This is a genomic window from Gilliamella sp. B2717 (assembly GCF_026536675.1).
Taxonomy (GTDB): Bacteria; Pseudomonadota; Gammaproteobacteria; order Enterobacterales; family Orbaceae; genus Gilliamella; species Gilliamella apicola_I.
The window spans coordinates 102,328-192,109 of sequence record NZ_JAFNNQ010000003.1 but is presented as its reverse complement, the minus strand read 5'-3'; the positions used below and the strand labels follow the sequence as shown (position 1 = coordinate 192,109).

Below are 89,782 nucleotides of genomic sequence, written 5' to 3'. Positions count from 1 at the left end.
CATAGCAACTGAATTTTTTGCCTTCTAAGGTAATGCTGCCCACTGACAGCGTGGTCAATAAGGCGGCCGCCACGCCAAACGCCCCGGTAATCAGCGCCCCTATCATGGCGATTAAGCCGACATTATTATCCGAACCTAGCTCTTTTGGGTCATCAATGATTTGTAGCTGGCTGACTGTGCCTTTTAAAATACTATACCGTTTAACCATACTGTTACTGTTCCGTATGATTTAATTTAGGTGGTTGATTATTAATATCAGGCGTAAAACCCCGTTCATCAATCACCTCGACCCAATCCGGTACGATTGGCGTTCGGCAGTAATAAGTGGCATTACGATCATGTATTTTGATGCGTTCAAATTCGGGGGTTTGGGGATCATCATACAGCTCAGGATCGCCCGAACGGTTTAATTTTTTAAAACGTAAATGTTCATCTAACGTATTATGTAACCAAGGTTTGGGATAGCCCAAGGCGGCAAAAATGCGATTACCGATAAAAGAGTAACAACCACCTGTTATTAAAAAAAGCATAATTAAAATAATGAAAAAACCAATTAAAGTAGACAAAGCAAAAACAAACAAATTGTAAAAAAAATATTCATCTAAACCAGTAGATGTGATGAGCAAAATTATAAAAAATATATAAATTAGCAAAGAAATTACACCAACCCCTATAGTTAAATACTTCAACCGAAGTAAAGTTGGCATATTTACTGAACGAGGAAAATATAAAGCATGGGTTTTAGGGATTCGAACCGCATACGATTGATACTGGTTATCATCACTTTTATCTACGACCATTTCCACATAATCGCCATTTTTAAAACTAATATGGGTTAATTTGCCTTCAACAAATTTACGCCCGACATAGCAACTAAATTTTTTGCCTTCTAAGGTGATGCTACCCACTGACAGCGTGGTCAATAAGGCAGCCGCCACGCCAAACGCCCCAGTAATCAGCGATCCTATCATGGCGATTAAGCCAACATTATTCGAGCCTATCTCTTTTGGGTCATCGATAATTTGTAGCTGGCTGACTGTGCCTTTTAACAGGCTATACCGTTTAGACATGTAAAAACCCCCTTTTCTGTAAATCTTCTTCTATTAGTGCTAATGCTTCGTCAACGCCAATACTGTTGGTATTGTCTTTATTGGATTGATTGTTATGCGTATTGTCTTCACTTGATTGATTGTTATCAGTTGGTGGCTTATCGTCAATATTAAACATATCCTTTAATACATCATTTTGATAAGCTGAGCTTTGTTGTTCGGGCGTTTGATAAATTTTGAATTTATTATGTGGCATTAAATATTTATCGGTGCGCAGGGCACAGCGTTTTAACCAGGTTTCAAAGTTATCATCGCTAAAATAATCAATGGCAAAATCAAATGCCATAAGCGCCAGTCCTAACCAACCCGCTGATCGCATCAAGACTAACCGCACAGCCGCAATCGAAGCCACTTTTTTAACACCGATACGGTTTCCAACGATTTCAAAAATAGTTAACATTGTTTTTGAAGTTAAAAAACTTCGACACCAGATAAAATGATAAGATAATCCTACAAGTGAAGTAGCTCCCCCTATCACAAATAACAAGAATACTTTTAATCCCAATAAAATACTTAAAGATATACTGTCACTTTCTCTTAATTTATAATAATCTATAGGAATCATACAAAAAGATGCAATCCCCCCTAATACCCCTGATAATGCTTTACCTAAACTAAAAAATACATTGCGCATGCCTTTAGACACGGCGGTGATCATTGCCATAAGTTCAAACGATGCTGCCGCTAAGGCAAAACCGGCTGAAGTTTTTAAGTTACTATAAAATTCATCCTGTTCCAGATTAGGATTGGTTTTACTGATCGAATTAAAGTTATACAGTTCGAACATGGCAACTACGGCTGACATGCGCATCGATTTAAGTGACCTTGAAAGGGTTTTTGATATCCCCGGGTCGGCATCGCTGGCTCTAAAAATAAAATCAAACACTTTATTGGCTTTATTTTGTGACAACGTGCGATTAAACAAAATATTAAGACGTCTGTCCAAGCTAACGATAGCGTCATTTAATAGTGTTCGGGCTTTGTTCACCGCCATTCGGGTGGCAAGCTTCCAACGAGGATGATACAGGGGTACTTTTGCTGTGCCTAAATTAGGCCCCGGGTCTAAATTAATCAATCCGGCAATGAGTTGAAATTCTAAATGTAAATAAGTTATCGCCGTTGTTTTTAATACCCCAGCTGTGGTTAATGATAAGGCTTTATATATTACCGTACTGGCATGGTATAACGAGTTAGCAACGCGGTCAAAAATGGGTTGCAGTAATTTTGTTTGTTTCAGCGTTCTTAATTCACCGCTTGTCAACCCTTTGATTTTAATGGTGATTGGAATGCCCATCAGTTTAACCGAAAACAAGTTTTCTTTTATTCGACCCAATGGATCATTACGTTTAAGCTCGCCCAAGGTCAACAGCACATCATGTACTTTTTTATATTTTAAGGCTATTTTATTAAAAGGTAGGTGATGAAGCTTTTCCATCAATAGATCAACTGACATTTCAACAACAGATTTGTTTTCTGGCTTTGCGGCTTCGTTCAAGACTTGGTTGATCATGCTTTGCATATCATCATTATGATAAGCAAACATTCGCCATAACATGCCGTTGACGTTGTCATCTGTCGTTTTGGCATAATCTAAATTTGTAAAGGCGTCTAAAAAAGCTTTACCCTGTTCACATAATTCTAGCCCTTGAGTCACATTAGTAATGGTAAATAAAAATATTATGCCTTCGATATTTACTTTTCTAAGTTCTTCTAAGTCGTCTGGCGTGATTTCATTATGCTTAAGGGAGTCTTGAAGCACGTTTTCAAATGTTTGCTTATATTCTTTGATTTTAGGATGAAAATCTTCGTCCAACTCATAAAGTTTGTTACCGTCAAGATCATGGTAGGCGGTGGAATAAAAATTGCTATCTTTAATCCAAGTAATCAGCTGTTTTGAACGGCTTTGGTATTTTTTGTCGACTAATTCGAGTAACTCTTTTTGTCTGTCTTCAAAAGGCTTAGTATTGACCAAGTCATCATATTTTTTTAAAAATTTTTGAGTATCGATTTCGCGTTTTGCTTTCAACGCCGATTCTTGGCTATAAAAGTCTTTAAGGGTGTCTTTATATTTTTGTACTAAATTTAATTGAAGTTCTTCGATTTTTTCAGCTTCACCCGGTCTATGAAGGACTTGCTGTCCTCTTGAAGCTTTAAGTGCTTCGCTATTAACATACATGTCATAAATAGTCAGTTGAGGCAAAGGACTTTTTATATCTGCAGTACAAAAACTTTCAAACTCGTGAAAATAATTATAGCTGCCTGCTTTACCATATAGTTCATTACGGATTAATGCTAGCAATCCATTACGGGTATTGGTCATGGGTTTATCAGGGTTGTCATCTATTTTGCCTGATTTCATGATATGTTGTATATGATAATATTCTTCAGGTGGAAAAGAATAATCATCGGAAAATTTTTTTAACCCTGCTAAATGTTTTCCATGTTCAATACAGGCTAAGGCTTCATATTCTTGTCGGCGTTCTTGTTGAAATTGTAAAACCCTGACATAAGCGTCGTTATAATAACCATTGAGTTCGGTTGTGACGCCAATCGGATCTTCAATAGCAATAATCATGGGTTTTTTGCTTGGGCTATATTTGGCTAGCGTTTTGGCTAGGTGTTCGCTTGAATCCGATGTTAATCGCCCCCACGGTTCACACGTGCTATTTTTATCTAATAGTGTTTTGTCAAATTGGTATTGTTTGTCACGACTTTGGCTAAACTTGTCAGGAAATGTTACCCAATTTTGACCATGTTTATTATCTTTACTGAAAATAAGCTGTCGATTTTCATCATAAGGCAGTTGTTCTCTGTCCACGTTAGGATCAAAGTCTAATATACTTTGTATATTGCTTAGGTTAGCCGTGGTTGCACTTTCGGCGTTACCTTCCCATTGTGAAAGGTCAATCATTTGCATGCGTTGTTCGGGATTGTTTTCGTATTTTTGGATGGTGTTATCCGACCATTTGTATTCACTAAAAGCAAAATAGACTTTGGTTAAGTGTTCAGGATAAGCTAAAGTGATAAACGCATCATGACATGGATTGGATTTTACTTCAGGACAATGATAATCCGAATTTTGTTCTGAGTCAGCAATCGGTTGAGCGGCACTAGGTGAAGATTGTTTAATTATATGTCCTTTACTATCAATCGAATAGATTTGCCATTTGCTACCCAGTTTGTCGGGTATATAAAGGTATAAAAAACCTTCACGTAATGTTCTTACATGATACTGATAACCTTCAGATAAGGGTAAATTGATTACATTTGATGAGTTTGCCCAATGGGGTTGGGCACTTTTTAGGTATTTAGGCACAACGGTGTATCTAACCGGTAATATTGCAATCCCCTGTGTTTGGCATCCACAATTTGATGTTTTATTCGAATCTGTCATACATTTTCTTCCTTGTTTTTTAACGCTAATGTTTGCCAATCTTGAAGGCTTATAGCTTGTAATTTTTTTAATATTGGAATATATTCACTTACCGTTGATAAATCTTTAATTATTTCATCAATGTGTGAAGCGATATCAAAATCTTTACCAAATCTTAGCGCTAATTTTGCCCACTCCAAATGAAAGTCATTATCCTCAATTTTTTTTGCCTTCAAACGGAGCAGACAAGGCATAATAGTTTGTAGATTTTCAATTTCATCTGTATTTTTTTGAGGATTGGTTAATTTGTCTGCTTGGATAAGCATGTTATTAATTCCAATACATTGCAGTTGTTGATACTGTTCATGGGTAATAAGCAGTTCGCCGTTATAGTTAGAATGAATTTCGCCTTCATTTTGGTGAATGTTTAATTCACCCTGCCGATTTAATACTGCCCACATCTCTATAATGCCGAATAACCGGCTTTTTTGAGCAGGATTGAGTAGATGTAACAACTGAAAAAACACAGCTGGATCGTAATAACGTAACAGTATTTTGTTATTTAGTTGTAAGGTCATGTTACTTAGTTGATGTATTATGGATTTGGTTTTTTCTGAACTAAATAACCAAGCACAATATTGTTGACCTCGACCCGATGCAATAGATTGTGGGGTTAATTGTTTTAATGCTTTATCTACCATATAGGTTAATACGGCATGTTCATATTTATCCGTCAGATCAAGTTCAATTAACCATGGATACCTTTTTGATAAAACGGATTGATGATAGATTGGAATCTTATATAAACGAACTCGAAATTGATAATACTGCATAAACGCTTCGTTAATCGGGTTTAAAAAGGGATCCAGTATCACTAAGCAACGGTTTTTATAATCCCGTGAAACATCGATCAGTTGCTTTGCAATATTCATTGCTTGTTCTGATATTGATGTTAAATCAATCGGCGTTTGCCCACACTTTAGCATTTTTACAACATTCCTTTATTTTGATTAATCCAGACTAAAACAACCCGTTTGATCTTTCACTTGTTGCCCTTGTGTTCCCTGACAATCGACAGAATCACTTAACTGACCGGAGTGATTCATGCTATTTGGTGACATTTTTTGCATTGCATTACATTTAAGATAAACGTTATCTGGCGAGCCGAGTTCAATCCCTGCCTTGCTGATTTTAATGTACGAGCCGCCACAAACAAATGTCATGTCTTGCGCTGCGGCAAACTCAACGTTGCTCTCAACACTGTTTATTTGTATATCTTGTTTTGCCGCCAAGGCTATTTGGTCGTTTTGGGCTTGTACATCGATATCACCTTGATTGGCAAACACTTTCATCCCCGATTTTTGTGCCAGTAAGCTAATCGCTTCTGATGTGGATATGGTAATATTTTTTAATGCCGTGATATCCGTCTGGTTTGACGTTGTGACCGTTACACTGTTGGCACTGGTAAGCTGGATATTTTCAGGACTGGTTAACGCTATGCCTTGTTGGGCATAAGCAAGTATCCCCGATTGATTCATGTCTTTTAACGAACTTTGTAATTGTTGTTGTGAATCAACATCTGGCGCATGACTTTGTGCTTGTTCCGCCGCATTTTGGAGTGCCTTAGCTATCGATAACGCATTTTCCAGTTCGGCAATTGCCCCTTGCATATCCAGTTGTTTGCCTTGCGCTTTCGGCTCGGTCTGACTGGTCAAATACAATCCTCGATTCGCCGCAATCGCCCCCCATTCATCGGTACGCAGTTCAAACCCTTCCCCCCGTTGCTCTTTGTTATTGTTAACAAGATGCCCGATATTGAGTTGTGTTTTACCGTATTCGGTCGCCAGCTTGATATGCTCTTGCCCCCGTTTGTCATCCATACGTAACTTGTTATTGGTTGGGGTACGAATCACATTACGGTGTTTGTTTATTGTCGTCACATGGTCGGGGTGCGCACTGTCATGCAAAGCATGCGCAATATACGGGCGGTCAGGGTTGCCATTGGTAAAGGCTATGGCAACTTCTGTGCCGTCAATTAGCGGAAAATGGAAGCCATATTGATTGCCGGCATAACTTCGCGCCAGTCTGACCCATAAACTTTCTTCACCACTGCGCCACTGTGCTAAGTCGAAGTTAAACTTGACCCGATAACGACCGTGTATATCAATATAACCATACGTATCATTGTCAGGACTGGTCACTCTGGCCGGTAGTGTCCCTTTTATTTCCGGAAAAGGTAACACTTGTGGGCGGTAAGGAATTAATACATTAAACGGTATTGCCGTAAATTCGATTCGATAAGGTTGACTGCGGTCTCCCCTGCCCCGTGTGGTTAAGATGATTACGCCGTCTTTAATGTTATCTAAAGGACTGTTTTCGATAAACACCTGTTGACCCGGTGCCAGCGTAAAATCATTACAATATCCATAAATAATCTGTTGGTGGCTGATTGCCTGCTGATGCCGAATTTTGGCATACCATTCCCCACTTTCTACGACATTTTCTTCTTTGTCTTGTCGTCGGTTTTTGTAATGTTCATCGTATCGGTAATCGTTACCATATGTCGTGGTTGAATTGACAGCCGTGTTGGCAGTCGATAGCATGTTATCTTTTGCCTGACGATAATTGTAATCGTTTACTGTGACAGTTTGTAATGTAGTGTGCGTGGTTTGCGATAATGCCCATATGCTGTCACAACTGCGGTCTCCCATTCCGCTTGGGGTCTGGTATAGTATGCTGCCATGTTTGGTAAAGGCTTGTTGTTCATCCCCCAGTACAATCACCCCACAATGATGTTCAGCATGCGTTTCAAAACGTAGCCATATCCCGACATCTGCCAGTAAGCGCAAGATAAAGTTTAAATCACTTTCTTTCCACTGCGTTATCAGCTCTCTTATCGGGTAGGTTTGCATTAATTCTAAGCGGTAGTCTATGCCAGTAAAACCATGTTGGCGTAAGATTGATTCCACCACACTAACAACACTTTGATTTTGATATATGGCACAACCTATATTGTTGTTTAATAAGGCTAATTTAGGTTGTAACACGATTTGATAGCGGGCTTCATCTTTACTGGTCGACAGTAAACTAAACTCGGTTACCACGCCATGAACGGTGCGTGTTGACGGTCGTTTATCCAGTGAACTTATTCCACCAACCAGTGCATTCATTGACGCCGGTAAAAACGAAAACGATGCCGGTTGTTTTAAGATTGCATCGGTTGACAGTGAGCGGTTAGCGGTCGTAAATATAATGGTATATTGCCACAGGTTATCGAGCTGTTCTTGAAGGTCGACCGAATAAATGGAAATATCATCTAATTCGCTGGATTTATCAAGCTTAAGAATGTAACGATTTTGAGAAGTGTCACTACCGTTAAAGGCATTAAGACCGGCAGAAACTAGATTAAGCAAAGACTGATTTGAAATTGACATCCGAGTATTCCTTACAAAGCATATCCCACACAAAATAATGTTTGTAAATATTTATTAAAGTTATTAAATGCAAAAAAAGATTAATGAGTAATCAATAAGTTTATAAATTACCTTTTTTTTAGTGATAAATCAACCAATAAATTAATAATATAGATTAGTGGTTTCATTGGTTGATTACTTAATTTATCAATCAATTTGTACATTGTTATTGTAAATTTACATTAGACGTTAATGTGGTTACTTAGTTAATTTTACTTAATAGTCGTCATTTAATATTTAATTAGGTGAGATATTGGTATTTAATTAAACCTAATTTTTGGGGAAAACTGTGTTTTTAACATTGTGTAGTATCGATGTAATTTGTGGTTTTATTGTCAATGGAAACATATTTAAATACTTTCATACATCGGTTTAGAGATTATGATTGATTATTTTTTGTTAATTCCTTATTGTATTAAATGCGTAAAACTCTAATGTTCAGTAATCTTTTTCAGACGCTATTTACCCACCATTAATTTTGCAATTATGTATAATTCATTTTTAAAGGGGATATGATATGCCATACAAAACACGCAATGATTTACCTGAATCCGTACGTCATGTACTGCCAGAACATGCTCAAGATATATTTAAAGAGGCATTTAATAGTGCGATTAAGGAATACCAAGATCCGAAAAAACGCCGAGACAATAGTCCGCCTGAGCAAGTCGCCTTTCGTGTTGCTTGGTCGGCAGTTGAAAAACTTTATCATAAAGATGAAAACGGCAAATGGGTAGCTAAATAATATTATCAATATGATTTGAGTATTAGAACAATACAAAAGCCAACTATGATAGTTGGCTTATTCATATGTTCAATCTAGTGTGATATTTTGTCAAATCTGAAGCTCTTACTCAGTCAAATAGACTCCTTTATGGTTAATACCGATTTCTATTGTGATGATCAATATATAGTGTGAATTTCTTTTAGCGTTGTGGTTGATATCTGGCAACTATAATTAATTTATTTTCCTCATGTTTTATTTTTTCCTTTCTTGTATTTGCTGTTTTGCTAAACCTGCCATATTGCACTGATATTTTCCTTATCAATACGGAAAATGTTGGTTAGTAATTCTTTATTTTTCCTTTTATACTAAATTTGAATCGTCAACAAACATAGGTGCTTGATTATGAATAATAAAGGTTTACCAAAAGATTTTTTATGGGGAGGAGCGGTTGCTGCTCATCAGTTAGAAGGGGCTTGGCAAGCGGGTGGAAAAGGAATAAGTGTTGCCGATGTCATGACCGTTGGTTCGCCAAAAAGTTATCGTAAAATTACCGAAGGAATTATTGAAGGTGAGTATTATCCTAATCATGAAGCCATCGACTTTTATCATCATTATAAAGACGACATTAAACTTTTTGCCGAAATGGGCTTTAAATGTTTTAGAACGTCGATTGCTTGGACACGGATCTTTCCTAAAGGTGATGAGCTTGCGCCAAATGAAGAAGGCTTGAAGTTTTATGATGATCTTTTCGATGAATGTTTAAAATATAATATTGAGCCAGTTGTCACCCTTTCACATTTTGAATTGCCTTATTATTTAGTCACCGAATACGGTGGATTTCGTAATCGAAAATTAATCGATTTTTTCGTTCGTTTTGCCGAAGTGTGTTTTGATCGTTATAAAGATAAAGTCAAATATTGGATGACGTTTAATGAAATTAATAATCAAGCCAACTTTGATGAGGATTTTGCGCCATTTACCAATTCAGGGATTTATTATCAAGCAGGCGATAATCGTGAAGAAATTATGTATCAAGCGGCTCATTATGAGTTAGTTGCCAGTGCTAAAGCCGTGCAAATTGGTCATGCGATCAATCCCGATTTTCAAATCGGTTGTATGATTGCTTTTGTACCTATCTACCCCGAAACCTGTAAGCCGAGTGATATATTAATGGCGCAAAAAGTCATGGAACGTAAATACTTTTTTGCCGATGTGCATGTTCATGGTCAATATCCAAATCATATTATCAAATATTGGCAACATAAAGGCTTTAAGTTAGATGTAACCAGCCAAGACTTAGAGGTACTGGCAAACGGCACCGTCGATTATATTGGCTTTAGTTATTATATGTCCAATGCGATCAGGCATAAAGCAGGCAACGATCGTTATGAATTTAATGAAAAAACCGATTTGATCGGTAATCAATACGTCAAAAAATCGGATTGGGGTTGGCAAATCGATCCTGAAGGATTGCGATACGCATTAAATTGGTTTACAGATATGTATCATTTGCCGTTATTTATCGTGGAAAATGGTTTTGGGGCTTATGACAAAGTCGAGGCTAATGGGGCAGTACATGATCATTATCGTATTGAATATTTGCGTGAACACATCAAGCAAATGAAGTTAGCTGTTTTGCAAGACGGTGTTGACTTAATGGGCTATACCCCTTGGGGCTGTATCGATTTAGTTTCAGCAGGTACGGGCGAAATGGAAAAACGTTATGGTTTTATTTATGTCGATAAGGACAACAAAGGGAATGGCACGTTAAAACGTAGTCGCAAAGATTCATTTGCATGGTACAAAAAAGTGATTGAGTCAAATGGTGAAGTTTTATAAAAATTTTGATTTATAACCCATTTTATGGATAACAACTTTTTAGGAGAAGCTATGAAAAAAGCGTTAATTATTTGTGCTGCGGGTATGTCTTCATCGTTAATGGCAAAAAAAGCAACCGAATATTTTACCAATAAAAATAAGGCGATTTCAGTTGATGCTGTTTCAGCAACCGAAGGCAGTAATATGATTAAAAATAGTGATTTTTCCCTGTTTTTAATTAGTCCACAAACGACGATGATGTTAGATAAATTCAAAAAATTGGGCGATGAAGTCGGTAAGCCTGTTGTCAGTATTCCTTTTCAAGCTTATATCCCTACCCCTTCGGGTATTGAACAATTAGCGAAATTGATTGAGGAAAATATCCAATAATTTTAAATCATTGCTGTTTTCAGTATTGGGCGCCGTTTTTGACCGTTTTAGGGTCGGCGCCCAGCGATGTTGCTTAGAGTGTGTCTGATTAGCAAACTAAAGCAACCACACTATTCTTTATCTTTTTAGCTATTATAGGTGTGGATGATAATGATTAAAAATAAACAACGCGATCTTATTAGCCTATTAGTCGGCTCAAAAAATCAGTTTAAAAGCAGTGCGTTGCTGGCAACTAAGTTATCATTATCCGATAGAACTGTTCGTACTTATCTTAACGATTTAAAAGCATTGATTGAATGTAATGGCGCCAAAATTGTAAGTAAACAAGGCTATGGTTATCAATTGCAAATCTTGGATAGAACGGCGTTTAATTCGTTTTTGATTGAACATCATTTATTAGATCGACATGAAGAACAAGCCAATATACGAGAAGTCTGTCACCGCAAACACTATATTCTTAATCTGCTATTACTGGAATGTCAAAAAATCGATATTGAAGCATTATCCGAACAGTTATTTATTAGTTCATCACAACTCAATAAAGATATGTTGGAAATAAAAAATCAGCTTCAACCCTTCGAACTGACTTTAAAGAAAAATAAACGGCTGTTTTATGTGGACGGTGCAGAAAAAGCCAAACGTCATTTTATTATGAGCTATTTTTTTCATGAAGAATCCATCAACTTTTTGCAGCGTTTAACTTATTTAAATAAGTTTAGTGATGCAATCAGTTTTGACACGTTAACCATTATTATTTTAGATGAGTGTCGTGAAGCAAACATAAAATTGTCCGATGTGATGATGCAAAATATTGTGTTGCATCTTTCTTTAAGCATTAAACGTTTACAATCTGGTCTGACCATTCAAAATTTGGATATGCCAGAAACAACTAAAAGTTCATTGGAATTTCACGTTGCGAAAAAAATAATTCATCGCATTGAGACAGTAATTGGTTTTGCTTTTCCGAAAGAAGAACAGATGTATTTAACCTTGCATTTGATGAGTAAATCTAACTTTATCCAACAAGATTTAGATGCGCAACTCAGCTTAATGTTAACCGATTTATTACTTAAGATTCAGCTTGAAACAGGCTATCAATTTTTGAAAGATGAGCAATTAAAAAATGGCTTGGTTCAACATTTAAAACCGATGTTAGTAAGGTTAGCGCAAAATATCAAACTTGAAAATCCATTACTGAATGAGATCAAAACCTGCTCGCCCGAATTATTTGACTTAGTTAAGCACTATTTTAAACAACTCCCTAATCTAACTAAGTTAACTGTTTCTGATGATGAATGGGGTTATTTAGCCCTGCACTTTTTGGCTTCGGTTGAAAAACTGAAAAATGCGCAAAAAATGAGAGTATTAATTATTTGTGCAACCGGATTGGGTAGCGCTCAGCTTTTAAAAAATCGGGTCGAGTGTGAATTTGATGAGCGTATTAAAATTATTGATACCCGAGGCTATTATGAAATTGAACCCGACCTGTTAAACGAAGTGGATTTTATTATCTCTTCAGTCGATCTTTCTGCCAAAGTCTTTAAAATTCCGGTTTTTCATGTTTCTGTCTTTTTTACTGAAGAAGATGTGCAAAAAATTCGGCGTTATCTTTCTTCACGTCATGTCATAACTTCATCCAATCTGAACACGATGTCATCGATTCATATCGTCAATGAAAAAAATCATTTGTCCTATCTTGAGCAAGTCGTTGAAGAGGTGACAGCTGATTACTTTTATTTTTGCCAATGTCCATTAATGAAAGACGATATTTTAGATCTTTTATTGGAGCGTTTAGCGGTCAATGAAGCCTGTTGTTATAAATCAAAGATGATTAAACAAATGGCTAAACGAATGGCGTTAGGAGATATCTTTTTTAGTCCTAACATTGTGGTACCGCATCCTGCTGTTCCTGTCGGAAGATTATCTAAAATGGGGATTGCGCTGATTCCTCATGGTGTCTATTGGGATAAATATCACCCTGATATTCGCTTTATTTTTCTTATTTCACCGTCTGTTTATCAAAATCCTTCTTTAGCAATGATGACAAAAGCAATCGTCAATTTGATTGATGACTCAGCGATGCAACACCAGTTATTACAATGCCAAACTTTTTCCGAATTTAAATCACTGTTTATTAAACTTATAGAAAAGGGAGCGTAACAATGATTTCAAAAATGAGCTCAGAAGATATTCAACTAGTCGCTTTTAATATTATTTTGCATAGTGGCAATGCCAAAACCAAAATCCATGAAGCCTTTCAGGCAATGCGAACAGCCAAGTTTGACCAGGCTAATCAACTTCTTGAAGAGGCTAATCATGAAATTTTAGCAGCCCATCAATCTCAAACCGAATTACTGCAATCTTATGCCAATGGTATGCAAATCGAAATGGAAATTATTATGGTGCATGCTCAAGACCATTTAATGACAACCATGACAATGCGTGAAATTGCAATTGAGATGTCATTTTTATATCAAAAATGTGATCAGCTATCGGCTCACTAAAGAGGTTAAGCAATGATGATAAACGCCCAATTAGATAAGTCTAAAAAATTGAGTTTAACTAATCTTTATTTTAATCGTTTTTTAACGATTCGTTACTCGACTGCTTTTTTGCTATTTTTGAATCTTTACTGGGCTGTTTTTTTGCTTGGCTCGAAGTCTTACACCGCTATTTTGCCTATTACGCTTTTTATTTTGGGTGCATTAACCGCTTTTGAACAAGTAAAGCTTTATCGCAATCATGATAACTCTCTGCCATTTGCTAAGTTATTTTTTCAAATGATGCTTTTAATGTGTGGCGTGTTAGTTATCACCCTTTATACATCTTTATTTCATCTCTTTTTTCCATTTTTAAAAGATTCGCAATCTGTTTTAAATACGATCATGGAGCTACTAATTGGGAGTGGTGTAATGGCTTTTTTAATGCTTAAAAGATTGGCAAAAATTCAACGTAACGAGGATAAACATTTTAAACGAATCCAAGCTTATGAAGAAATTATTAATTAGATGAGGAAAACAAAATGAATACCGGATTTGTGTTTTTACAAAAGTATTTAATGACACCAATGGCAAAAATATCACAATTTAAAATTGTGCGTGCGGTAATGGCTGCCGGTATGGCATCAGTACCTTTTTCAATTGTTGGCTCTATGTTTTTAGTTTTTAATACCTTGCCAATGACATTCACGGGTTTAGAAGGTTTTTTTGAAAATACGTTTTTTCGGGTCAGTGATCTGTATATGATTGCCAATACCGCTACAATCGGTATTTTAGCGCTCTATTTTAATTTTGTTGTGGGCTATGAATTAACAAAAATTGAAGCGGAAGAGACAGGTTTAAAAGTGAATGCCCTTAACGGTGCAATGTTATCGGCTTTTGCATTTTTTATGACTTTACCGGAATTAGTCATGCAAAATGGAGTGATTACATTACTCAGTGATCAAAGTAACCTTGTGTTTAATGGTCTACGTTTAACACCTTTCGTGTTTCGCTTAGGCACATCGGGGATCTTTATTGCTATTGTCATGGCAATAGTCGCCACGCATCTTTATTTTTTATGTGTCAGACGAAATTGGGTTGTTAAAATGCCCGAAACCGTACCATTAGGTGTTTCACGCTCCTTTACCGCGTTGATTCCAACGTTTGTTATTGCTTTTTGTATCATTATTTTAAATGGCTTTTTAGTGTTTATGGGGACAGATATCTTTGATATTGTCAGTATTCCGTTTACGTTTGTGACTAACTTAACCAAAAGTTGGTTAGGGATTATGGTTATTCTTTTTTTAATCCATGCATTATGGGTTGTAGGTATTCACGGGGCAAGCATTATTGGGGCGTTTATTACGCCAATTATGTTAGCCAATATGACCGAAAATACCGCAGGTGCACATATTCCATTCGCGGGGGAATTTAATAATTCATTAGTCATTTTAGGTGGCTCAGGTTCGACACTGTTAATGACGTTTTTTATTGCTTTTTTTGCTAAATCAAGCCAGTTAAAAATTTTAGGCCGTGCGTCCGCTGTTCCTGCCATATTTAATATTAATGAGCCGATTATTTTTGGTATGCCCATTGTTTATAATCCCTATTTAGCTTTACCTTTCTTTTTAGCGCCAATGGCATGTGGAACGTTAGGATACTTTGCTATTAGTTCGGGTATTATGAATCCAATCATTGCTTTAGTTCCTTGGCCGTCACCAATGGGGTTAGGCGCCTTTATCGGGACAGGTGGAGATTATAAGGCGGCCATTGTTGCGATACTGTCTGCTATGTTAGCGCTATTTATCTATCTTCCGTTTGTTAAACTTTATGACAATAAATTATTTAAAGAAGAGCAAGGCAAACCTGTTGATGATGTTCAAAAAGTTGGCGAAGCCCATTAAAAATAAACGAGTATAACCGTTTTATCAATTTATAAGTGTTAATTTAAGTCACGATTAATCATTCATTAATCGTGATTTTTTTTGATGAGTTTTTGCAAACTAAAAATTGTGTTGAATTATCAATACGTCCATTAACAATCACTGAACATAATTTACTCAATGCATGAATCTTCTATGCTATATTCATCTATTCCTCCACTTCAATTTTTGACTCGCTTTTCACATTAATAATAACGATGCCTAGCGACAAAAGTGGGGGAAGTTATCATGTATTTAGCAGGAGGTGTTGTATGTCCTATTTGAAAAATCTGTTCATTAAGTATTGCTGTTTTGCTTTGTTTTTATTGGTATCTCAGCAAGTGCTTGCTGTTGAAACTCATCAACTAAAATTAGAAGCAGGTGCAGTTGCTTCACCGGATAATTATGGTGCTATGGCAGCGAAGGAAATACTTGAAAAAGGTGGAAATGCAGCCGATGCCGCCGTGGCTACTGCATTTACCCTTGCCGTGACCTATCCTGAGGCTGGCAATATTGGCGGTGGTGGATTTATGACACTTTGGATGGATGGAAAACCTTATTTTATCGATTATCGTGAAGTTGCCCCCCATAATGCCTATAAAACCATGTTTTTAAATAGTAATAATGAAGTGATCCCTGATTTAAGTCTTTATTCTCATCAAGCTTCTGGTGTACCGGGTACAGTTGCCGGTATGTGGGCTGTTCATCAACGCTTTGGTCAATTAACCTGGCAAGAAGTGATGGCGCCAGCAATTCGCCTTGCTAATGAGGGTTTTATTGTCCCACCGCAACTTATAGAACGTTATCAAGAAGCGGTTGTGACTGCGCCAAACAACGGTTATTTTAAGCAATATTTTGGCAATATGAAAACCAATAAACTATTTAAACAACCTGAATTAGGTAACGTCTTAAATAAAATAGCGCAGTTTGGTCGTGACGGATTTTATAAAGGGGAAACAGCCAAACTGATCGCCCAACAAATGAAAAACAATAATGGTTTTATTACTGAATGTGATTTAGCAAATTATCAGATTATATGGCGTGATCCTTTGATTGCCAATTGGCATGATATGGAAATCGTAACAGCTCCCCCACCAAGTTCCGGTGGCATTGGGCTGGTTCAACTATTATTAATGAAGCAAGTATTAGCTGATATGTTTAAAGATATTAAGCCCAATTCTGCGCAATATATCCATTTATTAGCAGAAATTGAAAAACGTGTTTTTGCTGATCGCGCCGAATACATGGGCGATCCTGATTTTATCAGTGTCCCCGTTGCAAAACTTATCGATCAACAATATTTAGTTGAACGTGCCAAACAAGTTAATCCTATTGCGATTTCGAAAACTGAGCAAGTGAAACCGGGTTTAGACTGGCAACATGAAAAGTTACAAACAACGCATTTTTCAATTGTTGATAAGTGGGGAAATGCAGTATCAAATACTTATACGTTAAATGGTTGGTTTGGTTCGGCTATTGTTGTCAAGGGTACAGGTATTTTACTTAATAATGAAATGGATGATTTTAGTAGCAAGCCCGGTATTGCCAATCAATTCGGTGTGGTCGGTAATGATGCAAATGCCATCGAACCCAATAAACGTCCATTGTCATCCATGTCTCCAACCCTATTTATCAAAAATAATAATGTAGAAATGGTGATAGGCACCCCTGGTGGTTCGCGTATCTTTACCTCTATTTTTCAAGTCGTGGCTAATGTTTATGATAATAAGATGTCATTAAAAGATGCAGTGGATGCGGTACGTTATCACCACCAATTATTGCCGAACAATGTGATTTTTGTTGAGCGGTTTCAAACAACTGTACCGAATTTGTTTAAAAAAGAGTTAGAAAACATGGGGTATCGCTTCGTGCAACAAGATTTTAGCGGAGATATTCAGGTGATTAAAATTCATAATAATAAACCAGAAGCCGTGTCAGATATTCGTGGTAGAGGTCAAGCGATTATCGTCAATTAGAGGATAAATTTAAGATTACATGAATAATCAATGTGTTGGGTAAATTGCGCTATCAATGATTAGGATTAAACTTAGATTTTTTCTAGATAAGTATGGTAAAAAGTAAATAAAAAGCCCGTCTCATTGACGGGCTTTTTATCGCGATTTGAAGATAATTATTCTGCAATAATTTCAACAATAACTTTAGCAAAAGCTTCGCTGTGTACTTGGAATAACACTTCAAACTCACCTGTGTTACGTAATACACCATTTGGTAAGCGAACTTCGCTTTTTGATACTTCAATACCACGAGCTTTAACCGCATCAGCGATATCACGTGTACCGATAGAACCAAATAAACGACCTTCATCACCAGCTTTAGAAGTAATAGTCACTTTACCAAGTGCATTAATTTCAGCAACGCGCTCTTCAGCGGCTTTTAATGTCTCAGCAAGTTTTGCTTCTAATTCAGCACGACGCGCTTCAAAGAATTCGATATTCTTTTTAGTCGCAGGTACTGCTTTACCTTGTGGAATCAAAAAGTTACGCGCATAACCCGCTTTAACATTAACTTGATCACCTAAGCTGCCTAAATTAGCAACTTTATCGAGTAGAATAATTTGCATTATATGTTCCCTCTGTTGCTAATTACTGATGGTTGTCAGTATATGGTAATAATGCCAAGTAACGAGCGCGTTTGATAGCGCGAGCTAATTGACGTTGATATTTTGCGCTAGTACCAGTAATACGACTTGGTACGATTTTACCACTTTCAGTGATATAGCTTTTTAATAAAGAAACATCTTTATAATCAATTTCTTTAACGCCTTCTGCAGTAAAACGGCAGAATTTGCGACGACGGAAATAACGTGCCATTTGGCTATTCTCCTAATAGTTTAATTTGGTCAGCATGTAACACAAGTTGACTTGTTTGATTACGTTTAGTGTGTGTACTAATAAAGCCACTCACTAATACTTTGCTGCCTTTTTTTATGTAACTTAACTCTTGTTGTCCGCTGGCAATAACGGGCATTATACACCATGCTTGCCTTGTGAGTTCTGCTTCAATTTGTTCAGAAACATGTTCTAAATAAAATTGGCAGTGTGACACTCCACTTGGACTGATTTTTCTTATCGGGGTCTTGGTAACAATACCCGATAACACCAAACGATTATTCTTCGGAATCATCGTCCATGTTTACTTCGCTAAAATCTTCTTCAGCGTTACGACGCTCATCTTTAGCTTTTAACATTGGTGAAGTTTCAGTTACAGCATGTTTAGTACGCATAATTAAACTGCGAATGACTGCATCATTGAAACGGAAGTTATCTTCAAGCTCGTTAACAGCTTCTTGAGTCGCTTCAACATTCATTAACACATAATGTGCTTTGTGCAGTTTTTCGATAGGATAGGCTAATTGACGACGACCCCAATCTTCTAAACGATGAATTTTTCCACCGTCAGTCGTTAATGTACCAGTATAACGTTCGATCATACCCGGTACTTGTTCACTTTGATCTGGGTGAACCATAAAAACAATTTCGTAATGACGCATTATCGCTCCCTACGGATTAATCAGCTTTCTGTCGGGGCAACCGCAACCCATTGAAAGCAAGGAACATGAAAATTTGGCGGTTGAAATCGACGGGGCATTATATATCAACTGACCATAATTGACAAATGAATATGTTAAGTTTAATAAATTTTTGTGCCAGACTAATACTGATGATAATTGTTTGATAACAATAAATTTATGGAATACTTCAAGCAAATTCTTAAATAATTCTTGATAAGTCTAATCATATTTTCATTCTTGGCTTTCTTTACCAATTAAAAAGGTCACCCTTTGGTGACCTGAACATAGAAAACATTTTATGTTGTAATCTTATTTTGCCGCTTTTACGGCTAAGCCTAACTGCCATACTGCCATTGCATAATAGCTACTGTGATTATAACGGGTAATGACATAAAAATTAGGTAATCCATACCAGTATTGATAACGATTCCCCATATCAAGCCTTAACAAGCTAACCTGTTTATTGCCATCTAATGTGCTTTGTGGTTTCAATCCTGCTTTGGCCAATCTTTCAATCGAATATTTGGTACTAAACCCTGTTTCAAGCGATAATGCCTGTCCATCGGCTTTTACAGCCACTTTTTTTCCTTTTTGCCAACCATAGGCTTTAAAATAGTTGGCAACGCTGCCAATCGCATCTACCGGATCCCACAAATCAACATGACCGTCATGATTAAAATCAACCGCATGATTTCTAAATGCTGATGGCATAAATTGACCGTACCCCATTGCCCCAGCAAATGATCCATTTAAATCAAAAGGATCAACACCTTCATCTCGACACATAATTAAGTAATCTTCTAACTCTTTAGCAAAATAGGCCGAGCGTCTTGGGTAATAAAAAGCAAGTGTCGAGAGTGCGTCAATAATTTTTGTTTTTCCCATGACTCTACCCCACCCTGTTTCAACACCAATAATACCGACAATAATTTCTGGTGGAACACCATACTCTTTATAAGCTTGCGCTAACTCTTTTTCATATTTATGCCAGAACTCTACTCCTCTTGGCAGATTGCTAGGCGTGATAAATTTATTTTTATAGCGGATCCAAGCACCATTAGGGCCAGTCGAAGGCCCCGACTGTGGTGCTTGTTTGTCCATTAAATTTATAACCCAATCAAGTTTTGTGGTTTGTGCTAGTACTTCTCGAAGTTGTTCCCGATCAAAGCCATGTTTATTGACCATTTTATCGATAAACTTTTCTTGTTCAATAGCCAATGGCGCATCGTTGACAATGACAAGATCATGCTCTTTTTCAAGATAAACACCACCCGCTACATTTGATTGACCTCGATGTTGTTGCATCGGCGATGTTGTCGAGTTGTTACTTTGGCAAGCAACAAGTAACCATACCATACTGAATAAAATGACAATACGTTGCATAACCCATCCACATTTAAAGAGTTAAATAATAAACAGCATAATAATGTATTTCATGCTATTCAACAATGTTTTGACAAGGTTGCCCTTGAGAAATCTGCTTGATATTGGTTAATGTGGTTTCGGAGATATTCAATAAGGCTTCTTGCGTTAGAAAAGCTTGATGCCCTGTAAAAATCACATTATGACACGATGATAATCGACGGAACACGTCATCTAAAATAACATCATTCGATTTATCTTCAAAAAAGAGGTCTCGTTCATTTTCATAAACATCCATTCCTAATGCGCCAATTTTGGTTTGCTTTAAGGCATCGATTGCGGCTGTCGCATCAAGTAATCCACCACGACTGGTGTTAATAATCATGACGCCATTTTTCATTTTTTTAAATGAATCTTTATTAAGTAGATGATAGTTTTCAGGGCTCATTGGACAGTGAAGCGTAATCACATCGGATTTTGCATAGAGTTCATCAAGTTGGACATATTGCGCACCTAATTCGACTGCAATATCATTTGGAAAAGGATCATAAGCTAAAATATTCATACCAAAACCTTTTAGGATTCGGATCACTGCTTGTCCAATTTTACCAGTACCAATCACACCTGCGGTACGATTATGCATATTGAATCCAGTTAAGCCATCAAGGGCAAAATTCGCATCGCGAGTACGTTGGTAGGCTTTATGCGTACGTCGATTAAGCGTCATCATGAGTGCAACGGCATGTTCGGCTACTGCTTCAGGTGAATAAGCCGGTACACGGACAACCGTAATGCCTAATTTTTTGGCTTCAGCGATATCAACATTATCAAATCCTGCACAACGTAACGCTAAGATTTTTACCCCACAATGCGCAAGTTTTTGTAAAACGGTTTTATCAACTTCATCATTAACAAATACACAAACGGCATCATAACCTTGTGCTGTGACTGCTGTTTTATGACTGAGTTTATGATCATAATATTCGATATTAAAACCAAATTTTTTATTGGCAATCTCTAAATGTTCTTTGTCATAGTGTTTACTACTGAAAACCGCAATTTTGATTGAATGTTTCATTTTTTTGCACCTCTGTTCATGGTGATTAACGCATGTTTAGTTGTCTCTGTTTTTTATAGTTTTATTGAAACTATACAGACATTGTAAACCTAAATAAAATAATTTCAGCCAAATACCAAAATGAATGAATTGTTTGCTTTGACCTTAGTGATTATTTTGACAATGATATGTTATGATAGCACTTTGCTAAAAAACTAACCAATAATGTTAAATAATGAATAAGAAATTAACTGGTACATTTTTAAATAGAAAAATGTTGCTTTGTGTTTATACAGGCTTTTGTTCTGGATTACCATTTTTCTTTATAATTCAATTAATTCCGGCTTGGTTAAAAGTTGGTGGTGTCGATATTAAAACAATTGGCGCTTTTACACTAACACAAATACCGTATTTATTAAAATTTCTTTGGGCACCATTATTAGATCGTATTTCACCTTTTTCGCTTGGATATCGCAAAGGATGGTTGCTTTTAACACAATTAAGCTTATTGTTCATCATACCTATATATGGTTTTCTGACACCGAAAAACAATATTGATATCATTGTGTTCCTTAGTTTACTGACTGCATTTATTTCAGCAACACAAGATGTTGCTATCGATGCATATCGAAGAGAAATTTTAAGTGATAATGAACTTGGTAACGGAAATAGCATACATATTAACGTTTATCGAATTGCTGGATTTATTCCTGGTGGTTTATCTCTCATTCTTGCTGATTATTTATCTTGGATTGAAGTTTTTGCTTTCACTGCAGCTTTCATTGTTCCAATGCTAGTTATTACAATGATGTTAAAGGAACCAATGCATAATAATTACATTCCATCGGATAAATCCGTTTTCGTGCAATCCATAATTGAATTTATTAAGCGTATATCGTTCCCAAAAGTTTTATTTGTATTATCTTTTGTGGCTCTGTACAAACTCGGGGACAGTCTTGCAACATCTTTAGCGACACCTTTCTATTTGGATATGAAGTTTGAAATGAGGCATATTGGTACTATAGCTAAAAATGCTGTCGTATGGCCTAGCCTTTTGGGGGCATTAATTGGTGGTGTATTTATATCAAAATTTGGATTGAATCGTTCGTTATGGATATCTGGTTTTGTTCAGATGTTTTCAATTTTAGGTTTTGTTTATTTATCTTGTGAAGGACCCTTTCAATCAATAACCTATAAACAATTAATTATGTTGGGGATTGTAATCAGTTGCGAATCAATAGGAGTGGGTATGGGTGCAACAGCATTGGTTACCTATATTTCTAAAAATACAAGCCCACTATTCACAGCAACCCAATTTGCTTTATTAACAGGTTTTTCAGCTATACCGAGAACATTAATCAATTCTATGTCTGGCTTTTTAACCTCTTATTTAGGCTGGACTAATTTTTTTTGGTTGTGCTTTTTTCTTGCTATACCAGGAATGTTATTACTTTTTGTAGTTGCGCCATGGAATAAAAAAACTTAGGAGAGAATATGGATCAATTAACTCAAGCATTAAATTTTCGGCATGCATGTAAAAAGTTTGATGACACGAAAAAAATCGCTCAGGCTGATATGGAATACATTTTAGAAGCGGGTCGATTATCACCGTCTTCTTTTGGTATTGAGCCTTGGCATTTTGTCGTTGTGGATAATGATAAAATCAAAACGGAATTACGTGCTGCTTGTTACAATCAAGAACAGGTAACTAGTTGTTCACATTTTGTCATTGTGCTTTATCGTAAAGCCAATAATTTTACATTACAAAGTGAGTATTTGCGTCGTACCGTCGCCCGTGGATTACCGAATGCTAATGATCAAACTGCAATCGATACGGCAAGTCAATATTTCATCAATTTTTATGAGCATGGTTTAGCAAATGGATTAACCGTTAATCATTGGTCAGAAATGCAAGATTATCTTGCTTGTGCCAATATGCTAACAGCGGCAGCGTATCGAAGTATTGATTCGTGTGCTATTGGGGGATTTGAATACGACAAAATTGTGCAAATACTTGAAAAATATATGCCGCAATTTAGTGCTGAATCTTATGGTATTGGACTTGGTTTAGCGTTTGGTTATCGATTAAAAGAGCCAACAGCAAAAATTCGCTGGCCACTAAAAGATCTTACAACGTATTTATAAAATTAAAAAAAACTTCCGTGCCTAATGGCGACGGAAGGAACAAAATGAAAAAAACAACACCGAATTTATTTAACCGATTGGTATAAGGTTTCGGCATCTGTTGATGCCGAATCCATAATAAACACCACGCCAGATAAAATATTGCCAATTTGTGGATCGGTAATATTTTGTTGTAATGACGTTAATATTTCTTGCGCCCAATTGATTTTTCGTAGTACGGCTTCTACGTTTTCTTTTGAAGGATTATTCACTTTCATTTCCCTCCATCTTGCTAGGATTTCATCTTTAAAAATAATGAATAATAGTTATCAAAATAAGTAACAAGTTTTGAATAAGAAAAAAACACATTTTAAAGGCAAAAAAGATAAAAATAAAACAAATGTTGTTTTAAAAAACTTAAATTCAATTAAAAAAACCGAAAAGAAAAAGATAATCGCATTTTAACCAATTAAATAAATATATTGTGTCTACCTATCGCTACAATAATCAATTTTTTTGCCAGAATGAGATTGATAATGATAGACTTGTGAGCCAGAAATATCGTTAATATCAATTGGTAGACTGTTTGTTGGCTGTCAGTAATTAAAAAATTTTCTGCACGAAAATTGACAATAAGATGCCAGAACAAAAATGAGTAAGGATTTTAAAGATGAAGACTAAACATGTACGTTTGTTAATACTGGGTTCTGGTCCAGCTGGATATACCGCAGCGGTGTATGCCGCACGTGCTAACCTTTCCCCTACCTTAATTACCGGATTACAGCAAGGCGGACAGCTTACCACTACAACAGAACTCGAAAATTGGCCAGCAGGTGCACCTGATTTAACAGGCCCTGAATTAATGGTCAAAATGCGAGAACATGCCGAACGATTTAATACAGAGATTATTTTCGATCAAATTGATCGTGTCGATTTTAGCAGTAAGCCTTATAAGCTTTATGGCAGTGAAACAGAATATCATTGTGATGCATTGATTATTGCAACGGGTGCGTCTGCCCAATATCTAGGCTTGCCTTCTGAAGAAGCTTTTAAAAGTAAAGGGGTATCAGCTTGTGCGACTTGTGATGGATTTTTCTATCGTAATCAGAAAGTGGCTGTCGTCGGTGGCGGTAATACAGCTGTCGAAGAAGCACTTTACTTAGCTAACATTGCAAGTGAAGTTCACTTAATTCATCGTCGTGATACCTTTAGAGCAGAAAAAATATTAATGAATAGATTGCACGAAAAGGTACAACAGGGAAAAGTGATTTTACATACTCATCGCATTGTTGATGAAATTTTGGGCGACAATATGGGCGTAACGAGTGTCAGGTTACTAAGTACTCAAGATCCCAATATCAGTGAAGAAGTCGCTGTTATGGGCGTTTTTATCGCCATAGGTCATAAACCAAATACCGAGATTTTCGAAGGACAGCTTGAGTTAAAAGATGGATATATTAAAGTCAAATCCGGTACTGAAGGGCGAGCAACACAAACTAGTGTCGAAGGAATTTTTGCAGCAGGCGATGTGATGGATCATATTTATCGGCAAGCCATTACTTCGGCAGGTACGGGTTGTATGGCGGCATTGGATGCAGAGCACTATTTAGATAATTTAAAATAGAAAAATATTGATATTCATGTCATTAGATAAACAACGTCAAACTTATTTATTAAATTGGCTAAAGCAGCATGCAAAAGGATATAAATCTGACTTGCGTGCCTCGACTTTAACCGGCTTTTTGTTAACCATTTTTGTGATCTTTCAAGCGGCTTTGTTAGCGACGATCTTACAAAAGTTAATTATTGAGCAACACAGATTTTTTGACATTTTGCCTTATTTTGGTTGTTTGGTTATTGTGTTTTTAGTCCGCGCTGGTTTACTTTATTTACGAGAGAAAATTAATTTTATTTTAGGCAAAAAAGTTAGAAAACAGATTCGTCATCAATTAATCAATCAGCTTGAAAAATTGGGCCCTGCCTATCTAAATCGAAGCACCACCGGTGCATGGAGTACATTAATTATTGAACAAGTTGATAATCTCCAAGATTTTTTTGCCCGCTATTTACCGCAAATGCGTTTAGTGAGTATGGTACCTATTTTAATTTGTATCGCAATTTTCCCTTTTAATTGGGCTGCTGCACTGATTTTACTCGCTACAGCCCCATTAATTCCGATTTTTATGATTTTAGTGGGTATGGGTGCTGCGGATATTAATCGTCGCCACTTTAAAGCATTGAGTTATCTAAGCGGTCATTTTTTAGATCGATTAAAAGGTCTAAATACCATTCGGCTGTTTAATCAAGGCGAAAAACAAGCTCAAGAGATTAAGCGTGCATCCGAAGATTTTCGCGTTAAAACGATGCAAGTTTTAAAAGTCGCTTTTTTGTCTTCTGCCGTTTTAGAGTTTTTCACCTCGATTTCAATCGCCATTGTGGCGGTATATTTTGGATTTTCTTATTTAGGCGAGTTTGATTTTGGTTCTTATAATGGCACAGTCACGCTTTTCGCTGGTTTTTTTGCGTTAATTTTGGCGCCAGAATTTTTTCAGCCTTTACGTGATTTAGGCACTTACTATCATGCGAAAGCCGAAGCTATTGCTGCCGCTGATAATATTGAATCTTTTTTAAATGATGAAAATTCATCAATAAATGCTGAACATCAAGTAAAATCGATTCCCTTTAATGAGCCATTAAAATCTATTGAAGCAGATAACTTAATCGTATTATCCAACGAGCGACACCCTATTGTTGGCCCTTTATCATTTTCGCTAAAGGCGCCTTTTAAATTAGCATTAATAGGAACCAGTGGCGAGGGGAAAAGTTCGTTAATGCAAGTTTTACTTGGTTTTTTGCCTTATCAAGGTTCATTAAAAATCAATGGGATTGAGTTTAATCAGTTAAATATCACTGATTGGCAAAAACAAGTCAGTTGGATTGGTCAACATCCCTATCTTTTAAATAGTTCTGTACGAGATAATATTTTACTTGGTAATCCGCTTGCCAGTAATGAAGAACTTCAAGCCGTCATTTGTAAAGCACAGCTTATTGACGTTGTAGCTAAACTGCCCGAAGGATTAGATACCCTTATTGGCGAAGATGCTATCCGTTTATCGATTGGACAAGCACAGCGCGTGGCTTTAGCCAGAGCGATGCTAAAGTCTTGCCAATTATTGATTTTAGATGAACCTACAGCAAGCTTAGATCAAGAAACAATTAATCATTTAGAACGACATAATATTGCCCCTAATACGATTACAATTACCCATCAGTCGGACGATATGCAGTACGCAGATCAAGTTTGGCAACTGGCTCATGGTCAATTAAATTGTAACGTTAAGGAGATCACATGCTAGCAATTTTGCGTCCATACATTGCTCTGTATAAACACTATTTTTGGCAAATCTTAATTGGATTATCTTTATCGATTCTCACCCTGTTTGCAAGTGTGTTTTTGCTCTCTTTATCTGGCTGGTTTTTAGCGTCAACCGCTTTTGTGGGGGTAGCTGGTTTGTATTCTTTCAATTATATGCTTCCTGCTGCTGGGGTTCGGGCAGCAGCGATTACCCGAACGGCAGCACGCTATATGGAGCGTTTAGTTGATCATAATACAACCTTCAAAATTCTTGCTTACTTAAGGACATTAGCTTTTCGCAAACTATTACCATTAAGTGCCAATCAATTAGCACAATATCAAAAAGCGGATCTGCTTAATCGATTTATTGTCGATATTGATGCGCTTGATCACCTTTATTTAAAACTTTTTTCACCCATTGTAACTGCATTGATAATGATCGCAATTTTATTTATCGGATTAAGTTACATTAATCTACCTATTGCGCTCATCATTACCATTATTCTCACGCTGACTTTGCTTACTGTACCTGTAATTTTTTATTATGCCGGTAAACAATTAGGCGAGACATTGGCAAAACAGCAAAGCGATTATCGTTCACAACTGATTAGCTATTTACAAGGACAAGCTGAACTCACTTTATTTAATGCCCAAGCAAAGTATCGTGATAAACTTGATGAACTTGAATCACAGTGGCTTAGTAATCAACAACGTCAATCAACGTTAATGGCGCTATCGAGTGCATTAATTTTATTAATCTCAGGTTTTTTAACACTGCTGGTATTATGGCTGATCACTCAATATACACTTTCGCCATTAGTTGCCTTATTTGTCTTTGTTTGTCTTGCCAGTGCAGAAATTTTAATGCCCATTCCTAATGCCTTTATATTTTTAGGGCAAGTCATCGCATCGGCATCCCGTATAACGGCTATTTTTAGTCAAACACCTGAAATTACCTTTGTGAAAGAAGGTAAAACACTTGATTTGACAATGGCTAAATTACAATTTGATAAAGTTAATTTTAGTTATCCAAATCAACCTTTTATCATATTAAAGGATTTTTCGTTAACGGTTGAATCTGGTGAGCATATTGGGTTGATTGGTAAAACCGGCTCTGGTAAATCAACACTGCTCAATCTGATTAATCGCATTTGGGAACCCAATTCGGGGTCAATCTATTTGAATGATACCCCTATTAACCAGTTGGATGAAAAAACACTTCGCCAAGCTATTGCTGTCGTTCCGCAAGTTATTACCATTTTTAGCGATACGTTACGGCAAAATTTGCTGATTGGTAATGAGCAGGCTACCGATCAGCAATTGATAGATGTTTTACATCAGGTTGAGCTGGATAAATTACTTATTACGGAAAAAGGTCTCGATTTACTTATTGGGCAAGGTGGGCGTGCGTTATCGGGTGGTGAAATTCGCCGTATTGGGATTGCTCGAGCATTACTGCATCATTCACCCTTGATTTTAATGGATGAACCGACCGAAAGCTTGGATCAACAAACGGAACAGCAGATCATTAAACTTATCCAACAATCCTGTAAAGGTAAAACTTTACTTATGGTAACACATCGTTTAATTGATAATCCGTTATTTGATCGAGTAATTTCGCTCTAACTTAGCGTGTAACATAGTGTTATTATTTAAATGTTTTTTTAGGATAAATTTTTAGGGAACGTACATTTTGTGACTGTTTAACATTTTAAACAGTCAAACTTGAATACGTGACAAACCAGTTAAGATGTTTAAATTTTTTGTAAGATAACTTTTGCCTAATGGTTATCTACACTGCAATTTTTAAAATATGTTATACTAGTGCTTTATTTAGATTGATAGAGAGTTTATTTTGCAACAGTCATTACAAGATTTCATTACAGATAAAATTGATGATTTAAAAGGCAAGGATATTGTCATTCTTGATGTGAAAGGTAAATCAAGTATTACTGATTATATGGTCATTTGCACCGGTACATCAAATCGTCACGTGTCTTCAATTGCAGGGCATTTAATTGATGAAGCTAAAAAGCATGGGTATCTTGTTTTAGGTAGTGAAGGACAAAGTGATGCTGACTGGGTTGTTGTGGATATGGATTCTGTGATTGTGCACATCATGCAAGAAGAAAGTCGTCAACTTTACGAACTTGAAAAACTTTGGGGTTAATTAGGTGAAAATACAGCTCATTGCTGTAGGCACTAAAATGCCTAATTGGGTCACAACAGCTTTTGATGATTATCGCTTTCGTTTTCCGAAAGATATGCCTTTAGAATTAATCGAAATACCGGCAGGAAAACGTACTAAAAATGCCGATATCGTTCGTATTTTAGATAAAGAAGGCGAATCGATGCTTAGTGCTTGTGGCAAAGGTAACCGTATTGTCACGCTAGACATTCCCGGTAGACCTTATACTACTCATAATTTAGCCGAGCAATTGGAACGTTGGAAGACAGATGGACGTGATGTCAGTTTATTAATTGGTGGGCCTGAAGGACTTTCACCAGCTTGCAAAGCAGCAGCAGAACAAAGCTGGTCATTATCCCCCCTTACCTTACCTCATCCTCTTGTTCGAGTTATTGTGGCTGAAAGCCTGTATCGAGCTTGGAGTTTAACCACTAATCATCCTTATCATCGTGAATAATGACAGAGTTTATCATGAGTGAAATTATCTTAGATCTGCAAGTAGCAACAACACAAACTGATCGCCTTCCCACTGAACAACAAATCATGCAGTGGTTAAACGTTATTCTGCCTCAATTTATGGATCAAGCAGAAATAACGATTCGTATTGTTGATGAAGCTGAAAGCCAACAATTAAATCATACCTATCGACAAAAAAATAAACCGACCAATGTGTTATCTTTTCCTTTTGAGTCGCCAATTGATATTGAAGTGCCACTTTTAGGTGATCTCATTATTTGTAAACAAGTCGTCGAAAAAGAAGCACAAGAACAACATAAATTATTAATTTCGCATTGGGCTCACATGATAGTGCATGGCTGTTTGCATTTACTCGGTTATGATCATATTGTTGACGAAGAAGCGGAAGAAATGGAAAGTATCGAAATTGATATTATGAAACAGTTAGGATTTGATGATCCTTATCAACCCATTGACTAATTAAAACAAATCATTACACTATTCTCATTCAATTTATAATTCACATTAACTAAGCTGAGTATAAAAATAATTTACATCATGCAAAATAACTAAGGAATCAAGCAAATGAGTGATGATAATCACCGGAGTCCTAAAAAAGGGTTTACTTTATGGTTAAGTCAGTTATTCAATTCAGAGCCCAAAGATAAAGAAGAACTGATTGAAGTAATTCGTGAAGCCGAAGAAAACGAACTGATTGATCCTGATACTCTCGACATGATCGAAGGAGTAATGGATATTGCAGAACAGCGTGTTCGCGATATTATGATTCCTCGTTCTCAAATTGTAACAATTAAAGATAATTACACGCTTGATGAGTGTTTGAATATTATTTCTGAACATGGACACTCTCGTTATCCTGTCATAAGTGAAGATAGAGATCACATTGAAGGTATTTTGTTAGCTAAAGATCTTCTTATGTTTATTCGTCAAGGTGTGGATAATTTTGATCTGAAAAAAATTTTACGCCCTACTGTTGTTGTGCCAGAAAGCAAACGTGTTGATCATATGTTGAAAGAGTTTCGAATGGAACGCTATCATATGGCTATAGCTATCGATGAATTTGGTGGTGTTTCGGGCTTAGTCACCATTGAAGATATTTTAGAGTTGATTGTTGGTGATATCGAAGATGAATTTGATGAGATTGAAGATCGTGATATTCGTCGCTTATCCCCTCAAGTCTATACTGTTCGAGCACTGACACCTGTTGAAGACTTCAACGATGTTTTTAAAACCGATTTTAGTGATGAAGAAATGGATACCATTGGGGGGTTAGTCATGCAACATTTTGGACGTTTACCCTTACGAGGCGAAAGTATCACTATTGATGGTTATCAATTTAAAGTGACCATTGCCGATCGTCGACGGATCATTCAGCTTCATGTCACTATTCCTGAAGGGGCAACCGTTCCTAATCTAGAGTTATCTGAAAATGCTTAAACATCTGGCATTAGCTATAATTTTCGGGAGTATCGCTGTTTTTAGCTATGCTCCTTTTCATATTTGGCCTTTAGCATTTATATCCTTTGCAGGACTGTTATGGCTTCTAGCTGATAAGTCTAAAAAGCAAGCGATGCTGATAGGGCTTTGCTGGGGAATCGGCTATTTTACAGCCGGTGTGCATTGGATTTATATTAGTATTAAACAGTATGGCGAATTGCCATCATCTGTGGCATTAATCATTTTAGGATTTTTGATCCTTTACCTGTCACTATATCCAATGCTTTTTGCGCTATTACTTAGCTGCTTAAAACGATTTGCACCGCCGTTTTCATTGAAACAGCTAGTCTTTGCTGCTCCTATTTTTTGGCAATTAACTGAATTTTTACGTGGTTATATTTTAACTGGTTTTTCATGGCTTGAGTTAGGTTACAGTCAACTTGACAGCCCATTACGAGCTTATTTTCCCCTTATTGGTATAAATGGTGTGACATTATTAACCACCATTTTATGTGGTTTAATAACGTATTGTTTGTTTATACTTAAACAAAAAGCTTTCACAAAGCACTTTTTTGGTGCATTAATTGCACTTTTTACGATCTCGATTGCACCATTTTTATTCAATCAGATCAATTGGACTAAGGTAGATAATCACCGAGTAGCTAATTTTGCGTTGATACAAGGTAATATAGCACAATCATTAAGGTGGACTCATCAACAACTAAATCAAACTATTGATACCTATACCAAATTAACCAAAGCAAATTTTGGAAAAGATAAAATCATTATCTGGTCAGAAGCCAGTATTACAGATTTTGAAATAAATCAACAATCATTATTGCAGTATCTTGATAATCAAGCCAGAGCAAATGAGACAGAAATCGCCGTTGGTATCATCGATTATCGTTTCAATGGAGGAAGATATGATGATGACGGTAATGTTTATAATACGCTACTGGTATTAGGTGATAAAACACCTTATGAATATCCAACCAATAATCGGTATCAAAAACACCACTTAGTGCCATTTGGTGAATTCACTCCATTGGAAGCCGTACTTAAACCGATTACGAATCTATTGGGTATTCCCATGTCATCGATGCAATCAGGTGACATAAAGCAAGCACCATTAATAATGAAAGGGTTTAAATTTACTACTGTGATTTGTTATGAAGTGATTTTGTCTGATTTAATGTGGCAAAATTTTTTAGCTGATACTGACTTTTTACTGACCGTTTCTAATGATGCTTGGTTTGGTAACAGTATTGGGCCTAAGCAACATCTTCAAATGGCACAAGCCAGAGCATTAGAGTTTGGTCGTCCTTTGATAAGGAGTACCAATAATGGCATCACAGCCATTATCGATCATCATGGTAAAATCATCCAACAATTACCCCAATTTGAAACATCAGTGTTATCTCAAACCTTATCCCCTACAATCGGTTTAACACCTTATGCAAGATGGGGAAACAGACCTTATTTAATTATCATGCTTCTTATGACACTTCCTTTTTTTATAAAAAAAAGGAAGTCATGTTGAGACTGGCATAATTATTGCTTAAATCTAACTAATTCTGATTAAAATTACTTCGTTCAGTTGTGACAAAATTTTGGTCACAATTGTTCGCATCTAGCTCCAATGATATATAAATAAACAGTAAAAAGTACTTTTATAGTAAAAAATAAGTTATAATATACGCCCTTTGTAAAAATATTAAATATATTTAATATGATACAAATTAAACAGTAGGAGATGAGTATGAACATAAAAACAAAATTAACCAAATTAGTGTTATCATTTGCAATGTTAGGTCTAATAAGTGGTTCAGCAGTTGCTGAAGAACTGACTGGCACATTAGCCAAAATTAAAGATAGTGGTGTGATTGTTGTTGGTCATCGTGAATCTTCTATTCCATTTTCCTACTATGGTAAAAACCAAGAAGTGATTGGCTATTCACAAGATTACTCTAACTTGATTGTTGACGCCGTCAAAAAAGAGTTAAATATGCCTGATCTTAAAGTAAAATATTTACCGGTTACCTCTAAGACACGTATACAATTACTGAATAACTACACATATGATTTTGAATGTGGTTCAACAACCAATAATCTTGAGCGTCAAAAAACGGTTGGTTTTTCAAATAGCATCTTTATTGTTGGTACACGTTTTTTAGTTAAAGCGGATAGCAATATCAATAGTATTGAAGACCTTAAAGGTAAGAACGTTGTAACTACAGCTGGAACAACGTCAGAAATTCGTTTAAATCAAATCAACAATAAGGAAAAATTAAATATTCGTATTATTACACCAAAAGATCATGGTGATGCTTTTAATGCGCTTGAAACCGGTCGAGCAGCAGCATTTTTAATGGATGATGCATTATTAGCAGGAGAGCGTTCTCGTGCCATTAATCCAAGTGAATGGAAAATTATTGGCGAACCACTTTCATATGAATCTTATGGTTGTATGTTAAGAAAAGGTGATGTCCAATTTAAGCAATTAATGGATAAAGCAATTGCTGATGCTCAAACATCCGGAAAAGCATTAGAATCATATAACAAATGGTTCACTCAACCAGTGCCACCAAAAGGGGCCAATATGGAACTTGAAATTTCACCAAAAATGGTTGAGTTATTTGCAAATCCTAATGATAAAGCATTAGATTAACACTTTTCTTCTCTTTCTAATCCCATGTACTAAATGTGAAAACATTTAGTACATAATCTAATTTATGTGAATTAAATATATTATGAGTTTTAATCGAATACTAGCTTTGGAACCTTTTACAGCCTTTTGGAAACATCTTTGTGATTCCATAATGAGCTTTAATTGGATGCTATTTTTTGAACCGACACCTTATGGAGACGGTATTTACTTAAACTGGCTACTCGATGGCGTTTTTGTGACAGTTTCGTTAGCAATCACCGCATGGATCATTGCATTTATACTAGGATCATTGGTTGGTATTTGCCGAACATTAGACAACAAGCTGTTAAACAAGTTTGCTGCTTGCTATGTCCAGCTATTCCGTAATATTCCTTTATTGGTACAAATGTTTTTATGGTATATGTTATTTCCTGAATTATTAAGCGGAAGTTTCAAAACATGGTTTATGTCTGAACTGTCCCCTAATATCAGTGCGTTTATTACCGCTGCAATTGCGTTGGGATTATTTACCTCTGCACGTATCGCTGAGCAGGTAAGAACAGGTATTCAAACATTGCCAAAAGGTCAACGATATGCGGCAATTGCTCTTGGTTTAACAAACAGACAAGCGTATTGTTATATTTTATTACCGAATGCTTATCGGCGCATCATTCCGCCATTAACTTCCGAGATGACCAATATTATTAAAAATTCATCCGTTGCTTCTACAATTGGGTTGATCGACTTAATTGGACAAATCGAACGTATCAATGATGCAACAAACTGTATTATTGAAGTGTTATGTGGCGTAACGCTTGCTTTCGTGTTGATAAACTATGCGGTTCTTTTCATTATGCGAAATGTTGAAAAACACATGCGTTTACCAAATATGAGTCAAGGAGGATAATATGCAGTTAATTAATTGGATTGCCGATATCCCTTCATTGGTCATTGAAAATTATCCATTATTATTAAGTGGATTATGGTTAACAACCAAAATTACTTTTATTGCCGTTGTTTTTGGTATAGTTTGGGGAACGGTACTGGCGTTAATGCGTCTATCAAATATTAAAATATTGAATGTTTTTGCCAAGTGCTATGTCAATTTATTCCGTTCCATTCCACTTTTATTAGTGCTGTTATGGTTCTATTTGGCACTACCACAGGTTATTAAACATTTGTTTAATCTTCCTCCTTATGCAGATGTGCGTATTGCTTCGGCTATGATTGCTTTTGCGCTTTTTGAAGCCGCTTATTATTCTGAAATTATTCGAGCAGGAATTAGCGCTGTTGCTAAAGGTCAATATCATGCTGCTTATGCTTTAGGAATGACAAAAAGCCAATCCATGCGTTTGATTATTTTACCTCAAGCATTCAGATCAATGATTCCATTACTGTTAACTCAAGGAATTATTTTATTCCAGGATACGTCTTTGGTTTATGTAATGAGCTTAATTGACCTGTTTGGTGCAAGTGTCACTCAAATTGGTAGTGTGCAAGGCGGCACAGTCAAATATTCTATGATTATTTTTGCAGCAGCAATTTATTTTATAATTTGTTTTACTGCTTCATGTTTAGTTAATTATTTCAAAAAAGGGATAAGTCGATGATCTCCTTAGAAAATGTATCAAAATGGTATGGACAATTTCAGGTATTAAAAAACTGTACTACACGAGTTGGTAAAGGTGAAGTTGTCGTGGTTTGTGGTCCTTCTGGATCAGGTAAGTCAACGCTGATTAAAACGGTTAATGGTTTAGAGCCCGTACAAAAGGGTAAAATTATTATTGATGGCACTGAAGTGACCAGCAAATCAACTAATCTAGCAAAATTACGCTCTAAAGTCGGGATGGTGTTTCAGCATTTTGAACTGTTCCCACATTTAACGATTTTAAAGAATTTGACGTTAGCTCAAATCAAAGTGTTAAAACGATCTGAAAAAGAAGCGCGTGAAAAAGCATTATCATTGTTAGATCGTGTTGGTTTACTTGCACATGCCAACAAATATCCTGCGCAACTTTCTGGCGGTCAACAACAGCGTGTTGCCATTGCACGTGCACTCTGTATGGATCCAATTGTCATGTTGTTTGACGAACCGACTTCAGCACTTGATCCTGAAATGGTTAATGAAGTGTTAGATGTCATGGTCGAACTAGCTTATGAAGGCATGACCATGATGGTGGTGACCCATGAAATGGGCTTTGCTCGAAAAGTGGCACATCGTGTTATCTTTATGGATGCTGGCGAGATTATTGAAGATACATCTAAAGAGCAATTCTTTAGTAACCCAGAATCAGATCGTGCTAAAGACTTTTTAGCGAAGATTATTCATTAATATATAAAAAAGCACCAGCTATTATTAGTTGGTGCTTGCTTAATCTACTTTTTAATTCTTTTACTTTTGCGAATAATTTGTTATTTGTTTAACTAATCCACTTTCCCGATGTATTTGACTTTTAACTACCCGCTCTAAAATTTTTGTATCAGCGTAAATGGATACTGACTCTTTAGCCCTAGTGATTGCAGTATAAAGTAAAGAGCGATTTAATAACGGTGAGAATTCAGTAGGTAGTATTATATTTACATGATCAAATTCAGAACCTTGTGATTTGTGTATTGTCATTGCATAGGCTGTTTCATGTTCAGGTAGTCGATAAGGTGAAAAGCCTTTAATTATGCCATCCGAAAAAGGAAAATAGACTCGCAATTTAGAACTATCATGTTTTGCATTTAGTGTAATTCCTATATCACCATTGTATAAACCTAACGATGTGCTGTTACGTAAAATCATAACTGGTCGACCGATATACCATTGTTCACGTTGCTTTAAATTAATCAATTTATGTTTAGCTAGTAGCATTTCAATTTGTTTATTTAATCCTTCTACGCCAAATTTTCCTTCACGTACAGCACATAATAAACGGCATTGAGCAAATTTAGCCAAAACAGCAGCTATATCATTATTTGAGTGATGCCTAATGGCATTTAAGTAATCTTTATAATGTTCAACACAGTCTTCTAAAAGCGCTTGGTAGGTTTGACGTGATGAAAGTTCATAATAACTAACATCTTGCAAAGTATTATCAGCAAGTAGCTTTTTAACATTATGATACTGCCCTTCTTTTACTGCATTTGCTAACAATCCAATACCGGATGACTCGTTAAATCGATAACTTTTTTTCAGTAAACAGATGCTATCAGCGATTGTTGTTACTGGTTGGTTGGTAATTGGGATGGTATAGCCGGTTAACTTGCTTAGCTCATCGGCTCTTGATTGGCTGTACCCATTTGAAATAAAGTGACATAAGTCTCCAAAGACCGCTCCGGCCTCAACTGATGAAAGTTGGTCTTTGTCACCTAATAAAATTAGTCGAGCAGAAGCAGGTAGGGCTTCAATAATTCTCGCCATCATATTGAGATCAACCATTGAGGCTTCATCAATTACAAGAACGTCGATATGTAATTGGTTATTCTTGTTATAACTAAACGAGCGATTATCAGTTTTTGCGCCCAATAGTCGATGAAGTGTTACTGCTTCGGTTTTAATATTTAATGATTCAAAAGATAGCTGTTCAATTGCTCGCCCTAATGATTCTGTTAATCGAGATGCTGCTTTGCCGGTTGGCGCAGCTGCTACTATTCGCATTGCCGGGTTGTTTAATACTATTCCTGCTAGGATTTTAGCTACGGTAGTTGTTTTACCTGTACCCGGCCCACCAGAGATGATGGCAACTTTTCGTGTTAATGCAACAGCAACAGCAATCTTTTGCCAGTCAATACTTGCGCTATTGTGAGAAAATAGTTGGTCGAGTATTTTTTTTAAATTGATGTTTGGCGTAATATCCAATTGAGTTTGATTGAAATAGCGCGCAACAAAACGTTCATCTAACCACATGCGTTGAAAATAGAGTTTGTTTTCAATAAAAACTAAAGGTGCTAGTTGATCTCCAAAACTGACAACATGTTTATTAGACGCTAACTTAAGTACATTAACCCAATCGTTATTCGTCGGTGAATTAAGTTCTGACCAGATTTGTGGCTCAATATTTTCTATTCGAGTAAGATCAAGGCACACGTGCCCTGCTCTTACTTCCATACTTAAGGATAAAACTAAAAAAGCAAAACGTTTAGCAATGACTTCATCTTCACAATCAATTTTATTAACCAAAAATTGAGCCAAATGAAGATCTAATAAACTGATCTGACTATTTTGCTTAAATTGTTCTAACCATGTAATTAACATACTTTATACTTTGTTTTATTCGGTTTATAAACCATATATATCTCGTTCTTTACCATCTGGATAAGTGATTTTAAAACTTAGATTAAGGTTTTTACTTTCACTTGGGTTTAAGGTGAATTGCCACGTTAATAATCCGGTTTGTTTGTCATATTTTGCGCCATCATATTTGGTATCATTAAGTGTTACCGCTTTATTTAAAATAACAGGTAGTTGATCCTTCACAATAATATTTATTGGCAACGCTTTGGTATTTTTGACCTCAATAGTATAAGCATATTTTTCTGAAACATCATCACCAAATAGTGTAGGCGTCGAGGTCTCTTTTATATTACGATTTCTGGAAACTAAGATATTTTTATCACGCCCTAATGAAAAATCCAATGAGCCTTTAGTATTTTTGGTTGAAATCATCGTTTCCCCCATAAAATTACCACTGAAAAAGATATTGGCTTTTCCTGATAATAAATTCAGCTTATCCCAATCACTTATTTGCGCTAGTAAGTATACGCTATTATTAAATTTAGGCATTGAAACATATTGGTAATTTGCTTTAACATCTTTAGTGTGTAATGTGATTATGTTATTTTTACTATCGTTTTTGATTGTATAAGGTAATTTAATATCAAATTGGGTATTGATACCTAATGTATTAACATTGCCAATTTGACTAGGATTAACCAATTTCGATTTGGCGTCACGTTCATAGTACTCTTGTTTTTCAGAGCTGGAAAAAAATAAACCGCTTTTTTCATTATAAACGTCAATATACCATGGATTAAAAACTGGTGGAGTAATATCTTTGCTCGGATTAGATGTCGATAAACTAAAATCAACATTTTGCCAATCTAAACCAGTGTTTTGGTGGATTTCTGCTTTATATGTTAATTGGAGTGGCGAATTGATATCCGCTACTCGCACATCATAAGCTGGTTCCCAACCTGCTTTAGTTGTGATATATGAAAGCGTGATAGGTAGCGTTATATCTTTGTCAGAAGCGACTTTGACTATAACAGCATTGTGTAGTTTTCCATTGTTAGTTTGCTTTTCATCTAGTTGTTTTTGATATTCGCTTATCTGCTCGTCTAACTGAACGACTTCTTTTTGTAATCGATTTTGTTCATTTAACGATGTGGTCATATTAGTTTTCACAAAATCTAATACATTTTTCATTGCTGTTAAGTCATCAGGTCCTTTTTTAGCTAAAGTATCTAAACGGTTACCTTGTAAAAGCAAAATTTGTTCCTTAACAGCTTTGAGTTGGATGTCTACTGTATCGCGCTTTTCTTGTAATTGTTTCTGTTTTTCAATAATTGATTGAATATCTTCGGCGTTACGAATATTAGCCAGATATTTATCATTAAATGATGTAGATAATACTCGGACATCACTATTATTACCAAAACCTACATTGATTGTATTTGGTTTAACCTCATTAGCAATACCTGTTAATACTATTTCACTTTCACCTTTGGTTAATGAAACAGTTGACTGACCTTGTAATTCTGCGCCCTGAATAAATAATGTCACTTTATTTAATTTAACGTTATTATCAGCCAAAGCACTTCCCGAAATTAATGCAATTGCTAATGCAATTTTTTTCATTGAATTATTTCCTCATATCATTCTGATTTTATGTATTAATTTACAAATTTTACTTAAAATGAAGATTGCCTATTTTTTAGGATTATAAAAGTATCCCCTATTTTATATTTAATTACTATTAGATTTAAATTAAAAAGATAAAATTATTTTAATTGTTTAATATATTGAACATTTAATAAAATTAGTATAAATTATGTTACAGATATAAAACACAAAAAAGAGAGGTGTTGCTATGAGTAATTTTAGCTATCTAAAACAGGCAATTAAGCGAAAAAATTTATCCCTACAAACCGTTGCCGATGCTTGTAAAATGACCAAAGGTTATTTAAGTCAACTTATCAATGATAAGGTTAAAAATCCTAGCGCACAAAAACTAAAATCCCTTCATCACTATTTACAAATTGAAGAATCGACGATAAATAAAAAAGTTGGTGTTATATTTGGTAAGTTTTACCCATTACATACTGGACATATTCATTTAATTCAACGAGCCATTAGTCAAGTCGATGAACTTTATGTTGTGCTCTGTTCAGATACTTTCCGTGATATGGCACTGTTTGAACAAAGTGCAATGTCTCGCCAACCAACAATTAATGATCGTATTCGTTGGTTACTGCAAACGTTTAAATATCAAAAAAATATCCATATTGAATTATTAAAAGAAGATGGAATTCCTGCGTATCCAAACGGTTGGCTTGAGTGGAGTGATCGTGTCAAAAAACTATTTAGAGAAAAAGGCATAAAACCTAATTGCGTCTATTCGAGTGAACCTCAAGATGTCGCTATGTATAAAGATTTATTCGATTTAGAAACAGTACTTATCGATCCAGAACGGAAATTTATGCAAGTCAGTGGGACTCAAATCCGTCAAGCACCGCTGCAAAATTGGCAATATATTCCGACTGAAGTAAGACCATTTTTTGTTAGAACCGTTGCTATTTTAGGCGGAGAATCCAGTGGAAAATCAACACTGGTTAATAAACTCGCCAATGTATTCAATACGACTAGTGCATGGGAATATGGTCGTGATTATGTATTTTCACAGCTTGGGGGGGATGAACGTGCTTTACAATATGCTGATTACGATAAAATCGCATTAGGTCACGCACAATATATTGATTTCGCAATAAAGCATGCCAATAAGGTCTCTTTTATTGACACTGATTTTGTCACCACTCAAGCTTTTTGTAAAAAATATGAAGGTAAAGAACACCCTTTTTTACAGGCGATGATCAACAACTATCGTTTTGATTTGGTGATACTGTTAGGTAATAACACGCCATGGGTTGCTGACGGACTACGTTCGCTAGGCAGTCCAAAACAACGTAAAGATTTTCAACAATTACTTATCTCAATTCTTGAAAAAAATAATATCAAATATATTCCAATTGATTCGCCTGATTACGAAGAACGCTATTTACGTTGTATTGAATTGGTTAATCAACTTATTAATGATAAAGAGTATTAATTATGAATAAATTAAGTCATCTTGCTATATTTATTGGACGTAATAAATTTTACCCTCTATTTTGTGTACTTTGTGTTACGTTAGCCTTTTTATATACTGATCCTTTTACCCATTTGAATTTACGTTATTTTGTCTCTTATGTTGGTGCTTTTTGTGGGCTACTATGTGTTATTTTATTGGCTAAACGCAAAAATATGGGAAATGTTATCGGTATGCTGGCAGTGGTTGCTGAATGTTATGCCAACTACTTGGGTAACAATATTGGTGCAGGCTTGCCAACTTTCTACTATTTTGGATCGCATATTGTTGGGTTAATCACTTGGGAAAAAAATCAAGACTCACATAAAAATGTTAAAGTGCGTTCGTTGAGTGAAAATGCTTTTCTATATACCCTGATTTTTTTAATCGCAGCAGTATTTTTCAACGTCTACTTAACCAACGCAATTGGTGTTGAAAATACCGTTTATCAATTAATTACAAACTGTTTTATCTTCGGATTAGGCGTTGTAGCTCAACTACTATTAATGATGCGTTATTCATTCAATTGGTATTTATGGGTGATATTAAATGTGTTAGTGATTGGGTTAAATATATATACAAATAATATCGTAATCGCAACGCAATACTTAATCTACCTGTTCAATGCCATTTACGGTATTTGTGAATGGAAACAATCTGAATCTAAACAAACGACCTAACATATTGTTTATCATTAGCAGATTGCTATTAAATGGATAATTTAATAATCAAAAAATAGAAAATAATAAACTTATTTTCTATTTTTTTGACTAGCAATGAGATAAACCTAAATTGATATTTTAATTTTTGAAGTTAACCTATCGAAATATTGGCATTAACATAAATAAACAGCCATTATTCAATTTCACCTTTTACCAAAGGTACAAATTTTACTTCGCCCATATTTTTCGTTATATAACTATCGCCACTACGCTCAATTAATTGTAAAACTTGATGGTTTACTCCTACGGGTATCACTAATCGACCTTTATCTGCTAATTGTTTAACAAGATTAATTGGTACTTCAGAAGCGGCTGCGGTAACAATAATCCCATCAAAGGGACCACGCTCTGGCCACCCTAACCAACCATTACTATGTCGAGTAGCAATATTGTGAATGTCGAGTTGTTTTAAACGACGTTTAGTATTCCATTGTAAACTTTTGATTCTCTCGATCGAACAAACGTGATCAACTAACTTTGCCAAAATCGCCGTTTGATAACCTGAACCCGTCCCTATTTCAAGAACTTTTGAATCGGGTTCAAGCTTTAACAATTCAGTCATTCGGGCAACGATATAAGGTTGTGATATAGTCTGTCCACTACCAATGGGCAAAGAACGATCATCATAAGCTTGATGAGAAAGGGCTTCATCAATAAAATGCTCTCGAGGTGTTGAGGCTATCGCGGCTAATACACGTTCATCTTTGATTCCTTGCTGACGCAATAATTGAATTAGAGACTGCATTTTTAAACTTTGCATGTTAGTTACTCATTTCCTGTAATCAATTCTCGTATTACACTTGTTGCATAACAACCTGATGTTAAATAGAAGTTAATCTCAATACTATTATCATTTATCCATTGCCAATTAAGTTGCTGAGGACGCAATAATATCGAACGTCTTGAGGTTTCAAGACGCTCTTTTTTAAATAATTCAGTAAATAGTGACCAGTTGACTAAACATTTTTGCTCAAATTCAAGTGAGCAAGATTGAGTACCAAGTTGAGAATCCCCTATCATTGGAGCAGTAATATTAACTTCCCCGTTTAACATCCGAGATTGTAACAATGAAAGGTCATTTGATTGCGCAACAAACCAACTTCCTCGTTGAGCTAATTGCAAAATATCACCTTCTAAAACGGTTTGATGCAGACCTTGTTCGATACGTTTACTGACAACATCATTAAAAATGGCACTTCGTGCTGCTGAAAGATAAAAACTTCGTTTTTTACGATCTTTAACGGTAATTTCACCATTAGCCCATTTTAATGCTTGAATTATATTATTATCATCTCGACCAAAGCGCTGTTCGCCAAAATAATTGGGTACGCCATGTTGTTTAATGGAAGCTAATTTTGATTCAAGTTCAATAGTATCACTTAAGTGAGTTAGCTTTATTTTAAAATAATTACCTTTTAACGCACCTATTTTTAATTTTTTATTATGCCTTGTAACCTTTAAAATCTGACAGCCTGCCAAATCAAAACCAGTAAAATCAGGTGATTCCTTTCCTGGCATATGTAAACTGAACCATTGCCGTGTCACCGCATGGCGATCTTTAAGACCGGCATAACTCACCAATTTAGACGAAATACCGACATATTTTGCTAACTGTTCAGCAACAAAAATAGTATTATAATCTTTTTTTTCAAGATAAACTAAGACATGTTCACCTTCGCCAGTTAATTCAAAACCAAGATCTTCTGTCACTACAAAGTCTTCATATTGTTGCTTGTATTGTCCCGTTGTCTTCGGCTTTCCATATAAAAAATTAAGTTCTGCTAACACGAATAATGCCTATTATGTAAATGAATCAATTTAACGTTTTTGAGAAAGTAATACTACCGCTTCACATGCGATACCTTCTTTGCGACCAGTAAAACCTAGTTGTTCAGTCGTTGTGGCTTTAACACTGATTTGATCAAAATGAACATTGAGATCTTCAGCAATATTAACTCGCATCTGATCAACATGAGGACGCATTTTGGGTTCTTGTGCAATAATAGTGGTATCTAAATTGACCAACTGGTAACCTTTTGCTTGAACAATGCCATAGACCTCTTTGAGTAATATTCGACTATCAATACCTTTATATTTAGAATCAGTATCAGGAAAAAGTTTTCCAATATCGCCTAGTGCTAATGCGCCAATTAGCGCATCAGTAATCGCATGTAACACAACATCACCATCAGAGTGTGCAACCAAACCATATTGATAGGGTATTTTTACGCCAGCTAAGGTGATGGGCCCTTCCCCTCCAAATTTATGAACATCAAATCCGTGCCCTATTCGCATAAATCACCTTTTTGCATTTGGTTAGTTAAAAAAAATGAGGCCAGAGCTAAATCTTCTGGATGTGTAATTTTTATATTATCCCGACGGCACTCAACTAATAGAGGATGTCCACCAGCATATTCAATCGCTGAGGCTTCATCAGTAATTGGCACATGATTATTTAAAGCAAGTTGTAAACAAGACTTCAACTCACCAACCTTAAATAGTTGAGGCGTTGCAGCCCCCCACAAATACGTACGATCTTCTGAAGATTCGATAACGTTGTCATTGGTCCGGTAAGCTCGTTTGACAGTATCACTGATACGCGTTGCTAAAATAGCACCTTGTTGTGTTTCAAACACGGTGTTTATCAAACGATTTATATCATTATGATCAACACAAGGTCTGGCTGCATCATGCACTAAAGCCCATTGTTTATCATTTAAAACCTGTAGCCCAGCTAAGACTGAATCAGCACGCGTTGAACCACCTTTGACAACATGAATTCGAGGATGAGTTGCAATAGGTAGAGTTGCAAAAAGATGATCTTTAGCATGGATAGCAACAATAATCTTGCCTATTCGTGGATGAGATAGTAACTTTTGTAATGTATGTTCTAAAATGGTCATTGAACCAATTTTAAGATACTGTTTAGGCGTTTGGCTATTCATTCGGCTACCAATCCCAGCTGCCGGAACGATTGCAATAATATTACTCGTGTTGTTCACATAATGCCTTATTATTGATGAGAATTTGAGTCGATAATGATTCGGTAAAAATATTCATTAGGCTTAACCATGCCTAAATGGCTACGTGCTCGCTCTTCTATCGCTTCTGAACCACGTTGCAAATCATTAATCTCGGCAAACATCTGTTCATTACGGACTTTAAGTTTATTGTTTTGTTCATGCAAGCTTGCAAGCATTTGCACATTTTCTTGATAATCATAGACATTATTTTTTCCAAACCATAAAGAGTATTGCAGATAACCAAGTAACATCAGCAATATTAATACTATTTTCCATTGCCTCATACGTTTAATTTTACCTTTAATCTAGATACATTTTACTGGTTTAGGTAATCCAGCCAATTTCGTTGCTTGTTTTGCTGGACCTTCTGGGAATAATTTATATAAGTAACGGCTGTTGCTTTTTTCTGGTCCAAATTTTTTTTCTAATGCTTTGACTAATGCTCGAATCGCAGGTGACGTTTTATATTCCAAATAGAAATCACGAACAAACAAGATAACATCCCAGTGCGCCTGAGTTAATTCGATCGATTCTTGTAATGCCAGTTCTGGCACAAGTTCAACAGACCAATCCTGCCAATTTTTTAAATAACCGTTATCATCTGTTTTTATCTGTTCTAACATTTTTTTAGTACGCTGTTTTATTTTCTGGATATTATACTCAATTATATGCAATCCAACACTAATTTTGATGTTTAAAGTCACAGTATGGAGCCAATAATGCTTAAAATTGACGAAAATTAAAGCAAACAAGCTTTTTTTCAAAAATAGCTATTTACAAATAAGTCCGACTCCTTTAATATTCACAGCCATTGCGGAAGTGTGGCTGAGCGGTTGAAAGCACCGGTCTTGAAAACCGGCGAGGGGCGACCCTCCCAGAGTTCGAATCTCTGCGCTTCCGCCATTTTTCAATTCAATGTATTGAAAAAGGTGAAGTTTTTAGTAACGTCGAGTATTTCCCCATTTTTCTATCCATGCTAAAATCGTTAATAATTATTAAATAGTTATAATAATTTTAAAATCTGTATATAGTAAATTTTTATAACAACATCGAATTTACCTCAATTCTTTTTAATTGGACGTTAGACCTGTACAATTTCTTCATATAAACTTATAACATCAGTGACTTTTATTCCATAAAATTATGTTATATTAATAATAACAAATTCATTCTTACCCTGAATCACCTTAGGATAAAACTTAGGAAAAATTCCCCAGTTTAAATGCAATAACCAGTACGCAATTATTGGTCAAAAATATTAATTTGGCATATAAACTACCTTTGCAAAATTGCACTTAAATTAGTCGAAGTTATATTACTTAAAACGTCCATTAAAATGAGGGCACATAATTGGTAGGTACTATTAATATTTAAGTGATTTTTATTAATCCCATCAAATACTACCAAATTTAATTAAACTATTTATTTTGAGAAAACTATAAGCATATAAAGACCAGTATTTTATTGAATTTTTAATGAATCTGATCTTGAAAGAAAAAATAGAATAAACAAGATTCATTTATAAAGAAAAAATTGTTGAGCAAGCAAGTAGAACAATAAAATTTAAATTAACATTGCCTGAAAGCCTAAAGGGGGATGAACTAAATAACATCACAGTTGATATTATTTCGATAACAACCTTACTATTTTTCCTGATCTAGTAGCAAATTCTTTACTATATTTTACAGAAAATTGCAGAAAAACAAAAAATGATGATTAATATGTACCATGATAGCCAATCTTCAGGTTGTATTATATTACGGATAACTAAGCCTTATGGCCTTCGCGGTAGCTTTCACATCTTAGCTAATGTAATGCACAATCCCAAGCCCTAAATTTCTTGAACACCTCAGTGATGTGTTAGGGTAAACCCACTGAAACGAATGGGATCAGCTCTCCTACGAAATTCGTTTAAACTTGCATTCTACGACTTAGTCCTATTCCGAGCTCAGCATGGCTACAAAGAAACAAACATTCATTGCATGCCTATGCCTTCGCTATTTTTGTATTCTCCATTTCCGACAAAATCTTTATAAACTTTTAAGTTTTCTTAAGCTTTAATCTAATGCTCAGCAAGTTTAACCGCTTTCATGTCTGATGTTTTACATTTTTTATCTTGTAAAATACCAACGCCAAAATCCATTTTAAACGCTTGTTATTATCTATAAATACTTAATTAAACGAAAAATGGAAGTCATTTTACAATCAGCAATATTTGAATCCATAAAAAATTATTCTTGGTAATATTTTATCATTTTCAATGCTTCAACAAGCCTTGAGATATCAACCAATTGAAGACAAGCTAAGCTCAACCTTCCATTAGTAAGAATATAAATAGCGTATTTTTTTGCTAATTCAGAAATTTCTAAAGTTGTAAGGTTAAGATTGATAAACATCCCATTACTGTTCTGATTTGTCACTAATTTATCTAATCCCACTTCAAAAAGAGCCTCGAGTAATGCTTTCTTACGTAAATGTAAACTATTAGATAATTGAGTTAATTCTTCATACCATATAGTTGCTAATGTTTTACTTCCAATGACTTTTGCAACTTTCTTTGCGATATTCTGAGGAGGCATTGAGTATGTTGAACGCACAATCTGTTTAGCATATATTTCAAAACCCTCTACAATTTTGTTATCCTTAGCAAAACAAGTCAATGTGCCCAGCCTCTCACCATAAAGTCCCAAGCTTTTCGAGAATGAATTAACAACAAAAAAATAATCTAAGTGCTTATACAACGGCAACAGAACATTTTTATCTTGTTCTATACCATTAGCCAATCCCATATAGGCAAAATCCACAACAACCGACACTTTTTTGTCTTTTGCTAAAATTGCTACAATTTCCCATTGTTCTAAGCTTAAATCAACGCCTAAAGGGTTATGACAACAACCTTGAATGAGAAGAATATCCCCACTTTCCATTCGAGAAATAGATTTTAACATTAGCTCGAAATCCAGTTCCCCATTCTCATTCAGAGAATAGTGATAATAGGAAAAATCTAAGTTAGTATTTTTGGCAATTTCAATATGGTTACCCCAAGTAGGACTGCTAAACCATACTCTACGGCACTGCTCAAATCGTTTGAGAATAGAGAAAATTAACCATATTCCTCCTGATGCTCCTATTGTTTGAACAACAGATTGATAATACTGGTTGGATGTTTGAATGCTCAACAAAGAAGCAATTTCTCTACGAAATGTATTTTCGCCAAGTATAGAGAAATCAATGTTTTCTTCATCTATGATTGAAGCATTAGGACTGTTTAAGACGGTAAATCCCGTTGTTTTATTAATTTCACTTTCAAAATACCCAAGACATAAATTCATTATATTCTCTCGATTATCTTTAGCGATTAGGGATGCAATCTCTGCTATGGGATCAAGTGTGATCTTATTTTCAATATAAAACATACTAATTGTTCCTAGATTATTTCAATACGTTATTTATTTTTCACGCAAATTGATAGCACAGCCTTTGCAATCGAGTCAGCATCAATCATAAAATCAATCCAGTGTGATGGACGACTACTTCCTGATTGCATAAACCAACGTACATGCTCTGTGGGAATACCTAATACAAACAGATGGTTATGAATTGTCCCATCTGCACCAATTGGATTAAAAGGGGAGGGAGTTACATTAACGCCACCCGTTTCGAATACATTGCCTTCTTCATCTCTATTTATGAAGGGAGTGTAAATTCCACGTTCATATAATTTAATAGTTAGCGGGTTTTTGTCCTGCTGGAGATTAGCAATAGGAACTCGAGCATCGATTAATGTTGTGACTTTTTGTTCATACTGCTCAAGCATATCTGATAATAGAATATAGCAGTGTTCACCTATTTCAAATCGTGCTTTAGGCGGTGCTATCGAAACTATCCCAACTTTAATCAGTGCCAAAAGTTGTTTTATGCGAAACAAAGGTGGACCAGCTGAAAGCAATGTGATGATAGGAACATAATCATGGAGGAACGATTGATGTGTGTCTGGAGTCAATCCCCCAAAATCAATAGCCTCACGTAAACTATCACGAGAATAACGCAATACATCTAATGCACTTTTTAAAGGTGAATTTACGTTCCCATCGATAGCTTCTGATAAATCAGACAATAATAAATCGATTAAGTTTTTTTCCCATTCCTCAACACTATTGAAAATTTGCTCATCAAAAGGTCTTGCTAGCCGTTTGAGATCAAGCGGTGTAATTTTTTTACTTAATATCTCCGAGGCAATTGATGCTAATAAAACACTATCTTCAACTTGCTGTTCTTGGATCATTGTAATAAATTGATCTGCAGCTATCCGACCGAGTTGATTAAAAATAAGTTGTCGAAAATAAATTAAGTTAACTTCAGCTTCTAATAAAGGCCAAACATCATAATTGAAATCTAAGTTATCTGCCATTTTCTGACGTAAAACCGCAATCTTCTCAATTGTGAAAATGATACCACTGAATTTATAATCAGCTGGTTTCTGATTGCGTCCTCTAGCTAAAATGGGTAAACCACTTCGCGAACCACAATATAAAATCGGTTCTTTTCCTGAAGGAAAATAAATTATTTGATTATTATCAGATTCTATATATTTACCACCACGCCCTTCTGTTAATTCAGCGATAATATCAAAGAATGAAAGACCTATACCAATAACACCCACCTTCTCTTGGGGATATATAGATGTAAAATCCATTTCATTTGCTGAATCGCTGGCATAAAATGTTACTTTATTATCAGTTTTTGCAAAGTCTTCCAGCTTTTTAAAATATCCTTGATATTTGTTAGTAGAGTGACCAGTAGTTATTACTACCGCTCTGTTAATCCAAGAACCATGTTGCTTTGATACAACAAGATAGCTTTCATTCTGCTTTTCAATATCAATAATAGTATCCTTGTATTCAATTAGTTGTACATTTTTAGGAAGGTTAGATAATATTGTTTTATATAAAAAATATAAGTACTCACCATAATACTTTCTTGGGGCAAATCCCTGATAATCATCAAAGTCGCTATATTCATTTTTCCACCATTCGGCAAAAGAAGGACCACATCCGGGTGCTGCTCCTTCAATAGGCCCATGGCCAGAAAATGCAGAAATTTCCGTAGATAGTGTGTTCATAATGTAACTTTTACTTTGCGAACTATCCCAAATTCGCCCCTGTCCAATACACCGATCATCGACTACAATGATATTCAATTGTTCTGTTAATTTAATTTTATTAAGACGAGCAACTAGTCTTTCAAGAACAGACATTCCACGCGGACCAAGCCCGATAATAGTAATAGTATTTATTGTCATTTTTTATTCCTATATTCAAATAATTTTATTTTATTTAATGATTTCATGGTTTCTTTTACATCATCAAGATTATCTATATAACGTTTCTTAACGATTGGCTCAATTTTTAATTGAAATATTTCGTTTTTGGTAGAGACCTGTTCTTTGACTAGATCTATTCCGATTTCCATGTAATGATCATTAAGTAATTGTGACCAAAGTCTTTCAATATCATCTTCTTTTAAAATTAAAGGTAATAGATCATTAATCGAAGCATTTTTATAAAATATATCGCCAAAGCTTGGGGCTATAATGATTTTAAATCCCCAATCTTTCAGCCCCCAAACAGCAAACTCACGCGAAGAACCAGTCGCAAACTCACGACCTGCAACTAAAATCGTAGCACGTTGATATTTAGGATTATTCATAATGAAGTTAGGATCTTCTCGCCAATCAGCAAACAACGAATTTTCATGCCCAAATCTAGTAGGTTTGTAGCAAAATCTGGCAGGCATAATTTGGTCTGTATCAATATTGTTTTTAAGCAGTGGCATCCCTCTGCCGCGATAAAATTGTCTATTCATTATTTAGTAACTCTAGATCATCTACTGTTGGAATGTGGCCTTTGATTGCCGAAAGTGTTGCGATTCGTGGGGAAGTAATATGTGTCCTAACTCCAATTCCTTGTCTTCCCTCAAAATTTCTATTACTGGTTGAAACAACTCGTTTACCTGATTTTAATTTATCACTATTCAAACCTACACAAAGAGAGCATCCAGAAAGGCGGCGAAAGTCGGCGCCTGCTCTTTCAAAAATTTTATCCAATCCTTCCTTCACTGCTTGTCTATAAACAGCCATTGAACCAGGTACAATCAACATATTTACATTAGAATGAACTTCGTGATATTTAAGAAGAGATGCTACAACTCTAAGATCCTCAATACGTCCATTGGTACAAGACCCAATAAATACATTAGTGATTGGTAACATGGAAACAGTTTCTCCTTCATGTAATCCCATGTATTCAATAGCCTGTCTAGCAGCTAGACACTCGCTTGGATCATCAATTTTTTCAATAAAAGGGAGCTTTTCTCCTAGTGATATTACTTGAGAGGGATTTGTCCCCCATGTAATCATAGGTTGAATTTGTTCGGCATCAATTTGGACATATTTATCGAATTTTGCTTCTCGATCAGTGGCATAAGACATCCATTCTTGAATCATTTCTTGAGAAACTTTTATTTGACGCTTTGCTAAAGCTTTTTGAAGATAGCTAATAGTAGTGTCGTCAGGAGAGATAATTCCTGCACTTGCACCAGCCTCAACGGTCATATTACAAAGTGTCATGCGTTGTTCCATCGAAAGTGATGAGATTGTACTACCTGTATATTCAATAATATAACCCTGCCCACCTCCAGTTCCTATTTTTCGAATGATCGAAAGTGCTAAGTCTTTAGCATCAACATTCACTGATAATTTGCCATCAACTTGTATACACATTGTTTTAAAAGGGATTGCTCGTAACGTTTGGGTAGCTAAAACATGTTCTACTTGGCTAGTTCCAATACCATATGCTAAAGCACCAAATGCACCGTGTGTTGTTGTATGAGAATCACAGCAGACTAATGTTATTCCAGGTATCACTCTGCCTTGCTCAGGTGCAATAACATGGGTTATCCCTTGCTCGTATGAACCCAGTTTATTATGCTTGATGCCGTGTAATTCACAATTTCTTCGTAAGAGGTCAATTTGAGTCCATGTTAAAGAATCTTTATTCATATCAATAACAGACGTTGTAGGTGTATTATGATCTTCAGTTGATAATGTTCTATCGGGTCTATGGACCTTTATACCTTTTTCTTTTAATCCTTCAAACGCAGGTGGAGTATTAATTTCATGAAGAAGATGCAAATCTATATAGATAAGAACTTCTCCCGCTCCTAAAGAGTCAACAATATGTGATTGCCAAATTTTCTGAACAATTGTCTTAGGATTCATCGACTTCACCAATAGATGCTAAAGGCTCTTTATTTCTAGGAAATAAAATAAAACATAATAAAGCCGAAAATGTTAAAATAGCTACAGTTGCCCATACAGCTCTCCATCCGTAGACATATGCGACACGGGAAACTAGAATAGGGGTTAGAAACGATGAGATAAATACAGTGGTGCCTACCATACCTAATGCAGTACCTGCACGATTAACGCCTGCTCTAACAGCCGCTTCGGTGTAAGCAATACCATGCCAGGCGTGGCCAAACAAGCCGGTTAACACAAGAAATACAACTCCCATATACGTGTTACTTACCATTAAACAAAGCACCAAAGAAGTAATTCCACCAAGGATAGCGAAATACTTTAACAAAGGAATACGATTCTTTTTTCTGTCAGTGTAGTAACCGGACCAAATCCTAAGTATTCCTCCACCTATCTGAACACCAATGAGAATAATAGAAATCGATGCTAAATCTATATTTAGAACATCTCGCATATAGACTCCCCCGAATGTAAGTACTGCCATTTGAGGTACAGTTAGAAAACCAGCAGACATAACAATTTTCCATACTTCAAAACTTTTTAATGGTGAAGATACTGAGAGAGTTGATTTGTCTGTATATTTTAATTCGGTATGCTTAGAATTGATAAAGAATACAACAACAAGGCCGACAATAAAACCTATAGTGGCTAATACAATAAAAGTCACTTCAAAACCATATGTATAGGCTAACCAAGGAAACAAACCTGTTCCAATTGCACCTCCAACAGGGATTGCAGTTTGGCGTATACTCATAGCAAAGCCACGCTCACTATCATCAAACCACGACATTATCGTTCTACCTGATGATGAGTTAATGCTACCACCAAAGATTCCTGCTATTGCTAAAGTTCCTGCCAAGTGTAAATATTTAACACCATCATACGAAGCCTCCGGAGTAAGTGATACAGCTATTACAACAAATACTCCTGCTGATGACCATAAACCTAGAGTTAGAACTGTCTTGTCCCCTAACTTATCTGTGAGGATTCCCCAAATTATCTCTGAAGCCGCAACACCCAGCCCCATAGCACCTAAAACAAAACCAAGTTCATATAATGAAAAATTATAAGCATCTCGCATTAAAATTCCTGTTATAGGAATACCAGCAAATCCCATTGCAAATGTTGCTTGTGCGAGCACACCAACGCCAAGCACAAACCAACGATAATTATCTTTTTTATTCATTTTTTCCTCAATTAAATATAGTCAATTGCAATTAAAAATAGTTGGTTATATTTAGGGCTTATATCCCCTAAATATATAGTTCAATCAATTTTTTTTACGGGTTCTAACCAAATAATCAAGCTGATACATCCAATATCTGATGCCCATGACTCATGCACAGAACCAGGTCTAAGTAATATCAGATCATTTTTTTTCACTGTACCCATTGATGTATGCATTTCACCCTCCAATATATACTTTAACTCAAACCCTGTATGTAAATGCAGAGGGCTATATCCACCTTTGTTATAACGAATAATTGCTCCTGAGGCTCCATTTGATTCTTCACCTTTAAACAACCAATGGACTTCTGCATTTGCACGCCCATTAGTAACAATAGGTTCGAACTTAATGTCTTCTTTGCGTAGTCTTTCACGGAGCGTTCCAATTAGGAGCCTTGGTAAAATTTCAGGTAACTGATCAATTTTGAATGGTAAGGTCATAATTTATCCTTACCTCAATTATCGATAAAGCAAGTTGGATCGTTCACTGTTGCCCAGTTTGAATATTCATGAACTTTAGACGTATCAGAAAAACTATAAGTTTTTAGTAACCAACGTTTACGTCCTTGTTCTGGATCGTTGACATCTATCCACTCTCGATTATGGATGCCTGTTTGATTACCAAAAATTAACATTTCTCCTTTTTTAATCATATGACGTAATTTTTCAGATTGACTCATTGCATCTTTTAGTTCCAGCAGAGCTTTAATTGCTCTAATATCATTAGGATCTTGAGGGCGTGTGAATGTGTCTTGATAACGAATTTCATCTTTTTCAAGTAAAATTGCATGTATAGTGGAACTATGCCAATTTTTGTTACTTTCTCGAGAACGGTCATCGACATCCGTTTGAAATATTTTTTGAGATAATATTGAGATGGTTTTTTCGCTCAAATGTTTTTTTAACTCTTTAGCATCGATGTAGTTAGTATAAATAAGCTCAGATTCGTTAACACGTAAACCTAACAAAGATACATAATCAGCTCTTACCATATGATAAGAACGATCGCAGTGATAAATTAAGTCACCATCGGTAAAACCTGTTTTTTTACCTTTGAATTTATTGAAAGAAACTAGATCGGTAAAATAATCACCATTATTACGGCTTTGATATGAAAATAAAGGGGCGCTTAGAAGTTGGGATATGAGTTCCATGAAACCTTCACTAATGAATGTATTTTTGGCTAGATATTTATGTTCTGTTGGATTATCTAAATTAAGCTCAGGTAATTCATGCTCTATTGGGCAATTACCCAAGATATGAACATGATTACCTTTCTCTGTACGATCAGTTATGATTGCATTGCAGGCATATATCAAGCTTTCTGGCACAACACCTTTAGCAATAATTGTGGAAATATATTTCTTAAATGCAGGATAATCACTATAGGGATTATTTGTATTTAATGTTAAAAGTTGATCAAGCTGTTCTTTTTCACTCTGTGCAAATGTAAAATTTAATTTCATGCATATTTCCCTATTTAAAAGTTAATTCATTAATGGTAACAATATTTGCAATTTTGCTAATAATGTGGACGGCACATTCATGGCTATGTTTATCCGATGAAGCAATACAATCTTCAAGGACTTGCACATTATAATTTCTGTCATGCGCAGAAAGCGCTGTTGAAAGGACTACAAACTCTGATGAAACACCTGTTAAAATAACTTCCTCAATATTATTCAGGCGAAGCAACATATCTAAATTGGTATTTAAAAATGGATCAATTTGATGCTTGGTAATAACTGACTCTCCTTCTTTTGGCAAAAGTTCATCACAAATTTGTGTTGCCCAACTGCCTAAGATTGCTTGTTCTTGCCCTTTAACATGTTTAAATAGTTTAGAGTTAGGTAACCACTCAGCATAATTTTTACTAAAACCAAAAACTACGTAAATGATCGTCATGTTATATTTTCTTGCTAAATCTAATACTCTTGTAATATTTTTAATGATATTGCGTTCTTTTGATTGCTCATAAAACCCATCATGTCCAACACTACCTTCTGGATGAACAAGTTCATTAATAACATCCAGAACCAATACAGCTTTTTTAGTCATCATTTAGTCCCTGCTGTATTGAGAAACAAAGCTCTCAACTTTTATTTCTAATTCAGAAAGCGTTAAACAAGTATTTTCGAATCGATTATTAATACAGTTCTCATAAAGATCATCAAGTAACTTAGGCTTAGCTGCAATACCCTTTTTATCGAGTAAATGTTTTATTATCGACTTACCTGAATGGCGTGAAACAAATAATTCACGTTGGCGATTAAAAATATTTGGTTTAACAAACTCATAGGTGTTTGGATCAGCGAGAATACCATGTTGGTGTATTCCCGCAGCAGTACCAAATACATAAGGTCCAAAAATGGGTTGATTTCGAGCTGTATCCATAAAAATAGTGCTACAAAGCAATTGGTATACATTATATAGTTTACTTAATATGATATCGGTATAAACATGATAAATATCGCGTTTAAAAAATAACGTTGAGGCAACGGTTTCTAAAGATGCGTTTCCAGCTCGTTCTCCGATACCGCCTAGCGTTACCTGCACTTCATCAGCACCAGCTTCAATACCAGCAAGAGTATTCGCTAATGCAAGACCCAAGTCATTATGACAATGAGTTGAAACACTGATATTTTCCCCCACTTCTGATTTAATAAACCGGATAAGATTTCCAAATTCGAAGGGGGAAGAGAATCCAGTGGTATCAGCTAAAATAATCTGATTAGCACCAGCATCTACTGCGGCATGAGCCATTTCTTTCATAAAATCATAATTAGCACGACTAGCATCTTCAATACCAACAGAAATACGACAATCACTATTTTGATAAACAAAACGAACGGTATTCATCATTTCATCAATAGATTGTGCGCGAGTAATATTACGTTTATTCCTTAAGTGAATATCACTACCTGTAGCCACGATCTGAATAGTATGGTTTTTACTTCTACCAGCTGCATCAAACGCAAGTTGTACATCTTTTTCCAACGTTCGAGAAAATGTTGCAATCCCTGATAAAGTTAATTCCTGACTAATCAACTTTGTAGCTTCAAAATCAAATTTAGATGAAGCAGGAAACCCCGTTTCAATATGATTAACTCCCAAGGCCTCTAACTCTAAAGCTAAATTAAGTTTTTGTTTTGGATTCATCGCATTTTGTGGCGCTTGTTCCCCATCTCTTAACGTTGTATCCAGTATAGATATTTTTCTCATTTTACCCTCTTTTTTTAAAATAACATACATACTGGTATGTATTAAATCACACAAACAATAACTTGTACACAAATAAAACAAAATAATATATTTTAATATTTACAATAATTTAACTAATTGTTGCTTTTAAAATGTCGTGGTGTATTATTACATAATATACATACTAATATGTATTTATTAAAAGTAATATAAACATAAACGGAGATAATTATGATAAATGTAGCTATTAATGGTTTTGGTCGTATTGGGCGTAGTTTTATGCGTGCGTTGTATGAGAGTTCGCATAATATCAAAATTGTTGCGATCAATGATTTAGGTTCGATTGAACAACTAGCACATCTTTTAAAATATGATACGGCTTTTGGACGTTTTGCTAAAAGTGTCGAAGTAAAAAAAGGTTGCTTGGTGATTGATGGTCATGAGATTGTGGTATATCAAGAGCGTAATCCTGAAAATCTCCCATGGGCGAAACACAAGATCGATATAGTACTAGAATCAACAGGTGTCTTTAACGATGGAAAAAAAGCTCAAGCCCATATCAAAGCCGGGGCTAAAAAAGTTCTCATCTCTGCGCCTGCATCAAATGTTGATTTGACTATTGTTCAAGGTGTTAACAACCACATGTATAATAAAGATGAACATCACATTATTTCAAATGCCTCATGTACTACAAACTGTTTAGCTCCGTTAGTTAAAGTATTACATGAGCATTTTGGTATTAAATCGGGATTTATGACAACTATTCATGCTTATACACAAGATCAAAATCTACAGGATGCTCCACACCGTGATATGAGGCGAGCGCGTAGTGCTGCTCAAAATATTGTTCCTACATCAACAGGTGCTGCGCAATCAATTGGTATTGTCATCCCTGAGTTGAATGGAAAATTAGATGGTAGTTCTGTACGGGTTCCGGTAATTACAGGATCAATGATAGATCTAACTCTAAATCTAGAGAAAGAAGTGACAGAACAACTAGTAAATGATACCATTAAACAAGCAACCAGCTCTAAAAAAATAGATGGTATTCTCGTTTATACAGAAGATGAAATTGTATCATCAGATGTTATTAAAAATTCAGCTTCATCTATTTTTGACTCTAAACTCACTAAGGTTATTGATGGAAAACTACTCAAAGTTGTTAGTTGGTATGACAATGAATGGGGGTTTTCAAACCGTTTAGTGGATACTATTTTACAGATTAAATAAATAATTAATTAAAATCATACTATCGACTGATGGTATGATTTTTATGGTGAAAATGAATAATAAACAAAATTCCAAAGATAAACTAATTAAAGCTATGGCTGATCTTCTATTAGAAAAAGGTCTAGCTGCTACTAGCCCAAGAGATATTTTAACTCGTGCTGAAGTCGGTCAAGGTAGCCTTTACCATTATTTTAATGGTAAAGAGGATCTGTCCCTATATGCAATAAAATATAACGTAGATCAACTAATAAGTTTTAATGCTTCAGTGCTAAATACAGATAAAAATGCATATAATAAACTTTCAGATCTGCTATTAAGAGCTCGTAACATAGATAGAGGATGTGTAGTTGGTCAAATGGCTCGAGATAGAGCTATTATGGAAAACAAAAAGTTAGCGTCAGAGGTTAATCGTGGATTTGAGTCTATGAAAAAAACGCTAGAAAGTCTTATAAAAATTGGGATTGCTGAGGGTAGCATTTCTAATATTCTTGCACCATTAGAAGCAGCAACGCTCTTAATGTCTGCTTTGCAAGGTGCGTATATTTCTGCAAAAGGATTGCAAGATGATTCCTATTTCCATCTAACTATTAATACATTATTGAAGATATTTACGCCATAACATAAGTTTTACAATCCTGTTTTTTTACTTGTTTTTATCAACTCCATTTATTACTAGTCGTGGACAATATGATTGTTTCCACTAAAAAATTGAACTGATGTCGTCTCTGGGGTTTAGAAAAAAATCGCAGGAAAAATTTAATGCTAAAAATTCAGATAAAAATTTAATGAAATAAATATAAAGATATAAAGTTAGCACTTTTATTTAATCCAGCACTTACATCATTTTTTCAATTAAAATCAGATCTTTTTATTTTTTTATGTACTTTTATTCTGATTTTTTAAAATAATTAATTATTGCGTCAGTGGTGGAATTTTTTCTTAAGTTTTTTCGCCAAATTAGAAAAATATCGATTTTTAATTTTAAATCTTGACTCCTAATTAATTTTTTATATGCAACTCCCTCAACTTTTGCTTGTGTCATTGACTGAGGCAATAGCATCATTCCTTTACCTAACGATACTTCAAGTAACATAGATAAATTATCTTGTAGTTCTGCACGCCGTACAATTGGAAGTTTGAGCGTTTTAAATACTCGTTCACACTGTTCATAAAAAACAGGATTTAAGTATTGTTTAAACCAAAAGAGTGGTAAATCGGTCACATCATCAAGATCTACTCTTTCTTGCTTACTACAGGGGTGACTAGTAGGTAAAACTAAAATCATCGGTTCTTTATAGACTAATAGCGAATTTTCGTTGATATCTCTCATTTGATAATCAGAAACAAAAGCAAAATCAATATTTTCTTTTTGTAGCTCTAACAACAGCTCTTTGGATGTGTAGTTGTGTTTATAAATTTCGGTTTCTTCGCTAAAATCCGACAAAAATAATCTAAAGTAAGGAATAAAGTCAAAACAAAGTGTTTTAGTTGTCCCTAGCACTACTTTTTTCACTTCTCTCGATTTGATCGATTTGGTTATGGAACAAAGATCATTTAATAATCGTGTTGCTTTTGATTTAAGATCTTCTCCTTCTTTAGTTAAAACCACATTATGGGAATTTCTCAAAAAAAGGGTGACCTTTAACTTTTCTTCTAAATCCCTGATTTGAATTGAAAGCGGTGGTTGGCTTACGCCTAACTTTTCAGCCGCTCCTCTAAAACTACGTTCTTCACAAACTGCTACGAAATACTGCAACTGCTTTATAGTAGGTAATCTTTTACTATAAATATCCACTATGCCTTAAACCTCTATACATTTAAATCCACATAATTTTCAATATGTTCTTTGAAAATTCTTACTCTATTAGGCATGTAATTTCTATCCTTAAATATTAAATAAATAGGTCTAGTGCTGCCAATCCAATCTGGTAATATTTGTATCAACTCCCCCTTTAATATACTATTTTTGACAAATTGAGATGGGACAAAGCAAATTCCCATTCCTTCTTTTGCAGCCTCAATGATCAGTTCCGTATCATCCATGACTAAACATGGGATTGACCTCACTTCATAATACTCATTTTGGGTTTTATTGGTCAGTGACCAAGTTAAATTATGATTAATATTGATTAAATTTTTATCCAATAAATCAATTGGATGAGCACAACCACCAATTCGTTCTAAATATTCTTTAGAGGTACACAATATATTTTTGGATAATAAGATTCTTTTAGCTACCCAACTGCTATCGGTTAGATCTCCTACTCGGATAGCAATATCAATATTCAAATCAGCCAAATCGACAACTTTATTAGTTGCCATCAAATCTATTTTTATATCCGGGTATTTTTTCATAAAAGAAAAAATACACTTACCAAACCATTGATGTGTCAGGCTTATTGGTGCTGTTATTTTAATTGTGCCCGATAATTTTTTATAATAATCATTTAAATTTTCAGCTGTTTCGACAAACTCCTCTACTAAATTGGTAAATTTAGCAATATACATTTGTCCCAATGTCGTCAGCGTTATTTTTCTACTGCTTCTGAACATCAAAAGACCACCAATAGCTTCTTCTAACTGAGTTAAGCGCCTACTGATTGTCGGAGATGGTATTGAAAGCTTAGTTGACGCTTTAACGATACTACCTTCTTTAATTACATTAACAAATATGAGTAAGTCATCGATTGATAATTTCATTTTTGGAATTTAATGTTGTTATTTTGATCATAGTACTATAAATGAATTCTAAATAGAATGAAAAATAGTTTATTTATAATTTTTTATTTTAAGAGGAAAAATATTCATGAATATATTTGTTACTGGTACAGAAAGTGGAATTGGTCATCAAGTGGTAAGCATTGCTTTATCACAAGGGCACAAAGTTTTTGCTACTTATCTGTCAGAGAAAAAAATAAACGAGCTTAATTCAGAAAGTTTATTTACTTACAAACTTGATTTGACAGATCCACTACTAATTAAGAATGCAATTTTAGAAGCTGGAATACATTTGGGAACCATAGATGTTTTAATAAATGTCGCTGGAGTATCATATTTTAACGATCCTTTCACAACAACAGATACAGAGTGGGTAAATACACTTAACGTCAATGTAAGTGGATATTTTTTCTTAACCCGTGGAATACTTCCTTTTTTGAAAAAAAGTCAAAATCCTCACATAATTAATATTTCATCAATATGGGGATTAAAAGGAAGTAAAGATATGTATTCTTATTCAGTGTCTAAACATGCAGTACAAGGTCTTAGTGAAGGATTAAAAGAATATTGCAAGCCTATAGGTATTAAAGTTTCCAATCTTGTTTTGGATAAAGTTGACACTGATTTTAGAGAACATATGGAAAAATATATAAGTTTTAACGATGAACAAAAATCTCGCATGCTTAAACCAAGTAATGTTGCTGAAATAATCATGTTTTTAATTAATACGCCGAAAGAGTTATTAGTGTCATCAATAACGTTAGATGCTTTTTTATGGAAATAAGGAAGATTAAAATGAAAAACAATAAATTAGCTTTTTTACTTGTCACTTTATCTGCCTTTTTTTGGGGTTCTAATTTTAATGCGGGCTCGATTGTTGTGGCATCTGTCACCCCTCTTACAGCTGCATCTGAACGTTTTATTATCGCTGCTATTGCCATTTTTATTTTTATGCTTATTAAAGATAAAAATAATATCATTGCATTTAAATCAAATTGGAAACCGTATACTCTTCTTGGTTTATGTGGTATCACCGGATTCAATTTGGCTTTCTTTATGGGATTACAAACAACATCTCCGATTAATGGTGCACTTATCATGGCAACGTCACCTATCACAACAACGTTAATTGCGTCAATTGTTGATAAATATCGAGTGTTATGGTCACAAGTAATTGGCATGTTAATAAGTTTGGTTGGTGTGATTTTTGTTATCAGTAATGGCGATATTAATAATATTATCAAGTTGCATTTTAACCGTGGTGATTTAATCATTTTATTGGGTAATTTAGCCTGGGCAATCTATACTGTCGGATGTCGTAAATTTATCAGCAACTCAACACCACTACAAACCACAAGTTTTACCATGTTAATAGGTACAGTAGGCATTGTTCTATTTACAATATTTCAGGGTAATTTAGTGAATGCAATCATTAATATTTCATTGTGTCATCACTTAATACTTATTTACATGGGAATAATTGGTTCAGTACTGGCTTATTTATTTTGGAACGTCGGTATAAAAAATCTTGGTGCGGCAAAAACGTCTGTATTTTTCAATTTAGTCCCCGTTTTTACTCTATTATTGGCTTTTATAAATGGCTTGATACCAACTGCTTTACAGTTAATCGGTGCTTTCATGGTGATTGGTGGCGTTATAGGTGCAACAGGTGCGTATAAAACTGTTATGAAAAAGGATTAATCAAAACGATGTAATAAATATATTCACAAACTGATTTAATAGTGTGGCAACTGACCACATTATTGAACAAATATCTTTATTAGCGAGTTTTGTCATGGCAATTCAGAGTATCACAATACAATAATATGGCGATAACAGATTAATCATAATAAAACTCAATACCCATCTTTTTAGATCAGACAAATGGAATTTAGTTATTCAAATCCTTGCGTCAATATCAAAACACACTCTCATGAATGATTTGTGTATAGCGCTCTGCCTTTCATTCTAAATTTCTAACCATCATCACGAAATCATATTAAGAAAAACATTTAATTATCAATTAAATCATCAAGTTAAAGTTTAATAATTCCAATCAAATTCAATCGACTTAACACAGAAAATATTCTCTTTGATATCAATTTCATATCACAAAATAAGTATTTTTGTATTTTGTTATTTCCGTTTAGTCTTTCAACAGTTGTACAACTAATGATCACTTTTGTATATCAGAAAGAGGAAATAAAAAATGCCATCACAATATTTATTAATAAACCGATATCCTGTAAAAAAAGAAAAAGGACAGGAAATTGAAACATTCGCTTTAACCAAATCTAAAGATCTTATCAACAAACATAGTTTTTATATTTCTGATGATAAAGAAGAATTGATTGAATTTATCGCGTTAGGCTCGTTAAATGAATTAGCAGATTACGAAAAAAGTTTTGCACAGGATTTTACCGAATATGCTAACTATCTGTGCGGCGATATTAAGCGTGAATTACTTTTTTATGTTGAAAGTCCTATCCGTTCCGTTACTGTCATTCCTCAAACAAATTTTGTTCAACTTCGTCATGTCGAAGTATTACCTACAGCCTATAACGCTTATTTAAAATGGCGCAACGAAACTATTTTCAATGTTGTTAAAAGTAACGCTGACAAAATCACTTCTTTTGATGCTTATCATTCACTCATTAGCCAAATTCCTGGCGTAATGTTTATCTCATGCTTTAACGGAGCTATTGAAGATTACATAAAACCATTTACAGATGAGCATTACAAAACGATTGTTGCACAAGCAGGAGACAGCTACATCACCGGTGGTAAAGAAGGACTTTATACAAAAATCTATAGAAAATTAGGTGGTTAATAGATTTCCACTATTAATTATAAGGAGAATCATTTTGAATAAATTAGTTGTTGTTGGCGATAAATTCAATGAATTTGCAAAACTTGATGGAACGATTACGTTAAGCCAACTTGCCATAATGGCACAAATGCCTGCAAAAGTTTTTAACATTAAAAATCATTTATTTCCTGGATTGGGGTGTAAAAATGATGAAATAAGTAAATTTAACATTAGCAACAATAGCCCTGAACATTTGGATTTGAGTTCATTATTTTCATTTTATGGTAATAATTTTGCACCGAATATTTATACTCATCAACACAACACTTATAACGTGCTAATCGGTCAAGCAAAAAAATTGGATCAATCTAATTTTGAATTACCTTTTATTCTTGATGAAAGAAATATGCTTATGGGTGATCATCAAACTGGTAGTCATGTACAGGGAATGATTATTACTGAAGCTTTCAGACAAACTTTTATTGCAATAACAGAAGAATTTTTTCTCGCAAAAGAAAATAAAAAAGACACCTATTTTGTCATCAATGAAATGAATGTCAATTTTGAAAACTTTTTATTTCCTTTACCAGCCATCATTCATTTTGAACTTCTCGACATAGACCAAAATAATTATCGGTCAAAGTTGAAAGCCAAAATAACAATCAAACAGGCAAATAAAATTTGTGCCACGATGTTGACCAGTTACGTGGTATATCCGGCGAAAGAACTTTTAGAAAAAGAATCAAAGTTAGCTAAAGATGCAGTGGCTTTATATTTGACTGAATATAAAAGTTTTATGGCATAAAAAAGGAAAGCGTTATGTCAAAATTCCAATTAATTCCAACAACACAAGGCCCTTTATATCCACCTTCTGAAGTGGTTGATAAGCACGGTAACTTTGTCGTTGTAGGAAATTTAATCAAGGAGAATAATGCCATCTCGTGGGGGATGGCGTTAGTTTCCCCAAAAAGCCAATTACCCAAATTTGGTGAAACATGTGCTTATACAATTACTGAAGAATTAGATATAAAAAATGAAAAAAGACTCGCAGAAATAGAGCTTTTTACATTACCGCTTCCGCTACCTTTAAATAATTATCCAATGGTCTTTGCACCGGAACAATGCCCTAATGCTTCACAAATCCAACGCCCTAGTCTTCCATTAAGTAATGGTTATATCTATGACTATCGGGAAAATGACGGACTTCGAAAACTCAATAAAATTGTACTGAGTGATTGGTTAAAAGCGCAAGGAATACTTGATGTAACCATTGATGGTTCCGTTGCTCGATTTGATTTTAGTTTTAAAAACTTAATACCAAATAGCCTTTACACCGTAATGAGCTTAAGAGAAAAAGATCTTAATCCGCAAGAATTAACCCGCCCTGGGCCTTTAGGAATTCCTAATGTTTTTGTGACTGATAATAACGGTTTTGCTAACTATTATGCCATTTTGAACAATCCTTTTCCAAAACATGAAAAAGACAGTAATCGAATTATCAACGTCATTGTGCTGTTCATGAGTTCACAACAGTCTTATGGCGGTGCAATTGGATATTTTGGACTAGGAGGTGATGTCCATGCCCAACTCAAATTGAGTCAAATAGATTTATTTGACCATTTAATTACAACCCCAATTAAGGAGAAATAACATGCCACATATCAATATTATCAGCTGGCCGATATCTGATGATGAAAAAGCTAAAAAATTACTCGAGGAAATAACAGTTGCGACGCATAAAATTTTAGGTTGCCCTATCGATAAAATCTCGATTAGCCTTCAAGAAGTTTCCCCTTCACGGTGGTCAGATGCAGGCGTGATAGGAACTGATCCTAACTTTCTAACCAAAAGCAGGGCTTATATAAGTAAGGACGCTGAGCATGATGCAAACAAAAAGTAATACAAATCAAGCTATAGCTGCATTTTTTGATGTGGATGAAACACTTATAACGATCAAAAGTATGTTTAATTTTTTTGAATATCTGTCTGAAGTAAAAAAACTTCATGATCTCAAAGTTCAATTTGATGACGCATTCAAACAAGCAAGAGCTAACAATCGACCAAGAGAAGAACTCAATTCCATGTACTACCAATTACTTTCGGGTATGAGCATGGATGAACTATTTTCAATCGGTAAGATTTGGTTTGAGCAAAATGTTGTCAACAAGAATGCCTTTATTCAAAAAACAGTTGATCGCTTACATCAACATCAAACTAGAGACGAACGAACAGTATTTGTTTCTGGGTCAATGCTACCGCTTTTAAAACCGATTGCTGAATATTTAAAAGTCGATGACATTTTGTGTGTTAATCCGGTTGTTGACCAACAGCGAATTTTGACAGGTGAAATTACAGGGATACAAACTATTGGAGCGGGTAAAGCCACCGCAATCGAAAAATTTGCCTTAGAACAAGGAATCGATTTAAGCAGTAGCTACGGGTATGGAGATGATATTTCTGATTTAAATATGTTGTCTTGTGTCGGTCATTCTGTTTACGTCGGCGATCATCCTACGATGTTACAACTTGCCAAACAAAATAACTGGCAAGTTTTATGATTTAAAAAAAGCAATGTTAAAGATAATTAACATTTAGATTGGAGAAATTTTAATATGGAAGAAATTGTAATTGTAGCGGCCAAAAGAACCGCTATTGGAGCATTTCTTGGTAGTTTTGCTGACATACCAGCAACAGAATTAGGCGCAATGCTCATTAAAAATATGCTAAAAGAATCGAATATTCCTGCTAACGAAATCGATCAAGTCATTATGGGACAAGTTTTAACCGCTGGTTGTGGACAAAATCCAGCAAGACAAACAGCGATCAAAGCAGGTTTACCCGAAAAAGTAACGGGATTAACGGTGAATAAAGTCTGTGGTTCGGGTTTGGTGGCTATCAATTTAGCTGTTCAAGCAATTAGAAATGGCGATGCGCAAATGATCATCGCAGGAGGACAAGAAAGCATGTCAACCGCAGCGCATGCTGTTAAAGGAATTCGTAAAGGTAACCGTTTAGGGAATTCGGCATTAATTGACACACTCGTTCATGACGGACTAACCGATGCCTTTCATCAGTATCACATGGGAGTAACAGCTGAAAATGTTGCCGAAAGTCATCATATTACTCGTGAAGAACAAGATATTTTTGCACTGTCCTCACATCAGAAAGCCTTAAATGCAATAAAAAATAATTGTTTTGTCAATGAAATCATTCCAATAACTTTAGCCACGAAAAAAGGTGAAGTCGTGATTGATAAAGATGAAGGACCGAGAGAAACAACGCTGGAGAAATTATCAACATTAAAACCTGTCTTCAAAAAGGAGGGAGTTGTCACTGCCGGTAATGCATCATCCCTTAATGATGGTGCAGCAGCGGTAATAGTATGCAGTAAACAAAAAGCAATATCTTTAGGATTAACACCTATGGTCACGATATCTGCTTTTGCCAATACTGGTATCAATCCTTCTGTTATGGGGCTGGGTCCGATTAGTGCCATCGAAGCTTGTTTGAAGAAAACAGGTATGTCTATTGATGATGTCGATCTGTTTGAATGTAATGAAGCATTTGCTTCGCAATCTTTAGCTGTCCAAAAAGTATTAGCGTTAGCTAACGATAAACTTAATGTTAACGGTGGTGCAATTGCATTAGGACATCCGATTGGTGCATCAGGTTGTCGTGTCTTGGTTACACTTATACATCAACTAATATCACAGAAACTCAATGTCGGTATTGCTGCATTATGTGTCGGTGGAGGTGAAGGGGTGGCAATGAGTATTCATCGAAATTAAAGAGGAATTAGATTATGGAATCAAGCATGAAATCAATACAGAAACAAGAACAATCAACTACAAGTATTCTTGTTTCTGCCGTACTTATTGTGCTTTTGGTCGGTTCAGTTTATATAAGCCAACTCATTTTTCAGGAAATTTCAAAAAGTTTTAACATTGATATTTTAGATGCAAGAAGTATATTTAGCTTATCTTGTTTTTTCTACGCTATTTCCTTTTTTATTTATGGTCCATTATCAGATAAAGTATCAACAAGATTTTTAGTGGTATTTGGGAGTATTGGGACCATTATTTGTCTTGGTTTATCTGGTATCGTCGAATCATTCAGTCTCTATTTAATCATTATGTCATTAATCGGTTTTTTTGCAGCATCAGTTCCGGCTGCATTATTTGCCTATACGGCTAAGAATACACCTAATGAAAAGTTGCCTCAAGCAATGGGAGTGATGATTTCCGCCTCTATTGTCGGTATTATTTTTAGTCGTAGTGTAGTAGCCATGATGACTGATTATTGGTCTTGGCAAATTGCCTTCTTTATTTATGCATTGTTAATTGTTTTTGCTTGTCTTTTTATTCCAATGGGTATAAAAAACACGAACAACAATACTTCCAACATGAGTATCGCAAGTACTTATCTCACCGCGGCTAAGTTACTGCTAAATAAAACGGTACTTATTTTTCTGTTTGTTGGTTTTCTTCTGTTTTTTGTTTACCTTGGATTATCATCATTATTAACCTTCTATTTAAAAAGCTCGCCTTTTTATCTTTCATCAACGGTATTAGGATGGTTAAACTTTGCAGGAATCAGCGCCGTCATTGGTACTATCATCACAGGCAAATTATCTCAATTTATGACTAAAGGTAGATTATTAATTATTTGCCTTGTATTTGTCAGCATATCAGTTATCACTATCGGATTTAGTACCAATTTATTTTTTATCGCCATAGGTATTTTTTGTTTATTTCTTTTTGTGTTTGGACTGCAACCTATAGTCATTTCAATACTTAATCAAATTGTACCGATTAATTCAAGAGGCGCTATTTCTTCTTTATATCTTTTATCTTGTTTGGCTGGAGGAAGTATTGGTACTTACGTATTAGGTATTTTCTATGAGAACTTTAATTGGAATGGGGTAATGATTACCAGTATTAGTCTGACGATCATCAATATAGCGATAGCGCTATTCGGTCTCAAATTAACAAAATAATAGGAAAAAATAAAATGGAAACTATCATGGTAACGGGTGGAACTGGGTCAATTGGCAAAGGGATTGCAAAAGTTCTTCTAGAAAATCATTATAAGGTTATCCTTGTCGGAAGAAATTCAGATAAATTATCCGCTACGCATCAAGAATTAGAGTTGTTAACAAGCAATAAGCATATTCTTACTCAGATCATCGATATTACTCAAGAAGATCAAGTTGCCGAAAAATTATCGTCTATTTGGGCAAACACGCCAATTGACGGATTAGTCAATGCTGCAGGTCTAGGGGAACCGATTGATTATTTTTTATCCACCAAAAATGATTGGGACGAATCTCTTCAAAGTAAACTTTGGGGCTCAATTAATATGACCAAACAGATCACAAAATTAATGGCAACCAATAAGCGTGAAGGAAAAGTTGTCATTATTAATGGAACATTTTGTTACGATCCAAACCCCGATTTCATTATAAATAGTACCGTCAATGCAGCCCTATCAGGCTTTACAAAAGCTGCTTCAAAGTATTTAGGAAAGCATGGAATTCGCATCAACGTCATTAATCCTTGGATTACCGAATCTGAATCTTGGTACAAAACCTCAACCAGACTCGCACAATCTTTCTCAACAACTGCGGAATCATTAAATGATAATTTCAGAAAAATGAATCCATTAAACAAATTTACTGATGTCAATGATATAGGCAATGCCATTGTATTTTTATTCAGTAAAAAAGCTGGTTATATCAACGGTGCTTCAATCAATCTTGATGGTGGAGCATCAATCGGTTATTAAAACAATTTTAAGGAGAATACCTATTATGAAAAAATTTTTGCTATCTACCCTCATTTTTATCTTTTCCACTTTTTATGGAGCGATGAGTATGGCCGAATTAAAAACTGTTTCTAAGTCATTTAATGCTCCAACTGGGATTGCCTTTGACAGTTCTGGGGCGATGTATGTGACCAATTGGTCTGGTAATTCAGTGGTTAAAATAGATACTAAAGGCAACAAACAAACCGTTTATTCGAATATTTCCTCACCCGCTGGAATTGTCATAGATAAACAAGATAATATCTATGTATCTTCTTATAGTGATGATTATATTTTAAAAATTACCGCAAATGGAGAAGCTCAAAAAATTTCTGACGGTTATCATACTCCGACAGGCATTGCATTTTCAAATTCTGGAAATTTGCTTATTACCAATCGTTCGACGGGTGAAATCGTATCACTCAATTTGAACAGTGGTCAGAAAGAAATTATCGTACGAGGATTATCTACTCCAGTCGGCGTCACACAACTTCCTGATAATAGTTTAGTGGTTTCTCAATATAGCGGTCGTTTAACAATGATTGACCCGAATGGCAATAAAACTGAGTTAGGTAGTGGATTTACTCGACCAGGTGTTGGTATTGTCACTGTTTCGCCTAGTGTGGTTGCGGTAATTGATAATGGAGCCAATATGGTACGTCAGATTGATGTAAAAACTAAAAAATTAGATACATTAGTTTCATCGTTATCAGGTGCTGTAGCATTAGCTTTATACAATAATCATTATTATATAGGAACATGGGGAGATGGAGCGGTATATAGGTTTAATAATGATTAATTATGACGGACAAATTGGAGAACTTTTAAATGCATAAATTACCACAAAGAACGTTAGGCTCAGATATTAGTGTCAGTGCAATAGGTTATGGAGCTATGGGACTGAGTGAGTTCTATGGCCCTACTGATGATCAGCACTCAATTAGGTTGCTACATTCCGTTGTGGATAGTGGCATAACCTTGATTGATACAGCTGATATGTATGGTCGTGGGCAAAACGAATTACTCATTGGAACATTGCTAAAAGAATTAACTTCATCACAACGAGAACAATTATGTATTGCAACTAAATGTGGAATAGATAGAAACAATACTATTGGCTATGAAAGAAAAATAAATAATGCTCCTCAATACATAAAATCATGCTGTGAAGCATCTTTAAAACGATTAGGTATTGAACAAATCGACCTCTTTTATATTCATCGAATCAATCCCGAAAACCCCATTGAGGAAACAATGGAGACGATGGCAACATTAGTAAAAGAGGGAAAAATTAAGCATGTTGGTCTTTGTGAAGTACCTAAAGATTTATTAATCCGCGCACATTCAGTCTTTCCAGTCGATGTTGTTCAAACTGAATATTCACTTTGGACTCGGGATATTGAAGATAATCTATTACCGCTATTAAAAGAGTTAAATATTGGACTGGTTCCCTATTCTCCGCTTGGGCGTGGTTTTTTGACAGGAAAATATCAGTCAGGAAAAGATTTTGCAGACGGTGATTTTCGTAAAACTAACCCAAGATTTTTAGATGCGAACATAGAGCACAACAAACTCCTATTAAATGCACTAAAACCGATGACAATTAAATATGATTGTACAAGTGGTCAAATTGCTTTAGCGTGGTTGCTTGCGCAATGGGAAGGTGTTGTTCCTATTCCTGGTACAAAACAAGAAAAATATTTGTTCGAAAATGTTAATGCCTGTTTTGTTACGCTTGAAAAAGAAGATCTTACCATTCTCAATGATTTAAAAAATCGTATTGATATTAAAGGAGACCGCTATACACCAGAAGGTATGAAAGGTATCTTTTAAAAATACTCTGACTGAGCATTGAACAATGAGAGCCTAATGTTGCTTTATTGAAACAATCAATCAGCAATATAGGTAACAGGTGATACACAATTATTGCTTAAATATTATTTTTATACCGCATAGAGATAATAAAAATCATTAAAAAATAATCAGTTTGGAATATCCATAAACGCTATTTTATTTTGTTCATTATTAAAATTTTGATATTAGATATTAAATAAAAAAAAGCCCGAATAATTAGGGCTTTTTATGTGATTTATTATAACGATTAAGTTCGTTTTCTATTTTTTCTTGCCTTTGTATTCATCATAATACTCTTGAGCCAGTTTACGCATCGATAAACCAATTGCCGCATATTGATACTCATTTAAGTTAGCTAATGAGGCACGAGCTGAAGGATGTTGTACAGCAAACCCTTTACCCGGTAATAGCACCACACCCGCTTCATCAGCAATTCTAAATAGCAATTCAGAAGGATTTTTATTTTTAAGAATCCATTTGGCAAACTTATCATCATAAAGTTCACGACAAATGTGTTCAAGGTCGATTAGCGTATAATAATCAACACTGTTTCCATCTGTTTTATGTTTCAGACCCACATGCTGATATAGCGAAGCCGCACGACGACGTATTAATGTTTTCAACGTTGTTTTATAGCTCTCATCCGTGTCCATCATTTCACAAAGTGCAAATAATACCATTTGCACTTGTTGAGGTGTTGAAAGTCCTGCTGTATGGTTTAATGCAACTGCACGACTGTCAGCAACTAAACGATCAATAAATTTGAGATTTTCAGGATCGGTAACAATTGAGCTATAACGTTTATTTAAAACTTGTTTTGCTTTACTTGGCAATGATCGAATTGTTTTATCAATGACATTATCTTGTGCGGTTGCAATTACCCCTAAACGCCAACCGGTTGCCCCAAAATATTTAGAGAATGAGTAAACTAAAATGGTATTTTTAGGGCAAATAGCAAACAAAGATTGGAAATCATCGGCAAATGTACCGTACACATCATCCGTTAAAATAATGAGATCAGGACGTTTTTTAACAATATCAGCTATAATTTTTAAGCTTTTATCATCAATTTTTACGGATGGTGGATTGGAAGGGTTAACAAGGAAGAAAGCTTTAATAGCAGGATCTTCTAATTTGCGTAATTCAGATTCAGGATACTGCCAATTTAAATTAGGATCCGAATTAATTAATACTTCAACTAATTGATAATCATTTAAGGCTGGAATTTCAAGATAAGGGGTAAAAATTGGTGCACCAATTGCAATTTTATCGCCATTATGAATCAAACCATTTTCTTTCATCGAATTGAAAACATAAGCCATGGCGGCTGTACCACCTTCGGTTGCAAAAAGGTCGATATCATCGATATTTAGATAGCTTGCCCCCATTTGTCTTAACACATAGGATTTGACGACTTTTTCGCTGAACCGTAGCATTCGATCAGGAACAGGATAGTTACAACCTAAAATTCCTTCTACCATTTCTTGTAAAAATGCATTTTCATCAAGACCAAGTTGATCACGAATATACGAAAATGCTTTACCTAAGAATGGAACACCAGGGGTATTGTAATTTTGACGAATAAAATGCTCAAAGCGCCCTGTTAATCCATCTTTAATTGGAAAACCACCTACCCCTTCATTGAGATAAGAATAAGACATTTCGGATTCTTGAATCGCAAAAACACCAAGCTGGAAAAAAGCTTGACGCGGCCAAGTTGCTAAAAAATTAGGATTACCACGTCCTGCATTTAACATAGCATGATCAGGATGGCTTTGGGCAAGTTTAATTAAGTTATCTTTTAATTCAAAAGGACTTAAATTAGCATATTTTGCATAATCTGATTTGTTCTTCATAATCTTTTACCTTTAATTTGAGTTTTTGCTTAAACAAAAGCCACAACCAATGGACCTAATAAAGTTAGGAATACATTCGCCAGTGCGTAGGTAATAGCAAAAGAATTAGTCGGTGTTGAATTGCCTGCTTTATTTAGCACTTCACCAAAGGCTGGATTAGCACTTCGTGAACCCGCTAAAGCACCGGCAAATACGGCAGAGTTTTTATAACCAAGTACATATTTACCAAAATAAATCGCCAGTAACATCGGTAACAGAGTGACCACAACTCCGATTAAAAACAGTGATAAACCTTGTTCTTTAATGGTATCGATTGCTTGAAGACCAGAACTTAAACCCACGACAGCGACAAAGCCTGCTAAACCAAAATCTTTTAAAAGTTGCAAAGCGCCAGTTGGAATATTGCCTACGGTTTGATGGAAAGATCGATACCAACCAAATAAGAGACCAGAAAGTAATGCACCACCACCTGCGCCTAGGGTAATTGGAATATCGCTAACACGAATTACAATTAATCCAATAATCAGCCCAACGACAAGACCTAAACCATGAAATATCCAATCTGTTTTTTCGCTTTTGGTAATCGGTGCACCAATTCGATCTATAACACGTCGAAGATCACTATCCGCCCCATAAATGGTTATCACATCACCTAGTTTTAAAACAATATCATTGTTTAATGGAAGGCTTTGACCATCGCGATGAATCGCAACTAAATAGATACCATGTTTTAAACTGATTACTTCGTCAGATGAAAGTACTTGTGTTAAATTCTCACCAACATAACGAGAATTACGCATTTCAACATCTTGAGTATTCATCACCACATCCATTCCTGATGCAGAATTAATTTCTGTACCCAAAAGATCATTCGCTTGAATCATGGCATCACGGTGACCAACAACTAAAATAATATCTTTAGCTTTAATCACTGTTTCAGGTGTTGCCTCAAGAATTTTATTGCCTCGTTTTATTCGTTCAATGCTAATGCCATTTACCGTTTTTTCAATATCAGAAACACTTTGATTGATCTTATTTGTCACCCGATACAAACGACCACTAATATCAGATAAAGCAAAATTTTGATTAGCACCTAATAACATCGAGCCATGAAGTTGTTCAGCCTGCGCCTTAATTGCATCATCGCTGATATCTCTACCCATGATTTTAGGTAAAATATTAACACAAACAATAATGGCACCAAGGGAACCAAAGATATAAGTTACAGCATAGCCAATGGTAACATTACCTTGTAAACGACTTAGCTCTTCTGCGCTTAAACCAAGCTGAGTTAACGCATCAGAAGCAGTACCCATAATAGCAGATTGTGTCAATCCCCCTGCGGCAAGACCGGCTGCCAACCCTTTATCTAAATCGAATATTTTTGCTAAAACAACGACAGTCACAAAACCTGCAACCGCAATGAAAAGTGCTAAAAAGATTTCTCGTAATGTTTTAATACCTAAAGATCGGAAAAACTGGGGGCCACTTTCAAACCCAACAGCATAAATAAATAGTGCGAAAAGTACCGCTTTAACGCCAGCATCAACAGTTACACCAAATACACTCAGTGCTACAGCGACAAGCAATGAACCGGCTACGCCACCCAGCTGAAATTTACCGATACGAATCCCACCAATTAAATAACCTAAACTCAATGAGAGAAATAATAATATTTCTGGTGAGTGTTTGAGTCCATCTAAAATCCAATTTGAAAGCCATTGAAACATAATCATTGTCCTCAAGTGCTAAAATGATGAATTAAGAATATATGAAAAGATATAAAAAGGAATTTGAAGAATATTCACTAATTTTTATGAATACATTAATATATTAAACTGCTATTTAAAGAATAGAAAGTTAATTTTAACAATTGATATCATCGTTAGAAAAATGGTAAAAAATTTTTTTTGTTCCTTTTTGAAAATAAGGAATTTTTACTGTAATAACTTATTTAAACTAATTCGAGAATACTTTAGAAGACTAGTGCGTTATCATTAAAAAATGATAACGCACTAAAATAGGTAATTATTAAGTTCACAATAAAGTGAGCTTAATTTTTATCAATTTTGGACAAATTTATGTTGAGATTAAATTCCATTCCAAATTGATTTTATTTACTGGACTTTGAAGATATTTTGGCGAATTCTATAATCTAGATCATTGACCCAACGATTATAGTTACGATGAACTTCACCCTTCTTATTAATTAAATTTGGGCTGACTGATTTATATTGAATTTTATAGCCTTCTGAAGAGAAATTGATATTCATGGTAGCTTCATATTTTAGATTTAATAGCGATGCACGAATATTGTTGTTATCAATTAAATCTAGTTTCCAAATACCATATCGAGTATCACGTTTTTTATTCACCGCTAAAATAGCATTTTTAACCTGCTCTTTACTCAAACCTTGCGATGATGACTCAACTGTTCTTGGTGCCTCATACTTATTGGCACAACCAAATAATAGACAGATAAAAAAAGTGGCTATTATCAACTTAAAAAACTTCATTAGTTTACTCCTTGAATAAAAGTGATTAATTTTTGATTTAACGTTTTTTACAAATTAACAACGTATGTCCATAACCTAAGCCATCAATATCTTTTTCAACATGAAACCCTGCTTCATTTAAACATTGATAAAATATTTTAGAATGGTAAAAACGACTATTGCCATTTGCTAAACAGGTGAAATATAAAGACGAGGCATTCAGACTTAATGCACCGGCCTCAAATGTCTGCCTATCCCAAAACAAATCCATAATGCAAACCGTTGCATCATCTTTCATACTGCGATGAATTAGTGTTAAAATGCGAGTAATTTGTTCACGACTAAAACAGTCAAGAAACTGACTCATCCACCAAACATCAGCTTGATTGGGTAAAATCTCATCTTTCAATAAATCAACTTCTAAGCCCTCAATCCGATCAGATAAACCAGCTTGTTGAATATTTTGCTTGGCAACATGAATTTGCTGCGGTAAATCCAAAAGCGTTATTCTAATATTCGGATTTTGTTTAGCACAAAAAAGTGCCCATTTACCTGTATTGCCTCCCACATCATAAATATGCTTTGGATTTAATTGTTCAATATGTGAAAAAGCGGCAGGAAAGGAATGATCAGAATAGAAATGGTCAAATTCAAACCAGCTTTTTTTGGGTTTTTCAGGTAACACTTGTAAGGCAGGATATATGGTTGACCAATCACCAAAAACTTTTAAACCTTCTGGTTTTCCCGATTCAAGAGCAGATTGAAGATAGCGCATGCTTTCATAACAAATATCTTGAGTAAAATTAAGATTAACTTTCGTCATTTTGTCATGCAATAAATAATGACCAATTTTTGCCAAAAAATAACGGGAATGCTGTTGATAAATGACATGCATACTTAAACCAATATCGAGTAATAATTGAATTGCATATTCAGATAAATCAATCTCTTTAATGATTTCATCAACCGTTATTCCGTCAGTACTTGCTCGGTCTATACTTGCTAATATTCCTTTATCTCTCATACAAAGGACAGCTTGAAATAAAATAGGCGAAAATGCGATTTTTTGTGCTTCCGTTATCGCCTCTAACGCAGAGTATTTATCTTCGTTATATCCATATCTAATGTTTTCTTGTCCAGTCAATCTATTGCCTTTTTGTTGATTTAATGTATTGTATTAGTAAATTATCCGTTAAAGGATATTTTTTTGTAATAATATTACAAAATAGTGTTAAGTAAAGAATTAAATAATTAAAATGCTAAAAAATTGAAATAAAAATGAATTTTTCTTTTACCATTGAAAATTGGTTTGCTTTATCTTCTGGTCTCTCAACAAAATCTGACTGGGAATTATGGTCAACATCTTTTAATCATAATTGGGATATGCCCTTACCAAAAACGAAAAAAATACCGATGATGCAAGCCCGTCGAATGAGTATGGGCTCTCGATTAGCTGTGGATGTTGGACTTGAACTGATTGACAATCATCATTTGGATTTAGCGATTTTCACCAGCCAACATGGTGAATTGGAAAGAACCCATAAAATCCTAACTTCGATGAATCAAAATCATGATATTTCACCGACCGATTTCGCACTTTCTGTGCATAATACGGCATCGGGATTAGTCACTATCATCAGTAATAGAAGTATACCTATTAGCTCAATTTCTGCACACAATGACAGCTTTCAACAGGGGTTAATTGAAGCATTTTCAATCTTACATCATGGTAACAAAAAGGTCTTGCTTGTCGATTTTGATGGTTTTGTTCCAGAAACCTATCAAAAACAGATTAATTATCATGTTCCTGCTTATGCCGTTGGCTATATATTAACAAGCGGTGATCAATTAAGTTGTCAAAGCATCGATAAATCATCACAGGTCTACCAACCTATTTATCCTCAATCAATCGCTTTTTTACACGCTTATTTGTGTAAACAAAAACATTTTATTATTCAAGGAAATTCTCAAGATTGGCAATGGACATTAAATCAGTAACCTCAAAAAAAATCTATACTTTAAATCAATGTTGGCGATTATTCGCAATAGCATTTGGTTTCCTATTGTTTGGCGTTTTTGGTTTTGTTGTCTTATCAATTTTTTGGTTTAGTTTATTAAGACTAGCTATTTGGAATAAAAACGACCGAATAACAGTTGCTCAGTATAGTATAAGTATTTGCTTTAAAATTTTTATCGGCATTATAAAATCATTAGGGATTATTCAATATCAATTTGATGGACTAGAAAAACTGAAACAAGATAAAAATTGTCTAATTGTGGCTAACCACCCTTCTTTGCTTGATGTGGTACTGTTAGTTTCTGTTATGCCACGTTGCGATTGTTTAGTCAAAGGCGCATTATTAAATAACGTTTTTATTAGTCGTATTATCAAAACAGCCGGATATATATTAAATGCGGAATCGGAAAAGATATTACCACAATGCCAACAAATATTATCCAATAATGGGCGAATACTCATATTCCCAGAAGGAACTCGAACCGTTCCAGATCAACCGATGAAATTACAACGAGGTGCAGCAAATATTGCATTACGTTGCCATGCCGATATTCGGCTTATTCATATCCAGTGCGATCCTCCTTTTTTGATAAAACAACAAAAATGGTATGACATCCCTATCAAAAAAACATCATTCAACGTTACGGTTGGTGAAAAAATTTCGATTGATGATTTTGTCGAGCCAAATACAACCGTCGCAGCAAGAAAATTAACACGATATTTAACCTCTGTCCTGATTAAGGCTGAGAATAGTTAAGTTATAGCAAAGATAAAGGTACTTTAATGGAACAACTACACAATGAAATTAAAACGTTAATAATTAATGTATTAAATTTAGAAGACATCACTCCTGAGGATATAGATACTGAAGCCCCCCTATTTGGTGAAGGCTTAGGCTTAGACTCTATTGATGCGTTAGAACTGGGTTTAGCAATCAAAAACCAATTTGGTATTGTATTATCCGCTGAAAGTGATGATACCAAAAAAATGTTTTATTCTGTTAAAACATTAGCTGATTTTATCGTGTCTCAACAACAAGGAGCCTAAATATATGGACAAGCAACAAATTTTTGAACAAGTTCAATCTGCACTTGTACAACTTTTCGAATTATCGCCAGACGATATTAAACCCGAATCAAAACTTTTTGAAGAGTTAGATCTTGATAGTATTGATGCTGTTGATTTAGTCGTTCATCTACAAAAAAAGATTGGTAAAAAAGTTGATCCTGAGACATTTAAATCGGTAAGAACAGTCCAAGATGTTGTTGAAGCAGTAAACAAACTAGTTAATAATCAATAATAAAATAATAATATGAACAAAGTTAAGTCAATAATAAACAAGATAACCAATATTTTATTTGTCTTTTATCCATTTATTATTTACTTATCACTACACTACCAACATGTTGAATTAGCTATTTTTTATTTGATATTTTTATTTGTTTTTAGGTTAATCACATTACCAAAACTATTTTCAAATATTAAATGGCTAAGCATAGTTGTAACATGTTTTGGGTTATTGTTGACCGTAATTAGCTGGCTATTTTCAAAATATCAACTCCTACTGTTTTATCCGGTAGCCGTTAATTTGATATTTTTTATTGTATTTAGTTACTCATTAACTCAACCACAAACAATAATTGAAAAATTTGCCAGAATGAACAATCCACAATTACCCGATCAGGCTATACGTTATAAACGTAATGTGACTATTTTTTGGAGTCTATTTTTTATTTTTAATGGCTCTGTCGCCTTAATAACATGCTTACTTGAAAACATGTATTGGTGGACAATTTATAATGGCTTAATTAGCTACCTTTTAATCGGAATTTGTATGGGAATGGAATGGCTAATCCGTCAAAAATTTCAACGTTAAATCTATTATCACAGCAGTTACTGCGATCAGAACAAGAAGTTATCGCATTTAGACACAAACAACCTTTAACCGTTGCGGATCTTAAAACCAAAGTATTCGAAATTTGCCATGCATTAAAATACGATAATAACCAATTATGGGCATTATCAATGCATGATAGTTTTAATTTCGTAGCGGGATTATTGGCATTATTTTATTCAGGAAAACAGCCTCTACTTCTTAATCCATCTCATCAAGAGATGCGCCAATACTACACCGCTCTTTTAACCGATAACGAGCTAAATAGCAGTCAATTTATCGATAAGAAGATCATCAATATTAATCAATTACCATTAGCAAATTTTTGCAATGAAAAACAACAATTAACTTATGATTTTAAACAACAGACATTAACGCTCTTTACCTCTGGCTCAACGGGTCTGCCAAAACCAATTGAAAAATCGGTTTATCAGTTACAACATGAAATTGAAATACTTAATAAGGATTGGGGAAAAACAACTTATGATCTTGTCATTGCATCTGTGTCACATGAACACATGTATGGATTAACGTTTAAAATCATGTTATCACTGTGCTGTAAAATACCCTTTGTTTGTGAACCCGTGCTTTATCAAGAACATTTGGCAATATTCAAGCATAAACGTATTATTTACATCACAACCCCATCGATTATTAAAACGTTAGATAATCATTTACCCGTGATAAATTGTGATAAAGTGATTTCATCAGCAGGTAAATTAAGTTATCAAGAATCACAATTTTGTTTCGAAAATTTAGGCGTTTTACCAAATGAAATCTATGGTTCAAGTGAAACCGGTATTATCGCTACTCGACAACAAACCCAGCCGAATACGCCATGGACGCTTTTTTCTTCTATGCGAATTGAGTATGATCAACGTTGGCAACAAGCCATTTTATACACGCCATTATTAGATCAACCTGAAGTTCTGAATGATAAAATTAAAATAGTCAGTAATAAGTACTTTCATCTATCGGGACGGAAAGACAAAATAATTAAGATCTCTGAAAATCGAGTTTCACTTACCCATATAGAAAATAAAATTAATCAACTTAACGAAGTTGAACAGGTAATAATTATTCCATTAGAACAAAATAATCGAACAATACTTGGTGCCGTTATTCAATTAACGCCAAGCCATAAAAAACTTTTGCAAACCTACAGTCATTTAAAATTAACACAATATTTTCGACTTTTATTGAAAGATACATTATCATTAATTGAAATGCCCAAAAGATGGCGATTTGTTGAGTTTCTTCCTAAGAATTCTCAAGGAAAATCCAGTTACATTGAATTAAAAGCATTGTTTAATGCGTTAAAGAAGAATAATGAATAAAAAATATGTAAATGAAATAATAACCAATGTTAGCGAAATAGATCATTTGACTAAAACTGAAGCAAGCATTGAATTTACTGTTCCAGATGATCTTTTCTGGTTTAAAGGACACTTTCCGTCTCAACCATTATTACCGGGCGTTGTTCAACTAAACTGGGCGATTTATTATGCTAATCAAATCTTTGGTAAAAAATTTAATCTAATATCAATCGATCTTGTCAAATTTCAATGCCCTGTTTTGCCTAATGATCCTATTATTTTAAATTTAGTTTGGTATAAACAATCCAATAAACTTGAATTTAAATATACTATTACCAACAATGATAGTCATAAAGTTGCGAGTTCAGGAAAGCTAACCTTATGTCAGTAGCGTCATTACATCCAGCAACAGATTATTGCTTTGTTATTCCTTGTTATAATCATAGCCAAACGCTATCAGACGTACTTAAACGCATTGAATCTTATCAATTAACTTGTATTTTAGTCGATGATGGTAGCGACCCCGATGCAGCGCAGCAACTTAAACAAATCACGAGCCAATTTACTTGGGTAACCTTAATTCATTTACCGATTAATCAAGGTAAAGGAGCGGCGGTGATGGCTGGGTTCAATTATGCTTTAAATCAAGGCTATACCTATGCGATACAAATCGATGCAGACGGACAACATGATACCGACATTATTGCCGAATTGATTCATCAGTCACAATCAAATCCGTATGCACTTATCTCGGGTTGCCCTGTTTATGATAGCTCTGTTCCTAAACATCGGCTCATTGCCCGATATATTACTCATTTTTGGGTCTGGGTTGAAACCTTATCATTTTCAATTAAAGATAGCATGTGCGGATTACGTATCTATCCTTTGCAACAAACATGTAATTTAATTGCGCATTATCAAATTGGCAAAAGAATGGATTTTGATACAGATATTATGGTGAGGTTGTACTGGCAAGGTATGCCATCGATTTTTGTTCCTACTCAAGTCACTTATCCTAAAGATGGCATTTCACACTTTAAACCATTAAAAGATAATTTACTCATCACATGGATGCATACCCGATTATTTTTTGGTATGTTGCCACGTATCCCAACATTAATTAAACGAAACACATCCCAAAAGGCTTCACCGTCACATTGGTCACAGATAGAAGAAAGAAAAGGTCTTTGGGGAATCAAATTGATCCTCAAACTTTACCAAATTTTTGGTAAAAAAGTGGCAAAAACGATCATGTTTCCGGTTATAAGTTATTTTTGGTTAACCGGAAAAAAACAACGTCAAGCATCAAAAAACTATTTGCAACAAGTTAAACAATTTTATGAAAATGTCCCGTTAGTTGATAAAAAACAACTGACTTCTTTTCGGCATTTTCAGCGTTTTGGCGATTCACTCTTAGATAAATTAGCCAGCTGGCAAGGGGATATCAACATTCAAGATATTTATTCATCCAGCAAACAAATATTTTTCGATTTAATAAATGAAAAACAAGGCATAGTATTAATCTGCTCACATCTCGGTGACATAGAAATGTGCCGAGCCATTGCAGAATGTTCACATGATGTAAAAATTAATGCATTAGTGTTTAAAAAAAATGCCGCTCGATTTAACCAAGTATTAAAAGAAGTCAATCAAGCCTCAACCTTTAATTTAATTGAAGTTGATAGTTTAGGGCCAGATACAGCAATCTTACTTAAACAAAAGCTTGAAGCCGGTGAATGGGTCGCTATTGTGGGTGATAGAACATCAAGCAATCCTCACCAAAGAATTCAAGAAAACAGCGTAATCTGGGCTGATTTTTTGGGTAAACCAGCGCCATTTCCTAAAGGTAGTTTTGTTTTGGCATCAGCTTTAGGTTACCCTGTCTATTTAGTTTGGGGGCTGAAACCCAATGGGCGTTATCAAGTCTATTTAGAGCATTTTGCTGATAAACTGATTACATCAAGAAAAAATCGCCAAGCTGAACTTGAAATGATCATTCAAAATTATGCAAAAAGATTAGAACATTACTGTCTTTTATCCCCTTTAGACTGGTTTAATTTCTTTGATTTTTGGCAATTCAGTCAACCCGATCCCAATAAATTAAATATAAGAAATAAAAGCAATGAAAAATGATTTGAAATACAGCGTAACAATTGAATATACCACTTCATTCCATGATACAGATGCAATGGGAGTGGTATGGCATGGTAATTATCTAAAATTTTTTGAAAAAGCAAGAGAAGCCCTATTCCAAAAATTTAATTACGGTTATCAAGAAATGATCGACTCTGGCTATTTGTGGCCGATTGTTGATACACGAATAAAATACATATTGCCGTCGATAGCAGAACAAACATTAAAAATTGTTGCTACCTTGGTAGAATACGAACATCGGATAAAAATTAATTATCTCATTTTAGATGCTAAAACCGAAAAAAAAATGACATCGGGCTATACCATACAAGTTGCCGTCTCTGCTTCAACACAAGAAATGAGCTTTATCACCCCTCAAATTTTCTTAAATCAATTTGGATTATAAAAATGAATAAATTTATTGCGCTCCTATTGACTACCCTTGCAATATTTTTTTCAAGCCTAACTTACGCTATCACACTTAATGAACTGCAACACCAATTCAGTAAAAATGAGGTGATTCGAGCGGATTTTACGCAAAATCGTTATATAAATGGATTATCCAATCCGCTTCATTCAACCGGAAAGATGATTTTATCCCAAAAATGGGGATTATGGTGGCAACAACAAACACCCTTTACGATGACTTTGAAAATGAATAATCAAAGAATGGAGCAACGCATCGATGATCAAACGCCTCAAATTATTACCGCTGAAAATCAACCTCAATTATTCGAATTTAACCATTTGCTAACAGCTATTTTCACTGCTGATAAACAAAAGTTAGAAAATAACTTCATGATAAATTTGTCAGAACAAGAGCATCAATGGACACTTATCCTTACCCCCAAACTTGCGCCATTGAACAAAATATTTAAAGAGATAATTCTGACTGGTCATAAACATTTAAATACGATAACACTCAATGATATGCAACATGATAAAACAGTGATCACTTTTTCAAAACATCAAACGACTAATTTGACAGAACATGAACTATCATTATTCAAATAATTCAATGAAATCAAAAAAACGAGCTTTTTGGTGGCTGTTAGTCGTTATGGGTTTGATGCTTGCGCTCGGTTATCTTATTTTGAATAGCAAACTTAACAGTAGTGTCTTATCACTGTTACCTAAAGAACAAACTCACGATGTGCCGACAGAACTTATTAATGGATTTCAAGACAGGCTTGATAAACAATTGGTTTGGTTAATCAAACCGACAGATCCCCATAATTTAGCCCCCATAACATGGTGGTACCAAAATCTAAAACAACAGTCTTTCATCGCTCAAGTTAATGGGCTAATTGATGAAAATTTTCAGCAAAATTGGGGGACTTTTACTTATCAATATCGTTATCAATTATTGGATGCAAAAACCATTGAACGACTTAAAACTGGTACTCAATTTAGTTGGATTCAAAGCCAACTTTATTCGCCATTTAGTGGTGTTAGTGCAGCCGAACTTAACCACGATCCCTTATTACTTACCCGTTCATCTCAACTAAATCAACTAAGTGATACGCATCATTTAACCATAAAAAATAATTGGCTAGCAGCCCAAGATGCACAAGGTGACATTTGGTATATGATTTATGCTGAATTAAACGGTTCATCGTTTAATATGAACGCTTCACATCAAATGGTGACACAACTGAATTTGTTAGCTGAACAGTTAAAAACAAAGTGGCCTGATACTCAAATTTTAAAACGGGGCGTACTGTTCTATAGTGATCACGCAAGTACTGAGGCAAAAGCAGATATTACCACGATTGGCAGTTTATCCATTATTGGCATTATTATATTAATGATTACGGTATTCCGCTCTGTCAGACCTGTTTTTCTTTCATTGTTATCAATTTTTATTGGTATGATTTGTGGATTAGTTGCGGTTCTCTCCATATTTGGTGAAATTCATATTATGACACTTGTCATGAGTACCAGTATCATCGGCATCACAATTGACTATTCTTTGCATTATCTCACCGAGCGTTTGCTTCATGGCAACCGTGAATCAGCAATATGCAGTTTAAAAAAAATAATTTCTACATTGTCCATTGCATTATGCACCAGCTTTATTGCCTATCTTATTTTATTAATTGCCCCATTTCCTGGTTTAAAACAACTTTCTGTTTTTGCTGTATTTGGGTTAACCGGTGCATTTTTAACAGTCGTATGTTGGTATCCTTTTTTAGTTAAAAAATTACCTGTTCGTGAACAAGTTGGTCAACATTTATTAACATTTTGGCTTCAACTTTGGCAATCGAGCGTAATGCAATGGGGCATGGTTATTTTTGCGTTAATCTTTATTGCTTATGGATTAATACATTTAAAAGTTGATGATGATATTAGTAAATTACAAACTTTGCCAGCCGAACTACAACAACAGGAAAAACAGATAGTGAGTATTACACACCAATCAAACGAACAAAAGTGGTTTATTGTTTTTGGCGATAATACTCAGCAAACATTACAGCGGCTTGAAAATTTTATCCCGCAATTAGAACATGCAAAACAACAAGGCGTATTTGCACAATATCAAACAATTAATTTACCTTCTATTAAAAAACAGCAAAAAAATGTTGCGCTGATTCAGCAATATGCCCCTGAAATCCTAGCTTCATTGCAACAATTAGGTATTAATGCAAATCCACCAAACATTGTGCAACCTATTGATGTTATCACCCCCGAACAATGGCAACAAAGTGCAATTAGTCAAGGTAGAAAGTTACTCTGGTTAACATTAAAAGATGGGAAAAGTGCAACATTAATTCCCATTAGTGGTATTGAGCAATTAAGTGAACTTAAGGCGTTATCCAAACCAGATCAAGGTATTTATTGGTTAGATCGCCGTTCAGAATTTAATACCATGTTTACCCATTATCGAATCCATTTATCACAATTAATGGTTGGAGCCGTATTAATTATTTGTTTGTGCTTTATTTTTTATAATCTCAAACAAGGTTTAAAATTTGCGTTAAAAAGCACATTACCTACACTGTTATCAATTGGTATCGCGCTATCGGTACATGGTATAATAGGGCAAACAATAAATTTATTCTCAATGTTAGCACTGATTCTTGTCATTGGCATCGGTATCGACTATAGTCTATTTTTAAGTAATGATAAAAGCCAAACTCAAAGTGCACTATTGGCAGTGACTTTGGCTGCCTTAACAACATTATTATCGTTTGGTCTACTCATTATTAGCCATACTAGTGCAATTATGGGATTTGGTTTAGTTTTAACAAGTGGCATATTTGGCGCTTTTTTATTTGCTCCACTTGTTATAAGAAATAAAACATAAAACACAAATAAATAGAAATATCAGGAATTTTTGGATGAAGAAATATTTAGTTTTACTGATTTTAGCACTAACAACACTCATTTCAGCGTGCGCACATCAATCTGAACAACCAAAAGCTTGGTTAACTAAGCAAATTAATATCAAATTGCCATCGCCCAAATTTAATCAACCTTATCACGACCAACAACTTCTTAAATTTAAATACCACAATCACGAAAATTCAATTATTACGTTAGTGGATGCGAATCAAAATCAATTGAAAGTTGTGGCACTATCTGCATTAGGAGTGCGGCTATTTGAACTTGAATATGACGGAAAAAATGTTAAAACTAAACAGAACATTTTTGTTAAAGAACTGCCTCCTCCAGAGCAAGTTCTATCAGATATTTTGTTTAGCATTTTACCAACCAAAGAGTGGCAATCTTCATTACCGAAAGGTTGGATTCTGGTTGATAATGAATTTAACCGAATCTTATCAGATGATAAAAATGAACCTATACTGACCATAACTTATCAAGAAAAACTGTCTGATCAGATCCGCAAACCGATCCGAATTGAACATCAAATATTTGGATATCAAATTATTATACAAAGTATGGATACAGCTAAATGATATATATAGCGGCACTTGGTGCAATTAATGCTTTAGGTAATAACCTTACAGAGATAAAACAAAATTTAACAGAAAAATCTGGCGCCAGACACTGTCTGGTTGAAGAAAATCACTGGTTATTAAATGGTAAAAAAACCTGGTTAGGCAAAGTGAAAGACAACTTGCCTGATATTCCAGTACATTTATCCCAATATGGAACGCGCAATAATCAATTATTGTATGCAGCTTATTTACAAATTCAGCATGAAATTCATCAAACCATCAAAAAATACGGTACTCAACGTGTTGCTATCATAATGGGAACCAGCACATCGGGAATTCATGAAGGTGATATTTATATTAAACATTGTTTAACCAATAATAACCAACAAAACTTATTTACCTACAATCAGCAAGAATTGGGGGATCCTTCTTCGTTCCTTAAGGCTTTACTAAAATTACAAGGCCCAAGCTATACCATATCAACTGCTTGTACGTCGAGCGCAAGAGCAATTATCAGTGGTAAGCGACTTATTGAAGCAGGTATTGTTGATGCTGCAATAGTGGGCGGTGCAGATAGTCTTGGTAGAATGCCTATCAATGGTTTTAATGCCCTAGAAGCCCTATCAGAAAATCCTTGTATGCCTTTTGCCCAAAATCGTAATGGAATAAATATTGGTGAAGCAGGCGCAATATTTTTATTAACGAAAACTGAAACCAGTGACATTGCTGTTTTAGGTACTGGCGAATCCTCAGATGCTTATCATATATCTTCACCTCATCCCGAGGGCATTGGCGCTGAACAAGCGATGCAATTAGCGCTGGATGATGCCAAATTACAACCAAGCCAAATTGGTTATATTAATTTACATGGTACAGCAACCATATTGAATGATATCGCTGAAAGTAAAGCAGTCTACCGATTATTTAATCAAACATTACCACCCTGTAGCTCAACAAAACATCTGACCGGGCATACTTTAGGTAGTGCGGCTGCCACCGAATTAGCTATTAGTTATTTATTACTTGAACAAAATATTTATCTACCTAAACAAGATTTTTCAATATCGCAATATGATGAAAATCTGGATAAAATCAACATAGTTACTCAAGAAATGATGTTAAAAAAACCTATTATAATGTCAAATTCTTTTGCATTTGGAGGCAATAATACATCACTTATAATTGGAAAAGTTTAATGCAATATCATTTAGCAAGTTATTATTTACCACACGAAAAACCAATGGTCATGATTGAAAAGGTTCACTTTGTTGATGCACAGCAATGCATTTGCAGTGTTGAGGTAAATAAACAAGGCATACTATCCCCTTTTTTAAATGAAGATGATACGTTACCAAATTTTTATGCCATTGAGTTAATGGCTCAAACTATAGGTGTATGGAATGGTTATCATGGCATGGTGAGTGATAAAAAACCCACACTTGGTATGTTATTAGGCGGACGCGCAATTAAAAGTACGTTAAACGCCTTTCCATGCAATAGTCATTTAATGATTCATGCAAATTTGGTACTTAATGATGCCAAATTGGCTAATTTTGAATGCAAAATTATGATCAATCAAGAAATCGTTACAACCGGAAAATTAAATGTTTATGAACCAGATGAATGCGAATTAGACAATTTATTTGGTCAACAGCGATTTGGATAGGAGAAGAACAATAATGGAAAGAACAGTACTTGTCACTGGGGCAAGTAAAGGAATTGGTCAAGCGATTGCTTACAAACTTTCACAAGATGGTTTCACTATCGCCGTTCATTACCACAGTGATAAGCAAGGTGCACTTGATACTCTAGCTACCATTGAAAAATTGGGTGGTAAAGCACGTTTAATACAATTTGATGTCAGTAACCATTCGCAATGTCAACAAACGATTGAGCAAGATATTGCACTTAACGGCGCCTATTATGGTGTTGTGAACAATGCAGGAATCATACGAGATGGCGCCTTCCCTGCACTAACAGAAAATGATTGGAAAGATGTTATTCATACAGATCTCGACAGTTTTTATAATGTTCTTCATCCTTGTATTATGCCAATGATTGGACTACGCCGTGGCGGGCGTATTATTGTTATCTCATCTGTCTCTGGCATAGCAGGCAATCGAGGGCAAGTTAATTATAGCGCAGCAAAAGCGGGGGTAATCGGCGCAAGTAAAGCATTAGCACTTGAACTGGCTAAACGAAAAATCACTGTTAATTGTATTGCACCGGGATTAATTGATACTGGCATATTAGATATGGAGCCCATTGCACTGCAAGAAGCAATGAAAATGATTCCATTAAAACGAATGGGACAGGTTGAAGAAGTTGCGGGGCTTGCCAGCTATTTAATGTCAGATTTAGCGGGATATATCACACGCCAAGTCATTTCAATCAATGGAGGAATGATATGACCAAAAGAGTCGTTATAACTGGTATGGGTGGTGTCACGGCATTTGGCAATGACTGGTTAAGTGTACAAACAAATTTAAAGCAATTAAATAATGCCGTCAGATATATGCCTGAATGGGAAATTTATGACGGACTGCACACAAAATTGGGTGCCCCTATCGACAATTTTACCTTGCCAGAACATTATACCCGTAAAAAAACTCGCTCTATGGGTAGAGTGTCATTACTGTCGACCAAAGCAACAGAACTCGCGTTAGAAAAAGCAGGATTATTAGATGATCCAATCCTAACGAATGGTGAAACAGGTATCGCTTTTGGTTCTTCAACAGGAAGCACTCAGCCGGTTGCTGAATTTGCAACTATGTTAAACGAAAAACATACTAACAACATAACGGCGACTACCTATATACAAATGATGCCACACACAACAGCGGTAAACACCGGCTTGTTTTTTGGATTAAAAGGTAGATTGATAACAACCTCGAGTGCTTGTACTTCCGGAAGCCAAGCTATTGGATATGCTTATGAAGCCATTAAATACGGGATGCAAACTATTATGGTTGCTGGAGGAGCTGAAGAGTTATGCCCTTCCGAAGCTGCTGTATTTGATACTTTATTCGCAACAAGCCAATTAAACGATCAACCAAAAAAATCACCACGACCTTATGATCGGGATAGAGACGGACTAGTTATTGGTGAAGGAGCCGGTGCACTTATACTTGAAGAGTATGAACATGCCAAAGCCCGAGGTGCTAAAATATATGGTGAAATTATCAGTTTTAAAACCAATTGCGATGCTAGTCATATCACACAACCACGCCAAGAAACCATTCAAATTTGTATGGAAGAAGCGTTAAAACAAGCCAAATTAGATCCTAAACAAATTGGTTACATTAGTGCACACGGAACAGCAACAGCCAGAGGCGATATAGCCGAAAGTAATGCTGTTGCCAATATCTATGGTAACCAAACCCCAATATCGTCATTAAAAAGCTATTTTGGACATACACTTGGGGCTTGTGGTGCAATTGAAGCTTGGTTATCTGTCGAAATGATG

89 protein-coding genes and 1 tRNA gene (1 of these 90 cut by a window edge) are annotated in these 89,782 nt (G+C 35.0%); 55 read left to right on the top strand and 35 right to left on the bottom strand.

Annotation, left to right across the window (positions count from 1 at the left end; all coding sequences use genetic code 11):
• The 5 genes from J3U35_RS02070 to J3U35_RS02050 all read right to left on the bottom strand — a co-directional run.
• A partial coding sequence (locus tag J3U35_RS02070; protein WP_267359211.1) for a hypothetical protein occupies nt 1–208 on the bottom strand: 208 nt, incomplete at its 3' end.
• Between the two features lie 4 nt (nt 209–212).
• The gene (locus tag J3U35_RS02065) at nt 213–1,070 is read right to left on the bottom strand and encodes a putative type VI secretion system effector (RefSeq protein ID WP_267359209.1); all 858 of its coding nucleotides are present in this window, start codon (nt 1,068–1,070) and stop codon (nt 213–215) included.
• Nucleotides 1,063–4,503 (bottom strand): T6SS effector BTH_I2691 family protein, encoded by a 3,441-nt coding sequence (locus tag J3U35_RS02060; RefSeq protein ID WP_267359207.1) that lies wholly within the window; start codon nt 4,501–4,503, stop codon nt 1,063–1,065. Before J3U35_RS02060 ends, J3U35_RS02065 begins: the two co-directional genes overlap by 8 nt.
• Nucleotides 4,500–5,468 (bottom strand): DUF4123 domain-containing protein, encoded by a 969-nt coding sequence (locus tag J3U35_RS02055; RefSeq protein ID WP_267359205.1) that lies wholly within the window; start codon nt 5,466–5,468, stop codon nt 4,500–4,502. Before J3U35_RS02055 ends, J3U35_RS02060 begins: the two co-directional genes overlap by 4 nt.
• A gap of 24 nt (nt 5,469–5,492) precedes the next feature.
• The gene (locus J3U35_RS02050; RefSeq protein WP_267359203.1) at nt 5,493–7,916 is read right to left on the bottom strand and encodes a type VI secretion system Vgr family protein; all 2,424 of its coding nucleotides are present in this window, start codon (nt 7,914–7,916) and stop codon (nt 5,493–5,495) included.
• Between the two features lie 556 nt (nt 7,917–8,472).
• Between J3U35_RS02050 and J3U35_RS02045 the strand changes: the two genes are divergently transcribed.
• The 8 genes from J3U35_RS02045 to ggt all read left to right on the top strand — a co-directional run bounded on the left by J3U35_RS02045 (nt 8,473) and on the right by ggt (nt 17,268).
• Nucleotides 8,473–8,700 (top strand): ChaB family protein, encoded by a 228-nt coding sequence (locus tag J3U35_RS02045; protein ID WP_220216686.1) that lies wholly within the window; start codon nt 8,473–8,475, stop codon nt 8,698–8,700.
• 384 nt (nt 8,701–9,084) lie between these two features.
• Complete coding sequence (locus J3U35_RS02040) at nt 9,085–10,521, top strand: 6-phospho-beta-glucosidase (protein ID WP_267359201.1); 1,437 nt, start codon at nt 9,085–9,087, stop codon at nt 10,519–10,521.
• Nucleotides 10,522–10,572: 51 nt separating this feature from the next.
• Nucleotides 10,573–10,890 (top strand): PTS cellobiose transporter subunit IIB, encoded by a 318-nt coding sequence (locus J3U35_RS02035; RefSeq protein ID WP_267359200.1) that lies wholly within the window; start codon nt 10,573–10,575, stop codon nt 10,888–10,890.
• Between the two features lie 150 nt (nt 10,891–11,040).
• On the top strand, nt 11,041–13,050 hold the full coding sequence (locus J3U35_RS02030) for a BglG family transcription antiterminator (protein WP_267359198.1): 2,010 nt from the start codon (nt 11,041–11,043) through the stop codon (nt 13,048–13,050).
• Nucleotides 13,051–13,052: 2 nt separating this feature from the next.
• Nucleotides 13,053–13,394 carry a PTS cellobiose transporter subunit IIA gene (locus tag J3U35_RS02025; RefSeq protein ID WP_267359196.1) on the top strand — a complete coding sequence of 114 codons (342 nt, stop codon included), beginning with the start codon at nt 13,053–13,055 and terminating at the stop codon, nt 13,392–13,394.
• Between the two features lie 12 nt (nt 13,395–13,406).
• Nucleotides 13,407–13,898, top strand: coding sequence for a hypothetical protein (locus tag J3U35_RS02020; protein ID WP_267359194.1), 492 nt, complete (start codon nt 13,407–13,409; stop codon nt 13,896–13,898).
• A gap of 14 nt (nt 13,899–13,912) precedes the next feature.
• Entirely contained in the window at nt 13,913–15,274 is a 1,362-nt protein-coding gene (celB, locus tag J3U35_RS02015) for a PTS cellobiose transporter subunit IIC (RefSeq protein ID WP_267359192.1), read from the top strand.
• Between the two features lie 290 nt (nt 15,275–15,564).
• A complete protein-coding gene (ggt, locus tag J3U35_RS02010; RefSeq protein ID WP_267359190.1) occupies nt 15,565–17,268 on the top strand; it encodes a gamma-glutamyltransferase in 1,704 nt (567 codons plus the stop codon).
• Between the two features lie 155 nt (nt 17,269–17,423).
• On the opposite strand, the gene rplI is transcribed toward ggt, so the two are convergent.
• From rplI to J3U35_RS01980, 6 genes are all read right to left on the bottom strand, one after another.
• Nucleotides 17,424–17,873, bottom strand: a complete 450-nt coding sequence (gene rplI, locus J3U35_RS02005) for a 50S ribosomal protein L9 (protein ID WP_267351555.1) — start codon at nt 17,871–17,873, stop codon at nt 17,424–17,426.
• A 22-nt stretch (nt 17,874–17,895) separates the two neighbouring features.
• Entirely contained in the window at nt 17,896–18,123 is a 228-nt protein-coding gene (gene rpsR, locus J3U35_RS02000; RefSeq protein WP_025314965.1) for a 30S ribosomal protein S18, read from the bottom strand.
• Nucleotides 18,124–18,127: 4 nt separating this feature from the next.
• Nucleotides 18,128–18,433 carry a primosomal replication protein N gene (gene priB / locus J3U35_RS01995; RefSeq protein WP_411596968.1) on the bottom strand — a complete coding sequence of 102 codons (306 nt, stop codon included), beginning with the start codon at nt 18,431–18,433 and terminating at the stop codon, nt 18,128–18,130.
• Entirely contained in the window at nt 18,420–18,803 is a 384-nt protein-coding gene (rpsF, locus tag J3U35_RS01990) for a 30S ribosomal protein S6 (RefSeq protein WP_065559156.1), read from the bottom strand. The genes priB and rpsF overlap by 14 nt, the downstream gene beginning before the upstream one ends.
• A gap of 330 nt (nt 18,804–19,133) precedes the next feature.
• Nucleotides 19,134–20,207: a lytic murein transglycosylase B gene (mltB, locus tag J3U35_RS01985; RefSeq protein ID WP_267351558.1), complete on the bottom strand. Its 1,074-nt coding sequence runs from the start codon at nt 20,205–20,207 to the stop codon at nt 19,134–19,136.
• A 55-nt stretch (nt 20,208–20,262) separates the two neighbouring features.
• The gene (locus J3U35_RS01980) at nt 20,263–21,252 is read right to left on the bottom strand and encodes a 2-hydroxyacid dehydrogenase (RefSeq protein ID WP_267351759.1); all 990 of its coding nucleotides are present in this window, start codon (nt 21,250–21,252) and stop codon (nt 20,263–20,265) included.
• Nucleotides 21,253–21,478: 226 nt separating this feature from the next.
• On the opposite strand from J3U35_RS01980, the gene J3U35_RS01975 reads away from it, so the two are divergent.
• Together J3U35_RS01975 and J3U35_RS01970 are read left to right on the top strand one after the other, a co-directional pair.
• Nucleotides 21,479–22,729 carry an AmpG family muropeptide MFS transporter gene (locus tag J3U35_RS01975; RefSeq protein WP_220216675.1) on the top strand — a complete coding sequence of 417 codons (1,251 nt, stop codon included), beginning with the start codon at nt 21,479–21,481 and terminating at the stop codon, nt 22,727–22,729.
• An 8-nt stretch (nt 22,730–22,737) separates the two neighbouring features.
• Entirely contained in the window at nt 22,738–23,388 is a 651-nt protein-coding gene (locus J3U35_RS01970) for an NAD(P)H-dependent oxidoreductase (protein ID WP_267351560.1), read from the top strand.
• 65 nt (nt 23,389–23,453) lie between these two features.
• Here the strand turns inward: J3U35_RS01970 and J3U35_RS01965 are convergent, their stop codons facing one another.
• Nucleotides 23,454–23,639, bottom strand: coding sequence for a hypothetical protein (locus tag J3U35_RS01965; RefSeq protein WP_267359188.1), 186 nt, complete (start codon nt 23,637–23,639; stop codon nt 23,454–23,456).
• Nucleotides 23,640–24,037: 398 nt separating this feature from the next.
• Between J3U35_RS01965 and trxB the strand changes: the two genes are divergently transcribed.
• The 12 genes from trxB to J3U35_RS01905 all read left to right on the top strand — a co-directional run bounded on the left by trxB (nt 24,038) and on the right by J3U35_RS01905 (nt 35,803).
• A complete protein-coding gene (gene trxB, locus J3U35_RS01960) occupies nt 24,038–24,991 on the top strand; it encodes a thioredoxin-disulfide reductase (RefSeq protein WP_267359186.1) in 954 nt (317 codons plus the stop codon).
• Between the two features lie 16 nt (nt 24,992–25,007).
• A complete protein-coding gene (cydD, locus tag J3U35_RS01955; protein WP_267359184.1) occupies nt 25,008–26,723 on the top strand; it encodes a heme ABC transporter permease/ATP-binding protein CydD in 1,716 nt (571 codons plus the stop codon).
• On the top strand, nt 26,717–28,348 hold the full coding sequence (gene cydC / locus J3U35_RS01950) for a heme ABC transporter ATP-binding protein/permease CydC (protein WP_267359182.1): 1,632 nt from the start codon (nt 26,717–26,719) through the stop codon (nt 28,346–28,348). The genes cydD and cydC overlap by 7 nt, the downstream gene beginning before the upstream one ends.
• Nucleotides 28,349–28,574: 226 nt before the next feature.
• Nucleotides 28,575–28,892, top strand: a complete 318-nt coding sequence (rsfS, locus tag J3U35_RS01945) for a ribosome silencing factor (RefSeq protein WP_065559148.1) — start codon at nt 28,575–28,577, stop codon at nt 28,890–28,892.
• 4 nt (nt 28,893–28,896) lie between these two features.
• Nucleotides 28,897–29,367: a 23S rRNA (pseudouridine(1915)-N(3))-methyltransferase RlmH gene (gene rlmH / locus J3U35_RS01940; RefSeq protein WP_267351570.1), complete on the top strand. Its 471-nt coding sequence runs from the start codon at nt 28,897–28,899 to the stop codon at nt 29,365–29,367.
• Nucleotides 29,368–29,381: 14 nt separating this feature from the next.
• Nucleotides 29,382–29,846, top strand: coding sequence for an rRNA maturation RNase YbeY (ybeY, locus tag J3U35_RS01935; protein WP_267351572.1), 465 nt, complete (start codon nt 29,382–29,384; stop codon nt 29,844–29,846).
• A 105-nt stretch (nt 29,847–29,951) separates the two neighbouring features.
• A complete protein-coding gene (gene corC, locus J3U35_RS01930; RefSeq protein ID WP_267351574.1) occupies nt 29,952–30,824 on the top strand; it encodes a CNNM family magnesium/cobalt transport protein CorC in 873 nt (290 codons plus the stop codon).
• Nucleotides 30,817–32,364 carry an apolipoprotein N-acyltransferase gene (lnt, locus tag J3U35_RS01925; RefSeq protein ID WP_267359180.1) on the top strand — a complete coding sequence of 516 codons (1,548 nt, stop codon included), beginning with the start codon at nt 30,817–30,819 and terminating at the stop codon, nt 32,362–32,364. The genes corC and lnt overlap by 8 nt, the downstream gene beginning before the upstream one ends.
• 219 nt (nt 32,365–32,583) lie before the next feature.
• Nucleotides 32,584–33,492 (top strand): glutamate/aspartate ABC transporter substrate-binding protein, encoded by a 909-nt coding sequence (locus J3U35_RS01920; RefSeq protein ID WP_267351577.1) that lies wholly within the window; start codon nt 32,584–32,586, stop codon nt 33,490–33,492.
• Between the two features lie 151 nt (nt 33,493–33,643).
• Nucleotides 33,644–34,378, top strand: coding sequence for an amino acid ABC transporter permease (locus J3U35_RS01915; RefSeq protein ID WP_065559143.1), 735 nt, complete (start codon nt 33,644–33,646; stop codon nt 34,376–34,378).
• Nucleotide 34,379: 1 nt separating this feature from the next.
• Entirely contained in the window at nt 34,380–35,081 is a 702-nt protein-coding gene (locus J3U35_RS01910; protein ID WP_267351580.1) for an ABC transporter permease subunit, read from the top strand.
• Nucleotides 35,078–35,803 carry an amino acid ABC transporter ATP-binding protein gene (locus J3U35_RS01905; RefSeq protein WP_065559141.1) on the top strand — a complete coding sequence of 242 codons (726 nt, stop codon included), beginning with the start codon at nt 35,078–35,080 and terminating at the stop codon, nt 35,801–35,803. Before J3U35_RS01910 ends, J3U35_RS01905 begins: the two co-directional genes overlap by 4 nt.
• A 60-nt stretch (nt 35,804–35,863) precedes the next feature.
• Here the strand turns inward: J3U35_RS01905 and recD are convergent, their stop codons facing one another.
• A complete protein-coding gene (recD, locus tag J3U35_RS01900) occupies nt 35,864–37,711 on the bottom strand; it encodes an exodeoxyribonuclease V subunit alpha (protein WP_267359176.1) in 1,848 nt (615 codons plus the stop codon).
• A gap of 24 nt (nt 37,712–37,735) precedes the next feature.
• Nucleotides 37,736–39,313 carry a DUF4139 domain-containing protein gene (locus J3U35_RS01895; protein ID WP_267359174.1) on the bottom strand — a complete coding sequence of 526 codons (1,578 nt, stop codon included), beginning with the start codon at nt 39,311–39,313 and terminating at the stop codon, nt 37,736–37,738.
• Between the two features lie 232 nt (nt 39,314–39,545).
• On the opposite strand from J3U35_RS01895, the gene nadR reads away from it, so the two are divergent.
• Both nadR and pnuC read left to right on the top strand, forming a co-directional pair.
• Nucleotides 39,546–40,781, top strand: coding sequence for a multifunctional transcriptional regulator/nicotinamide-nucleotide adenylyltransferase/ribosylnicotinamide kinase NadR (gene nadR / locus J3U35_RS01890; protein WP_267359172.1), 1,236 nt, complete (start codon nt 39,546–39,548; stop codon nt 40,779–40,781).
• Between the two features lie 2 nt (nt 40,782–40,783).
• Nucleotides 40,784–41,479, top strand: coding sequence for a nicotinamide riboside transporter PnuC (gene pnuC, locus J3U35_RS01885; RefSeq protein ID WP_267351585.1), 696 nt, complete (start codon nt 40,784–40,786; stop codon nt 41,477–41,479).
• A gap of 175 nt (nt 41,480–41,654) precedes the next feature.
• Here the strand turns inward: pnuC and J3U35_RS01880 are convergent, their stop codons facing one another.
• The 6 genes from J3U35_RS01880 to J3U35_RS01855 are packed head-to-tail and all read right to left on the bottom strand — an operon-like array spanning nt 41,655 to nt 45,167.
• Nucleotides 41,655–42,281, bottom strand: a complete 627-nt coding sequence (locus J3U35_RS01880) for a protein-L-isoaspartate(D-aspartate) O-methyltransferase (protein ID WP_267351587.1) — start codon at nt 42,279–42,281, stop codon at nt 41,655–41,657.
• Nucleotides 42,282–42,286: 5 nt separating this feature from the next.
• A complete protein-coding gene (gene truD / locus J3U35_RS01875; protein WP_267359170.1) occupies nt 42,287–43,309 on the bottom strand; it encodes a tRNA pseudouridine(13) synthase TruD in 1,023 nt (340 codons plus the stop codon).
• A 30-nt stretch (nt 43,310–43,339) separates the two neighbouring features.
• On the bottom strand, nt 43,340–43,816 hold the full coding sequence (ispF, locus tag J3U35_RS01870) for a 2-C-methyl-D-erythritol 2,4-cyclodiphosphate synthase (RefSeq protein WP_267359168.1): 477 nt from the start codon (nt 43,814–43,816) through the stop codon (nt 43,340–43,342).
• Nucleotides 43,807–44,523: a 2-C-methyl-D-erythritol 4-phosphate cytidylyltransferase gene (gene ispD / locus J3U35_RS01865; protein ID WP_267359166.1), complete on the bottom strand. Its 717-nt coding sequence runs from the start codon at nt 44,521–44,523 to the stop codon at nt 43,807–43,809. Before ispD ends, ispF begins: the two co-directional genes overlap by 10 nt.
• Before the next feature lie 11 nt (nt 44,524–44,534).
• Nucleotides 44,535–44,828 carry a cell division protein FtsB gene (gene ftsB, locus J3U35_RS01860; RefSeq protein ID WP_267359165.1) on the bottom strand — a complete coding sequence of 98 codons (294 nt, stop codon included), beginning with the start codon at nt 44,826–44,828 and terminating at the stop codon, nt 44,535–44,537.
• 21 nt (nt 44,829–44,849) lie between these two features.
• On the bottom strand, nt 44,850–45,167 hold the full coding sequence (locus tag J3U35_RS01855; RefSeq protein WP_065559132.1) for a TusE/DsrC/DsvC family sulfur relay protein: 318 nt from the start codon (nt 45,165–45,167) through the stop codon (nt 44,850–44,852).
• A 192-nt stretch (nt 45,168–45,359) separates the two neighbouring features.
• On the opposite strand from J3U35_RS01855, the gene J3U35_RS01850 reads away from it, so the two are divergent.
• A tRNA-Ser gene (locus tag J3U35_RS01850) sits at nt 45,360–45,447 on the top strand.
• Nucleotides 45,448–46,775: 1,328 nt separating this feature from the next.
• On the opposite strand, the gene J3U35_RS01845 is transcribed toward J3U35_RS01850, so the two are convergent.
• The 9 genes from J3U35_RS01845 to J3U35_RS01805 form a co-directional block, all read right to left on the bottom strand.
• On the bottom strand, nt 46,776–47,960 hold the full coding sequence (locus J3U35_RS01845; protein ID WP_267359164.1) for an aminotransferase class I/II-fold pyridoxal phosphate-dependent enzyme: 1,185 nt from the start codon (nt 47,958–47,960) through the stop codon (nt 46,776–46,778).
• Nucleotides 47,961–47,989: 29 nt separating this feature from the next.
• Nucleotides 47,990–49,846 carry an FAD/NAD(P)-binding protein gene (locus J3U35_RS01840; RefSeq protein ID WP_267359162.1) on the bottom strand — a complete coding sequence of 619 codons (1,857 nt, stop codon included), beginning with the start codon at nt 49,844–49,846 and terminating at the stop codon, nt 47,990–47,992.
• The gene (gene leuD / locus J3U35_RS01835) at nt 49,843–50,409 is read right to left on the bottom strand and encodes a 3-isopropylmalate dehydratase small subunit (RefSeq protein WP_267359160.1); all 567 of its coding nucleotides are present in this window, start codon (nt 50,407–50,409) and stop codon (nt 49,843–49,845) included. Before leuD ends, J3U35_RS01840 begins: the two co-directional genes overlap by 4 nt.
• A complete protein-coding gene (gene leuC / locus J3U35_RS01830) occupies nt 50,402–51,823 on the bottom strand; it encodes a 3-isopropylmalate dehydratase large subunit (RefSeq protein WP_267359158.1) in 1,422 nt (473 codons plus the stop codon). Before leuC ends, leuD begins: the two co-directional genes overlap by 8 nt.
• Complete coding sequence (locus J3U35_RS01825) at nt 51,813–53,048, bottom strand: MFS transporter (protein WP_267359156.1); 1,236 nt, start codon at nt 53,046–53,048, stop codon at nt 51,813–51,815. The genes leuC and J3U35_RS01825 overlap by 11 nt, the downstream gene beginning before the upstream one ends.
• 80 nt (nt 53,049–53,128) lie before the next feature.
• Entirely contained in the window at nt 53,129–53,530 is a 402-nt protein-coding gene (locus tag J3U35_RS01820; protein WP_267359154.1) for a cupin domain-containing protein, read from the bottom strand.
• A 14-nt stretch (nt 53,531–53,544) separates the two neighbouring features.
• Nucleotides 53,545–54,555 carry a TauD/TfdA family dioxygenase gene (locus tag J3U35_RS01815; RefSeq protein WP_267359152.1) on the bottom strand — a complete coding sequence of 337 codons (1,011 nt, stop codon included), beginning with the start codon at nt 54,553–54,555 and terminating at the stop codon, nt 53,545–53,547.
• A gap of 10 nt (nt 54,556–54,565) precedes the next feature.
• A complete protein-coding gene (locus J3U35_RS01810) occupies nt 54,566–55,147 on the bottom strand; it encodes a cysteine hydrolase family protein (protein WP_267359150.1) in 582 nt (193 codons plus the stop codon).
• 3 nt (nt 55,148–55,150) lie between these two features.
• Complete coding sequence (locus J3U35_RS01805; RefSeq protein WP_267359148.1) at nt 55,151–56,311, bottom strand: LeuA family protein; 1,161 nt, start codon at nt 56,309–56,311, stop codon at nt 55,151–55,153.
• A 207-nt stretch (nt 56,312–56,518) separates the two neighbouring features.
• Between J3U35_RS01805 and gap the strand changes: the two genes are divergently transcribed.
• Both gap and J3U35_RS01795 read left to right on the top strand, forming a co-directional pair.
• On the top strand, nt 56,519–57,520 hold the full coding sequence (gene gap, locus J3U35_RS01800; protein WP_267351765.1) for a type I glyceraldehyde-3-phosphate dehydrogenase: 1,002 nt from the start codon (nt 56,519–56,521) through the stop codon (nt 57,518–57,520).
• A gap of 52 nt (nt 57,521–57,572) precedes the next feature.
• Complete coding sequence (locus tag J3U35_RS01795; protein WP_267351595.1) at nt 57,573–58,139, top strand: TetR/AcrR family transcriptional regulator; 567 nt, start codon at nt 57,573–57,575, stop codon at nt 58,137–58,139.
• 267 nt (nt 58,140–58,406) lie between these two features.
• Here J3U35_RS01795 and J3U35_RS01790 read toward each other — a convergent pair whose 3' ends face one another.
• Both J3U35_RS01790 and J3U35_RS01785 read right to left on the bottom strand, forming a co-directional pair.
• The gene (locus tag J3U35_RS01790; RefSeq protein WP_267351597.1) at nt 58,407–59,315 is read right to left on the bottom strand and encodes a LysR family transcriptional regulator; all 909 of its coding nucleotides are present in this window, start codon (nt 59,313–59,315) and stop codon (nt 58,407–58,409) included.
• A gap of 14 nt (nt 59,316–59,329) precedes the next feature.
• Nucleotides 59,330–60,220: a LysR family transcriptional regulator gene (locus J3U35_RS01785; RefSeq protein ID WP_267351599.1), complete on the bottom strand. Its 891-nt coding sequence runs from the start codon at nt 60,218–60,220 to the stop codon at nt 59,330–59,332.
• Between the two features lie 106 nt (nt 60,221–60,326).
• On the opposite strand from J3U35_RS01785, the gene J3U35_RS01780 reads away from it, so the two are divergent.
• The 12 genes from J3U35_RS01780 to J3U35_RS01725 all read left to right on the top strand — a co-directional run bounded on the left by J3U35_RS01780 (nt 60,327) and on the right by J3U35_RS01725 (nt 70,682).
• On the top strand, nt 60,327–61,022 hold the full coding sequence (locus J3U35_RS01780) for an SDR family oxidoreductase (RefSeq protein WP_267359146.1): 696 nt from the start codon (nt 60,327–60,329) through the stop codon (nt 61,020–61,022).
• 11 nt (nt 61,023–61,033) lie between these two features.
• A complete protein-coding gene (locus J3U35_RS01775) occupies nt 61,034–61,939 on the top strand; it encodes a DMT family transporter (RefSeq protein ID WP_267351603.1) in 906 nt (301 codons plus the stop codon).
• Nucleotides 61,940–62,447: 508 nt separating this feature from the next.
• Nucleotides 62,448–63,068 carry a hypothetical protein gene (locus tag J3U35_RS01770; protein ID WP_267351605.1) on the top strand — a complete coding sequence of 207 codons (621 nt, stop codon included), beginning with the start codon at nt 62,448–62,450 and terminating at the stop codon, nt 63,066–63,068.
• Nucleotides 63,069–63,102: 34 nt separating this feature from the next.
• Nucleotides 63,103–63,852 carry an AfsA-related hotdog domain-containing protein gene (locus J3U35_RS01765; RefSeq protein ID WP_267351607.1) on the top strand — a complete coding sequence of 250 codons (750 nt, stop codon included), beginning with the start codon at nt 63,103–63,105 and terminating at the stop codon, nt 63,850–63,852.
• Nucleotides 63,853–63,866: 14 nt separating this feature from the next.
• The gene (locus J3U35_RS01760; protein WP_267359144.1) at nt 63,867–64,697 is read left to right on the top strand and encodes a hypothetical protein; all 831 of its coding nucleotides are present in this window, start codon (nt 63,867–63,869) and stop codon (nt 64,695–64,697) included.
• 1 nt (nt 64,698) lies between these two features.
• Complete coding sequence (locus tag J3U35_RS01755) at nt 64,699–64,947, top strand: tautomerase family protein (RefSeq protein ID WP_267351611.1); 249 nt, start codon at nt 64,699–64,701, stop codon at nt 64,945–64,947.
• Nucleotides 64,928–65,605, top strand: coding sequence for an HAD family hydrolase (locus J3U35_RS01750; protein ID WP_267359142.1), 678 nt, complete (start codon nt 64,928–64,930; stop codon nt 65,603–65,605). The genes J3U35_RS01755 and J3U35_RS01750 overlap by 20 nt, the downstream gene beginning before the upstream one ends.
• A 54-nt stretch (nt 65,606–65,659) precedes the next feature.
• A complete protein-coding gene (locus J3U35_RS01745) occupies nt 65,660–66,835 on the top strand; it encodes an acetyl-CoA C-acetyltransferase (RefSeq protein WP_267359140.1) in 1,176 nt (391 codons plus the stop codon).
• Between the two features lie 26 nt (nt 66,836–66,861).
• Nucleotides 66,862–68,043, top strand: a complete 1,182-nt coding sequence (locus J3U35_RS01740; protein WP_267359138.1) for an MFS transporter — start codon at nt 66,862–66,864, stop codon at nt 68,041–68,043.
• A gap of 14 nt (nt 68,044–68,057) precedes the next feature.
• The gene (locus J3U35_RS01735; protein ID WP_267359136.1) at nt 68,058–68,831 is read left to right on the top strand and encodes an SDR family NAD(P)-dependent oxidoreductase; all 774 of its coding nucleotides are present in this window, start codon (nt 68,058–68,060) and stop codon (nt 68,829–68,831) included.
• Nucleotides 68,832–68,856: 25 nt separating this feature from the next.
• Nucleotides 68,857–69,648, top strand: a complete 792-nt coding sequence (locus J3U35_RS01730; protein ID WP_267351619.1) for a hypothetical protein — start codon at nt 68,857–68,859, stop codon at nt 69,646–69,648.
• A 29-nt stretch (nt 69,649–69,677) separates the two neighbouring features.
• Nucleotides 69,678–70,682 (top strand): aldo/keto reductase, encoded by a 1,005-nt coding sequence (locus tag J3U35_RS01725; RefSeq protein WP_267351620.1) that lies wholly within the window; start codon nt 69,678–69,680, stop codon nt 70,680–70,682.
• Nucleotides 70,683–70,963: 281 nt separating this feature from the next.
• Here the strand turns inward: J3U35_RS01725 and J3U35_RS01720 are convergent, their stop codons facing one another.
• The 4 genes from J3U35_RS01720 to J3U35_RS01705 all read right to left on the bottom strand — a co-directional run bounded on the left by J3U35_RS01720 (nt 70,964) and on the right by J3U35_RS01705 (nt 76,180).
• The gene (locus J3U35_RS01720; RefSeq protein WP_220216647.1) at nt 70,964–72,559 is read right to left on the bottom strand and encodes a bifunctional aspartate transaminase/aspartate 4-decarboxylase; all 1,596 of its coding nucleotides are present in this window, start codon (nt 72,557–72,559) and stop codon (nt 70,964–70,966) included.
• Nucleotides 72,560–72,588: 29 nt separating this feature from the next.
• The gene (gene aspT / locus J3U35_RS01715; protein ID WP_267359133.1) at nt 72,589–74,289 is read right to left on the bottom strand and encodes an aspartate-alanine antiporter; all 1,701 of its coding nucleotides are present in this window, start codon (nt 74,287–74,289) and stop codon (nt 72,589–72,591) included.
• Between the two features lie 387 nt (nt 74,290–74,676).
• Nucleotides 74,677–75,075, bottom strand: a complete 399-nt coding sequence (locus J3U35_RS01710) for a hypothetical protein (protein WP_267351626.1) — start codon at nt 75,073–75,075, stop codon at nt 74,677–74,679.
• A gap of 37 nt (nt 75,076–75,112) precedes the next feature.
• Nucleotides 75,113–76,180 (bottom strand): class I SAM-dependent methyltransferase, encoded by a 1,068-nt coding sequence (locus J3U35_RS01705; protein WP_416380668.1) that lies wholly within the window; start codon nt 76,178–76,180, stop codon nt 75,113–75,115.
• Nucleotides 76,181–76,332: 152 nt separating this feature from the next.
• Between J3U35_RS01705 and J3U35_RS01700 the strand changes: the two genes are divergently transcribed.
• The 16 genes from J3U35_RS01700 to J3U35_RS01625 all read left to right on the top strand — a co-directional run.
• Nucleotides 76,333–77,052 carry a beta-ketoacyl synthase chain length factor gene (locus J3U35_RS01700; RefSeq protein WP_267351630.1) on the top strand — a complete coding sequence of 240 codons (720 nt, stop codon included), beginning with the start codon at nt 76,333–76,335 and terminating at the stop codon, nt 77,050–77,052.
• Nucleotides 77,034–77,828: a lysophospholipid acyltransferase family protein gene (locus J3U35_RS01695; protein ID WP_267351631.1), complete on the top strand. Its 795-nt coding sequence runs from the start codon at nt 77,034–77,036 to the stop codon at nt 77,826–77,828. Before J3U35_RS01700 ends, J3U35_RS01695 begins: the two co-directional genes overlap by 19 nt.
• A gap of 26 nt (nt 77,829–77,854) precedes the next feature.
• Nucleotides 77,855–78,118: a phosphopantetheine-binding protein gene (locus tag J3U35_RS01690; RefSeq protein ID WP_065559113.1), complete on the top strand. Its 264-nt coding sequence runs from the start codon at nt 77,855–77,857 to the stop codon at nt 78,116–78,118.
• Between the two features lie 4 nt (nt 78,119–78,122).
• Nucleotides 78,123–78,371 carry an acyl carrier protein gene (locus J3U35_RS01685; protein WP_267351635.1) on the top strand — a complete coding sequence of 83 codons (249 nt, stop codon included), beginning with the start codon at nt 78,123–78,125 and terminating at the stop codon, nt 78,369–78,371.
• A gap of 222 nt (nt 78,372–78,593) precedes the next feature.
• Entirely contained in the window at nt 78,594–78,947 is a 354-nt protein-coding gene (locus J3U35_RS01680; RefSeq protein ID WP_267351637.1) for a hypothetical protein, read from the top strand.
• The gene (locus J3U35_RS01675) at nt 78,917–80,302 is read left to right on the top strand and encodes an AMP-binding protein (RefSeq protein WP_267359129.1); all 1,386 of its coding nucleotides are present in this window, start codon (nt 78,917–78,919) and stop codon (nt 80,300–80,302) included. Before J3U35_RS01680 ends, J3U35_RS01675 begins: the two co-directional genes overlap by 31 nt.
• Entirely contained in the window at nt 80,295–80,672 is a 378-nt protein-coding gene (locus tag J3U35_RS01670) for a 3-hydroxyacyl-ACP dehydratase FabZ family protein (protein ID WP_267359127.1), read from the top strand. Before J3U35_RS01675 ends, J3U35_RS01670 begins: the two co-directional genes overlap by 8 nt.
• Nucleotides 80,663–82,414 (top strand): glycosyltransferase family 2 protein, encoded by a 1,752-nt coding sequence (locus J3U35_RS01665; RefSeq protein ID WP_267359126.1) that lies wholly within the window; start codon nt 80,663–80,665, stop codon nt 82,412–82,414. Before J3U35_RS01670 ends, J3U35_RS01665 begins: the two co-directional genes overlap by 10 nt.
• Nucleotides 82,404–82,820 carry an acyl-CoA thioesterase gene (locus tag J3U35_RS01660; RefSeq protein ID WP_267359124.1) on the top strand — a complete coding sequence of 139 codons (417 nt, stop codon included), beginning with the start codon at nt 82,404–82,406 and terminating at the stop codon, nt 82,818–82,820. The genes J3U35_RS01665 and J3U35_RS01660 overlap by 11 nt, the downstream gene beginning before the upstream one ends.
• A gap of 2 nt (nt 82,821–82,822) precedes the next feature.
• A complete protein-coding gene (locus J3U35_RS01655; protein ID WP_267359122.1) occupies nt 82,823–83,428 on the top strand; it encodes an outer membrane lipoprotein carrier protein LolA in 606 nt (201 codons plus the stop codon).
• Nucleotides 83,429–83,432: 4 nt separating this feature from the next.
• Entirely contained in the window at nt 83,433–85,721 is a 2,289-nt protein-coding gene (locus tag J3U35_RS01650) for an MMPL family transporter (RefSeq protein ID WP_267359120.1), read from the top strand.
• Between the two features lie 34 nt (nt 85,722–85,755).
• On the top strand, nt 85,756–86,334 hold the full coding sequence (locus tag J3U35_RS01645; protein ID WP_267351650.1) for a DUF3261 domain-containing protein: 579 nt from the start codon (nt 85,756–85,758) through the stop codon (nt 86,332–86,334).
• The gene (locus J3U35_RS01640) at nt 86,331–87,512 is read left to right on the top strand and encodes a beta-ketoacyl-[acyl-carrier-protein] synthase family protein (protein WP_267359118.1); all 1,182 of its coding nucleotides are present in this window, start codon (nt 86,331–86,333) and stop codon (nt 87,510–87,512) included. Before J3U35_RS01645 ends, J3U35_RS01640 begins: the two co-directional genes overlap by 4 nt.
• Nucleotides 87,512–87,982 carry a 3-hydroxy-fatty acyl-ACP dehydratase gene (locus J3U35_RS01635; protein ID WP_267351654.1) on the top strand — a complete coding sequence of 157 codons (471 nt, stop codon included), beginning with the start codon at nt 87,512–87,514 and terminating at the stop codon, nt 87,980–87,982. The genes J3U35_RS01640 and J3U35_RS01635 overlap by 1 nt, the downstream gene beginning before the upstream one ends.
• Nucleotides 87,983–87,995: 13 nt before the next feature.
• Nucleotides 87,996–88,727, top strand: a complete 732-nt coding sequence (locus J3U35_RS01630; protein ID WP_267351656.1) for a 3-ketoacyl-ACP reductase FabG2 — start codon at nt 87,996–87,998, stop codon at nt 88,725–88,727.
• Nucleotides 88,724–89,782: the 5' portion of a beta-ketoacyl-ACP synthase gene (locus J3U35_RS01625; protein ID WP_065559102.1), read on the top strand. It continues 168 nt past the right edge of the window; 1,059 of the gene's 1,227 nt are visible here — the first part of the coding sequence; the start codon lies at nt 88,724–88,726; its stop codon lies off the right edge, out of view. The genes J3U35_RS01630 and J3U35_RS01625 overlap by 4 nt, the downstream gene beginning before the upstream one ends.

Bases quoted from the DNA above. Each gene is read 5' to 3' on its own strand.
- pnuC (WP_267351585.1), top strand. From the start codon at position 40,784: ATGAATAAATTAAGTCATCTTGCTATATTTATTGGACGTAATAAATTT.
- J3U35_RS01690 (WP_065559113.1), top strand. From the start codon at position 77,855: ATGGAACAACTACACAATGAAATTAAAACGTTAATAATTAATGTATTA.
- rpsR (WP_025314965.1), bottom strand. From the start codon at position 18,123: ATGGCACGTTATTTCCGTCGTCGCAAATTCTGCCGTTTTACTGCAGAA.
- J3U35_RS01820 (WP_267359154.1), bottom strand. From the start codon at position 53,530: ATGACCTTACCATTCAAAATTGATCAGTTACCTGAAATTTTACCAAGG.
- rpsF (WP_065559156.1), bottom strand. From the start codon at position 18,803: ATGCGTCATTACGAAATTGTTTTTATGGTTCACCCAGATCAAAGTGAA.
- J3U35_RS01760 (WP_267359144.1), top strand. From the start codon at position 63,867: ATGTCAAAATTCCAATTAATTCCAACAACACAAGGCCCTTTATATCCA.
- J3U35_RS01740 (WP_267359138.1), top strand. From the start codon at position 66,862: ATGAAATCAATACAGAAACAAGAACAATCAACTACAAGTATTCTTGTT.
- J3U35_RS02040 (WP_267359201.1), top strand. From the start codon at position 9,085: ATGAATAATAAAGGTTTACCAAAAGATTTTTTATGGGGAGGAGCGGTT.
- J3U35_RS01905 (WP_065559141.1), top strand. From the start codon at position 35,078: ATGATCTCCTTAGAAAATGTATCAAAATGGTATGGACAATTTCAGGTA.
- ispF (WP_267359168.1), bottom strand. From the start codon at position 43,816: ATGCGAATAGGGCACGGATTTGATGTTCATAAATTTGGAGGGGAAGGG.
- J3U35_RS01915 (WP_065559143.1), top strand. From the start codon at position 33,644: ATGAGCTTTAATTGGATGCTATTTTTTGAACCGACACCTTATGGAGAC.
- leuD (WP_267359160.1), bottom strand. From the start codon at position 50,409: ATGAATAGACAATTTTATCGCGGCAGAGGGATGCCACTGCTTAAAAAC.
- aspT (WP_267359133.1), bottom strand. From the start codon at position 74,289: ATGTTTCAATGGCTTTCAAATTGGATTTTAGATGGACTCAAACACTCA.
- J3U35_RS01810 (WP_267359150.1), bottom strand. From the start codon at position 55,147: ATGACTAAAAAAGCTGTATTGGTTCTGGATGTTATTAATGAACTTGTT.
- J3U35_RS01655 (WP_267359122.1), top strand. From the start codon at position 82,823: ATGAATAAATTTATTGCGCTCCTATTGACTACCCTTGCAATATTTTTT.
- J3U35_RS01695 (WP_267351631.1), top strand. From the start codon at position 77,034: ATGGACATTAAATCAGTAACCTCAAAAAAAATCTATACTTTAAATCAA.
- J3U35_RS01730 (WP_267351619.1), top strand. From the start codon at position 68,857: ATGAAAAAATTTTTGCTATCTACCCTCATTTTTATCTTTTCCACTTTT.
- J3U35_RS01675 (WP_267359129.1), top strand. From the start codon at position 78,917: ATGGCTAATCCGTCAAAAATTTCAACGTTAAATCTATTATCACAGCAG.
- J3U35_RS02045 (WP_220216686.1), top strand. From the start codon at position 8,473: ATGCCATACAAAACACGCAATGATTTACCTGAATCCGTACGTCATGTA.
- J3U35_RS02020 (WP_267359194.1), top strand. From the start codon at position 13,407: ATGATGATAAACGCCCAATTAGATAAGTCTAAAAAATTGAGTTTAACT.
- J3U35_RS01895 (WP_267359174.1), bottom strand. From the start codon at position 39,313: ATGAAAAAAATTGCATTAGCAATTGCATTAATTTCGGGAAGTGCTTTG.
- J3U35_RS01745 (WP_267359140.1), top strand. From the start codon at position 65,660: ATGGAAGAAATTGTAATTGTAGCGGCCAAAAGAACCGCTATTGGAGCA.
- J3U35_RS01635 (WP_267351654.1), top strand. From the start codon at position 87,512: ATGCAATATCATTTAGCAAGTTATTATTTACCACACGAAAAACCAATG.
- J3U35_RS01840 (WP_267359162.1), bottom strand. From the start codon at position 49,846: ATGACAATAAATACTATTACTATTATCGGGCTTGGTCCGCGTGGAATG.
- J3U35_RS01815 (WP_267359152.1), bottom strand. From the start codon at position 54,555: ATGAAATTAAATTTTACATTTGCACAGAGTGAAAAAGAACAGCTTGAT.
- rplI (WP_267351555.1), bottom strand. From the start codon at position 17,873: ATGCAAATTATTCTACTCGATAAAGTTGCTAATTTAGGCAGCTTAGGT.
- nadR (WP_267359172.1), top strand. From the start codon at position 39,546: ATGAGTAATTTTAGCTATCTAAAACAGGCAATTAAGCGAAAAAATTTA.
- J3U35_RS01920 (WP_267351577.1), top strand. From the start codon at position 32,584: ATGAACATAAAAACAAAATTAACCAAATTAGTGTTATCATTTGCAATG.
- J3U35_RS01805 (WP_267359148.1), bottom strand. From the start codon at position 56,311: ATGAGAAAAATATCTATACTGGATACAACGTTAAGAGATGGGGAACAA.
- J3U35_RS01685 (WP_267351635.1), top strand. From the start codon at position 78,123: ATGGACAAGCAACAAATTTTTGAACAAGTTCAATCTGCACTTGTACAA.
- J3U35_RS01910 (WP_267351580.1), top strand. From the start codon at position 34,380: ATGCAGTTAATTAATTGGATTGCCGATATCCCTTCATTGGTCATTGAA.
- J3U35_RS01825 (WP_267359156.1), bottom strand. From the start codon at position 53,048: ATGAATAAAAAAGATAATTATCGTTGGTTTGTGCTTGGCGTTGGTGTG.
- J3U35_RS01785 (WP_267351599.1), bottom strand. From the start codon at position 60,220: ATGAAATTATCAATCGATGACTTACTCATATTTGTTAATGTAATTAAA.
- J3U35_RS01630 (WP_267351656.1), top strand. From the start codon at position 87,996: ATGGAAAGAACAGTACTTGTCACTGGGGCAAGTAAAGGAATTGGTCAA.
- mltB (WP_267351558.1), bottom strand. From the start codon at position 20,207: ATGCAACGTATTGTCATTTTATTCAGTATGGTATGGTTACTTGTTGCT.
- J3U35_RS01710 (WP_267351626.1), bottom strand. From the start codon at position 75,075: ATGAAGTTTTTTAAGTTGATAATAGCCACTTTTTTTATCTGTCTATTA.
- trxB (WP_267359186.1), top strand. From the start codon at position 24,038: ATGAAGACTAAACATGTACGTTTGTTAATACTGGGTTCTGGTCCAGCT.
- J3U35_RS01735 (WP_267359136.1), top strand. From the start codon at position 68,058: ATGGAAACTATCATGGTAACGGGTGGAACTGGGTCAATTGGCAAAGGG.
- recD (WP_267359176.1), bottom strand. From the start codon at position 37,711: ATGTTAATTACATGGTTAGAACAATTTAAGCAAAATAGTCAGATCAGT.
- J3U35_RS01700 (WP_267351630.1), top strand. From the start codon at position 76,333: ATGAATTTTTCTTTTACCATTGAAAATTGGTTTGCTTTATCTTCTGGT.
- J3U35_RS02030 (WP_267359198.1), top strand. From the start codon at position 11,041: ATGATTAAAAATAAACAACGCGATCTTATTAGCCTATTAGTCGGCTCA.
- J3U35_RS01755 (WP_267351611.1), top strand. From the start codon at position 64,699: ATGCCACATATCAATATTATCAGCTGGCCGATATCTGATGATGAAAAA.
- J3U35_RS01665 (WP_267359126.1), top strand. From the start codon at position 80,663: ATGTCAGTAGCGTCATTACATCCAGCAACAGATTATTGCTTTGTTATT.
- lnt (WP_267359180.1), top strand. From the start codon at position 30,817: ATGCTTAAACATCTGGCATTAGCTATAATTTTCGGGAGTATCGCTGTT.
- J3U35_RS01750 (WP_267359142.1), top strand. From the start codon at position 64,928: ATGATGCAAACAAAAAGTAATACAAATCAAGCTATAGCTGCATTTTTT.
- J3U35_RS01780 (WP_267359146.1), top strand. From the start codon at position 60,327: ATGAATATATTTGTTACTGGTACAGAAAGTGGAATTGGTCATCAAGTG.
- J3U35_RS01855 (WP_065559132.1), bottom strand. From the start codon at position 45,167: ATGTTAGAACAGATAAAAACAGATGATAACGGTTATTTAAAAAATTGG.
- J3U35_RS02060 (WP_267359207.1), bottom strand. From the start codon at position 4,503: ATGACAGATTCGAATAAAACATCAAATTGTGGATGCCAAACACAGGGG.
- cydC (WP_267359182.1), top strand. From the start codon at position 26,717: ATGCTAGCAATTTTGCGTCCATACATTGCTCTGTATAAACACTATTTT.
- cydD (WP_267359184.1), top strand. From the start codon at position 25,008: ATGTCATTAGATAAACAACGTCAAACTTATTTATTAAATTGGCTAAAG.
- J3U35_RS01770 (WP_267351605.1), top strand. From the start codon at position 62,448: ATGCCATCACAATATTTATTAATAAACCGATATCCTGTAAAAAAAGAA.
- J3U35_RS02065 (WP_267359209.1), bottom strand. From the start codon at position 1,070: ATGTCTAAACGGTATAGCCTGTTAAAAGGCACAGTCAGCCAGCTACAA.
- ybeY (WP_267351572.1), top strand. From the start codon at position 29,382: ATGAGTGAAATTATCTTAGATCTGCAAGTAGCAACAACACAAACTGAT.
- J3U35_RS01970 (WP_267351560.1), top strand. From the start codon at position 22,738: ATGGATCAATTAACTCAAGCATTAAATTTTCGGCATGCATGTAAAAAG.
- ftsB (WP_267359165.1), bottom strand. From the start codon at position 44,828: ATGAGGCAATGGAAAATAGTATTAATATTGCTGATGTTACTTGGTTAT.
- J3U35_RS01650 (WP_267359120.1), top strand. From the start codon at position 83,433: ATGAAATCAAAAAAACGAGCTTTTTGGTGGCTGTTAGTCGTTATGGGT.
- J3U35_RS01670 (WP_267359127.1), top strand. From the start codon at position 80,295: ATGAATAAAAAATATGTAAATGAAATAATAACCAATGTTAGCGAAATA.
- J3U35_RS01660 (WP_267359124.1), top strand. From the start codon at position 82,404: ATGAAAAATGATTTGAAATACAGCGTAACAATTGAATATACCACTTCA.
- J3U35_RS02050 (WP_267359203.1), bottom strand. From the start codon at position 7,916: ATGTCAATTTCAAATCAGTCTTTGCTTAATCTAGTTTCTGCCGGTCTT.
- J3U35_RS01975 (WP_220216675.1), top strand. From the start codon at position 21,479: ATGAATAAGAAATTAACTGGTACATTTTTAAATAGAAAAATGTTGCTT.
- J3U35_RS01775 (WP_267351603.1), top strand. From the start codon at position 61,034: ATGAAAAACAATAAATTAGCTTTTTTACTTGTCACTTTATCTGCCTTT.
- celB (WP_267359192.1), top strand. From the start codon at position 13,913: ATGAATACCGGATTTGTGTTTTTACAAAAGTATTTAATGACACCAATG.
- corC (WP_267351574.1), top strand. From the start codon at position 29,952: ATGAGTGATGATAATCACCGGAGTCCTAAAAAAGGGTTTACTTTATGG.
- J3U35_RS01640 (WP_267359118.1), top strand. From the start codon at position 86,331: ATGATATATATAGCGGCACTTGGTGCAATTAATGCTTTAGGTAATAAC.
- J3U35_RS01880 (WP_267351587.1), bottom strand. From the start codon at position 42,281: ATGCAAAGTTTAAAAATGCAGTCTCTAATTCAATTATTGCGTCAGCAA.
- ggt (WP_267359190.1), top strand. From the start codon at position 15,565: ATGTCCTATTTGAAAAATCTGTTCATTAAGTATTGCTGTTTTGCTTTG.
- leuC (WP_267359158.1), bottom strand. From the start codon at position 51,823: ATGAATCCTAAGACAATTGTTCAGAAAATTTGGCAATCACATATTGTT.
- J3U35_RS01795 (WP_267351595.1), top strand. From the start codon at position 57,573: ATGAATAATAAACAAAATTCCAAAGATAAACTAATTAAAGCTATGGCT.
- J3U35_RS02035 (WP_267359200.1), top strand. From the start codon at position 10,573: ATGAAAAAAGCGTTAATTATTTGTGCTGCGGGTATGTCTTCATCGTTA.
- J3U35_RS01845 (WP_267359164.1), bottom strand. From the start codon at position 47,960: ATGTTTTATATTGAAAATAAGATCACACTTGATCCCATAGCAGAGATT.
- J3U35_RS01645 (WP_267351650.1), top strand. From the start codon at position 85,756: ATGAAGAAATATTTAGTTTTACTGATTTTAGCACTAACAACACTCATT.
- J3U35_RS02025 (WP_267359196.1), top strand. From the start codon at position 13,053: ATGATTTCAAAAATGAGCTCAGAAGATATTCAACTAGTCGCTTTTAAT.
- J3U35_RS01720 (WP_220216647.1), bottom strand. From the start codon at position 72,559: ATGAAGAACAAATCAGATTATGCAAAATATGCTAATTTAAGTCCTTTT.
- J3U35_RS02055 (WP_267359205.1), bottom strand. From the start codon at position 5,468: ATGCTAAAGTGTGGGCAAACGCCGATTGATTTAACATCAATATCAGAA.
- J3U35_RS01725 (WP_267351620.1), top strand. From the start codon at position 69,678: ATGCATAAATTACCACAAAGAACGTTAGGCTCAGATATTAGTGTCAGT.